The sequence below is a fragment of the Pseudonocardia ailaonensis genome, assembly GCF_039531635.1.
Classification (GTDB): domain Bacteria; phylum Actinomycetota; class Actinomycetes; order Mycobacteriales; family Pseudonocardiaceae; genus Pseudonocardia; species Pseudonocardia ailaonensis.
This window is the reverse complement of the sequence record NZ_BAAAQK010000022.1, coordinates 112,555-204,643: the sequence shown is the minus strand read 5'-3', so window position 1 is coordinate 204,643 and position 92,089 is coordinate 112,555. Positions and strand designations below refer to the sequence as shown.

Here is a 92,089-nt window from a genome sequence, read left to right as displayed (position 1 = left end):
GTGTGACCCTGAGCACACGACTGCTGTCCCTGGTTGGGGATGTGTGGTTGGTGTTCGACCCCCGATTTCCCCTTTTTTGTTGTGGGGGAAGGTTTGGGGGATAGGTGAATAGTGTTGTCGGTGGTTATGGCGGAGGGGGAACGCCCGGTCCCATCCCGAACCCGGAAGCTAAGCCCTCCAGCGCCGATGGTACTGCACTCGCCAGGGTGTGGGAGAGTAGGTCGCCGCCGACATCAAACATCGAAGGGCGTCCCCACCGGGTGGTGGGGACGCCCTTTTTTGTGTTCTCCGAGGCTGGAATCGCGGTTGGTGACACAGAACGCGATCACGGCTGCGACGCGACGAGAATCGGAATTCAAGAGTGACTGATCGGGATGACAAGAAGAAGGGCGCCGGCGACCGCCGTGAGCGCCCGCGCAGCACTGAGCGCCGCGACGACCGCCGGCAGAGCGGCGGCCGCGTCGGGAGCGGCTGGGGCGACCGGCCGGATCGCGGCCGGGACGACCGCCGCTCCACCGACCGCGGGCGGGACGACCGCAGCCGCGACGACCGGGGCCGCGACGACCGGGCCCGTGACGATCGGGGCCGGGGCGACCGCCCACAGGGTGGGCGCAGCCTGCCCAGTGGGAAGGTCCAGGTCGACCGGTGGGGCCAGGACGACCGCCGGCGTGGCGGTGCTCCAGGCGGCGGGCAGCAGGGTGGCCGCGGCCGCGACGACCGCTCGGGCGGGTATCGGCGCGACGACCGCGACGACCGCCGGGGCGGCTACCGCGGTGGTTCGAGCAGCTCCGACCGGGGCGATCGTGGCCCGGGTGGCAGGACCTTCGGTGATCGCACCGGTGGCGACCGGGGTGGACGCTCCGGTGGCTACGGCGACCGTTCGCGGGGCTCCTTCCGCGACACCGAACGCGGGACCGGCGACGATCGGCGGCCCCGTTCGGACCGCGACGGCGGCGAGCGCAGCTTCCGGGACCGGGACGACCGTGGTCCGCGCCGCGACGACCGCCCCTCCGGCAACCGGGGTGGGTACCGCGGCGACGACCGTGGCGGGCGCGGCGACGACCGCGGGGCTCGCAGCTTCGGCGGCGGGGACTCGCGCGGCGGATACCGTGGCGACCGCGACTCCCGTGGTGACCGCGATTCCCGTGGGGGACAGGGCTTCCGCAGCGGGGACCGGGACTCGCGCGGTGGCTACCGAGGTGGCTCCGATCGTGACTCGCGCGGCGGCTCCGGGGACTCCCGTGGGGGCTACCGCGGCGACCGGGACTCGCGCGGCAGCGACAGCGACCGTCGCGACTACCGGGGCGGCTTCCGCGGTGGGGACGACCGACGCGGCGGTTCCCGGGGCGACTCCGGGACCTTCCGGGGCAGCCGGGACTCCGGCGGCTTCCGTGACCGCGAGTCGCGTGGCGGCCAGGACAGTCGTGGCGGGTTCCGCGGCGACCGGGGAGCCGGCGCCTCCCGGGACGACCGCGACTCGCGGGGCAGCTACCGCGGCGACCGCGACTCCCGGGGCAGCGGTCGTGACGGCGGCGGTCGTGACGGCGGCTCCCGTGGTGGCGACTCTCGGGGTGGGTATGGCGACCGGGGCAGGTCGAGCACCGGCTACCGCGGCGACCGGGACTCCCGCGGCCAGTCCGGCGGCTACCGCGCCGGTGCCGACTCGCGGGGCGGGTTCGGCAGCGACCGGGATTCGCGTGGCGACCGCGAGAGCCGTGGCGACCGCGACTCCCGTGGAAGCGGATTCCGGAGCGACCGCGACTCGCGCGGCGACCGGGGCGGTTCCGGCAGCTACCGCGGCGACCGTGAGACGCGGGCCGACCGTGACTCCCGCAGCGACCGGGACGCCCGCACCGACCGTGGCTCCCGTGACGACCGTGGCTCCCGTGACGACCGCGAGAGCCGCGGCGGCTACGGCGGCCGGGACAAGAGTGGATCCGCCGACCGTTCCTCCGGGAGCGCGGCGCGCGACGACCGCGGGAGCGCTGGATTCCGTTCCCGTGAGGACGAGGACCTCGGCCGCGATGACAGCGCGGCCCGCGCTGACGACCGGACGTCCGACGCGCAGTCCGACGGCATCCAGGCCGGGCACGGCGAGGCCGGGGACAGCGAGGCCCGGGACAGCCGCGTGGGCGACACCGAGCGAAGCGGTACCCGGACGAGCGCCGCGCAGGCCGGCGACGACCTCCCGCAGGGTGACCGTGTCGGCGGTGCTCCGGATGCCCTTCCCGCCTTCCGCGAAGCCGGTGCACCGGCGCCCGAGGCGCAGAGCCCGGCCGACGACCGCTCGCCCGCTCGTGAGGACGACCGCCGCACGGCCGTCGGCACCGAGGACGACGGAGCGGTCCCTGCCGGCCGCGCGGTGGCTGACGCATCCGCGCAGGGCGACGGGGTCGACGGAGGTTCCACGACGAACGGTGCGGCCCGGGACGGCGAGTCCGACAACGACCCGATCCGGTCGACCGCCGGCCAGGGTGAGCGGTCTCCGGCGGCGACCTCCGGGTCGCCCGATGCGGGCGCCGAGGCGGAGCGGTCCGTTCGGCCGGCCTCGGACCGAGCGTCCCGGGGAACGCACGACGACACCCGTCCGGTGAACGACGGGCCGCGGTGGGAGCGCTCCGGGGACCGGCCACGCCGCGACTCGGACCGGCCGCGCCGCGACGACCAGCGATCCGGCCGGGACGACCGGTTCCGCCGGGACGACCGCCCGCGCCGCGACGACCGCGCCCGGGGTGGGGACCGCGGACGTCGTGACGTCGACCGCGGTCCGGCCCGTGAGGAGCGGCCCCGTCGTTCGGCGGGCACGGCCGAAGGGGTGCACACCACCTTCATGGCCGAGCCCGAGCTGCCCGAGGGCGTGCGGGTGTCGGCTCTCGACGGCGACGTGCGCCGTGACCTGCGCGGGCTCCAGAAGGAGACCGCGGAGATCGTCGCGTTGCACCTCGTGGCGGCCGGTCTGCTCGTCGACGAGGACCCCGAGCAGGCCCTCGAGCACGCCCGGTACGCCCGCAAGCGCGCCTCGCGCATCTCCGTCGTCCGGGAGGCCGCGGGGATCGCGGCCTACCACGCGGGGGAGTGGAACGAGGCCCTCGGCGAGCTGCGTGCGGCGCGCCGGATGGGCGGCGGACCCGGGCACATCGCGGTGATGGCGGACATCGAGCGGGCCCTCGGTCGGCCGGAGCGCGCTCTCGAGCTCGCCCGCGGCCCGGAGGCGAAGGTGCTGGACCACGCCGCGCGCGTGGAGCTGGCGATCGTCGCCGCCGGGGCGCGCCGCGACCTCGGTGAGGTCGACGCCGCCGTCGTCGGGCTGCAGGGTGCCGACCTGGACCCGGCGAAGCGCGACCCGTGGAGTGCCCGCCTGTTCTACGCCTACGCGGACAATCTCCTGGCCGCCGGCCGGGAGTCCGACGCGGTGCAGTGGTTCGTCCACGCCTCCGACGCGGACACCGACGGCGAGACGGACGCCCACCGCCGGGTCGCGATCCTGACCGGCGAGGACGTCGACGACCTCGACGACGGCTTCGAGATCGGCGACGTGGTCGAGGAGGAGATGCTCCCCGCCCGGTCCCAGGACCGGCGGCCCGACCGCGACGAGGACCGCGAGCAGGTCGCCCCCCGCCGCTCCGAGCCGGCCCCGATCGCGGAGACCACCGACGCCGCGGTCGCCGACGCTGACGACGAGGCCGAGGACGACGCCGAGGACGACCGGCCCGAGATCGCCGACACGACCGGCATCGACACAGCTGAGCGTGACGCGGCGAAGGGCAGCGCTGCCGAGACCGACGCTGCCGATGCGGCGGCCGAGGTCGAGGGGGCGCTCGCCGCGGAGTCTGCCGACGGCTCGGGCTCGACCGGCTCCACGAAGGCAGCCGGCTCCACGAAGGCAGCCGGCTCCACGAAGGCAGCCGGCACTGCGGCAGCCGGCACTGCGGCGGGTGGCACTGACGCGGGTGGCACTGCGGCGGCTGGCACTGACGCGGGCGAGCCTGCCCCGTCGGACGCGTCTCCCACCGAGGCCGAGACGGCTGAGGCCGAGACGGCTGAGGCCCCGAAGGCCGCGAAAGCGTCGACGGCGGCGACGGGGACGTCCGCGCCCCTCGGAGCCTCGACGGCGCCCGCACCCGCCGAGGACCCCGCCGAGGTGGACGAGGACGGGGACCCCCTCCCCGCCGTCGACACCTGGCCTGCGGAGCCCGGCACCGGGACGGAAGACTCCTCCGGGTGACCGACGATCTCCTCTCCCGTTTCGACGTCCTCCTGGTCGACCTCGACGGCACCCTCTACGCCGGCCCCGCGGCCGTGCCGGGGGCGGTCGAGGCGATCCGGGGGGCGGCGGGGCGGGGCGTCCGCATCTCCTACGTCACCAACAACGCCTCGCGGCGGCCGGCCGAGGTGGCCGAGCACCTCGCGGGTCTCGGTTTCCCCGCGACGACGGACGACGTCCGGACCAGCTCCCAGGCCGGTGCGGCGATGCTCGCCGCCCAGCTGCCCGCGGGCTCGTCCGTGCTGGTCGTGGGCACGGACGCGCTGGCCGAGGAGATCACCGCCCGCGGCCTCGTGGCGGTGCGGAGCGCGGAGGGCGCGGCCGGCGTCGTGCAGGGCCACTCCCCGGACACCGGCTGGCGCCAGCTCGCGGAGGCCACCCTCGCGATCCGCGCGGGGGCCGTCTGGGTCGCCACGAACGTCGACCCGACGCTGCCGACCGACCGCGGGCCGATGCCCGGCAACGGCTCGATGGTCGGGGTCGTGCGCATCGCCAGCGGGGTCGAGCCGCAGGTCGCGGGCAAGCCCGCGCCCACGCTGATCCGGGAGGCGCTCGCGGCGTCCGGGGCCGAGCGCGGCATCGTGATCGGCGACCGGCTCGACACCGACATCGAGGGCGGCAACGCCGCCGGGCTGCCGACGCTGATGGTCCTCACCGGCGTCTCGACGGCCCGGGAGGTCCTGGAGGCGACCGAGGAGCTGCGGCCGACGTACATCGCCGCGGACCTCGGCTGCCTGACGGCCCCGGCGGACGAGCTCGAGCCCGGCAGCCGGGGCGGGTGGCAGGTCGGCGACCGGCTGACCCTGTCCGGCGGGGGAGACGATCCGGTCGGCGCCCTGCGCGCGCTCTGCGCCGTCCATTGGGCGGCCGGGGGCGGCCCGGCGACCGTCACGGCGGAGGGTGCCGCGGCCGAGGCCGCGCTCATCCACCTCGGCCTCGCCTGAACCGCATCATGGAGCCACAATGCACGGCTGTGCCCCTCAGAAAGTGCATTGTGGCTCCGTAATGCCCGTTTGACGGTCGGGCGCGCCCCTCGGCTACCGTGGGCGATCACGTACCCGACCCGGAGAGCGACCCGATGACCGTGCCCGTCCCCGGCGATCCCCGCCCCGCCGCCGCGCGCCCGCTGGCCGCGGTGCGCGCCGACGTCGAGGCGGCGCTCGCGGCGCTGGACGAGGTATCCGGCCGCCCCGCCGCCGAGCACGTGGCCGCGTTCGAGCGGGTGCACGCCGCGCTCGGGGCGGCGCTGACCGCCGGCTCGACCAGCTACTGACGTGCCCACCCGCTCCCGGTTGGACGCCGAGCTCGTCCGCCGCAAGCTCGCCCGCTCGCGTCAGCACGCGGCGGAGCTGATCACCGCCGGCCGGGTCACGGTCAACGGGATGCCCGCGCAGAAGCCCGCGACCGTCGTCGACCGGGCCACGCCCGTCCTGGTCGAGGAGCGTCCGGACGAGCCGGAGTGGGCCTCCCGCGGCGCCCACAAGCTGGTCGGCGCGCTCGACGCCTTCGCCGAGCCCGTCGAGGGCCGCCGCTGCCTCGACGCCGGCGCCTCCACCGGCGGCTTCACGGACGTGCTGCTCACCCGGGGTGCCCGTGAGGTCGTGGCGGTCGACGTCGGGTACGGGCAGCTGATCTGGCGCCTGCAGTCCGACGAGCGGGTGCGCGTCCACGACCGCACCAACGTCCGCGCGCTCACGGCGGAGGACATCGGCGGCGAGGTCGACCTGACCGTCGCCGATCTGTCGTTCATCTCACTCCGAACCGTCCTGCCCGCACTTGTCGCCTGCACCGCCGCGGGTGGCACCCTGGTGCCGATGGTGAAGCCGCAGTTCGAGGTGGGGAAGCAGCGGCTCGGGTCGGGCGGTGTCGTCCGCGATCCCGAGCTGCGGCTGGCCGCGCTCACCGAGGTCGCCGGGGCCGCCCGCGGGCTCGGGCTGGCGGTGCGGGGCGCGGTGGCGAGCCCGCTGCCCGGCCCCTCCGGGAACGTCGAGTACTTCCTGCGGCTCACCCGCGGCGGGGACGACCTGGGGGACGACGTGCTCGCGACCGCTGTGGAGGAAGGCCCCCGATGAGGGAGTTCCTGGTCGTCCTGCACGCGGGACGGGAGACGAACCGGCGGGTGGCCGCCGCCGTCGCCACCCGGCTGGCCCGCGACGGCATCCGGCTGCGCGTGCTCGCCGAGGAGTGGGCCGAGGTGCCCGACGGTGCGGACCTGCCCGCCGAGCTGCGTCCCCGGATCGTCGACGGCACCCCCGCCTGCGCGGCGGAGACCGAGGCCGTGCTGGTCCTGGGCGGTGACGGGACCCTGCTCCGCGCCGCGGATCTCGCGCGCCCGGCCGGGGTGCCGCTGCTCGGCGTCAACCTGGGGCGCGTCGGGTTCCTGGCCGAGGCCGAGCAGGAGTCCCTGGGCGAGGCGCTCGACGCGATGGTCGCCGGTACCTACAAGGTCGAGGAGCGGATGACGGTCGACGCCGTCGTCCGCCATCGCGGCGTGGTGCTCGACCGCACCTGGGCCCTCAACGAGGCCGTGGTGGAGAAGAGCACCCACGAGCGGATCCTCGAGATCGTGCTGGAGATCGACCGCCGGCCGGTCTCGGCGTTCGGCTGCGACGGCCTCATCTGCTCGACGCCGACGGGGTCGACCGCGTACGCGTTCTCGGCAGGCGGCCCGCTGATCTGGCCCCAGGTCGAGGCGATGCTGGTGGTGCCGAGCAACGCGCACGCCCTGTTCGCGCGGCCGATGGTGGTGTCGCCGGAGAGCGAGGTCGCCGTCGAGATCGACCTGGAGGGCCCGCCCGCGGTGCTGGACTGCGACGGTCGCCGGGTCGTCCCGGTGCCGCCGGGGGCCCGGGTGGAGCTCAGCCGCGGTTCCGAGCCGGTCCGGATGGTGCGCCTCGACGGGCAGCCGTTCGCCGACCGGCTGGTGCGCAAGTTCGACCTGCCGGTCCGCGGCTGGCGGGGCCGGGCGGGGCACCCGCCCGATCCGGGCCTCGAACACTAGTTCGACGCCGTGTCGGGGTGTCTGCCCGTCACTGTCGGTGCCGGGCCGTATCGTTCGCCCCATGCTGGCCGAGATGCGGATCCAGGGCCTCGGCGTGATCGAGGACGCCACGCTGGAGCTCGACCCTGGCCTCACCGTGCTCACCGGGGAGACCGGGGCGGGCAAGACCATGGTCGTCACCGGGTTGTCGCTGCTCGGGGGCGGTCGGGCGGAGGCGTCGCGGGTCGCCGAGGGGGCCTCGCGGGCGGTCGTCGAGGGCCGTTTCGAGCGGTCCGGCCCGGCCGCGCTCGAGCTCGCCGAGGAGGTCGGGGCGGAGCCGGACGAGGACGGCACGCTGATCGCCGTGCGCAGCGTCTCGGCCGACGGGCGCTCGCGCGCGCACCTCGGCGGGCGGTCCGTGCCGGTCGGCGTCCTGGGCCGGCTCGCGGAGGCCTCGCTCGCCGTCCACGGCCAGAACGACCAGCTCCGGCTGCTCCGTCCGGCCGATCAGCGGGCGCTGCTCGACCGGTACGCGGGCGACGCCGTCGGCAAGCCGCTCGCGGCGTACCGGGAGACCAGGGCCGAGTGGCAGACGGTGTGCGCGGAGCTCGCCGAGCGGCGGGACAACGCGCGCCGGCTCGCCCAGGAGGCGGACATGCTCCGCCTCGGCCTCACCGAGATCGAGGCGGTCGCGCCGGCGCCGGGGGAGGACCGCGGGCTCGTCGAGGAGGCCAAGCGGCTCGCCGCGGCGGACGATCTGCGCGAGGCCGCCGGCCTGGCCCACGGCCTGCTCGGGGGTTCGGACGACGGGGAGAGCCCCGGCGCGGTCGGCCTCGCCGGCGAGGCGCGCAACCGGCTGCAGTCCGCGGGCGATCCGGAGCTGGCCGCGCTGGACCCGCGCCTGCAGGAGGCGCTCGCGGTGCTGGCGGACGTCGCGGGCGAGCTCACCGGCTACCTCGACCGGCTCGACGCCGATCCCGAGCGGCTCGCCCACGTGCTGTCTCGGCAGGCCGAGCTCAAGGCCCTGACCCGCAAGTACGCGGCGGACATCGACGGCGTGCTCGAGTGGGCGGGGCGCGCGCAGGAGCGGCTGGCCGGCCTCGACACCTCGGACGAGGCGCTCGCCGCGCTCACGGCCCGGCGGGACGCGCTGGCCACGGACCTCGCCGGGCACGCGTCGGCACTCACCGCGGCCCGCACCGAGGCCGCCGCCCGGCTGGCGAAGGACACCACGGCGGAGCTGGGCGGCCTCGCGATGAAGGATGCCGAGCTGCACGTCTCGATCGCCCCGCGTACCGCGAGCGGGCCGGACGCGGCGGAGGCGCTGCGCGTCGGCACGGTGCTGCTGGTCGCGGGATCCGACGGGGTCGACGAGGTGGAGCTGCGGCTCGTCCCGCACCCCGGCTCGGCCCCGCAGCCCCTGCACAAGGGCGCGTCCGGCGGTGAGCTGTCCCGGGTGATGCTGGCGCTCGAGGTCGCGCTCGCCGGCACCGATCCCGTCCCGACCATGGTGTTCGACGAGGTCGACGCCGGGGTGGGCGGCCGGGCGGCGGTCGAGATCGGACGGCGGCTGGCCCGGCTGGCGCTGCGCCACCAGGTCATCGTGGTGACCCATCTGCCGCAGGTCGCGGCCTACGCGGACCGGCACCTCGTCGTGCAGAAGAAGCGGGGGGAGGGGATCACCCGCAGCAGCGTGCGCTCCCTGCCGGACGGCGAGCGGATCGTCGAGCTGGCCCGGATGCTCGCGGGCCTCGACGACACGGACACCGGCCGGGCCCATGCCGAGGAGCTGCTCGGCGCGGCCCGCAAGCACCGCGAGGAGGACCGCAAGCCCCCGAGGAAGCGCAGGTCATGACCCGTGAGTGGCAATAGCTGCCAGGGCGACCATTGCCACTCACAGGGTCGTGGTCCAGGCCGTGATCGCGTCGAGGACGGTCGGGTCGATCGTGGTGGGGATCGTGCCGTACTCCGACGGCGCCCCCGTGGATGCGGGCTGCATGAGGTGGTTGAGGCCCGGGAAGGTCCGGACCGTGGCCTTCGGGTCCCCGGCCAGGAGCTCCGTCATCGGGCCCTCGTTCTGCGCCGCCGGCACCTGCAGGTCCTTGCCCCCGAAGAAGGCGAACACCGGGATCGTCAGCGAGCGCAGCGCGGGCGCCGGATCGTAGGTCAGGAAGTACTGCAGGCCCGCGATCTGTGCCCCGGCCGCCTTCGCCTGGTCGGCGGTCGCGCCGGCCTCGGTGGCCTGGTCGGTCGCGAGCTGCGAGGCGCCCGCGAGGTCCCCGGCCCGGACCCGGGCGATGATCGCGTCCAGGTCGGCGATCTTGCCGTCGATCTGTGGCGGGGTGGCGCCGGCCTGGCCGAGGATCAGCCTGTTCTGCTCGATCAGCACGTCCGGCCCGGGCACGCTCGGGCCGGCCATCAGCACCGCGAACGCGACCTCCGCGGGGGACTTCTGCGCGGCCAGCGGCGCGATGTACCCGCCCTCGCTGTGCCCGAACAGCCCGACCTCGTTCTTGTCGACGTCCGGGCGGGACTTCAGGAACGCGATTTCCGCGAGGGCGTCGCCCGCGAGCGCGTCGTAGGACGCGCTGGTCAGGTCGCCGCCGGACCCGCCGACGCCCCGGTCGTCCGTGCGCAGGACGGCGAACCCGGCCCTGGTGAGGGTGTCGGCGAGCAGCAGGAACGGCTTGTGCCCGGCGAGCGTCTCGTCCCGGTCCTGCGCGCCGCTGCCGGTGATCATGACGACGCCGGGGAACGGGCCGGGCCCGTTCGGCGCCGTGACCGTCCCGGCCAGCGTGACGCCCGCCCCGGGGAAGGTGACGTCCTCGCTCCGGTACGGGTACGGGGGCTTCGGCTCCTGGGGGCGCGCCGCGGCGGGCAACGCCCCGCGGGTCAGCTCCAGCGGCAGCGAGGCGCCGCTCTGGGTGAAGGTCCCGCTGATCGTGTCCCCGGCGAGGGTGCCCTGGTAGGCGGGATTGCCCGGCACGTCCTTCAGGGCGAACGCCACCGTGTCGCCGTCGTGGGTGACGGATGCGAGCGGCGCACCGCTCACGCCCTGCGAGGGGATGTCGACCGTCCCGGCCGTCCCCGTGAAGTGCAGGCCGAGGTCGATCGATCCGGAGGGCGCCTTCAGCGTCCCGTGCCAGTCCCCGTCGAGCCCGCCGCCGGCCGAACCGGCGCCGGAGCCCCCGGACGAACAGCCCGCGAGCAGGACGAACAGGAACAGGACCGCCCCCCAGCGCCGCATGTCCGGCAGCCTCCCACCGTCGGTGGAACGGCGCCGACCGAGCCGGTGACGGAGTGGTCACGCCCGGCGTGCCTGCGTGGATCCGGCGCCGACCGGTGTCACAGTGCCGGGCATGAAGCTCACCGGCCTGCTGAACCGCTCGCGACCCGAGCTGCCGGGGCTCGCCGGGACCGCGCGCGTCGACAAGCGCACGGATGCCCTGCTCAAGCGGCTCAAGCCCGGCGACGTCGTGGTCCTCGACCAGATCGACATGGACCGCGCGACCGCGGATGCGCTGGTCGCGGCCGAGGTCGGGGCCGTGGTGAACGCCGCGCCGTCGATCTCCGGGCGCTTCCCGAACCTCGGGCCCGACGCGTTGATGACGGCCGGGATCCCGCTGGTCGACGACTGCGGTCCCGAGGTGATGCACGCCGTGCGGGACGGCGCACGGATCCGGGTGCACGAGGGCGTGGTCTACGCCGGGGACGTCGAGCTGGCCCGCGGGACCGAGCAGACGAGCGAGACGGTCGCGGATGCGCTGGTCGAGGCCAAGGCCGGGCTCACCCACCAGGTCGAGGCGTTCGCCGCGAACACCACCGAGTTCATGCGCCAGGAGCGCTCGCTGCTGCTCGACGGCTACGGCGTCCCCGAGGTCGACGTCGCGCTCGAGGGCCGGCAGGTGCTCGTCGTCGCCGCCGGCTTCGACCACGCGAAGGAGCTCAGGAAGCTCGCCGACTTCATCCGCGAGTACCAGCCGGTGCTGATCGGCGTGGGTGCCGGGGCGGACGCCCTGCGCGCCGCCGGGCACCGCCCGCACCTGATCGTCGGGGACCCGGCCGACGTGTCCGACGCGGCCCTGACCTGCGGCGCGGACGTCGTCGTCCCGGCCTTCGCGGACGGTCACGCGCCCGGCCTGCACAAGGTCCAGGACCTCGGCGCCAGCGCCGTGACCTTCCCGTCGAGCGCGAACCCCGAGGACCTGGCGCTGCTGCTCGCGCACCACCACGGCGCCTCCATGATCGTCACCGTCGGTCTCTCGGCCACCATGGTCGAGTTCCTGGACCGCGGGCGGTCCGGTTCCAACGCGTCGACGTTCCTGACCCGGCTGCAGGTCGGCGGCACCCTGGTCGACAGCACGGTGATCACGCAGCTCTACCGCAGCCGGATCTCCACGGGCGCGGTGCTGCTGCTCCTCGCCGCCGCGGTGATCGCGATCGTCGCCGCGCTGCTCGTCTCGCACGCCGGCGACGCCGTCCTGACCTGGATCGGCAGCCTCGCGACCACGGTCGTCGCCACCGTCAAGGGGTGGTTCGCCCGGTGATCTCGCTCCGCTACCACGCCGTGTCCATCGCGGCGGTCTTCCTGGCGCTCGCCGTGGGCGTCGTGCTCGGCGCGAGCGGGCTGTCGGACCGGCTCCTCTCGGCCGTCTCGGCGGACCGGGACACGCTGTCCACGCAGGTCGCGCAGCTCGGCGCCCAGCGCGACTCCCTGCTGGACCAGCAGGCCGCGGCGGACCAGTTCGCCGCCCGGATCGGCCCCGCCGCGGTGCGCGGCACGCTGACCGGCAGGAGCGTCGCGATCGTGCAGGCCGGCGGCGACGACGCGGACGCCGAGTCCGTGATCCGCCTGGTCGGGCAGGCCGGCGGCACCGTCACCGGCACGATCACCCTCACGAACGCGGTCGGCGACCCGGCCCGCTCGGACCAGCTCAACGACCTCGCCGCCCGGCTGCTCCCCGCGGGGGCGCAGCTCCCGGCCGCGTCGGACACCGGCAGCCTCGCGGGTGGGCTGCTGGGCAGCGTGATGACGACGAAGCGCGGCACCCCGACGCCGCAGCAGGCCTCGGGCGTGTGGACGGGCCTCACGGATGCCGGCTTCCTCAAGCCCGGCACCGCCCCCGGCCCCGCCGACCTCATCGTCGTGCTGACCGGCGGGGCGCTGCAGGGCGTCGACGCGGGCGACTCCGCCGCGATCACCGCCCGGCTTGCCGCCCAGCTCGACCGGATGGGTTCCGGGGCGGTGCTCGCGGGCCGGGACGGGTCCGCGGGCGCCACGGGCCCGATCGGCGTCGCCCGCGCGTCCGGTGGCTCCACCGCCGGGCTCTCCACGGTCGACGACGTGCAGACCGGCTCCGGCCGCGTCGCCACGGTCCTCGCGCTCTCCGAGCAGCTCAACGGCAAGGCGGGCAGCTACGGCTCCGACCGCAGCGCCTCCAACGGCGCGGCCCCGGCGTAGGCCCGGCGCAGAACCGGGCCCGACGCGCCGGACGGAGGGGTGTACCCGTCCGGGTACGGGCTCCCGGGTAGGCTGAGACTCCGTGCAGACACGCGCGACCCGTCACCTGTTCGTCACCGGCGGGGTCGCATCCTCGCTGGGCAAGGGCCTCACCGCCTCGTCGCTGGGGCAGCTCCTCACCTCGCGTGGGTTGCGGGTAACCATGCAGAAGCTGGATCCGTACCTCAACGTCGATCCCGGCACGATGAACCCCTTCCAGCACGGCGAGGTCTTCGTCACCGAGGACGGCGCCGAGACCGACCTGGACATCGGCCACTACGAGCGGTTCCTGGACCGCAACCTGCACGGCCGGGCCAACGTCACCACCGGCCAGGTGTACTCCGAGGTGATCGCCAAGGAGCGCCGCGGCGAGTACCTGGGCGACACCGTGCAGGTCATCCCGCACATCACGAACGAGATCAAGGACCGCATCCTCGCGATGGCGGAGCCGGACGCGGACGGCATCGTCCCGGACGTCGTCATCACCGAGGTGGGCGGCACCATCGGCGACATCGAGTCGCTGCCGTTCGTCGAGGCCGCCCGCCAGGTGCGCCACGAGGTCGGCCGGGACAACTGCTTCTTCCTGCACGTCTCGCTCGTGCCGTACCTGGCGCCGAGCGGTGAGCTGAAGACCAAGCCCACGCAGCACTCCGTCGCCGCGCTGCGCAACATCGGCATCCAGCCGGACGCGCTGGTCCTGCGCGCGGACCGGGAGATCCCGGAGGCCATGAAGCGCAAGATCTCCCTGATGTGCGACGTCGAGCTCGACGGCGTCGCCGCCGCCCCGGACGCGCCGTCGATCTACGACATCCCCCGCGTGCTGCACCGCGAGGGTCTCGACGCCTACGTGGTGCGCCGCCTGGGCCTGCCGTTCCGGGACGTCGACTGGACGGTGTGGGGCGACCTGCTCGACCGCGTGCACCACCCGGACGAGAAGGTGACCGTCGCGCTCGTCGGCAAGTACGTCGACCTGCCGGACGCCTACCTGTCCGTCACCGAGGCCCTGCGCGCGGGCGGGTTCGCCCACCGGGCCAAGGTCGAGATCCGCTGGGTCCCCTCCGACGAGTGCGAGACGCCGGCGGGCGCGGCCACCGCGCTGGCGGGTGTCGACGGCGTGCTGGTCCCGGGCGGGTTCGGCATCCGCGGCATCGAGGGCAAGCTCGGCGCGATCACCCACGCGCGGACCCGTGGCATCCCCACGCTGGGGCTGTGCCTGGGCCTGCAGTGCATGGTGATCGAGGCCGCGCGGAACCTGGCGGGCCTCACGGACGCCAGCTCGTCGGAGTTCGACCCGCGCACCCCGCACCCGGTGATCTCGACGATGGCCGAGCAGGTCGACGTCGTCGCCGGCGAGCGGGACATGGGCGGCACCATGCGGCTCGGCGCGTACCCGGCCGCCCTCGGCGAGGGGACGGTCGTGGCCGCGGCCTACGGGGCCCGCGAGGTCTCCGAGCGGCACCGGCACCGCTACGAGGTCAACAACACTTACCGGCCGCGGCTCGCCGAGGCGGGCCTGGTGTTCGGCGGCACCTCCCCGGACGGGCAGCTCGTCGAGTTCGTGGAGCTGCCGGCGGAGGTGCACCCGTTCTTCGTGGGCACCCAGGCGCACCCGGAGCTGAAGAGCCGCCCGACCCGGCCGCACCCGCTGTTCGCGGCGTTCGTGAAGGCGTCGCTGCGCTACAACGCCGAGGACCGGCTGCCGGTGGAGCTTCCGGTGCGGAAGAAGGCGGGGAGCAACGGCACGGTCTCGGCCGCCGAGAACGGGTCGGCGCCCGCAGCGGACAAGGCGGCGACGAACCCGGTGCCCGACAAGGCGGGCGAGCCCGTCGAGACCCCGGCCGAGGCCCGCTCGTGACCCGGACCCGCCCAGGGGAACACTCCTTCCCCGTCGCGTCGTCGAGGGACATCTACGAGGGCCGGGTCATGGCGCTGCGGGCCGACTCGGTGGTCATGCCGGGTGGTCGCGAGGCCATCCGGGAGATCGTCGAGCACCCCGGCGCCGTCGCGGTCGCCGCGGTCGACGCCGACGACCGGCTCATGATGATCCTGCAGTACCGCCACGCCGTGCGCCGCCGGCTGTGGGAGATGCCCGCCGGCCTGCTCGACCACGCCGGCGAGGACCCGGCCCTCGCGGCCGCCCGCGAGCTGGAGGAGGAGGCCGGGCTGGTCGCCGCCGAGTGGTCGGTCCTGGTCGACACGGTCTCCTCGCCGGGCTTCAGCGAGGAGGCGGTCCGCGTCTTCCTGGCGAGCGGCCTCACCGAGGTCGACCGCCCCGACCTGGGCGACGACGAGGAGTCCGAGCTCGAGACCCGCTGGATCCCCCTCGCGGAGGCGGTGGCGATGGTGCTGCGCGGCGAGATCGTCAACGCCATCACCATCGCCGGGATCCTCGCGTTGCAGGTGGTCCGGGACGGCCACGGCGAGACCCGCCCCACGGACGCGGAGTGGCCCGACCGCCCCACCAACTTCGCCGCCCGCAAGACCCCGTGAGTGGCGATAGTCGCCAGAGCGACTATCGCCACTCACGAGTCAGACGGTGAATCCTTCGAGCGCCGCGATCCGGCCCAGGACGTCCAGGCGGTTGGCGGGCTCCCGGTCCGGGTCGCGGTGGTCGTAGACGTTCACGACGTTCTGGGCGATCCGGCTGCTCTCGTTCAGCCCGCTCCACTCCCCGAGGTCGATCGACGCGATGGCGGCGTCGACGTCGAGGCCGTCCTCGAAGCGCTTCCCCGCCTCCTGCTGCACGAACACCAGGTACTCCCGCATCCGCGCCACGTCCGGCTTGGCGCCGACGGGCCCGTGACCGGGCACGATCCGGTCGACGGGCAGCTCCAGCATCAGGTCGCAGGCGGCGATCCAGCGCTCCACCGGCCCCGCCCAGACGATCGGCGTGCCCCCGATGAACAGGACGTCCCCGGCGTAGAGCAGCCGCGCGTCCGGCACCTGGACGATCGCGTCGCCGGGCGTGTGGGCCGGCCCGACCTGGATCAGCCGCACCTCCCGCCCGCCGACGTCGAGGCTCGTCTCGCCGCTGAACGTGCGGGTCGGCGGGGTGGCCGTGATCCCCTCGAACTCGAAGGGCCCGAACACCTTCCGCACGAAGTCGCCGCGCGGCCCGGGCAGCTTCTTGAGCGCGGCGAGGCCCTCGACCTCCTCCTGCGTCATCAGGGCGGCGGCCGCCTCGGTGGCGACGATCTCGGCGTCGCGCACCAGCTCGTTGCCGAAGACGTGATCGCCGTCCGAGTGCGTGTTGACCAGCGTGCGGACGGGGCTGGTGTCCGTCACCGGGCGGATGCCCTCGAGCATCGCGCGGGTCAGGGCGAGGTCGAACAGCGTGTCGACCATGAGGCTCTCGCCGCCGCCGGTGATGAGCCCCGAGTTGCTCCAGCCCCAGCCGCCGTCGGGCTGCAGCCAGGCGTGGCAGCCGTCGCCGAGATCGTGCAAACCCTTGTCGTACATGGGTCTCCCTTCAGAATCCGGAGCGGAGCGGGACGAGCGGGGCACCGGCGACCACGGTCTGCCGGGTCTCCCCGCCGAACCCGCGCAGGGACACCACGTCGCCCGGCCGCAGCCACCGCGCCTCGGCGACGACCGGGGTGTCGACGTGTTCGAGCAGGCACCCGCCCGGCACCGTGCCGGAGCAGACAACGTCGCCCGGCACGAGATCGCAGCCACGCGAGGCGTAGGCGACCATCTCGCCGAAGCTCCAGTCCAGCTGGGAGAGGGTGCCGCTCGCCAGCACCTCCCCGTTGAGCGACGCCGAGAGCTCGGTCCCGAGGTCGGGATCGGTGTCCAGTGCCGGGCCCAGGGTGGACGCGCCGTCCTTGCTCTTGCCCATCCCGATGCCCTGCGCCATGTCGCGCATCTGGATGTCCCGGGCCGACCAGTCGTTGAACATCGTGTAGCCCGCGATGTGCTCGGCGGCGGTGTCCGGGTGCAGGTCCCGGCCGCCGCGGCCGATCACGGCGGCCACCTCGAGCTCGAAGTCGAACAGCGCGCAGCCCGGCGGCACCGGGACGTCGTCGTAGGGGCCGACGATCGAGCCGACGTTGGCGAAGTAGTACGCCGGGGTCTGGTACCAGGCCTCGTGCAGGTCACCGGGCCGGCCTAGCGCCTTGTAGCAGCCGCGGAGGTGGTCGAGGAAGCCCAGCGAGTCCCGCACCGACGGCGGGCGGGGGAGGGGCGACAGGAGCCGGACGTCGGCGAGCGCGCGGACCTCCGCCGGATCGCGACGGGCGGCGTCCCCGGCCTCGTCGAGCTCCCCGCGGGTCAACAGGTCCAGCAGCGTGGTGCCCGCCGCCAGCCCGTGCACCCGGTCGTCGAGCAGGATCCCGGTCCGCGGCCCGTCCGCGCCGGAGTACGTCACCCATCTCATGACGCGAACCTCACCGGGATCTCCTCCCATCCTCGGGCGACCTTGTTGGCGACCCGGCGCACCGGGGTCCCTGCGGGCGCGATGCCCGGGAAACGCTCCAGCAGCCGGGTGAAGATGATCTCGCCCTCCAGCCGGGCCAGCGGCGCGCCGATGCAGTGGTGGTGCCCCGGCAGGAAGGTGAGATGACGGTTGGGGGAGCGGCCGGGATCGAACGTCCCGGCCGCGTCGAACGCCCGGGGGTCCCGGTTCGCGGCCCCGATGACCAGCCAGACGATCGCGCCCGCCGGGATGTCCACGCCGCCGAGTGTGACCTCGCGGGTCGTCTTGCGCAGGTCCAGGTGCAGGGGCGGGTCGAAGCGCAGCATTTCCTCGACCAGCGCCGGGACGTTCTCCGGAAAGGCCGCCCGGGCCCGTGGCTCGGTGAACAGGTGCTGCAGACCGTTGCCCAGCAGGTTGACCGTGGTGTCGTTGCCCGCGGTGAGCAGCAGGGCGAGCGAGCCGAGCAGCTCGTCGTCGGGCAGGTCGGCGGCGGCGAGGACCGAGGTGAGGTCGTCGCGCGGCTCGGCCCGGCGCCGCGCCAGGATCACCCGCAGGTACTCGACCATCTCGTTCGCCGCGTGGATGGCCGTGGTCCGCGCCTCACCCTGGATGCCGGGATCGAAGGTCGCCGCGAGGGCCTGCGACCAGCGGCGGAACTCCGACTGCTCCTCCTCGGGCACGCCCAGGACGTCCGCGATGATCGCCACCGGCACGGCCCCGGCGAACTCCGCCATGAACCCGGCCTCCTGGCCGGGCTCGAACCGGTCGAGCAGCGCGCCCACCCGGGCCTCGACGATCGGGCGCCAGCGCCGCGTGGCGAATCCGGTGAACGCGGGCATCATCGCCTGCCGCATCCGGGTGTGCGAGGGCGGATCGTGGAACATGAACTGCTGCGCGCTGACGGCCATGAACGCCGCCTGCACGGGATCCGCCGGATCGTGGATGCCGGCGGGGGAGTCGTGGAAGTGGTCGGAGCTGAACAGGGCGTTGTCCCGGCCCATCCGCGCCACGTCGTCGTAGCGGAACGCGAAGTACCCGAGCGGTGGGAAGGCGTGGACGCCGCCGCCGGTCTCGCGCAGCTCGTCGTACAGCGGGAAGGGATCGGGATCGTCCCCCATCAGGCGGCCCATCAGGCTGCCCACGTGCGTCTCCATCGACGTCATGCCGCGACGGTAGGAGCCCGGCCCGCCCCGGCGCTCGGACCTGCGCGCACGTCTTCCGGACGGACACGCACGGCGGGTACGGTCCGCCGCACCACCACACGGCAGGGACGCCATGTACCAGGTCGAGACCGTCACCACGCGGCACGCGCCGGCCGCCGCCCGGGCGGAGCTGTGGAGCGCGACGGTGACGGCCTTCCAGGGCGAGCACCGCTTCGCCTACCCGGTCCCGGAGCGCTTCGACGCCACCGCCACCCGCCAGCGCTCCGACCGGTACCAGCTGGTCACGTGGCACATCGAGCAGGAACAGACGATCAGCCGCACCCGCGGCGGCGACGACCTCCACCGGCTGCTCTTCCCGCTCTCCGGCACCGCGGACCTGCGCCTCGGCGGCGAGGACCACCGCCTCACCCCGGCCGACGCCGTCCTGCTCGGCCCCGACGGCGGGTTCACGCTGCGCATGCCGCCGGGCAGCCGCGGCCTGGTCGCGACGCTCTCCCGCACCGAGCTGCCCGCCGGGCACCGCCTGCTGGACCTGGCCCGCGCGCCCGGCCGGGTGCTCGCACTCATGCTCACCACCCTGGTCGACGACCGCGCGGCCCTCGACCGCCGCGGGTTCGACGCGGTGTGCGGGCAGGCCGCCGAGCTCGCCCGCCTCGTCGTCGACGACCGCGACGCCGTCCCGGAGCAGGACCTCGCCGCGCAGATCCGGCTCGTCGTGCGCCGGCACGCCGCCGATCCGGACCTGACCGGCGCCGCCGTCGCGAGGCGCGTCGGGTGGTCGTTGCGGCAGGTCCAGGCGGTGCTGCACCGCGAGGGCACCAGCCCGAGCGCCCTGATCCGCGAGGCCCGCCTCGACCTGGCCCGGGACCTCCTCGCCCACCCCGGCACGATCACCGCGATCGCCCGCGCCAGCGGCTTCCACTCCATCGACGCCTTCGAGAAGGCCTTCCGCCGCGCCACGGGAGCCACGCCGACCGAGTACCGGCACCACCCGACCCCGTGAGTGGCGATAGTCGCTATGGCGACGATCGCCACTCACGAGGACTCTCAGCCGGCGGCGCGTTTGCGCGGGTCGTCGGGGAAGGTCCCCGCCTCGATGCAGGTGGCGGACCAGGCGTCCAGAGACCCGATCACCGACCCGACGTCCGGGAGCGCGGCGAGCAGGTCCTCCTGCGACCGGTCCGTGGCCGCCTCGATCTCATCGCGCAGCGTCCGGCCGGCCGAGGTCAGCGCGCCGGCCGCGACCAGGCCGTCCGACTCCAGCCGGGCCAGTGCCGCGTCCGCCCGCTCCGAGGGCCAGCCCCGCGTCGCGCTGTACTCGCCCACGGGGTAGCCCACCCACAGCTCGGCGAGGATCCCCGCCCGCACCGGGTCGAGCCCGGCGGCGACCACCGCGCCGAGGTGCGCGTCGCCGCGGTGCTCCCGCACCAGGTCCGCGGCCCGCCAGAGCCGGCCGAAGGGATCGGCGAGCGGCGGCTGCGCGCGCAGGGCGGCGAACAGGGGCCGGGCCGTGACGTCGACCACAGCGCAGGCCTCCTCGAGCGCCGCGGCGACCTCCGCCACCCGCGGTGCCGAGGCCTCCCCGAGCGTCGCGCGCAGGCTCGCGGCCGTGGCCCGGTCCCGCACCGCGATCAGGTCCGGGAGCGGGAGCAGGCCGCGCCCCGCCGTCCACAGGCGACGAGCCCGGGCTCGAACACCCCGAACACGGCCGTGACCAGCGCGGACGGGACCTCGCCGAGCGGCGCCGCCCGGCCCGTCAGGTAGCCGGTGAGGAAGTCGTGGCCGTGCGGCTCCAGCGCGGCGTGCACCGCGGGGGACCAGACGGCGTGCATCGCGACCGGCTCGAGCGCGTCGCGGAGCAGGCGAGCGTGGTGGGTCATCGCGCAATAGTCTCGGGCTCATGCGCTTCGGACTCTTCGTCCCCCAGGGATGGCGGCACGACCTCGTCGGCATCGACCCCGCCGAGCACTGGAACGTGATGAAGGGGCTGGCGGCCCACGCCGACGCCGGCCCCTGGGAATCAATCTGGGTCTACGACCACTTCCACACCGTGCCCCGCCCCACCGACCAGGCCACCCACGAGGCCTGGTCGCTGATGGCGGCCTACGCCGCCTCCACCAGCAGCGTCCGGCTGGGCCAGATGTGCACCTGCATGGCGTACCGCAACCCGGCCTACCTGGCGAAGGTCGCCGCGACGATCGACGTCATCTCCGGCGGCCGGGTCGAGATGGGCATCGGCGCCGGCTGGTACGAGCACGAGTGGCGCGCCTACGGCTACGGCTTCCCGCGCGCGGGGGAGCGGCTCGGCATGCTCGACGAGGGCGTGCAGATCTTCAAGCAGGCCTGGGAGCAGGGCAGGTCCACCCTGGACGGCAAGTACTACCAGGTCGAGGGCGCGATCTGCGAGCCCCGCCCGCTGCAGCCCGGCGGTATCCCCCTGTGGATCGCGGGCGGCGGCGAGAAGGTGACGCTGCGGATCGCGGCGAAGTACGCGGACTACACCAACTTCGACGGCAGCCCCGAGGGCTTCACCCACAAGTCCGAGCTGCTCGCCGAGCACTGCACGGACCTCGGCCGGGACTTCGAGGCCATCGTGCGCTCCGCGAACTACAACGTCGCGATCGCGCCCACCGAGGCCGAGGTCGAGGACCGGCTGCAGCAGCTCGTCGACCGCCTGCGGCCCCACGTCGGGGACAAGCGTGCCGAGAGCCAGCTGGCCGGCTTCCGCGGGCTGCCGGGCGTCGGGACGCCGGAGCAGGTCGTCGAGAACCTGCGCGCGATGGCGGCCCGCGGCATGACCTACGGGATCTTCAACTTCCCCGAGGCCGCCTACGACCGCTCCGGCATCGAGCTCTTCGAGCGCGAGGTCATCCCGAACCTCCCCTGACGCGTTATGGATCCATAACGCGTTTCGTGACGGCCCGTGGGTGCGTTGTGGATCCATACTGCGAGGCATGGGTGCGGGGGTCGGGGCTACCGTGGACGCCTTTCTGGCGCATCTCGCGGTGGAGCGGGGGAGCTCGCCCAACACCCTGCGCTCGTACGGCACCGACCTGGACCGCTACGTCGCCCACCTGCAGGACCGGGGGATCGACGACCTCGGGGCCGTCCGGGAGTCCGACGTCGGGGACTTCGTGGTCGCCCTGCGCAGCGGGGAGGCGCCGCTCGCCGCCTCCTCCGCCGCGCGGGCCCTGGCGGCCGTCCGCGGCCTGCACCGGTTCGCGACGCGGGACGGGTTGGTCCCCGTGGACGTCGCCAGGTCCGTCGCCCCGCCGGCCCTGCCGAAACGGCTGCCGAAGTCGCTCTCGGTCGACGACGTCGAGCAGCTCCTCGCGGGCTGCGTGGGCGACGGTCCGACCGCCCTGCGCGACCGGGCGCTGCTCGAGCTCCTCTACTCGACGGGCGCGCGGATCTCCGAGGCGATCGGGCTCGACCTCGACGACCTCGACCCCGGGTCGCGCACGGTCCTGCTGCGCGGCAAGGGCGGCAAGCAGCGGATCGTGCCGGTCGGGCGCCCCGCGCTGGCCGCCGTCGACGCCTATCTCGTCCGGGCCCGCCCCGGCTTCGCCACCAAAGGCCGCGGCACGCCCGCGCTGCTGCTCAACGCCCGCGGCGCCCGGCTGTCCCGGCAGAGCGCCTGGCACGTCCTGCGCGCGGCGGCGGATGCCGCGGGCCTGGACCCGAGCGTGGTGTCCCCGCACACCCTGCGGCACTGCTTCGCGACCCATCTGCTGGCCGGCGGTGCGGACGTCCGCGTGGTGCAGGAGCTGCTGGGCCACGCATCGGTCACCACCACGCAGATCTACACGCACGTCACCGTCGACGCCCTGCGCGAGGTCTACGCGACCGCCCATCCCCGCGCCCGAGGGTGACCGCTACGGTGCCGAGCGTGATCTGCCGGGGAGTCGTCGCCGCCGTCCTGCTGCTCGCCCTCGCGGGGTGCGGCACCGCGGCGCTGCAGACCGCGGGCGGCTCCACCACGGCCACGAGCAGCGCGAGCTCCGCCGGCTCCGACACCGGCAGCGACTCCGGCAGCGACTCCGGCACCGACACCCACACCGGCCCCGTCACCGCCGTGGTCGTCGACTCCGACGCCGGGGACGTCGCGCTGCGCCCCGGTCCGGACGGCTCGGCCACCGTCGCGCACGAGTTCCGCTACACCGGCGAGAAGCCCCGGCTCACGCAGTCCCTCGACGGCGGCACCCTGCGGATCACCGCGCGGTGCCCGCAGACGCAGGACCGCTGCTCGGTGACCCTGACGGTCACGGTGCCGGCCGCCGCGGCGTCGACCGTCGACCTCGGCGCCGGCGGGATCACCGTGGGAGCGCTGAAGGGCGACCAGACGCTCACGACCGCGGCCGGCGGCGTCACGGGCGACGGGCTGGTGGCCGCGAAGGTCACCGCGAAGACCAGCGCCGGGAGCGTGACGCTCCGCTTCGCCGCCGCACCCACCGCCGTCGAGGCCCGGTCGAGCGCGGGGAGCGTCGAGGTCCTCGTGCCGACGGGGCGGTACCGGGTCGACGCCTCGACGACCGTCGGGAAGACCCGGATCGACGTCCCGGACAGCCCCGGGGCGAGCGCGACGATCACCGCCCGCAGCACCACCGGCAGCGTCACGGTCGCCCCGAGCTGACCCCCTGACGGCGGGACTGTCCTCCGGATGGTCTAACGTCGGGCCACTTCGACCGGAAGTTCGAGTCGCCCGGGCGTGGCGCGTTGCCGTGGTGGGTGAGGGCTTCCTACGCTGCGGCCGACACCAGAGGAGACCGGAGCCCGCATGGACACAGCACCGGCAGGGGACGGTCCGGGCGCAGAACCGACAACGGACCCCGACTTCGACCCCACGCTCCCGGAGGAGCCGGTCGTGGTCGGCTCGGTCGGTGGGACCCACCGGGTCGGCGCCCCGGTACCGCCGCCGCTGACCGAGCACGGTCCGGCGCGGGTGATCGCGGTGGCGAACCAGAAGGGCGGGGTCGGCAAGACGACGTCGACCATCAACCTGGGCGCCGCGCTGGCCGAGTACGGCCGCAAGGTCCTGCTGGTGGACTTCGACCCGCAGGGCGCGCTGTCCGTCGGGCTCGGCGTGCAGCCCCACCAGCTCGAGTCCACGATCTACAACCTGCTGATGGAGCGCGGCGTCGAGGCGGAGGACGTGATCCTCGAGACCTCCGTCGAGGGCATGGACCTGCTGCCCAGCAACATCGACCTGAGCGCCGCCGAGGTCCAGCTCGTCACCGAGGTCGGCCGCGAGCAGGCCCTGGGCCGCGCGCTCAAGCGGGTCCTCGGCAACTACGACGTCGTGCTCATCGACTGCCAGCCCTCGCTGGGCCTGCTCACGATCAACGCCCTGGCCTGCGCCGATCACGTGCTCATCCCGTTGGCCTGCGAGTTCTTCTCGCTCCGCGGCGTGGCCCTGCTGATGGACACCATCGACAAGGTCAAGGACCGGCTCAACCCGGACCTGCAGCTGATCGGGATCCTCGCCACGATGTTCGACTCCCGCACGCTGCACACCCGTGAGGTGCACCAGCGCGTGGTCGAGGCGTTCGGCGACCTGGTCTTCGACGCCGTGATCAACCGCACCATCCGCTTCCCGGAGACGACCGTGGCCGGCGAGCCGATCACCACCTGGGCGCCCACGTCGAGCGGTGCGGAGGCGTACCGGATGCTGGCGCGCGAGGTCATCGCGCGGTGATCGGACAGTGACCCTGGCCGACGACAGGACCCCCGAGGTCAGGCCGCGCTTCACCGTCCGGCTGAAGAACTTCGAGGGCCCCTTCGACCTGCTGCTGCAGCTGATCGGCAAGCACGAGCTCGACGTCACCGAGATGGCGTTGCACAAGGTCACGGACGACTTCATCGCCCACCTCACGGCGCTGGGCGACGACATGGACCTCGACGAGACCACCGAGTTCCTGGTCGTCGCGGCCACCTTGCTCGACCTCAAGGCCGCGCGGCTGCTGCCCAACGCCGAGGTGGAGGACGAGGACGATCTCGCCCTCCTCGAGGCGCGGGACCTGCTGTTCGCCCGGCTCCTGCAGTATAAGGCGTACAAGCAGGTGGCGGGCCTGTTCAAGGAGCTCGAGGCCACCGCGCTGCGCCGGTTCCCGCGGTCGGTCGCGCTCGAGCCGCAGTTCGAGGGGCTGCTGCCCGAGGTGCTGCTCGGGATGGACGCCGCGTCCTTCGCCCAGCTCGCCGCGACCGTCTTCCGGCCGAAGCCGCCGCCCGTCGTCGGGATCGACCACGTGCACCAGCACGACGTGTCGGTGCCCGCGCACATGCAGATCCTGCGCGAGCGGCTCGCGGAGCTGGGGCAGGCCACCTTCGCGGAGCTGACGGCGGACTGCGTGGCCCCGATCGAGGTCATCGCCCGGTTCATGGCGGTCCTGGAGCTGTTCCGCGAGGCGGCCATCGAGGTGGACCAGCCCGAGGCGTTCGGGGAGCTGACCGTACGCTGGACGCCCCTGCAGGGCCCCCCGACCGCGAGTGAGACGTCCGATGAGCAGCCCGGAGCCTGACGAGACGCCCGATCTCGACGCGCTCGAGGCCGCCTTCGCGGAGACGGAGCCTGCGGAGTCGACCATCGGCAGCCCGGAGCCCGCGGAGCCGACCATCGGCAGCCCGGAGTCCCCGGAGCCGACCATCGGCAGCCCGGAGTCCCCGGAGTCGGTGGTCGACGAACCGGAGCTCGCGGAGTCGCCCGTCGGCTCGGATCTCGACGAACCGGGCCTGCCGACCCTCGCGCGCGACGACGAGCTCACGGCCGCCCTGGAGGCGTTGCTGCTGGTGGTGGACTCCCCGGTGGACGAGGCGTCCCTCGCCTCCGCGCTCGACCAGCCCGTCTCCCGGGTCGAGCGGGCGGTGCGCCGGCTGGCCGAGTCCTACCGCGAGCGCGGCAGCGGTGTCGACCTGCGCCGGGTGGGTGCGGGCTGGCGGTTCTACACCCGCGACCTCTACGCGCCCTACGTCGAGCGTTTCCTGCTCGACGGCCAGCGCGCCACCCTCACCCGGGCCGCGCTGGAGACCCTCGCCGTCGTCGCGTACCGGCAGCCGGTGACCCGCGCGCGGGTCTCGGCGGTACGCGGTGTGAACTGCGACGGCGTCCTGCGTACCCTTCTGACGCGCGGTCTCGTGGAGGAGGCCGGTGTGGACGGGCCCACCCAGGGCACGTTGTTCCGCACCACCGAGCTCTTCCTGGAGCGGCTGGGGCTGTCCTCGCTGGAGGATCTGCCCCCGCTGGCGCCGCTGCTGCCGGACATCGATGCAATCGACGAGCTGTAGGACTGAACATGAGTGACTCCGCACCCGAGGGTGTGCGGCTCCAGAAGGTGCTGGCGCAGGCGGGTATCGCCTCGCGCCGAGCGGCCGAGGAGCTGATCGCCGCCGGGCGCGTCTCGGTGGACGGCAAGATCGTCCGCGAGATGGGGCGCCGGGTCGACCCGGAGCGGGCCGTCGTGCACGTCGACGGCTCCCGCATCCAGCTCCGGGACGACCAGGTCTACCTGGCCCTGAACAAGCCCGTCGGCATGCTCTCCACGATGTCGGACGACCAGGGCCGGCTCTGCGTCGGCGACCTGATCATGCATCGCACGGAGCTGCTGAACCAGGCGGGCCGGCTGTTCCACGTCGGGCGGCTGGACCAGGACACCGAGGGCCTGCTGCTGCTGACGAACGACGGCGAGCTCGGCCACCGGCTGATGCACCCCTCCTACGAGGTCGAGAAGACGTACGTGGCGGAGGTGCAGGGGCAGATCGGCCGCGACGTCGGGAAGCGGCTCCGTGAGGGCGTCGAGCTGGAGGACGGCCCCGTGAAGGTGCACTCGTTCCGGCTGGTGGACTCGCTGCCCGGGCGGTCGATGGTCGAGGTCGTGATCCACGAGGGCCGCAAGCACGTCGTCCGCCGCCTGCTCGACGAGGTCGGCCACCCCGTGGAGCGCCTGGTGCGCACCGCGGTCGGGGACGTGCGGCTCGGCGACCAGCGGCCCGGCAAGCTCCGGCCGCTGAACCAGAGCGAGATCGGCTCGCTGTACAAGGCGGTGGGGTTGTAGTGGCGGTGCGTGCGGTGCGGGGCGCCATCCAGATCGACGGCGACTCCCGGGACGACATCCTCGAGGGCACGGCGGAGCTGGTCACCGCCGTGCTGAAGCGCAACGAGCTGACCAGCGACGACATCATCTCGATCCTGTTCACGGCCACGCCGGACCTGACCGCGGAGTTCCCCGCGTACGCCGCGCGGCTGCTCGGGCTCACGGACGTGCCGCTGATGTGCGCGGTCGAGATCGCCGTCCCGGGTGCGATGCCCCGGGTCCTGCGCCTGCTCGCCCACGTCGAGACGGACCTGCCCCGCGCCGACGTGCACCACGTCTACCTGCGCGGCGCCGCGGCCCTGCGCCGCGACCTCCCCAACTGACCCGTGAGTGGCAATGGTCGTGATAGCGACCATCGCCACTCACGAGGGCGGTCGGGGCGGCCCGGACCCCGGCGGGCAGAATGGGAGGGCTCGCGCGGGTGTGCGGGATTCTGCGTGAGGGGTGGGTCATGGCCGGGGTGCTGCACGGGGTCGTCGCGATGGACGGTCCGTCCGGCACCGGCAAGTCCACCGTGTCCCGGCGGCTGGCCCGCGAGCTCGGGGCCGCCTACCTGGACACCGGCGCGATGTACCGCGCCGTCACCCTCGCCTGCCTGCGCGCGGGGCTGACCGCCGAGAGCCCCGCCGCCGAGATCTCCCGCGCGGCGCTCGCGGCCGAGCTGCACTCCGTCACCGACCCCTCGGCGCCGAAGATCCTGCTGGCCGGCGAGGACGTCGAGGCGGAGATCCGCGGCGAGGCCGTGACCAGGGCCGTCTCGGCGGTGTCGGCGGTGCCCGAGGTTCGCGACGCGCTCGTGGCGCGCCAGCGCGCGTACATCGACCAGGCCCGGGCCGGGATCGTCGTCGAGGGGCGGGACATCGGCAGCGTCGTCGCGCCGGACGCCAAGCTGAAGGTGTACCTCACGGCGTCGGAGGAGGTCCGGGCCGCGCGGCGCAACCGGCAGGACGCGAAGGCCGGCCGGTCCGCGGACGCCGCGGCCACCCTCGCGGACGTGCAGCGCCGGGACCGGTTGGACTCCACCCGCAAGACCTCGCCGCTGCACGCCGCGGCGGACGCCCTGGTCCTGGACACCGACGAGATGTCCGTCGACGCCGTGCACACGGAGCTGCTGCGCCTGGTCGCCGATCGCGGGATGGTGTCGTGACGACCCCACTCCCCGAGGGTGCGAGCGCGCGCCTGCACGACGTCGCGCGCTGGATCGGCACCTGGTGCTTCGTGCCGTTCCTGCGGGTCCGGGTGCACCATCGCGAGCGGATCCCGGTCACCGGGCCGGTCGTGCTGGTGGCCAACCACAGCTCGCTCGTCGACGGCCCGTTGATCTTCGGGCTGGTCCGGCGGCGCGCCGTGTTCTGGGTCAAGCAGGAGATGTTCGCCGGGCCGCTGGGCCCGGCGCTGCGCGCCATCGGGCAGATCCCGGTGCGGCGCGGCGAACCCGACCGTGCCCCGCTGACGGCGGCGCTGGCCGTCCTGCGGGGCGGCGGGCTGATCGGCGTGTTCCCGGAGGGCACCCGCGGGAGCGGGGACGTCGAGGCGGCCCAGCAGGGTGCGGCCTGGCTGGCCCGGTCGTCGGGGGCGCAGATCCTGCCGGTGGTGTGCCGTGGCACCCGCCGGCCGCGGGGGAGCGGACGCAGGTTCCGCCCCCGCGTGGACGTGCTGGTGGGAGAGCCGTTGCCGGCCCCCACCGGGAAGGGCCGCGCCGAGCTGGCGGCGGCCACCGAGACCGTGCGAGGCGCGCTCGCCGCGCTGGTCGCGGATCTGGACGAGGTACGGAGCAACGCGTGAGTGAGATCAGCGGGTCCGATCGGGCCGCCATGGCGGACCTGGGTCTGGACCCCGAGGAGTTCGTGGGGGACGAGTTCGCCGAGCTCGGATCCGAGGAGGAGGCGCCGGGGCCCACCCCGGTCCTGGCCGTCGTCGGCCGGCCCAACGTCGGCAAGTCGACCCTGGTCAACCGGTTCCTGGGACGCCGCGAGGCCGTCGTGCAGGACATCCCGGGGGTCACCCGGGACCGGGTGTCCTACGACGCGCTGTGGAACGGCCGCCGGTTCAGCGTCGTCGACACCGGCGGCTGGGAACCGGACGCGACCGGCCTGCAGAAGGAGGTCGCCGCCCAGGCCGAGATGGCCATGCGCACGGCGGACGCGATCCTGCTGGTCGTCGACTCGCGGGTCGGGGTGACCGCCGTCGAGGAGGCCGCCGCCCGCGTGCTGCGCCGCTCGGACCGGCCCGTCCTGGTCGCCGCCACCAAGGTGGACGACGAGCGGATGGTCGCCGAGGTCGCGGCCCTGTGGCGCCTCGGGCTCGGCGAGCCGTACCCGGTGTCCGGCCTGCACGGCCGCGGCTCCGGCGACCTGCTCGACGCGATCCTCGAGGCACTGCCGGAGACCCCGCGCGAGACGTTCGAGGCCACCCGCGGCGGCCCGCGCCGGGTCGCGCTGGTGGGCCGCCCGAACGTCGGAAAGTCCTCCCTGCTCAACCGCGTGTCCGGCGAGGTCCGGTCCGTGGTGCACGAGGTGGCCGGCACCACGGTCGACCCCGTCGACTCCCTCGTGGAGCTCGACGGCGAGATCTTCCGCTTCGTCGACACCGCCGGCCTGCGCAAGCGGGTCAAGATGGCCTCGGGCATGGAGTACTACGCCTCGCTGCGCACCCAGGCCGCCATCGAGGCCGCCGAGGTCGCGCTCGTGCTGCTCGACGCGAGCGAGCCGATCTCCGAGCAGGACCAGCGCGTGCTCACCATGGTCGAGGAGGCCGGGCGGGCGCTGGTGATCGTCTTCAACAAGTGGGACCTGGTCGACGAGGACCGCCGGCTCGCGATGAAGCGCGAGCTGGAACGGGACCTCGTCCGGGTCCGCTGGGCGGAGCGGATCAACATCTCCGCGCTCACCGGCCGCGCCACCTCGCGGATCGCGCCGGCGATGCGCACCGCGCTCGGATCCTGGGACCAGCGGATCCCCACCGGCCGGCTCAACAGCTGGCTCACCGACATCATCGCGGCCACCCCGCCGCCGGTCCGCGGCGGCAAGCAGCCCAAGGTCCTGTTCGCGACCCAGGCCGGCATCCGCCCGCCCACGTTCGTGCTGTTCACCAGCGGTTTCCTGGAGGCGGGCTACCGCCGGTTCCTGGAGCGGCGGCTGCGCGAGGAGTTCGGGTTCGAGGGCTCCCCGATCCGGCTCTCGGTGCGAGTGCGGGAGAAGCGGGTTCGCGGCAAGGGCGGGCGGCGCTAAGGTCGCCGCGATGGCGGCGGACGGAGCGGACACCGGGCGTGGTGCGTCCGGCCCTGTCCGTGCCGCCGGGAGGGCTCCCGGGAGGGCCCCCGAGAGAGCCGCAGCGAGTGCGGTCGAGAAGGCCGTCGTGCGTGTGGTCCTGGCGGACGACGAGCCGCTGCTCCGGGCGGGCCTGCGCACCGTGCTGGAGGCGCGCGGCACCGTCGTCGTGGTGGGGGAGGCCTCGGACGGCGACGGGCTGATCGCCGCCGTCGACGAGCACCGGCCGGACGTCGTCCTCGCGGACGTGCAGATGCCCGGCCGGGGCGGGCTGGACGCGCTGCGGGTGCTCTGCGCACGGCCGGACGCCGTGCCCGCCGCCGTCCTCACCACGTTCGACCTGGACGACTACGTCGCCGAGGCGCTGCGCATCGGCGTCCAGGGCTTCCTGCTCAAGGACGCCGAGCCCGACGCGCTGATCCGCGCCGTCCTCGACCTCGCCGCCGGCGGTGCGGTGCTCGATCCGCGCATCACGGCCCGGCTGCTCCCGCGCCTGGTCAGCGAGCCGGTGGTCGCCCCGCCGCGGCCACCGGACCTCACCCTGCGCGAGCGGCAGGTGCTGCGGCTGCTGGCCGCGGGGGAGCCCAACGCCGCCATCGGGTGCGAGCTGGGGCTGGCCGAGGCGACGGTGAAGAAGTACGTGTCCGCCCTGCTGGTGAAGCTCGGGGCGCAGAACCGGGTGCAGGCGGCGCTGCTGGCGCAGGGCTGGGAGGCGTGATGAACCAGTGGGTCCGCAGGGCGGGGCTCGAGATCCTGAGCGTCGCGGTGCCGGCGGGGCTGGTGATGCTCGCCGCGCCCGGCCCGTTCGCCTGGTCGGTCGCCGCCGGCCTGCTGGGCTGCGCGCTGCTGCCCCTGCGGCACCTGTGGCCGCCGCTGGCGGTGATCGGGGCGCTGCCGGCGATCGCCGGCGGGCTCGGCTGGCCCTCGTCGACCGTCGCGCTGTTCGCCCTCGGGCGGCGGTGGGGACGCCTGGAGCGCACCCTGCTCTGGTTCGTGTCCGTCGTGGTAGCGGCCGTGGTGCCGGTGCTGGTGACCCAGGACCTCGGCTGGCGCTCGATCGTCCTCACGGTGCTGTTCGCCGCGCTGTCGGCGGGCAGCCCGCTCGGCGTCGGCCTGCTCACCGCCACCCGCGAACGCCTGACCACGAGCCTGCGCGAGCTGGAGGACGCCCGCGAGGCCACCGTCGCCGCCCGCGAGAGCGCTGCCCGCGCCGAGGAACGCGCCCGGATCGGCCGCGAGGTGCACGACGCCGTCGGCCACCACGCCACCCTCATCGCCGTCGGAGCCGCCGCGCTCGCCGCGTCCACACAGGAGGAGCCGACCCGCGAGGCCGCCGAACGCCTGCGCGCCCAGGCCAAGGAGGCACTGGGGGAGATGCGCAGCGCGCTCGGCCTGGTCCCGACCCAGGACCGCCCGGGCTCGCTGCGGCAGCTGGTCGACCGGGCCCGCGCCACCGGCCTCGACGTCCTGTACGAGACGCGCGGGGACGCCGTCCCGCTCTCGGCCGCCGCCGACCGGGCCCTCTACCGGGTCGTGCAGGAGGCGTTGACCAACGCCGCCCGCCACGCTCCCGGCTCCACGGTCCGCGTCTTCGTCGACCGCCGCCCGGCGTCCGAGGTGCGGGTGGAGGTCTGCAACGGCCCCGGCCGCCCCGTCCCCGGCGCCTTCGGTGTGGGCGGCGCCGGCCTCGCAGGCCTCGCGGAACGGGTCCGCAGCGCGGGCGGGACCCTGACGAGCGGGGTGGTCGAGAACGGCGGGGGATGGCGGGTCGCCGCGACCCTCCACCACCCGGAACCGGCCCCCGGCCCGCCGCGCGTGGGCGTCTGATCCCCACGAGCAGACGATCACGGAGCCGACGACCGGCCCCGGCCGGTCACGCGGCCGAGCCGAGGAGCACGTGGTCCCGGATGATGTCTCCCACGAGCCGCGGGTGCTCCATCTGGACCCAGTGGCCGGACTGTTCGACACGGTGGAACTCGAGGTCGGGCCGGCTGGCGAGGAGCCTGGTCGGGTCGATCGGCCGGAAGGCGCTGACGTAGCAGAGGCGTGCCGGGCTCCGGCGGATCTCGGCCACGGCGTCGACCGTGAGGATGTCCCGCATGAGGGCCGCGCCGGCCGCCGGGTCGGTCGCGCGGATCCCCACCTCCACCTCCTCGGCCAGCGCGGCCCCCGCCCACTCGCCCAGGCTGGCGCGGTGCAGGGCCTGCGCGGTGTCCGTCCAGCCGTCCCGCGCCAGGTCCGCGGCCAGGCCGGCCGCCCAGTCCACCATGGACTCGCCGTCGAAGATCGCGGTGTCCAGCATGGTGACGCTGTCGATCCCGGGCACGGAGGTGGAGAGCCGCAGGCAGACGGCGCCTCCTGCGCTGTGGCCGACCACCGCGAGCCGCGGGCCCGCCAGCTCGGCGACCACCTCGGCCAGGGCCTCGACCTGGGCCCTCAGGGTCCCGCCGGCCGGCCCGACCGGCGAGGTTCCGTGCCCCAGGAGGTCGACGGTGACGACGGACGCGTCCCGGCTCAGCTCCTCGGCGAGGGCCTCGACCTGGGCCCGGCGGCCGCCGAGACCGTGGACGAGGAGCACCGTCCAGTCGCCCCCGGCACCTCGGCGGTCGAACTCCAGCGCCGTCATCGAGCGGTGTCCTCCTTCGTGAGGACGCTGTCGGCCGCCGGGCCCTCGTCGTTGATGGACTCGAGGCCGGCGCCGGTCACCCGGGGACCCAGCGCCCGCACCACGACGGCCAGCACGCAGGCGGTGGCGGCGATCGCGGTGAACATGAGGGTGGCGCCCCCGCTGTAGAGGAGGGGAAGCAGCGCGAACGGCATGAACGCGGTGGTGAGCCTGCTCAGCGAGTAGGCCGAGCCCGCGCCGGTCGCCCGGAGCCGGGTCGGGTAGATCTCGGCCTGGTAGATGTGGAAGAAGTTCGAGAAACCGTTGCTGACCGCCGTATAGACGAACCCGAAGGCGATGATCGCGGGCGCGGACGTCGAGGTCCCGAACAGATATCCCACGACCGCCAGCACGAGCAGGGAACCGAAGAGCAGCGTGCGGCGTTCGACGCGGTCGACGATGAACACCGTGAGAGAGGAGCCGATCGGGTAACCCACGAAGATCAGGGTGGTGAACACGGCCGACTGGACGACGTCGAATCCTTTCGCGGCCAGCGCGAGAGGAGCGAGCGTGCCGAATCCGTAGTACACGACGGTGCTCAGCGTGTGGAAGATCCACATCATGGTCGTCCGCTTCCGCAGCGGACGGGAGAACAGTTCCACGAAACGGCTCGGCCGCTCGTCGACGACGACCGAGGTGTCGACCTCGGCGAGGGTCTTGCCCTCCGCCACCGCACTCGCCTCGAACTCCGAGACGATCCGGTCCGCCTCCTCGCGCCTGCCGACCGACTCGAGCCAGCGCGGGGACTCCGGCAGCCGGGTCCGCAGCACCCAGCAGACGAGCGCGCCCAGGCCGCCGAGCAGGAACATGATGCGCCAGCCGTCGATGCCGAAGAGGGTGCCGCCACCGAGGTGGATGGCCAGCAGGCCGGTGAGCGGGATCGCGCAGAACGCGAACGTGTACGCCCAGGCGGTGAGCCTGCCCCGCTTCGCGGCGGGCACCATGTCGGAGAGATAGGAGTCGCACAGCGGCGGCTCGGCGCCGATGCCGATGCCGGCGATGAACCGGCAGATGATCAGCATCTCCACGTTGACGCTGAACGCGGCGACGATGGAGAAGACCGAGTAGATGGCGAGGGTGAGGAAGAACGCGCGGCGCCGCCCGATTCGGTCGGCCACCCGGGACAACGAGAGCGCGCCGAAGAATGCGCCTATCCACACCGAGGCCAGCACCAGTGCGACCTGGCTGCCGTCGAGCGCGAAATCGCGTTTCAGGGCATTGGCGAGCGTTCCGGTGAGGAATACCTCGTACAGGTCGAAGAACAGACCCACGCCGACGACCGCGACCAGGATCCTGGTCTTTCGGGTGACGGGTAAACGGTCGAGTCTCGGCCCGACCGCGACGACATTGTCCATGTCGGGAATGCTAGGTCGGCCCTGTGACAAAGGGCATACGCAGAACGTCGGTCAGTCGGCGGCCACCCCGACACACTGTCGGGTCAGGCCGGGTGCGAGGCCAGCACGGACTCGCCGAGCTGCGACAGCCGCAGCGCCGCGAGCACGCCGAGGCCCCGCCACCCCTCGTGCCAGCCGGGGCCCAGCAGGTCGTTGATCCGCTCGAGCCGCTGGTAGAGCGTCGCGCGATGGATGTGCAGCTCGCGTGCGGCCACCGCCATCCGGCCGCCGTGCTCGGCGATGACGCGCGCGGTGTCGACGAGAGCCGGGTCCGCGTGCCGCAGCAGCGTGGTCACCCCCGGGCTGAGGGTGTCCATCGCGTCGGCGGTCCTCGGCACGGCGGCGAGCAGGAGCCAGGTGCCGAGGTCCTCCCAGCGCAGGGCGGCGTCCCGGCGCTCGAGGACGGCCACCTCGTGGGCGTAGCGCGCCTGGGCTAGCCGTCGGGGCAGCTCGTCGGGCTGGTGGCCGACCTCGCTGAGGCCGGTGCCGGATCCCTCGCACCACAGCGGCGCACCCTCGGGCGTGACCGTGACGACGGCGTCGGACAACAACACGACGGCCGTGCCCTGCGGGGGGTGCTCGAACGGCCCGTCGGTGCCGTGGGTGAAGGCGACGCGCCAGGGTCCGCGCGGCACCCCGCCGGTCGACCTGAGCGCGCTCCATGCCTGCGACCGCGCGTACCGGTCGTCGCCGAACAGCGCCTGGTGACGGCTCGCCAGCACCTCCGGGTTCGCCAGCCAGAACGCGTGCACGGCCGAGCCCATGCGCGCGACGGCCCGCCGGACCACGGCCAGGTCCGCGTCGGACATCGGCGGGCGGTCGATGATCCACATGAACCCGACGGGGCCCTGCGGGGTCCTGATCATGACCCCGACCCGGTCGAGGGGGATGTCGTGGGCGGCGGACGCCGGTATCCGGACCGGCTCCTCGCCGATGTCGAACTGGGCCACGTACCGGCGGGCGGGCGCGCTGGCGCGGCGGTTCAGGATCGCCGCGCTGCGCCCCGCGTCGAGCTCGGGCTCCTGGGTGCTGAAGCTGAGCAGCCAGATGCCGGTATCGGTGACGGCGAGGGAACGACGGATGTCCTCGTGGAGGTCGTCGACGAACGGTTGCAGCAACGAGCCCAGTCGGGCCCGGTGTTCTTCGCCGGGCATGTCGTCGGCTCCCTTCCCGCGGGTCACAGTGTGCACGCGCGCGGGTCCGGGAGCCAGGAGGCACCGGAGGGGCCGGCCGCGGGGCGCGTCAGGCCTCCCGGGCGGACCGGCGCGCGCATGACGGGGGTAGCGCCGATGCGGTGTAGGACGTGGCCGACGGACATTCATCCGGGACCCCCTGATCGAAGTCACTCGATAGTGGTACATACTCGGCGGTCGATCACAGAATCGGTAGCGTCCGTGCCAAGAGAGCCACCGACCGGCCTGGGGGGTGTCCGTCCTGGGGTTTCTCGACAAATTCCGACTGGATGCTCCCGTGCGTCCCTCGCCACGACCTTCCGGGCCGATGTTCGTGTGGATTCCGCCCGACCGGGCCGTTGATGTCGTCGGGTTTCGGCTGTTCGGTGGAATGGTGTACCTCGGTGAGCAGCTGCAGACCCAGAGCGGGATCACCGAGCCCGCGCTGATCGACCCGACGCTCGACATCGACCGTCGAAGCCCGGACTGGGACGGCGATGACCTCTTCTACTGGCCCAGCTACGAGTCGATCACGCCTGCCTCCCGAGCGGCCTATCTGACCTGGCTCGCCGACGGACGACGCCATCCCGGTATCCCGCTCGGTTACGTCTTCCTGTTCTTCTACGGCCTCGAACGCCGAGTACTCGTCGATGCCATGGGAGGCGATGCCGCCGCCCGAGCAGAACTTCCCGCGATCGATGCCGAGGTGCGCCGACTCGCGGCTCTGTATGGAACCGAGAACGCGTTCGGGCGATACTGCCAGCGATTCCTGGACGTCCTCGTCCTCCTGCAGAACGGCCCGACAGCACGTCCTCCCGAATACGGGGTCGGCGACCAATGGGAGGTTCCGCACGCACTGCGCCTCGGCCTCGCCCGATTCGCAGCCGAGCGCCAACCCGTGCCCGCGGACTGGGCCTTGTCGTGGAGCTGGTTGCACCCGAGCATCTATGCGCGCACACCGCAGACCCGGTGCCCCGGGGAATTCACGCAGCTCTTCCGGATCCGCTACCGGGAGCGCCATGGCGCGGGGCTGATGGCGACTTCGGACCGCCCATCGCTGCGGCTGCGGTACTCACCGGCCAGCGCGGGCCTCCTGGGGGCCGACGTGGACCTGCACGGTGTGCCTGATGTCCTCGAGGATCCAATGGCGACCCGCGCTCTGAAGTCGCTGGTCGACGACGTGACGCAGGAACTCGAGGCGTACAGCCGCTTCATCGGGCGCAACCCGGATCAGGTGGGCAGCCTCGCCGCGGCGGCGCTGCTGCCTGTCGAACTGGCGACGTCGGGTCCCGCCGAGACGTTCCTGTCCTGGGCTCGCTCGGCTCTGGGCAACGATGCCAGCGTGGTCGTCGACGGGGACGAACTGATCGGCTTCTGGCCTACGGCGCAGGACGCGAAGATGTCCAAGAAGGAGGTCGTGGCCTGCGCGCAGTTGCTGGAGCGGCACGGCATCGGCGTCGAACCCGACGTCCGGCTCGGCGGCGCCGCGATCTCCGCAGGCCCCGTCGTGCTGTTCGACGCGAGCTACGACCCGCCGCGCAGCGCCGGAACCGAGTACGTCGCTGCGACGACCCTGCTGCAACTGGCCGTCGCGGTCAGCGCCTCCGACGGCGACGTGGACTCCTCCGAGCAGCAGGTGCTGCTCGACCATCTGAGCAGCGCGCTCGCCCTCACCCCGGGCGAGGTCGAGCGGCTCATCGCTCACCTGCACTGGCTCACCGCGACGGGGAGCAAGCTGACCGGGCTCACCAGACGGCTGCGAGAGACGCCTGAGGACCGACGCCGGTCCATGGCGGACGTGCTCGTGGCCGTCGCCGCGGCGGACGGTGTGATCTCCGCCGACGAGGTCAAGACCCTCGGCAAGATCTACAAGCTCCTCGGGCTCGACCCCGACGACGTCTACTCCCGGCTCCACTCCCAGACCACCATGTCCGCTCCTGCCGAACGGACCGGCCGTCGACACTCCCGAGCAGGTGTCACCGTCACCGAGACCGTCGAACCTGCCGCACCCGGAACCGTCGACCTCGATCCCGCACTGCTGGCCGCTTCGGCTGCGGGAACCGCCGCCGTCTCGTCACTGCTCGCCGAAGTCTTCGCGGACACCGACGCGCCCGCGCCGACCATGGAGGTCCTGCCCCCACCCCCGGAGGAGACCGGCCAGGTCCCAGGTCTCGACGCGGCTCATGGACGGCTCTACCTCGCCGTGCTGGAACGCTCGACGTGGGGCCGCGCCGAGTTCGCCGAGCTTGCCGAAGGCCACGGGCTGCTCCCGGACGGGGCACTCGACGTCGTCAACGACCACGCCGTCGACACCTGCGGCGAACCGCTACTCGAGGACGAGGGCGACCTCGTACTCAACGACTATGCAGTTCAGGAGATCCCGCGATGACCGACGCGCCCACCGCGACCCGCATCCGGCCGAAGGACCGCGACGCGATCCTCCAGTCCCTGCGGGCCGGCGTCGTTCCGCGCACCGGTCTGCAGCACATCGCCGTGGGCAGACCGGACGAGATCAGCTCCCTCATCACCGACATCGCCCGTATCGCCGACGGTGGTTCCGGGTGCCGCTTCGTCATTGGCGACTACGGGTCGGGCAAGACCTTCTTCCTCCAGCTGGTCCGGTCCATCGCCCTGCAGCGCAACCTGCTGACCGTGCACGCCGACCTCGCCCCCGACCGCAGACTCCAGGCGACCGGCGGCCAGGCCCGCAGCCTCTTCGCCGAGCTCATGCGGAACATCGCCACCCGCGGCCAGCAGGACGGCGGCGCGATGACCAACGTCGTGGAGAAGTTCGTCGGCACCGCCATGACCGAGGCCCGCCGCGACGGCAGCGACCCCGAGACCGTCATCCGCGCGAAGCTGAGCAAGCTGAGTGAACTCGTCGGCGGCTACGACTTCGCCGACGTGATCGCCGCCTACTGGCGCGGACACGAGTCCGGCAACGAGCAGCTCCGGGCGGACGCCGTCCGTTGGCTACGCGGTGAGTTCTCGACTCGTACGGACGCTCGCACGGCCCTCGGCGTCCGCACGATCGTCGACGACTCCCAGGTCTACGACCAGCTCAAACTCATGGCGCGCTTCGCGCAGCTCGCCGGGTTCAACGGGCTGCTGGTCTGCCTCGACGAGATGGTCAACCTCTACAAGCTGGCGAACTCCCAGGCCCGCAACTCCAACTACGAACAGATTCTGCGCATCGTCAACGACAGCATGCAGGGCAGCGCCGAGCACCTCGGCTTCCTCTTCGGCGGAACCCCGGACTTCCTCCTCGACCCCCGCCGCGGTCTCTACTCCTACCAGGCCCTGCAGAGCCGCCTCGCCGAGAACACCTTCGCCGTCGACGGGCTCAAGGACTTCTCCGGTCCGGTGCTGCGCCTCGGCAGCCTCGCCCAGGAGGACTTCTTCCAGCTGCTCAAGAATCTGCGACACGTCCAGGCCGGCGGTGATCCCACCAGGTACCTGATCCCTGACGACGCGCTGGTGGCGTTCATGCGGCACTGCTCGGAGCGCATCGGCGAGGCCTACTTCCGCACCCCGCGGACCACCATCCGCTCCTTCCTCGACCTCCTCGCCGTGCTGGAACAGAACCCCGGCACCGCGTGGACCCAGCTCGTCGACGCCGTCGTCGTCGAGAAGGACGTCGATCCCGCCCTGGCCACGCCCGACACGGACGACGATGAGCTCGCCGACTTCAGCCTCTGACCGCCTCCATCGCGGGGTACAGCGCTGGTTGCACGCTCAGGGCTGGCCCTCGCTTCGTCCGGCCCAGGCAGCCGCAGTCGAACCGGTCATGTCCGAACGCATCGATGTCATCATCTCCGCGCCCACAGCGGGTGGGAAGACCGAGGCGGCGTTCCTGCCCATCTGTTCCCGTCTCGCGGAAGCCCGTGACGGCGGCCCGCCCGCAGCGGGCATCGAGGTGCTCTACGTCAGCCCGCTCAAAGCGCTGATCAACGACCAGTACGACCGCCTCGGCCTTCTCTGCCACGACCTCGACATCCCCGTCCACCGCTGGCACGGAGACGTGCCGGCGTCGGCGAAGACCACGATCCGCCGTTCGCCGGCGGGCATCGTCGTCATCACACCCGAGTCACTCGAAGCCCTGTTCGTCACCGGTGGGCATGACGTGGCCCGGCTACTCGGCGGACTGCGTTTCGTGGTCGTCGACGAGATGCACGCCTTCCTCGGGACCGAACGCGGCAGGCAGCTCCAATCACTGATGCACCGCGCCGAGGAGACGCTCGGCAGGCGAGTCCCGCGCATCGCGCTGTCGGCCACGCTTGCCGACCCGACCGCCGCACGGGACTTCCTCCGTCCTGGGGAGGGGGAGCGGGTCGAGTACATCAACCCGCCCCAGCCGAGCAACATGCGACTGCGCGTGTTCGGCCATCAGCGACGCAATCCCTCCACCACCGACTCCGACACGGAGCCGTCCGACCTCGTCGCGATCAGCGAGCGACTCTTCAACGGCATGCGCGGCAATGATCACCTCGTGTTCGCGAACAGCCGGAGGAACGTCGAGACCTACACCGACCGCCTCTCGCGCCTCGCCGCCGAACGCCGTGTTCCGAACGAGTTCTTCGCCCATCACGGGAACCTCGCGAAGCAGGACCGGGAGTTCGTGGAGCAACGTCTGAAGGGCGGCGAGCCGACCACAGCGGTGTGCACCTCGACCCTGGAGATGGGAGTCGACATCGGCTCGGTCGAGGCGGTCGCCCAGATCGGGCCCCCGCCGGGCGTGGCGAGCCTGCGCCAGCGGATGGGCCGCTCCGGCCGGCGCAACGGCGTCCCCAAGCTCATGGTCCACATCACCGAAGACGAGATGTCGGACCAGATCAGCACGCTCGACGAGCTACGACCACGACTCGTCCAGACCGTCGCGATGATCCAGCTCATGGGGGAGCGGTACCTGGAGAAGCCCGACCCCCGCCACCCCCATCTGTCGACACTCGTCCAGCAGGTGCTATCGGTGATCGCGCAGCGCGGCGGCGCCTCGGCGGGCTCGCTCTACGCCGCCCTGTGCAAACGGGGCCCGTTCCGCGAGGTCGACGAGTCGATGTTCGTCGAGCTCCTCCGCGCGATGGGATCCGCGGCACTGCTCCAGCAGGGCTCGGACGGCCTGCTCCTCGCCGGTGAAGTCGGCGACCGCATGGTCAACCACTACAGCTTCTACACCGCGTTCCACACCGCCGAGGAGCTCCGGGTACTCCACGGCCCACGCACACTCGGGACCATCGCCCCCGGCCCGGGCCTGCACATCGACGGCCTCCTGCTACTGGGCGGGCGCCGCTGGCGGATCGTCGCACTCGAGCTCGGCGCGAAGATCGTCATGGTCGAGCCGTCGTCGGGCGCGCGTCCACCGACCTTCGACGCCAACGGTGGAGTCCTCGTCGCCGACCCGGTGCGCCGGCGGATGCGCCGCCTCTACACCACCGACGAGGTACCCCCGTGGTTGGACGACGAGGCCGCACAGTTGCTCACGCAGGGAAGGGCGGCGTTCGCACGCCTCGGGCTCGCACACAGCGGCTTCCTCGAGCGCGGCGGCGAGACGCTCGTCTTCCCGTGGCGCGGTGACAAGATCATGAACACCCTCACCGCCGTCCTGAACTCGCACGGCGCCGACGTGGCCGATGACCGCATCGCGCTCACCGTCAAAGGGATGCAGGCCGAGCCGCTGCGAGACCTCCTACGCAGCCTGTCCGAGTTGCCCGCAGCCGATCCGCTGGAGCTGGCGGGGGAGTGCCCGAGCCTCGAACTCGACAAGCACGACGGCTACCTCACCCCGGAGCTGCTCGTCCATTCCTACGCCGCGCGGTTCCTCGACGTACCGAGCGCGTGGCAGACCCTGCGCGACCTCGGCCAGGGCACTGCGGTGGCGACCGGGATCGCCACCCCCATCAGTCACGGTCCCACCGGACAGGTAGAGCTCGGCAAGACGCCGTTCGCCGTCATCGACGTGGAGACGACCGGGTTCGACGCGAACGGCAGGGACCGGATCGTCGAGATCGCCATAGTCCGCCTCGCCCCAGACGGCTCGCTGCTCGACTCCTGGTCGACGCTCATCGACCCTCAACGGACCCCCGGCCCTACTCGCGTCCACGGTCTCACCGCCGAGAACCTCGTCAACGCCCCGACCTTCGGTGCCGTCGCAGACGAGGTACTCGCCCGCCTGAGCGGAGCGATCGTCGTCGCCCACAACGCGGCTTTCGACCACCGCTTCCTGCGCGCCGAAGTCGGGCGAGCAGGGCGGGCCGTCCCGGACTGGCCGCTCCTGTGCACTCGCCGGCTCGCCTATCAACTCGCCAGCGCAACCAGCCGCCGACTCACCGACCTGTGCCGCGCAGAGGGGCTGCGCCACGAGGGAGCCCACTCCGCCCTCGCCGACGCCGACGCCACCGCACGACTCCTCACGGTCTACCTCAAACGCGCCGACGCGGGCGGGACGAGAACAGCCGGCGAACTGGGCGTGAGCCCCACGACCCTGCCCCCGTCCGTCGACCCGCCCACGACCAGACCGAACCTGCACCTGCGGACGGCTCCCGCGCCCGACCGCCAGGCCCTCACCGGCGAGGCGAGCGGAGACCCGCGCCTCGACGAGTACCTCGATCTCCTCGACATCGTCCTCGCCGACCACGTGATCACCCAGGAGGAGCAACAACAGCTGGATGCTCACGCCGCAGCGTCCGGCCTCGCCCCTGGCCTGCTCGCCCGGTATCGACACAGGTACCTCGCAGGCTGCACTCCACCGACACTGCGAGGAGACACGAAATGACTGTCGGTCTGTTCGGCGACGACTCAGGACGTGACCGCTCCCGATACCTGCTGGACGGGCGACGAGTGGTGCTCAAAGATCTCATCGAGAGCAGTTTGCTGGCGCCCGGAGACCGCCTGACGTTTTCGCGGCCGAACCTCGGGGAGAAGTACCACGCGGGTGTCCTGCCGAGCGGGCGAATCGAGCTCGACGACGGACAAGCGTTCGCGACGCCATCGAAGGCGGCGGCCGCGGCTGCAGGTGTCAGGGCGATGGACGGCTGGCACGCGTGGACGGTCGACGGCACCAACCGCACGCTCGCCTCGCTCCGAACCGACCTGCTCGCCAAGGTCGTGGGCGACAGGGGTACGGACGAGCCGGACCCGACTTCGACACGCTACGAGATCCTCCGCAGTGCACGAGAGCAAGCCGACCGTGGCAACCCGGCGGAGATGACCGTGCGCGAGTTGCTCCGGTGGTGGGATGCATCGGAGCGGGGCTATGACATCGACGAGCGCATTGTGGCGGACCTGGAGAACCACGGTCTCGCCACTTCACCCGACTTCCGACGCGTGAACCTCGACTCGCAGGTGACTCTCCGTCCAGGTTCACAGCCCGTCGACAGCCCTCGCGAGACAGGCGTGGGCGAGCCGACGACCGCAGACCAGGTGAGCGGGCCGCTCACGGGATCGCTCGAGCAGGTCGACATCGGGCTCACCCTCGGCAATCTTCCCTCGGCCATGGGCGAGCTCGTCTCCATCACGCCGCAAGCGACCTTTGAGGAAGCCATCACCAGGATGGCGCTCGACGACTACTCGCAACTCCCGGTGATGGTCAAAGGCCGGAACCTCCGTGGCGCCGTCACGTGGCAGTCGATCGCGCAGACCCGCCTCGCCAAGGCAGAAGCGACCCTCGGTGACGCCATCGTCCCGACCCTGCCCGAACGCTATGACCGTCCCCTCGTCGAGGTCCTGCCACGGCTCGTCGAGGAGGGATTCGTCTTCGTCGAGGACGACCAGCGCCTCGTCTCCGGGATTGTCACCACCGCCGACGTCGTCAACCTCTACGGAGAGCTGGCCCTTCCGTTCCTTCTCGTCGGAGAACTCGATCGGAGACTACGGCGGATCGTCTCGAAACTGCCGTTCCAGCAGGTCTGCTCTGTCTGCGACCCCGCTGGTAGTCGGCTGAGGACGCCGGACGACCTCACGATGGGCGACTATGAACGGACTCTGGAGAGCAAGGAGATCTGGGACACGCTCGAGTGGCCACTGGACCGAGTCGTCCTGATTCAGCGGCTCGGGAGACTCCGGAGGATCCGCAACGACATCACTCACTTCAACCCTGACATGCGTCAGAGCAACGTCGTGGCGGACCTCCGCAACTTCCTCAACCTCCTTCGGAGACATGACGACTGACTGACCGACTGAGATGCATCCCTGCCGTTGCTCCACAGTTCCGGCACGTCAGAGGGCAGGGTGGTTCGTTCACGGCCCTGGCGGCGGATAGCTACCCCGTGGGGGTGAGCGCAGTCGCGGCGAGACCGGCCACGGAGTCCGGCGCACTCGGCCCGTCCTCAACCACGGTCGCGGCGTCAAGAGCCAAGGAGTCAGCGGGCACACCCCCGAGAGGTCGCCCATGAATCGTGTAAGCCGTGTCTTCCCAAGTAAACGATGAAGGCCGGTGGCTCCGTCGAGATGCCACCGGCCTCCGTCGACCGTCGGGACGACAGGATTTGAACCTGCGACCCCTTGACCCCCAGTCAAGTGCGCTACCAAGCTGCGCCACGTCCCGGCCGCCCCCGTGAGGGCTCGATCAGCCTACCGCACCACTGATCGCGTCCCGCACCGACCCGGATGTCGCTCCCCCCAGCTCGTCCGCGAACCTGCCTGACCGTGGATCACGATGGGGCACCACCGTGACGGTCGAGCGCCAGTCTCGTCCTCCGGGGCGGGGCGGGACCACCTCCGTCGGTCGCCTCGTGGGGGCGACTTTGGTGGGTACCGGCCGGTAACCGTTCAGAGCGAGGGCATGCCGAGATGGGCGGTCCGGCTGGTCGTCGCCGTGGGCTCGACCAGGTGGCGCATCCGGGTGCGGCGTTCGTCCGTGCTGATCAGGGGGCACGAGGTGCAGTAGCGGGGGCTGCCGTCGGCCGCGGTGCGGCCGGGGATCCGGTAGTGCAGGCAGCAGGTGCCGCGGACCTGGCCGAGGCTGCGGCGGGCGGGCCCGGCGACGGGGAACGGCACCGGCCGGTCGACGGGGATGCCGGTCCGCGCCGTCACCAGGTCCCAGACGTCCTGGACCGTGTCGAAGACGGCGTGCAGCGCCGGCGGGTCGTCGCCGCGGTGGCGGGCGGCCCAGAGCGAGTGCGAGGACAGCACGTCGCCGAGACCGCCCCAGAGGTTGCGCAGCCCGTAGCGGGTCGCGCGGTGGATCTCGTCGAGGAGCGGGGCGGCGAGGGCGGTGAGGCGGGACGCGAGCTCGCCGCGGAGGTCCTCGACGACGACGGTGCCCGGCCGGCCGGCGGCGGGATCGTCGGGGAGCAGGGCCAGGGCGCCGGTGAGCGCGGCCCGGTCCGTGACGCGGCCGCGGCGGCGGACGGCGACGGTGGGGGTGGTGACGACCGGGATCCGGGCCAGGAGCACGAACCCGACGGCGAGGGGGCGCACGACGGGTCCGGTGAGGCCGCTCGCCAGCGACGCGCCGACCTCGGCGGGCGCCCGGCCCTCGGCGGTCATCTCGGCGGCCCAGCGGGCGACGCGGCCGTCCGTCAGCTCCGCGAAGGGGTGCCAGCCGGTCCCGGTCTGCGGGGCGGTCTCGAAGCCGAAGCGGGTGTGCACGGCCTGGAGGGCGGCGGCGGTCTCCTCGCGGGGGCCGGTGGTGGTGGCGTCGTCGGGCATCGGGGACAGCGTGGCACGACGGTGCGCGGGACGACCTGCCGATGTGGTCAGGTCGATGGATCCTCGCGTGTCCCTGCCGTGGGGGCCGCCGTGACGCCGCACTATGCCGGCCGCCACCTACGCAGTAGTATCTCGACGTGCTCAATGAGGCGTTCCGCCCGGCCGTCGTGACCACGACGACGGACGGGTTCGGCGTGCGGGTGATCACCTTCGACGCCGCGTGGCGGCGGAACACCTGGGGGCCGGATCTCGAGGACGCCTACTTCGACGCCCTCGACGATGCCGGCCGGGATCCCGACGTGAAGGCGATCGTGGTGACCGGAGCCGGTCGGACCTTCTGTCCCGGAATGGATCCCGATGTGATGGGGCGAGCGGCGGCGGGGGGTGCCTACCACGTCCACCGCAGGCCGCAGACCTGGGCGACCCGGATCCAGAAGCCGGTGATCGCGGCGGTGAACGGGGCGTGCGCCGGCGTCGGGCTGGTGCAGGCGCTGTTCTGCGACTACCGCTTCACCCACGCCGGCGCCAGGTTCAGCACCGCGTTCGCGAAGCGCGGGCTGCCGGCGGAGGACGGCGTGGGCTGGGTCCTGGGGCGCCTCGTCGGGATCTCGACGGCGTTCGACCTGCTCGCCACCGGACGGGTGCTGCCGGGGGACGAGGCGGTCGGGATCGGCCTCGCCGACCGGCTGAGCGAACCCGGCGAGGTGGTCGCCGATGCGGTGGAGTACGCCCGCGGCCTGGCCGCGTCCGTCTCCCCGGTGGCGCTCGCGATGGTCAAGGCGCAGGTGTGGGCGGACCTGGGCGGCGGGCTCGAGGACGCGCGGCTGCGAGCGCGGCACCTCCTCGCCGTCGCGAAGCTGCAGGACGACTACGCGGAGGGGGTCACGGCCTTCCGGGAGGGACGCCGACCCGCCTTCGCGCCGTTCCACGGGCTGTATCTCTGACGATCGGAGGAACACCATGAGCCACGAGACCGCGATCGTCGGTGTGGGTGCGACGGAGTTCCACCGCCGCGGCGGCGCGGCGCCCCGGACCGCCCTGGAGCTGGCCGCCGAGGCCGTGCGCGCCGCACTCGAGGACGCCGGACTGGCCGTGTCGGACCTGGACGGGTTCGCGGGCTACGCGGGAGGCATGGACATCGCGCTCCTCGCCCACCTGCTCGGGGTCCCGGAGGTGCGCTTCACCGCGGCCCTCGGTGGCGGGGGCGGCGGATCGGCGGGGTCGGTCGGACTGGCGTCCGCCGCGGTCGTCTCCGGACAGGCCGAGGTCGTCGTCAGTGTGATGGCGCTGCAGCAGTCCGCCTACCGGCTCGGGCAGGCGAACTCGGCCACCACCGGCCCCTACGCGCGCAAGGGCGACGCGGCGACCGACTTCACCGCGCCCTACCGGATGGTGGGCCCGGGGCAGAAGTTCGCGATGGTGGCGCGCCGGCACATGCACCTCTACGGCACGGACCGCGAGCACTTCGCCGAGGTCGCGATGTCCACGCGCGCCAACGCGCTGGACCGGCCGACCGCACTGATGCGCAAGCCGATGACGATCGACGACTACTTCGGGGCCCGCATGATCTCGGATCCCCTGTGTCTCTACGACTTCTGCCTGGAGTCGGACGGCGCCGTCGCGGTGGTGACCACGAGCCTGGACCGGGCGCGGGACCTCCGGTGGCCGCCGGTGCGCATCGTCGCCTCGGCGAGCGGCGGGGCCGGCCGCTACGGGCACTCGGTCGCGTGGATGAACGCGCCGGACGACTACTTCGCCTCGTCGTTCCACCGCACCGTCGCCGATCGGCTGTGGTCGCGGGCGGGCCTCGGTCCGGCGGACGTCGACGTCGCCCTGCTCTACGACCACTTCTCCCCGCTGGTGCTGATGCAGCTCGAGGACTACGGGTTCTGCCCGGTGGGGGAGTCCGGTCCGTTCGTCGCGGCGGGCCACATCCGGCGGGACGGCTCGATCCCGGTCAACACGCACGGCGGCAACCTGTCGGAGGCCTACGTCATGGGCATGACCCACATCGCGGAGGCGGTCGCCCAGCTGCGCGGCACCGCGGTCCACCAGGTGGACGGCGCGCAGGTCGCCCTGGTCACCGGTGGTCCGGCGGCGATCCCGGTGAGCGGGCTGGTGCTGGCGCGATGAGCGGCGCGATCCCGGCACTGCACCCCGATCGCTGGACCGCGCCGTTCTGGGAGGCGGCGCGGCGCCACGAGCTCGTGATCGCCCGCTGCACCCGGTGCGACACCCCGCGCCCGATGCCGCCCGGCCCGTACTGCTGGGCGTGCGACGCCGGCGAGGTGACCTGGGAGCGGCAGCCGGGCACCGGCGAGGTCTTCACCTACACCGTGGTCCGCCAGGCCGATCCGGCCTACGTCGTGGCGGTGGTGGCCCTGGACGGGATCGACGGCGTCCGGCTGCAGTCCGACCTGGTCGGGGTGGGTCCCGACGAGGTGCGGATCGGCCTGCCCGTCGAGGTCGTCTGGGACGACCGCGACGACGGGACCACGGTCCCCCGGTTCGCCGCGAGAACGACCTGACCTCGACGAAAGGCGCGAGATGGAGAACGTCGAACTGGCCGACCTGGACGGCGAGGTGCGGCTGTTCCTGACCGCCGGCGCCCCGGGCCGGTCCGGGCTGGCCCGCGATCCCTATCCCTTCCTGGAGGCCCTGCGGACCCGGGGGCCCGTGCACCGCGTGTCGGCGGACACCTGGCTGGCCACCGGCCACGACGCCGCCGACGAGCTGTTGCGCGGCACCGGCTGGCTGCGCGAGACCCCCGGCGCGGACACGTTCACCCTGGCGGAGCGGGTGTTCCGCCGGTCGATCCCGTTCCGCGACCCGCCCGACCACACCCGGCTGCGCAAGGCGGTCGCCCCGATGTTCGGGGCCCGGGCGATGGCCCGGCTCGAGCAGCAGGTGGTCCTGCGCGTCGAGGAGCTCTTCGCCGAGGCCCGCGAGCGGGAGGTGTTCGACTTCCGCGACCTCGCCTACCGGCTGCCGGTGCTGGTCATCGGTGACGTCCTCGGGCTCCCGCCCGACGACGTCACCCGCTTCGACACCTGGGCCGAGACCCTGCTGCACCTCGGCGACGTGCAGGTGGGCGGGGCCTCGGCGGAGCTGCTGGCGACGGCCGACGAGGCGGCCCGCAGCGCGATGTCCTACTTCGACGAGGTCATCGCCGAGCGCCGCCGCGCTCCGGGCGACGACGTCGTCTCGTACCTGGTGCGGCCGGAGTCCGGGCTGACGCCCGAGGAGGTCGTCGGCAGCTGCGTCATCCTGCACATCGGCGGCCACGCGACGACGACGGACGCGCTGACCAACGGGATGTTCCGGCTGCTCGAGCACCCCGAGCAGTACGCGGCGCTGCGGGCGGACCCCGGGCTCGCGACGAGCGCGGCCGAGGAGTTCCTGCGCTACGACCCGCCGGTGTTCGTCTCGCTGCCGCGCTTCGCCGAGCGCCCGCGGACGCTCGCCGGGCACCGGATCGAGGAGGGCGAGCGCGTCCACGTGGTCTTCGGCGCGGTCAACCGGGACCCGGCCCGCTTCGCCGATCCGGCGCGCTTCGACCTGCGCAGGCCGGTGGGGCACATGGCGTTCGCGGCCGGGATCCACTTCTGCGTCGGTGCCGCGCTGGCCCGGCTGGAGATGCGGATCGCGCTCGACGCGCTGGCTCGGCTGCCCGAGCTGGCGCCGGCCGGGTCGCTGCACGACGTGGTCTGGGCGGACTCGTTCCTGCACCGGGGGACCACCGCCCTCCCGGTCCGCTGGGCCTGACCGGGCCGGGCTCCGGCCCGCTCTTGACACTACATACTACTTCGTAGGTTAATTCACCTCGACCGGGGAACGCCGTCGAGGCGTAGGTCGGGGGACTGGACGAACTCGGCTACGGCCCGACGGTGTGTCACCGGCGGGTCACTGAATTCCTCACTGCTGCGGAAGGACGTACCGGAATGCGTGCGCGAACGAGTTGGGTACGCGCCCTCGTGGCGCTGGCGGTGGGTGCGCTCGCGCTCACCGCCTGTGGATCATCGGCCTCGTCGGGGTCGCCGGCGGGGCCGGCGGGCATCCCGATCAAGATCGGGATGGCGGTGCCGCTGACCGGCGACACCGCGGACACCGCGAAGGCACAGGTGGCGGTCGCCAAGGCCTGGCAGGACTCGGTCAACGCGGGCGGCGGCATCGGCGGGCATCCCGTCCAGATCCTCAGCGAGGACTCCAAGGCCAGCGGGCCGGTGATGCTCGGCCTGATGAAGAAGTTCGTCGAGGACGAGAAGGTGTCCGCCGTCGTCATCGCGGACACCACCGCCGAGGGCGCGGTCGGTGACTACCTCTCCCAGCAGAACGTGCCGGTGATCGGCTCGTCCGGCTTCGACACCAAGCTGTGGAGCAAGCTGCCGAACTTCTACAGCATCGGCACGACCGTGCCGTCCACGCTGGCCGGCCAGGTCACCGTGGCCAAGGCGCTGGGCGCCAAGAAGTTCGGCGTGATCGTGTGCGCCGAGGTGCCCGCGTGCAAGGAGGCCGAGAAGGTCTTCCAGCCGCTGGCCGCGGCGCAGGGCATCGGCTACACGGGCCTGGCCACCGTCGCGTCGGCCGATGCGAACTACACCGCCGCGTGCCTGAGCCAGATCCAGCAGGGCGCGGACTTCATCTCGATCAACGTCAAGCCGGCGGTCGCGGTGCGGGTCATGTCCGACTGCCGCCAGCAGGGCTACACCGGGTACTTCGGCCGCAACTCGACCGGGTTCTCGCAGGCGTCGGACGAGCAGGTGCCGGACACCAAGTCGGGCCTGAACCTCAACGCCTTCCCGTGGTGGGCGAACGCAGCCCCGGTGCAGAACTTCCGCGACGTGATGAAGAAGTACGCCGCCGGCACCGACTACCGCGACTCCGGGTCCACCTCGACCTGGACCTCGCTGGAGCTGTTCCGCAAGGCGCTGGGCTCGCCCACCGGCGACGTGACCCGCCAGACCGTCACGGACGCCTACAGCAAGGTCAAGAACGAGACCCTCGACGGCCTGCTGCCGATGCCGGTGACCTTCACCGCGGGACAGCCCGCGCCGAAGGTGCCCTGTTTCTGGCTGGCCACCTACACCGCCGGGGCGGACCACCCGACCTCGCTGGCGTCGGCGTCGCCCGGCAACGGGGTGACCGGTGACCTGGCCTCCGCCTGCGTGAACCCGGCCTGATCCCAGCAAGCGGTCCCGACCCGGGTCCGGCGAGGAGCGTGACGTCGCAGTGAACAGCCTCCTACCGTTCGTCGTGAGCGGGGTGACCGTCGGCGTGGTGTACGGCCTCGCCGGGGTCGGCCTGGTCCTGACCTACCAGACCTCGGGGATCTTCAACTTCGCCCACGGGGCCGTGGCGGCCGCCGCCGCGTACGTCTTCTACTACCTGCACGTCGAGCTCGGCCTGCACTGGGCGGCGGCGTTCGTGGTGGCGGTCGGGGTGGTCGGGCCGGTGCTGGGGATCGGGCTCGAACAGGTCGCCCGGCGGCTCGCCGGGCGACCGACCGGCCTCAAGATCGTCGCGACGATCGGGCTGATCCTGCTGGTCCAGGGCCTCGCCACGGCCCTGTTCGGGCACAACACGCTGCGGGTCAAGCAGTTCGTCCCGGGCGGGAACACGGTGGTGGCCCTCGGTGGGGTCAACGTGACCGTGTACCAGCTCATCGTGGTCGCGGTCGGTCTGGTGGGCGTCGCCGCGCTCACCTGGCTGCTGCGCCGCACCCGCACCGGCGTGGCGATGCGGGCGGTGGTCGACGACGCCGATCTCGTCCGGCTGCACGGCACGAGCCCGGTCCGGGTGCGGCGCACGGCCTGGATCCTCGGGGCGACGCTCGCGGCCTTCTCCGGCGTGGTCGTCGCCCCGCTGACCGGCGTCGAGGCCGTCGCGATGACCTTCCTGGTCGTCCAGGCGTTCGCGGCGGCGGCGTTCGGGGCGTTCTCCAACGCGGCCCTGACCTTCGGTGGCGGCGTGGTCGTCGGGATCCTCAGCAACCTGGCCACGAACTGGGTGGTGACGACCCCGGCGCTGTCCGGGCTGCCCAACGCCCTGCCGTTCGTGATCCTGCTGGTGGTCCTGCTCGTGTTGCCCAGACGGAAGCTGGCGCCACCGGCGGCGCCGGTCCCCGCCACACCCCGGACGTGGACCGCGCCCGCGCGGGTCCGGATCGGGTCGGGGATCGTGGTCGTCGGGGTGCTGGCGCTGCTGCCGTTGTTCGTCGGGACGGCGCTGGGCAGCTTCACCGTCGGCCTGACCCAGGCGATCGTGCTGCTCTCGCTGGGCCTGCTCGTGCGCACGGCCAACATGGTCTCGCTCTGCCACGCCGCGTTCGGGGCGATCGGGGCGGTCGCGTTCTCCCAGTTCGCCACCGAGCTCGGCCTGCCGTGGCTCGTCGCGGTCCTGCTCGGCGGGCTGGTCGTGGTGCCGATCGCGGCGCTGCTCGCGCTGCCCGCCATCCGGCTCTCCGGGGTCTTCCTGGCGTTGGCCACCTTCGGCTTCGGGCTGGCGCTGGAGCGGCTGTTCTACTCGTCGGACCTCATGTTCACCGCGCAGGGCACCGGGCGGGTCATGCCCCGCCCGGCCTTCGCGACGTCGGACGAGTCCTTCTACTACGTCGTCCTGGCCTTCCTCGTGGTGGTCGCGCTGGTGATGGTGGCGCTGCACCGGGCCCGGCTCGGGCGGCTGCTGCGGGGCCTCGCCGAGGCCCCCACCGCGGTGTCCACCCTGGGCCTGAACACCACCGTCACCCGGGTGATCGTGTTCTGCCTGTCGGGCTTCCTGGCCGGCATCGGCGGTGTGCTCTACGGCGCGACGGTGAGCGTCGCGGTCGGCAGCGACCCCAACTACCAGGCGTTCTCGTCGCTGGTGCTGGTCGCGGTGCTCGCCCTGGCCCCCGGCCGGGAGCCCTGGTACGCGCTGGTGGCGATCCCGGCCGCGGTGATCCCCTTCTACTGGACGGACAGCGCGGCGAGCGCGTGGCTGAACGTGGCGTTCGGCCTGTTCGCGCTGGACACCGCGCTGCGGGGCGGGACGCCGGAGCTGTCCGCGCGGATCCGCGCGGCCCTCGACCGGCTCGGGCGCAGGCCCGTTCCGCCGGGCGAGACCCCGCAGCCGCCGGTGTCGGAGCGGCCGGTGCCCGTCGCCGGGACGCGGGTCCCGCAGACCAGGGTCCCGGAGGTCAGGGTCCCGGAGGTCAGGGGCCTGGAGGTCGACGGCCTGGTGGTGCGCTTCGGCGGCCACGTGGCCGTCGACGGCGCCGCCGTGACCGCCCCGCCCGGGCGGATCACCGGGCTCATCGGGCCCAACGGCGCCGGCAAGACCACCACGTTCAACGCGTGCAGCGGCCTGCTGCGGCCGAGCTCCGGCCGGATCGTGCTGCACGGCGAGGACATCAGCGGCGCCTCCCCGAACCGGCGGGGGCGCAAGGGCCTGGGCCGGACCTTCCAGACCGTGCAGCTCTGCGACGCGCTGACCGTGCGGGAGAACGTCGCGCTCGGCCGGGAGGTGACCCAGGCCGGTGCCCGCGCCTGGGGTCAGGTGCTCGCGACCCCGCTCGAGCGCCGCACGGCGGAGGAGAGTGCGGCGGAGGCGTTGCGGCTCTGCGGGATCGAGCATCTCGCCGACCGGCACGCCGGCGCGCTGTCCATCGGTCAGCGCCGCCTCGTCGAGCTGGCCCGCTGCCTCGCCGGGCCCTTCGACGTGCTGCTGCTCGACGAGCCGTCGTCCGGCCTGGACGTCGCCGAGACCGAGCGGTTCGCCCGGACGCTGACCGAGGTCGTCGAGACCCGACAGCTGGCCGTGCTGCTCGTGGAGCACGACATGTCGCTGGTGATGTCGGTGTGCGAGCACGTCTACGTCCTGGACTTCGGGGTGCCGCTGTTCGACGGCGGCCCGGCCGAGGTGCGGGCCGATCCCGGGGTCCGCGCGGCGTACCTGGGCTCGGAGGCCCCCACGACCCGCGAACCGGAGGTGATCCGATGAGCAGCGCCACCGTGACGACGGCGCCGGCGGTACGGCTGGAGTCCGTGCACGCCGGCTACGGCACGACGCCCGTGCTGCGCGACGTCGACCTGACCGTGCCCGCGGGCGGGGTGACCGCCCTCGTCGGCCCGAACGGGGCCGGCAAGTCCACCCTGCTCAAGGTCGTCGCCGGGCTGCTGCCCGTCACCGCGGGCAGCGTCGCGCTCGACGGCGAGGTGGTCGACGGGCTCCCGGCCGAGCAGCGGGTCGCGCGCGGGGTGTGCCTGGTCCCGGAGGGCCGCGGGGTCTACCGCGGGCTCACCGTGCGCGAGAACCTCGTGATGCAGGCCCGTAAGGGCGGCGAGGCGGCGGCGATCGCCCGCGCCGTGGAGATGTTCCCGGTGCTCGGGCAGCGCCTGGGCCAGCAGGCGGGCACCATGAGCGGCGGCGAGCAGCAGATGCTCGCGCTGTCCTCGGCGGTCGCGCGGGACGCCCGGCTGATCATGGTCGACGAGCCGTCGCTGGGGCTCGCGCCGGTGGTGGTCGACGTGGTGTTCGAGTTCCTGGAGAAGGTGCGGCGCCCGGACGGCCCCGATGTCGCGCTGCTCGTGGTGGACCAGTTCGTGCACCGGGTGCTCGCCCTGGCCACCGAGGCGCACGTGCTGCGCCGTGGGCGGATCGTCCATTCCGGACCCGCCGCCGAGCTGGCGGCGGGCGACGCGTTCGAGAAGTACCTCGGCGGAGAGGAGACGGCATGAGGGTCGCGGTGGTCGGGGCGGGCGCGGGGGGCGTCTGCGCGGCGAAGTACATGATCGGGGCGGGATTCGACGTCACCGTCTTCGAGGCGGGCTCGCACATCGGCGGGCTCTGGGTCTACGACAACGACAACGGGCGCCCGCAGGCCTACCGCAACCTCAGCATCATCTCCTCGCGCCGGTTCACCCGCTTCGCCGACTTCGACTTCGACGACCGCACCCCGCGCTTCCCGACCCACCGGGACATGGCCCGCTACCTCGACTCCTACGCCGCGCACTTCGGGGTCAAGGAGCGGATCCGCTTCCGGACCCGGGTGGCGCAGGTCAAGCCGGCCTTCGACCCGGCGACCGAGGCCCCGCGCTGGCTGCTCACCACCGAGGCGGGGGAGCAGGAGGAGTTCGACGCCGTGCTGGTGGCGACCGGGCACCTCAACGAGCCCAACCACGTCGCCGCGCTGCGGGAGTTCGGCGGCGACTACCGGCACTCCTCGACCTACCGCTACGCCGACGACCTGGTGGGCAAGCGGATCTGCGTGGTCGGCGTGGGCAACTCCGGTGTGGACATCGCCAGCGACGTCTGCTCGGTCGCGGCCCGCACCGTGCTGGTGGCGCGCTCCGGGGTGGTGATCCAGCCCAAGGTGCTCTTCGGCGTCGCCTTCTCCGACATCGCGATCTCGTTGCGCCGCAGGTGGATCCCGGCGCGGCTGCGCAACCGGCTGATCAAGGCGGTGGTCTACACCGCGCACGGCGACCTGACCCGGCTGGGCATCCGCGCGCCGAAGGGCCGCACGCACCCCACGCTGAGCGAGTCCATCGTCGCCGACATCGAGTACAACCGCGTGGCGGTCAGGCCGGGCATCACCGCGATCGACGGCAGGCGGGTCACCTTCGCCGACGGCTCCAGCGAGGAGTTCGACGTGCTGTTCGGCGCCACCGGCTACGTCGTGTCGCTGCCCTTCGTGCCCGACGACGTCGTGCCGGTGCGGGGCAACCACGTCGACCTCTACAAGCGGATCTTCTCCCCGGACTGGCCCGGCCTGTGCTTCGTCGGGATGCTCAACCCGCTCTCCACGCTCAACCGCATCTTCGAGGAGCAGAGCCGGCTTATCGCCCTGCACCTCGCGGGCCGGGCCGCGCTGCCGAGCTCCGCGGTGATGCGCGCGGACATCGCCGGCAAGAACCGGCGGAGCGCGCAGATCTACACCGACTCGCCGCGCCACGAGATGGAGGAGCCGGACTTCGGCTACGTCGAGGAGCTGCAGGCGCTCGCCGGGGGCCGGTTCACCGGCAACCGCCCGCCACGCGGGACGCCGACCCTGCAGGAGGCGTACGCGGGGCTCGCACGGTGACGGGCCCGCTGGCCGGGCTGCGGGTCGTCGCGGTCACCGGGCTCGCCGGGCTGCACTGCGCGCAGGCCCTGGCGGACTTCGGCGCGCAGGTCGCGCTCGTCGAACCCCCGGGCGGGCACCCGATGCGGGCATCGGCGGCCTTCCCGTTCCTGGCCCGCGGGATGCGCAGCATCGTCCTGGAACCGGGCGACACGGCGGGGCTGCGCCGGCTCGTCGCCGCCGCGGACGTCCTCGTGGAGTCGTGGACGCCCGCGCAGGCCGAGGAGCGGGGTCTGACGCCCGAGCGGACCACCGTGGACCATCCGCGGCTGGTGCACGCCTCGATCACCGGGTTCGGGCGGACCGGGCCGTACGCGCACCTCCCGGCGGACGACGCGCTGGTCATGGCGGTGATCGGCGGGAGCCACACGCTCTCGCCGATGGCCCCGCGCGAGGGCCCGGCCTTCGCCGCGGTGCCGTTCGCCTCGTACAGCGCGGGACAGACCGCGCTGCAGGGGGTGCTCGCGGCCCTGCTGGAGCGCGAGCGCAGCGGGCACGGGCAGCACGTGGGCACGAGCCTGGTCCAGGGGCTGGCCGGCCACGACATCTGGAACTGGTTCCTGACCCTCCTCACCACCCGCTACGCGGGCGCGTTCACCCCGGCACCGCACGTGCAGGACGGAGTCCCGAACAGCGCCCTGATCTACCGGCTGCTCGTCGCCCTGTCCGCCGACGGCCGCTGGCTGCAGTTCTCGCAGACCTCCCGGCACCTCTACGTCGCGCTGATGAACGCGCTGGGCATGGGCTGGATGTTCGACGACCCGGAGTGGGGCGAGGAGCTGCCGCTGGTGCCCGACCCGGCGAAGCGGGTGGAGCTGTGGGACCGGATGCTCACCGAGGTCCGGGCCCGCACCGCGGCGGAGTGGGCCGCGGTGTTCGACGCCCAGCCCGACGTCTGGGCCGAGCCGTTCCGGACCGGGCAGGAGCTGCTCGACCATCCGCAGCTGCGACACGACGGCAACGTGGTGCGCGTCGAGGATCCCGAACGCGGGCCCGTCGAGCAGCCGGGGCCGCTGGTCCGCATGGCGGCGACCCCGGCCGACCCGACCCGGCCCGCACCGCGGCCGGACGCGGACGCGGCGGAGCTGCGCGGCTGGGAACCCGTCGACGCCCCCGCGGCCACCGCCGCCGGACCGTCGCTGCCGCTGGCCGGCGTGACCGTGCTCGAGCTCGGCATGTACTACGCCGCGCCGTACGGCGGGAGCCTGCTCGCCGACCTGGGCGCCCGGGTGGTCAAGGTCGAGCCGCCGGGCGGCGAGCCGATGCGGTCGCTCGCAAGCTTCCCCGAGATCGGCGCGATCAAGGTGACGCAGGGCAAGGAGTGCATCGCCCTCGACGCCCGCTCGCCCGAAGGGCGGCAGATCGTGCACGACCTCGCCCGCGAGGCGGACGTGGTGATCCAGTCCTTCCGGGCCGGCGTGGCCGAGCGGCTCGGCGTGGACGGGCCGTCGCTGCTCGCCGTGAACCCGGACCTGGTGTACCTCAACGCGCCCGGCTACGGCGTCGACGGGCCGTGCGGGCACCGGCCCGCCTACGCACCGACCATCGCCGCCGCGTCCGGCATCGCCTGGCGGATGGCCGGCGCGACCCTGCCCGAGCGGACCGACCTGACGGTCGAGGAGACCAAGGGCGCGGCGGTCCGGCTGGTGGCGGCCACCAACGCGTCGTTCGCGCAGTGCGACGGGCTGTCCGCGCTCTCGGTGGCCAGCTCGGCGCTCCTCGGCCTGCTCGCGCGGGCCCGGGGCGCGGGCGGACAGCAGCTCTACACGAGCATGCTGGCCTTCGCCGCGCACCTGAACTGCGAGGACGTGGTGCGGTACGCGGACCGGCCGGCCACCCCGGCCGTCGATCCGGAGCTGTTCGGACTGTCGGCCCGCTACCGGCTCTACCCCACGGCCGCGGGCTGGGTGTTCCTCTCCGCTGCACGCCCGGAGCAGCGGTCGGCGCTGCGCGCCCATCCCGCGTTCGCCGCGGAGGAGGACATCGGCGCGGTCCTCGCGGCGAAGCCGGCGGCGCAGTGGGAGGCGGAGTTCGCGGACTCGGAGGTCGACTGCGTGGCCGTCACCGAGGCCACCGTGGAGGCCACCCTGATGAGCGAGGAGTTCGGCCGCACCGCGGGCCTGCTCGCGGACGTCGAGCACCCGATGCTCGGCGAGCACCCCCGGCTCGCCCCGCTCGTCACCCTGTCCCGGTCGGCCGTCGTGCCCGGGCCGGGATCGCTCGTGGGTCAGCACACCGAGCAGGTGCTGCAGCGGCTGGGCTACCCGGCCGAGCACCTCGCGGACCTGCGCGCCCGCGGCATCGTCGTCACCGGATAGAAGGAGCATCATGACCACCCCGTCCCTGATCTGGGCGAACTCCGGCGACTCGCACGTGCTGGAACCACAGGACCTCTTCTTCGAGCGCATGCCGCGGGCGCTGGCCGAGCGGATGCCGCGCAGCGTCAAGGACCCCGACGGGCGGTGGGAGACCCTGCACATCGACGGCAACTCGTGGCGGCGCCGGCTGCCCACCCGCCCGCTGACCGACGAGACGGGGCTGAGCCAGCAGGACAAGGCGCCCGGCGCCTGGGATCCCGAGCTGCGCCTGAAGGACCTCGACGGCGAGGGCATCTGGGCCGAGCTGATCTTCCCGTCGATCAGCATGTGGACCTCGTCGCTCACCGATCCGGAGCTGCTGCGCACCGGCGTGTCGGTGATCAACGACTGGGCGCTGGAGTTCCAGCAGCGCTCCCCGCGGTTCGTCTGCACCGCGCACCTGCCGCTGCTGTCCGTCGAGGACACGGTGGCCGAGATCCGCCGGACGCACGAGATGGGCTTCAGGGCCGCCTTCTTCCCGGTCGAGCCGCCGCCGTCGCTGCCCAAGTTCAACCACGACGTGTGGGAGCCCGTCTGGGACGTGCTGGAGGAGACCGGCATGGTCATGGCCGTCCACATCGGCACCGAGGCGCACGACGCCGGTGTGATCAACGGCCAGTACCACCGGGGTCCCGGTGGCGCCGTCCTGAACTACTTCGAGACGAGCTTCGGCGGGCAGCGGATCACCGCCCAGATGATCACCTCGGGGGCGCTGGAGCGGCATCCCGGGCTGCGCGTGATGGTCTCCGAGGGCGGTGCGACCTGGGGCCCGTTCCTCGCCGACCGGATGGACGAGGGCTACCGCCAGCACTGGTCCGCCGTGCGGCCCAAGCTCGCCAAGCTGCCCAGCGAGTACCTGTTCACCCAGGTCTACGCGTCGTTCCAGCACGACGGCAGCGCGGTGGCGGCGATGAGCGCGATGGGCTGGCGCAACGTCTGCTGGGGCAGCGACTACCCGCACATCGAGGGCACCTTCGGGCACACCCAGTCCACCCTGCGCGGGCTGTTCGCGAACGCGGACCCCGCGGTGCGCGAGCGGATCACGGTCGGTGCGTTCGCGGAGCTGTTCCCGCACGTCCCGCCGGTCCCGGTGGCCTGAGGTGGACGACGACGACAGCTCGCTGCACGAGACCCCGGCGGAGTTCATGAACGCCGTCGCCACGCTCACCGGGCGCTGCGACGGCCAGTCCGTGATCCGGGGCGCGCAGGGCTATGCGGTCGGCTGCAGCTGCGGTTGGCGGGCCACCGCGGCGACCGGCGTCGAGGGCCTGCGCGCCGCGGTCGCCCACACCGGCGACGAGGCCTGAGGCACGGTCGCCGACACCTGCTTCCGCCTGACTCCCGGGGCCCGGGCACCACCCCCCGCCCGGGCCCCGGGTCCCGGCTACGCGTCCGCGGTCGCCGCCTCCAGGTACCGCGCGAACTTCTCCCGGGCGTCGGCGGCCCGGGTGGGCACGTGCTCGGTCGGCACCTCGCGTGCGGTGTAGCCCCTGAGGATCCGCCGGGCGACGGTGGCCTTGTGGACCTCGTCGGGGCCGTCGAGCATCCGGGCGCCGCGGGCCGCGCGGTACATGTGCTCGAGGGGCAGGTCGGCGGAGAACCCGAGCGAGCCGTGCACCTGGATCGCCCGGTCGATCACGTCGTGCAGCACGCGGGCTCCCCAGTACTTGACCATGCCGATCTCCAGCCGGGCGTTCGAGGTGCCCACCCGGTCGATGGTCCAGGCGGCGTGCAGGGTCATGAGCCGGGCCGCCTGCATCTCGGCGGCGGACTGTGCGACCCAGTCCTGGACCATCTGCTTGTCGGCCAGGGCGGAGCCGTGGGTGTGCCGGCTGACCGCGCGTTCGCACAGCATGTCGAAGGCCCGCCGCGACTGGCCCAGCCAGCGCATCGCGTGGTGGATGCGGCCCGGGCCGAGCCGCTTCTGGGCCAGCCGGAACCCGTCGCCCGGTTCACCGATCAGATGGTCGGCGGGCACCCGGACCTCCCGGTAGACGATCTCGGCGTGCCCGTTCTCGAGGTCGTCGCCCAGCCAGGCGCGGTCCATCGCGGGGATGTCGCGGACGACGTCGACACCCGGGGTCCCGACCGGCACCACGAACATCGACGCCCGCCGCGCCGGCGGGGCCTCGGGATCGGTGACGGCCATGACGATGAGGATGTCCGCGTGGGATCCGTTGGTGGAGAACCACTTGTGCCCGGTGATCACCCAGTCGTCGCCGTCGCGGACCGCGCGGGTGGTGAGCAGCGTCGGGTCCGCCCCCGCACCCGGCTCGGTCATCGAGAAGCAGGAGCGGAGCTCGCCGCGCAGCAGCGGGTGCATCCAGCGGTCCTGCTGCTCCGGCGTGCCGCCGACGGCCAGCAGCTCGGCGTTGCCCGAGTCCGGGGCCTGGTTGCCGAAGACGGCGGGCGCGTACCGGCACTCACCGAGGATCTCGTGCATCAGCGCCAGCCGGACCTGCCCGAACCCGCCACCACCGAGCTCCGGGGGCAGGTGCGCCGCCCACAGCCCCCGTTCCCGCACCTGCTCCTTGAGCGGGTCGGTGATCCGCGCGAACGTCGGACGGTCGAGGTCGAGGGTCTCCAGTGGCACGATCTCCTCGCGGACGAACTCCCGCATCCACTCGAGCGTGGTCACGAACTCGGGTTCGGTGGAGAAGTCCCAGCTCACAATGAGGGCCTTTCGTCGTCGACGGGTTGTCCGGTGACCAACATACCCAGTAGTTTGTCCAGGGAACACCTCACGGAGGAGGCAGGCGCATGGGCGGGTTCGAGGGTCGGGTCGCGATGGTCACGGGCGGCGCGAACGGGATGGGCCGGGCCTGTGCTCGCCGCCTCGCCGCGGAGGGCGCCGCGGTGGTCGTCGTCGACGTGGTGGAGTCCGCGGGCAAGGAGCTCCTCGGTGAGATCGCGGAGGCCGGTGGCCGGGCCGAGCTGGTGATCGGCGACGTGGGGGATCCCGCGGTGATCGAGCAGGCCGTGGGGCTCGCCGAGTCGGTCCTCGGCGGGCTCGACGTGGTCGTGGCCGCGGCCGGCATCCCGGTCCCGGGCTACCGCAGCGGCTCCCCGCGGGCGCAGGCGCCCGCTGGGCTCGAGGGATTCGTGGAGATGTCCCTGGCGGACTGGGACGAGGTGCTCGGTGTCAACCTGCGCGGAGCGCTGCTCGCCGTGCAGAAGGGGGTCGCCAGCATGGTCGCCCGCGGGGTGCCCGGATCGGTCGTGGTGATCACCTCCGTGGCCGCGGCGAACCCCACCTCGTCGGGGCACGTCGCGTACACCGCGTCGAAGGCCGGGGCGCAGGCGATGGTCAAGCACGTGTCGAGGCTGGTGGCGGACAAGGGGATCCGCGTCAACGCCGTCGGGCCCGGGCTCATCGACACCAACATGTCCCGCACCTATCTGGCCAGCGCCGCCAACCAGGCCGTGTTCGCCCACATCCCGGCCGGGCATGCCGGCACTCCGGACGACATCGCGGACGCCGTTCTGTTCCTGGCGGGCGAGGGCTCCCGTTTCGTCGCCGGTGAGGTTCTCTACGTCGACGGCGGGCAGTTCACCGGGTGAGCACTCCCGAATCTCTCGTTCGGACGAGTAGTATGTCCCTATGAAGCAGGGATTCGGCAACGGCCGCGTTCGGGTGCTCGACGAGAAGCAGCGGGCCAGTGCCGGGGAGATCCTCGACGCCGCGGCCAAGGCGTTCTCCCAGAGGGGTTATGCCGCCACCTCCATCGACGACGTGGCCGACGTTCTCGGATGCACCAAAGGTCGTATCTACCACTATTTCCGCACCAAGGGCGACCTGTTCATCGGCATTCACCAGCAGTCCCTCGAGTGGGCGCTCGCCGCGGTCGGTCCCGTGGCCGAGCAGGCGGATCTGCCGGCTCCCGAGAAACTGCGGGAAATGGTGCGGCGACACGCCATGCACCTGATGGAGCACGCGGACTACATGGGCCCGGCCCAGCACCACGCCGAGATGAACCTCGCGAGCGAGGGGCGGGACAAGGGCGACGCGGTCCGGGGCATCTTCGAGATGCGGCGCCGGTTCGAGAGCTTCTTCACCGACGTCGTGGAGGCCGGGATCGCCGACGGGTCCTTCCGGGACGCGGACCCGAACCTGATGGCCAAGGCCGCGCTGGGCATCTCGAACTGGATGAGCGTGTGGTTCCGGCCCGGGAGCCAGGGCGACACCAAGGCCGAGCGGGAGCACATGGCCGAGGAGCTGGCGGAGTTCGCCGTGCGCGGGATGCTGGTCTGATCCCGCGCACGGCCCGGCTCACTCCCGGAGGGCGGCCAGCGCCGCCTCCGACTGCGCCCGCACCGAGCGGAGCCGCGCGGCCATGATCGTCGCGGCCTCGTCCCTGTCGGCCCCCATGTGCCCGGAGGCGTAGCGCGTGTAGACGCCTGCGCCGATGCACGCGGCGCGCCACAGGGCGAATGCGCGGAAGTAGCCCAGGTGGGCGATCCGGTCGCCGATGCCGGCCCGGTCGGCGTAGCGGGCCACCAGCTCGTCCACCTCGGGCCAGCCGTCGAGCGCGGTCGGGCCCGAGGTGATGGTCACCCGGTCGCTGCCCGGCCGCTCCCACGAGGCGACGAGCCAGCCGAGGTCGGCGAGCGGGTCGCCGAGGGTCGCGAGCTCCCAGTCGAACACCGCCCCGATCGCCCCGGTGGCGCCGAACGCGAGATTCCCCGGGCGGAAGTCCCCGTGCACGATCGCGGCGGGCGGGTCCGGGGGCCGCTGCGCGACGAGCCGGGCGTGCACCGCGTCGACCAGGCTCAGGTCGGGGATCGCGCAGGCGTGCACCTGACGGTGCCACCGCCGGAGCTGGCGGTCGAGGAACCCGCCCGGGCGGCGGAGGTCACCCAGGCCGACGGCGTCGGGATCGACGGAGTGCAGGGCGGCGAGGACGTCCGCGCAGGCCAGGCCGGCGGCGTGCCGGCTGCCGGCGGCCATCGCGCGCCCGGCCTCCCGGTCCCCGGGCACCACACCCTCGACGAACCCCATGACGTAGAACGGTGCCCCGATGACCTCCGGATCGGCGCAGAACGCGACGGGCCGCGGCACTGGGACGGGGGTGGGATCGAGCGCCTCCACGAAGCGCCACTCCCGGCTCATGTCGTGCGCGGTCGCCAGCACACCACCGAGCGGCGGCCGGCGCAGGGCCCAGGTCGTGCCCGCCCCGTCGACGATCCGGAACGTGAGGTTGGAGCGCCCGCCGGACAGCGGGTGCACCTCCAGCGGGCCGTCGCCCACCTGGACCGCGGGAGCGTGCCGGGCCAGCCAGGCACTCACCGGCACCGCGGGGCAGGCGGCCTCGAGGGTGTCGCCGCGCGTCATCAGCGGTACCGCTGCAGGCCCTGGTCGCGGGCCGCGCCGACCCAGATCTCGTCGCCGACGGCGAGCGCGGTCGTCGCGACGCCGAGAGCGGGGTCCGCCTGCTCCGCCACGGTCTCGACGGCCAGCGTGTCCGGATCGATCCGCAGCACCCGGGAGGGGAACGCGACCCGCGGCACCGGACCGAAGTAGGCGGCGGCGAAGTCCTCCATCGTCGCGTCCGTCGCCCCGGCCGCGAGCAGCGCACCGTCGGGGGTCCAGGTGAGGTTGTCGACCATGACGTCGACGTCGAGCGTCTCGACGACGGGATCACCGGCCCCCCGGGTGATCTTCCGGATGCACCGCGACCGCCATCCGGCGAGGAAGACCGTGCCGCCGTCCGGGCTGACCGCGACGCCGTTCGCGCTGTTGATCGCGCTGCCGGGCAGGACCCGGCACCCCGCACCCGGCGTCCACTCGACCGCGCACCCGGTCTCCTCGCCGGCGCCCATCCGGGCCATGCCCTTCTCGAGCCCGTCCGAGATGTCGGTCGTGCTGCTCAGCACGAAGCCGCCGCCGGGGAGGGCCGCGACGTCGTTGCCCCAGACGCCGGCGGGCATCGGCACGGTCTCGAGATGGGTGAGGACGGGGCGGTCGCCGCCGAGGTCGATCGCGAACCTCGCCACCGACTCGCCGCCCCCGTGGTCGACGACCAGGAGCTCCGGCGTGCCGTCGGCCGCGACGGCGACGTCGATCCCGTGCGGCTCGAACACGGCCGGGTCCAGGGACCCGGTGTCCGCGGTGTACGGGTAGATCTCGGTGCACGACAGGTCCCGGCGGTCCACGGCGTAGAGCCGCCCGAGGGGGGCCGTGGGGCCCTGCATCCCGCTCGTCAGGACCCAGTCCGTCCCGGGGATCCCCACGAGGTCCTCGGCGTTCACCGGACCCCAGATCCGGCCTGCGAAGCGCTTCATGGCGATGTCTCCTTCTCGTCGAGGACCTGGGCCAGCTCGTGCAGCAGATCCGTGTGGCCGCCGTCGCGCAGCCCGTTGCCCCGGGTGTCGACGGTGAGGTGGGTGGCTCCGGCGGCGGTCCAGGCGCCGATGCGGTCGCGCGCCTCGCCGGCGCGTCCGGGAGCCAGCCGGACCCGGCCCTCCAGCCCGATCCGCGCCGGATCGCGGCCCGCCGCCGCGGCGGCGGTGGCCACCTGCGCCGTCGCCCGGTCCAGCTCAGGGCCGGGCCGCAGCCCGACCGGCAGCCACCCGTCGCCGAGCCGGCCGATCCGCTCCAGCGGACGACGGGCCCGGCCGTAGGTGCCGAACCACAGCGGGACGGGGACGGCCGGGCGCGGCGCGATCCCCGCCCCGTCGACGACGTGGTGGTCGCCGGTGTCGGTGATCGAGCGCTCCGCCCAGAGCCTGCGCATCATCGCGACCTGCTCGTCCATCCGGTCGCCGCGGTCCGCGAACGGCATGCCCAGGGCGGCGTACTCGACCTCGTTCCAGCCCGTGCCGACCCCCAGCCGAACCCGGCCCTCGGCGAGCAGGCTCAGCGTGGCCGCCTGTTTCGCGACGAGCGCGGCCTGCCGCTGGGGCAGGACCAGCACCCCGGTGACCAGCTCCAGCTCGCACACCGCGGCGAGATGGGCGAACAGCACGAGGGGCTCGTGGAACTCGGTGTCCACGTCGTAGGGCCCCGACCAGCCCGGATGGGCCGCCGGGTCCGCCCCCAGCACATGGTCGTAGGCCAGCACGTGGGCGAACCCGAGCTCCTCGACCTCGCGGGCGAAGCGGCGGGCGGCCGCTCCGCTCGCGGTGATCTCGTTCTGCGGGAACACGACTCCGATCCGCACGGACGCCTACCGCAGCAACCGGCCGAGGTCGATCGGCAGCGTGGTGCCGGTGAGGTACCGGCCGGACTCCGCGGCCAGGTAGACCATCGCCTCGGAGACGTCCGAGGGATCCACCCACGCCTCGTCCAGCACGTTGATCGACCGGGCCCGCGACTCGTAGTCCGCCCGGGTGGGCTGCTCGACGTCGGGGCAGGTCCGTCTCCAGAGCTGCTCGTTCTGGATCATCGGGGTGTCCACGTTGGTCGGAGCGACCGCGTTGACCCGGATCCGGTGCGGCGCGAGCTCCAGCGCGAGCGCCTTCATGAGCCCGGTGGCCCCGTGCTTGGCGGCGACGTAGTGCCCGATCCCCGCGTAGGCCCGGCTGCCGGCCACCGACGTGGTGATCACCAGCGCCCCGCCGCGACCGGCGGCGACCATGTGGGGGACGGCCACCTTCGCGGTGTGCCACACCCCGGTCAGGTTGACGTCGATCATGTCGGCCCACTGGGCCGGCGTCATCTCGAGGGTGCTGTCGCCCGTACCCGCGATCCCGGCGTTCGCGACGACGACGTCGAGGCGGCCGCCGAGCTCGGCCACGGCCTTGCCGACGAAGGTCTCCAGCCCGGCCAGGTCCCGCACGTCGACCTCCCCGGCGATCATCCGCCGGTCGAGCCGCTCCACCTCGCGAACGGTCTCGGCCAGGTCCTCCGGTGTCGCCAGGGGGTAGGCGATGGACTCCACCTGGGCGCAGAGGTCGAGGCCGATGACGTCCGCACCCTCGGCCGCGAGGTGCACCGCGTGCGAGCGGCCCTGTCCCCGGGCCGCGCCGGTCACCAGGGCGACCGTGCCCTCCAGCCGGCCGCTCACACGCCCGCCCCGAGGTCGCTGCGCTCGGCGCGGTCCCGGCGCAGCCGGGTGGCGAGTGACCCGGGAGCCGACCTGCTGCCGCGTTTCACCAGATCCCGCAGCTCCTCGACGTAGCCGGTGTCCGGCTCCTCCAGCTCGTGCCGGGGCGAGTCGGTGAAGATCGCGGCGGAGAGCGCCTTCTTCCGCGCGATGTCCGCCCGCATGGCGCCCTCGTCCGGCAGGGTCACCTCGCCGGCGACGCAGCGCGCCACCAGGTGCGCCTGCCGTTCGAAGATCGCGTTCAGCGAGGTCAGCGGGTTGAGCATGCCGATGAAGTAGAGCCCGGGCCGGCCCGGGACGAAGATCCGCTTGTAGAGGTCGACGTGGTTGCCCTCCACCGGCAGCACCTCGGGGGAGAGGAACGGCAGGTGGACGCGGTAACCGGTGGCGCCGACCAGGACGTCGAAGTCCTCCTGGCTCCCGTCGGCGAAGGTGAGGGTCTTGCCGTCCACCGCCGTGATGCCCGGCTTCACCGCCACCCGGTTGAACTCGATGTGCGCCACGATCGCCTCGGACGACGTCGGGTGGGTGCGGGCGGTGGGCGGCAGGAAGCCCAGCCGCCGCTGGTTCCCGTGCGCGAGCGAGACCAGCGTCCTCAGGATGCGGTTGCGGATCCAGGCCGGGATCCAGGGCCGGGCCCGCAGGCCGATGGCGATGTCCGGGAACGGCACCCCGAAGACCACCTTGGGCTGGATCACCACCCCCGAGCGGGCGACCAGCACGGTCCGCTCGGCGACCGAGCAGACGTCGCTCGCGACGTCGACACCGCTGTTGCCGGTGCCGACGACCGCCACCCGCCTGCCCACGAACGGGTCCGCCACCCGGTAGGCGCTGCTGTGCAGGTACTCCCCGCCGAACTCCGCGAGCTCGGGAGCGTGCCGCGGCTCGTTGAGGTGTCCGGTGGCGACGAGCACCGCGTCGAACACCTCCTCGCCGCCCTCGGTGCGCACGGTCCACCGGCCGTCGCCCGCGGGCTCGACGGCGGCGACCGGGGAGCGGAACCGCACGTGCGGCGTGACGCCGAAGTGGTCGGCGTAGCGCTGCAGGTAGCGGTGCATGTCCCAGTGCGTGGGGAAGCGCGGTGTCGACGCGTCGAAGTCGAAGTCGCTGAAGTGCGTGTGCTTGCGGGTCGAGATGATGCAGAGGTGTCGGTAGGCCTGGGCCCGGCCGTTGTCGTTCTCGTAGACCCAGAGGCCGCCGACGTTCGACCCGGCCTCGTACACGACGACCTCGAACCCGGCGGCGAGCATGTACTTGGCGGAGCTGACGCCGGCGAAGCCCGCTCCGATGACGGCGACGCGCATGTCGATCTCCTTCGGTGTCAGACGTCCGGCTCGAACAGGGGGAGCCAGACGTCGTCGAGCGGCTCGAACCGGACCCGCACGGCCATTCCGATGTGGACGTCGCCGGGGCGGCACCCGACGACGTTGGTGATCAGCCGCAGGGCGGCCTGCTCGGGGAGCTCCACCATCGCGATCACGTACGGCTCGACCGTCCCGGCCGGGTTCCACTGCTGGTGGTTGACCGTGAACGCGGCGACCGTGCCCCGCCCGGAGGCCGGCTCCGGCCCGACCGCACGCGACAGGCACACCCGGCACACCTCGGGCGCGGGGTGCAGCCAGGTCCCGCAGTCGCGGCACCGGTGGACCAGCAGCCTGCCCTCCGCCCCGCCCGTCCAGAAGCTCCGGTTCAGCGGGGTCAGTGCCGGGGGGACCCGGAGGGGTCCGGCTGCTGCCACGGTGCCGATCATGCCCGCGGACCGCGGGGGAGGGCCAGCACGCGCTGGGCCAGGATGTTGCGCTGGATCTGGGCCGAGCCGCCGTAGATGCTGCCCGCGCGACCGTAGAGGTAGCGGTCGAACCACTCGCTGCGGTCCGGTGTGGTCACGTCGTCGAGCAGCTCGAGTCCGGCGGACATCAGAGTCTGCTCCACCCGCGTCATCAGCAGCTTGTCGATCGAGCTCTCGGCACCGGGGCTGCCGCCCTCGACCCGCTCGCTCAGGCTCCGGAGGCAGTGCATCCGCAGCACCTCGAGCCCCGCCGCGGCCTCGCCGAGGGTCTGGAGGGTGGACCGGTCGGGCTCGCGCCCCGAGGCGCGGACCAGGCCTGCCAGCTCGGTGAGGTAGCGGTCGAACTTCGCCAGGTAGCCGACGTCCACGGCACCCCGCTCGTAGCTGACGACGTCCATGGCGATCCGCCAGCCGTCGGTCGGCTTCCCGAGCAGGTTCTCCGCGGGGATCCGGACGTCGTCGAGATGGATCTCGGCGAACTCCTCGTCACCGTTCGCGAGGACGATCGGCCGGACCGTGATCCCCGCCGTCCGCAGCGGCACGACGAAGGCGGAGATCCCGCGGTGCCGGACCGCCTTCGGGTCGGTCCGGGCCAGCAGCAGGCAGTAGTCCGCGAACGCCCCGTAGCTGGTCCAGACCTTCTGACCGGACAGCACCCACTCGTCGCCGTCGAGGACGGCACGGGTGCGCAGGGCCGCCAGGTCGGAGCCCGCCTGCGGCTCGGAGAAGCCCTGGCACCAGATCTCCTCGGAGGCGAGCAGCGGCGGGAGGTAGCGCCGGCGTTGCTCGGCCGTGCCGTGGCTGAGCAGCGGGCGGCCGAGGTGGCCCAGCGGGATCATGGTCGGGGCGTTGGCGCGCCCGAGCTCCTCGCCGAGGATCGCCTCCTCCATCAGCCCGAGGCCCTGGCCACCGACCTCCTCGGGGTAGGACAGGGCGATCCAGCCGCCCCGGTACATCTTCCGCTGGAAGGCCAGCATGTAGGGCCAGCGCTCGCTCAGGGTCGCCGGCTCGGGCTCGGACGGGAGGTTGTCGGCAAGCCACGATCGCAGCCGACCGCGGAATCGGGCCTCGTCGGGGGAGTCGCGCAGGTCCATGGCTCAGCCGTTCTCGATGGCCCGCCGCGCCAACAGGGCGAGCGGGGCGTCCGTGCCGCCGAAGGCGGAGTCGTGCAGGTGGGCGCTGCGCAGCCGCAGGTGTGCCTCGTGCTCCTGGGTGACACCGATGCCGCCGAGGACCTGGATGCCGGTCTCGCACACCCGCAGCGACGCCGGGCCGGCGTAGGCCTTGGCCGAGGCGGCCAGGCGCTCGGCCTCGTCGATCGGCGCGTGCTCCACGGCCCAGGAGGCGCCGTAGGTGACCGACCGGGCCGTCTCGACGTCGACCAGCATGTCCGAGCAGAGGTGCTGCACGGCCTGGAACGAGCCGATCGGCTGCCCGTACTGCTCCCGCTGGCCCGCGTAGTCGACCGCCTGGCGGAGGGCGCCGTCCGCGAGGCCGGTGAGGAACGCCGCCGTCCCGGTCCAGGCGATCGCCCGGCAGCGGCGGGCGGCCTCGGAGTCCGGGGCCCCGGTGGGCACCGGGCGGACCCGGCGCAGCGGGTGCAGGGGATCGATGTCGTCGACGACCGCGTCCTCCGCGAGCGCGTGCACGGCGGCGCGCCCGTCGGCGCCCAGGGCGACGCCCCACGCCCCGCGCGTCCAGTCGAACGCGATGGTCGCCTCGGCGACCGGGATATCCAGACGCGCGTCGAGCAGCGGCGCGTACGCGGTGCCGCCGGCGAGATCGGCGAGCGACTCGGCCGGACCCCCGGCCAGCCGCAGGAGCGAGGCCGTGGCGATCGCGGTGGCGACGTACGGAACCGGGGCGATGAACCGGCCGAGCACCTCGGCGACGACGCAGGCGTCGGTGACGGAGCCGCCCGCGCCCCCCTGGTCCTCCGGCACCAGCATCCCGACCAGGTCCAGCTCGGTCAGCTTCTTCCACGCGTCCGCCCGCAGCGCGCCGCCGTCCGAGGCGGCCGAGCGGACGGCCGAGTCGGCGAACAGATGGGCGGCGACCTCCGCCGTGGTCTGCTGGAGGAACACTTGGTCCTCGGATAGGGCGAAGCGCACCGGGCCTCCTCGGTTCTGTCCCGCGAAGCATACGACTCAGTAGGTGGCTGAACAACGTCGTCACGTCCCGGGTGGGCTCTCGCACGGTAACCAGGGCGACGAGCAGGGTCAACCTACGCAGTAGAATGTTGTGCGCGGCGGCCGCCGTCTCTACCGTGCGGTCGGTGGTCGACCCTTGTCCGGGCCCGGGTCGGGTGTGCATACTACTTGGTAGGTTGACTCTCGAGTCGAAGGCGATGGGATGACGACACCTTGGGGCCCGTCGTGGGCCGGCCCGGTCCTGTGAACGCGCAGCGCACCGCGGACCTCCGGTTCGGCTCACAGCCGGCGATGGCCCTCGCGTCGGCCGAGCGCTTCTCCGACGCCCCCGCGGTCATCGACGGCGGGATCGAGCTGTCCTTCCGGGACGTCGCGCGGGACCTCCGGCGGGTGGCCGCCGGCCTGGTCCGCAGGGGTGTGCGGCCCGGTGACCGGGTGGCGCTGTGGGCGCCGAACTCGGCATCCTGGATCGTGGCGGCGCTGGGGGTCCAGGCGGCCGGGGCCTGGCTCGTGCCGCTCAACACCCGCTTCCGCGGGAGCGAGGCGGCGTACGTCGTCGAGCGGGCGGACGCCCGCGTGCTGCTGGTCGTCGACGACTTCATGGGCACCGACCACGTCGGGCTGCTGCGCGAGGCCGCGCCCGACCTGGCGGCCCGCACCCCGGTCGTCCGGATACCCGGGCCGGGGCGCGACGACTGGTCGGGTTTCCTCGACGAGGGATCCGCCGAGGACCGGGCCGAGGTCGGCCGCCGGATCGCCGCCCTGGGTCCGGACGACGTCAGCGATGTCATCTTCACCTCCGGCACCACCGGTGCGCCGAAGGGCGTGCTGCTGCGCCACGGTGCCAGCCTGCGCGCCTACGAGGCCTACAACTCCGGGTTCGGGCTGGCCGAGGGGGACCGGCACCTCGTCGCGACCCCGTTCTTCCACTGCTTCGGCTACAAGGCCGGCTGGATGCTCAGCCTCCTGGTCGGGGCGGCGACGGTGCCGGTGGCCGTGTTCGACGCGGGCCGCGCGCTGGCCGACGTCGAGCGGCTGCGGGTCACGCACGTGCCGGGCTCGCCCGCGATCTTCACCGGGATGCTGGACCACCCGGAGCGGCCCGGGCGCGACCTCTCGTCGCTGCGGGTGGCGATCGTCGCCGCGGCGTCCTTCCCGGACCGGCTGGTGTCCCGCATGCGTGGGGAGCTCGGCCTCGACACGGTGATGACCGGGTACGGGCTCACCGAGAACCACGCGATCGGCACGTTCACGCTGCCCACGGACCCGGACGAGATCGTCGACGCGACGGTCGGCCGGCCCGCCGACGGCGTCACCGTGCGGATCGTCGCCCCGGACGGCTCGGAGGTGGCCGCCGGCACGGAGGGTGAGCTGCTCCTCGGCGGATACGCCCACATGACCGGGTACCTCGACGACCCGGAGGCCACGGCCGAGACCCTCGTCGACGGCTGGCTGCGCACCGGTGACCTCGCCGTGCAGGACGAGAACGGCTACGTCCGGATCACCGACCGGCTCAAGGACCTCTACATCATGGGCGGGTTCAACGTGGCCCCCGCCGAGGTGGAGCGCAGCCTGTCGGCCATGCCGGCGATCGCGCGCGTCGCCGTCGTCGGCATGCCGGACCCGCACTTCGGTGAGGTCGGAGCGGCGTTCGTCGTCCCCCGGCCGGGGGCGGTGGTGACTCCGGAGGAGGTGGTCGCCTACGCCCGCGCGGCGATGGCCAACTACAAGGTCCCGCGGCTCGTGACGATCGTCGACGAGCTGCCGGTCAACGCCAGTGGCAAGGTCCTCAAGCAGCGGCTGCGCGAGCGGCTGCCCGTCCACCACTGAGCACTCGGACTGCAGGACGACGGCCGACCCACCGGGCGGCCCGACGACAGGTGAAGGACGGACAGTGACGGAACAGCAGGGGTCCTCCGCGGCGGCGATGTTCGAGGGCGTCAAGGTCCTCGAGGTGGCGGAGTGGACGCTCGTGCCGGCCGCGGCCGCGGTGCTCGCCGAGTTCGGGGCGGACGTGATCAAGGTCGAGCGGCCCCGGGGCGGTGACATGCAGCGCGGCCTCTCGGTCGCCGGCGTCAATCCCGTGATCGACGGGGTGGCGCTGCAGATGGAGCAGACGAACTTCGGCGGCAAGCGCAGCATCGGGATCGACGTGCGCAGCGAGGAGGGCCGCGCGCTGATCCTGCGGCTCGCCGCGCAGGCGGACGTGTTCCTCACGAGCCTGCTGCCCAAGACGCGGGACAAGGTCGGGCTGGACTACGAGTCGGTGAAGGCGGCCAACCCGCGGATCGTCTACGCGAGCGGGATGGGCTACGGCTCCGAGGGCGCGGACGCGGACCAGGGCGGCTACGACATGACCGCCTACTGGTGCCGCAGCGGCATCGGGTACGCCCTGACCGCGGCGGACGCGCCGACCACGGCGAAGATGCGCCCGGCCATGGGGGACAAGCTCGGCTCGATGAACCTGGTGGCGGGCATCGCCTCCGCCCTGTTCCGCCGGGAGCGCACCGGCGAGGGCGCGAACGTCGAGGTCTCGCTGATGGGCACGGCCATGTGGCAGATCTCGAGCGACATCGTCTACTCGAAGGCGCTGGATCGCGAGAACAGCCGCGAGGCCCGCGGGCGCAACCCCCTCGTCGACTACTACGAGACGGCGGACCATCGCTGGATCGTGATCGCGCTCCTCGAGTCCGACCGCTGGTGGCCGGCGTTCGCGGAGCTGGCCGGGCTCACCGAGCTGCTCGACGATCCGCGGTTCGTGGACCACCACGCGCGCACCGAGCACCACGAGGAGTGCCGGGAGATCGTCGCGGCGACCGTCCGCGGCCGTCCCTATGCGGAGTGGGTGGAGCGGTTCACCGGGTTCGGTGGGCCCTGGGCCCCGCTGCAGTCGCCGCGCGAGGTGGCCGACGACCCGCAGGCCCTCGCGAACGGCTACATGAGCGACCTGACGGCGGCCAACGGCACCACGATCCGGATGGTGCCGGCGCCGATCACGATCGACGGCAGCCACGGCCGGCTGGACCCCTGCCCCGAGGCCGGCGCGAACACCGAGGAGATCCTGCTCGAGTTCGGCGCGGACTGGGAGGAGATCATCCGGCTCAAGGACGCCGGCGTGATCACCTGAGCGCGCAGGGCGGTCCCGCCGGCCCCGGCGGGACCGCGCCGGTCAGACGTACTTCGCGGCCATCTCGTTGCAGATCCCGGCGAGCTCCTCGGGGCGGCTGAACATGGCGAGGTGCCCGGCGTCGAGGTCGACGATCTCGTCGACGCCCGCCCGGGCGGCCATCTCGGTCTGCAGGTCCGGCGGGAAGACGGTGTCGCGCGCCAGCCGGACCCAGGTCTTCGGCACGTCGACCTCCCAGCCCTCGAGCGTGGCCGGGGTCCGCAGGATCCGCCCCGGCTCGGGAACGCTCAGGGCGATCGCGTGCTCCAGCTGCTCCGCCGTCATCTCGCCCGCCATGTGGGCGACGAGTTCGGGCGTCTGGACCACCGGCTCCCCGGCGTCCCCGCCCACCACCTCCGGGCGGCCCGTCGTACCGAGGACCGTCCCGCCCTGCGGCGGGACGGCGCAGGAGAGCAGGACCACGTGCCGGACCCGCTCGGGTGCCGCCAGGATCCCCGCGGTGACGCTCAGCCCGGCCAGCGAGTGCGCGACCAGGATCAGCTCGCCCGGCGTGCGGGCGACGGTGTCCGCGACGGTCGCCCGGTAGTCCGGCAGGCCCACCGTGCGGATCTCGTCCGGACGGTTGTCGCCGCGCCCCGGCTGCACCACCGCGACCGCGGGCAGCGTGAGGTGGGGACGCATCCGGTCCCAGCAGCGGTCGTCGAACGTGCCGCCGTGGATCAGCAGGAACTGCATCGTCGCACTCCGTCCAGTTCTCTCGGGGGTCAGTCGGGGGTCGCGCCGAGCAGGAGGGCGCCGCCGCCCGACTGCTGGCCGATCGAGACCAGGGCCAGCTCGGCCCCGGGCACCTGGCGGGGGCCGGAGCGGCCGGTGACCTGCAGGACCGCGTCCATCAGGTGCGGCACCCCGTGCATCCGGCCGGCGCCCAGGTTCCCGCCGGAGGTGTTGAGCGGCACCGGATCCGCGGCGAGGTAGCCGAACGCCTCGCCGGGTCCGCAGAAACCGAACGCCTCCAGCCACACCACCGCGATGATGCCGAACCCGTCGTAGAGGTTCGCGAGGTCCACGTCCGCGGGGCCGAAGCCGGAGCGCCGCCACAGCGTCCGGGCCACCGCCCGGCCCGCCTCCTGCTCCTGCTCCAGCGGCCAGGGGCGCAGTGTGTTGCCCTCGGCGTGCACGGCCGGGGCGAGCCCCCGGACGTACGCGGGCGGGTGCGGCAGGTCGTGGTGACCGGTCCCGCTCACCACGAAGGCGGCGGCGCCGTGCACGGGGATGTCGCAGTCGTGCACGCACAGGGGCGTGCTGATCATGCGCGCGCCCAGGTACTCCTCGACGGTCAGCGGCGCGGCGCCGCGGGCCGTCCAGTACCCGTGTTCCCAGAGCAGCCCGTTCGCCCGGGCCCGGACGACGAGGGCGGCCATCTCCTCCCGGCTGCCGGTGCCGTAGAGGTGCTGGTAGCGCTGCCACTGCTGGGCCCAGACCCCGGGCACGAAGATCCCGTACGGGGCGTCGAACTGGGCGGGTCCGGGGGCCCCGGCGTCGGCGCGCACCCCGTAGCGGGCGCGCGGGCCGTGCAGCGACCGGCAGACGAGGACGTGGTCGCAGAGCCCCGACCCGACGGCCGATACCGCTGCGACCAGCGAGTTCATCAGGAAGCCGCCGACGTTCTCCCGCCAGGTCGTGGCCAGGCCCAGGTGCCCGGCGACGAAGTCCGCGGTGACGTGGTCGACGCCGTCGTAGGTCACGTCGCGGCCCGGTACCGGCTGGCGGGGCGCGCAGGCCACGCCGTCGATCCGGTCCGCGGTCAGCCCGGCGTCCGCGACGGCCGTCCGGCAGGCGTCGAGGGTGAGCGGGCCCAGCGGCACCTCCGGGCGGCGGTACACCGGGGAGTGCCCGACGCCGGTGATCGCCACGGCCCTCACGGGACGGGCCGGAACCGGGGGAGGGCGAACCCGTGCCGTCCCTCGAAACCGACCTCCAGCTCGGTCCCGGCGGGCACCGGATCCTGCAGGTTCGTGTACAGGAACAACCCCTCCTGCTCGACGAGCTCGACGAGCGCCACCAGGTACGGCGTGCGCTCGTCGAAGGCCGGATGCCGGGTCCCGGCGCAGGTCCGCGTCCAGCTGTGCAGCCGCGCCCGGCCGGTGACCGGCTCGAACCGCAGGTCGGCCCCCGCGCAGTGGGTGCACAGCGGCGCCGGCGGCTGCTGGAAGCGGCGGCACCCCAGGCAGCGCTGGATGTGCAGCTCGCCCCGGGCGGTCGCGGCCCAGAACGGTGCCGTGACATCGTCCGGCACCGGGACGGGGGGTGCGACCTTCTCCACGGGCAACATACTAAGTAGTATCTCGGCGCGGCGGTACCGGTCGGCTCGACGAGGAGGCAGCACGTGCAGGAGGTCTTCGGCGGGGTCCGGGTCGTCGAGCTCGCCGAGTGGGCGATGGTCCCGTCGGCCGCCGCCGTCCTGGCCGACTTCGGCGCCGATGTGGTGAAGGTGGAGCCGGTGGCCCGCGGGGACAGCATGCGCGGGCTCGCCCAGGGTGGCGGCTCGCCCACCGTCGACGGGGTCGCCCTGCTGGTCGAGCAGGCCAACCGGGGCAAGCGGAGCATCGGGATCGACCTGCGCACCGAGCGCGGCCGGCAGGTGCTGCGGGAGCTGGTCGCCGGGGCCGACGTGGTGATGACCAGCTACCTGCGGGACACCCAGGAAGCCCTCGGTGTCACACCGGAGGAGCTGCGCGCGCTCAACCCGGCCCTGGTGTACGTGCGTGCGACGGCGGCCGGGCCCCGCGGCGACGCCACCCGCCGCGGCTACGACTCCACCGTGTACTGGGCACGTGGCGGCATCGGTTTCTGCCTCACCCCGCCCGGTGCCGCGGACATCCCCCGCTCGCGGCCGGGCTTCGGCGACCGGGCGGCGGCGATGAACCTCGCGTTCGGGGTGGCGGGTGCGTTGTACCGGCGGGCGATGACGGGTCGGGGCGGCCTCGTGGACGTCTCCCTGCTCGGGACGGCGGTGTGGCAGCTGGCCAACGACATCAGCTACACGCGGGGCACGGGCGTGGAGAACAGCCGCCGCGCCGCGGTGCCCAACCCGCTGTCGTACTGCTACACCACCGCCGACGACCGCGGCATCGCCCTGGGCATGCTGCAGAGCGACCGCTTCTGGCCCGAGCTCTGCCGCGCGCTGGACCGGCCGGAGCTGCTCGCCGATCCCCGTTTCGTGGACGCCGCGGCGCGCACTGTCCACAGTGCTGAGTGCGTCGCCGCGCTGGCGGAGGCCTTCCGGGCCCGCCCGCTCGCACAGTGGCGGGAGCGGCTCGCCGCGTGCAGCGGACCGTGGGAGGTCGTGCAGAGCGTGCACGAGGTCCTCGTGGACGAGCAGGTGGTGGCGAACCGCTACGTGCGGGGCGTCGTGGGCCGGGCGGAGGCCGTGCTGGTCGCGAGTGCCCCGGTGGAGTTCGACGAGGACGTCGACTACGAGCTGCGCGCCGCGCCCGAGCACGGGGCGGACACCGAGGCGGTCCTGCTCGAGCTGGGCTACGACTGGGAGGCGATCCTCGCGCTGAAGGACGCCGGGGCCGTCCTGTGAGGTCCGGTCTCGCGAGCGAGTACCGGCGGTGCGGGGACCTGACGCTGCACACGCTGACCGGCCCGGGCGCCGGGACGCCGGCCGTCCTCGTCCACAGCCCGACCTCGCACGCCCACTCGTGGCTCCCGGTCGCGAGCCGGATGTCGAGCCGGGTGCTGTGCCCCGATATGCGCGGACACGGCTTCTCCGGCTGGACACGGGCGGGCTACCGGCTGCGGGACTACGCCGCGGACCTCGAACGGTTCTGTGCGGGCCGGCGGCGGGTCGATCTCGTCGCGCCCTCGCTGGGCGGGCGGGTCGCCGTGCTGGCGGCGGCCGCGCTCGGGGACCGGGTCCGCCGGCTCGTCCTGCTCGACTCGGCGCCCTCGCTGCCCGCGTCGGCGCTCGCCCGCATCGGGGCGACCCGGTCCGCGACGGGCCGTCGCACGGGCTTCCGGTCGACGGCGGAGGTCGAGGAGTTCTGGGCCGCGGCGCACCCGACCTGGACGGCCGAGGCCGTCGCCGTCCGCGCCCGGCACCTCTACCGCCGCAACTGGGCCGGGATCTGGGTGTCGCGCAACGACCCGGAGATCGGCCACCTCTTCGGCCCCGTGGGGGCCGCGGAGGAACCCGCGGTCTGGGCCGCGCTCGCCGCCGTGACCGCGCGAACCGTGGTGGTCCGCGCCCGTGACAGCCTCCTGCTCGACGACGCCACCGCCCGCCGGGTCGCCGACGCCCTGCCCGCGGGCGAGCTGCGGGAGGTCCCCGGCGGCCACTACCTGCCCCACGAGCAGCCGGCGGCGGTCGCCACCCTGCTCGACGAGCTGCTGACCGCCAGCACCTGAGGAGCCGCAGATGCACCCGTCGGAGATGGTCCTGTTCAGCGCGGCGGACCTCCTGGTCGAACCCGCCACGGTCTTCGCCGACCATCTGCCCGCCGGCCTGGCCGGCCGCGGGCCGCGGCTCGCGCCGCGTCCGGACGGCACGGTCGTCTGGACCCTCGGGGGCGTCGATCTCGGCGCCCCGGGTGCCGGGCTGCGGTTCGCCGGACCCGCCCCCGAGACCGAGGGCCCGCCGGGGTACGCGGGCCTGGCCGCGGCGCTCCACGACCCGGTCGCGCGGCTGCGCGCGATGGACGCCGGCGGTGTCCACGCCGCGGTGTCCTTCCCGACCTCGCGGGCCTTCACCGCGTCGTTGCTGCGCCGGGTCCCGGACCGGGCGCTGTCGGCCGCGGTGGTCTCGGCCTACAACGACTGGCAGGTCGACGGCTGGGGCGCCGCCGCCCCCGGCCGGCTGGTCCCGCTCGCGCTCCTGCCCGCCTGGGACGTGGAGGCGGCCGTCGCGGAGGTGGTCAGGGTCGCCGCGCGGGGGGTGACCGCCGTGGCCTTCCCCGAGCTCCCGCACGTCGCGGACCTGCCCGGCTTCGCCACGGACCACTGGGACCGCCTGCTGCGCGCGGTGTGTGACCACGATCTCGTGCTCTGCCTGCAGCCGGCCCCGCCCGCCGAGGAGCCCGTCGCCGGCGCACCGTTCAACCCGTTCGCCTCGCAGAGCGATCTGGTGACCCCCCAGCTGGCCGCGGCGGCGTGTACGGACCTGATCGTCAGCGGCGTCTTCAGCCGTTTCCCCGGGCTGCGGGTCGCCATGTCCCAGGGCGGGATCGGCTGGATCCCGTTCCTGCTCGACCGCATCGACCTGCACCAGCGCAACCAGGTGTGGTCCGGGCTGGACCTGGGTGGGCGCACCGGCACCGAGGTCTTCCAGCAGCATTTCCTGAGCTCGTTCGTCACCGATCCGTCGAGCCTGTACCTGCGCGAGCGGATCGGGCCGGACGTGATCGCGTGGCAGGCGGCCTTCCCGGCGCCGGAGGGCACCTGGCCGCGGTCGGCCGAGCTGGTGCACGGCGAGCTGCTCGCCGCCGGCGCGACGGACCCCGAGATCGACGCGATCACGGGGGGCAACGCGGCCCGCTTCTTCCGGGTCGGGCCACCGGCGGACCGGGCGGCGGCGACCGTCGGAGCGCTGCGGTCCGGCGGATGACGGCCGAGATCAGCACGGATCCCGAGGCCGCCGCGGTCGTGGCCTTCGCCGCGGACATGCGCCGGGCGCTGGACGCGATCGCGTGGTCCCGCCCGCCCGTGCAGGTCTGGCAGCAGGCCGCGGCACTCGCCCGCGACCTCGCCCGGCTCGCGGAGGCGTATCCGATCGCCGACCCGGCGGACCGGGTCGTGGGTCGCGTCGGAGGGGTCCCCGGGCGTGGTCAGAACCTCGTGCCCCCGATGCGCCGCCTGCACGTGTCCGCGACCGAGGTGGAGGCGGAGGTGGTGCTCGACCGCACGCACCTCGGCAACGGCGGCGCCCATGGCGGCGTCGCCCCGCTGATGTTCGACGAGCTGCTGGGCAACCTGGCCAACCTCGGCGCGGCACGGCTCGCCAGGACGGCGTACCTGCACGTCGACTACCGTGCGGTGATGCCGATCGGCGTCCCGGTACGGCTCAGCGGCCGGGTGGCCCGGGTGAGCGGGCGCAAGCGCTTCCTCGTGGGCGCCGCGTCGCTGGGGGAGCAGGTGTTCGTCGAGGTCGAGGGACTGTTCGTGGAGCTGCGGCCGGGCGCGGAACCGGACCTCCACCTGCCGGTTGACTCCTCCGCGGGCAAAACAACATACTGAGGAGGATGTCGTCATCGAAGGAGCTGCAGGGCATGGACATGAACGACCTGATCCTGGTGAGCGTCGACGACCACGCCGTCGAGCCCGCGGACATGTTCGAGACGCACTTCCCCGCGCACCTGCGGGACCGGGCCCCGAAGATCGGGCTCACCGCGGACGGTCGTGAGCGCTGGACCTTCCAGGGGATGGAGCTGGGCGCGGCCGGTCTCAACGCCGTCGCCTCCTGGCCGAAGCAGGAGTGGAGCAACGATCCCGTCGGCTTCGCCGAGATGCGCCCCGGCTGCTACGACATCCACTCCCGCATCCGCGACATGGACGCGAACGGCCAGATCGCGGGGATGACCTTCCCGACGTGGGTCGGCTTCGCCGGCTCGCACCTGCTCGCCGCGCCGGACCGGGCACTGTCCACGATGGTCGTCTCCGCCTACAACGACTGGCACCTCGACGAGTGGGCCGGTGCGTACCCCGGCCGCATCCTCGCCCTGCCGATCCTCCCGATGTGGGACGTGGCCGCCTCGGTGGCCGAGATCGAACGGGTGGCGGCCAAGGGCGCCAAGGGGATCACGTTCCCGGAGACGCCGTACGCGGTCGACCTGCCCAGCTTCTCCACGGACCACTGGGACCCGGTCCTCAAGGCCCTGGTGGACCACGACATGGTCCTGTGCCTGCACATCGGGGGCGCCTTCAAGCTGCTGCAGCGGCCGAAGGAGTACTCCATCGACCAGCACATCATCATGTCGCCCCAGCTGTCCGCGGTGGCGGCCACGGACCTGATGGTCGGCGGCGTCTTCACCCGGTTCCCCACCCTCAAGGTGGCGATGTCCGAGGGCGGCATCGGCTGGATCCCGTTCCTGCTCGACCGCATCGACCTGCACATGCGCAACCAGACGTGGGCGGGGCTCGACCTGGGCGGGCTCAACGGCACGGACCTGTTCCGGCGCAACTTCCTGGGCTGCTTCATCACCAACCCGTCCTCGCTGCAGCTGCGGCACCGGATCGGCATCGAGTCGATCGCGTGGGAGTGCGACTACCCGCACTCGGACTCCACCTGGCCGCGCTCGCCCGAGATCCTGCACGCCGAGCTCGAGGCCGCCGGTGTCTCCGACGAGGAGCGGCACCTGATCGGCTGGCGGAACGCCTGCCGCTTCTTCGACTTCGATCCCTTCGTCGCGATCCCGCAGGAGAAGGCGACGGTCGGGGCGCTGCGTGCGCAGGCCGCGGACGTCGACGTCAGCGAGACCTCGCGGGCGGAGTACCGCCGCCGCTACGAGGCCGCGGCGGTCTGATCCCGGACGTCCCACGGCCCCGGTACCCGAGCGGGTACCGGGGCCGTGATCGTCACGGGCTCCGGGTCAGCGGCCGAAGGCCTTGTTGAACTCGGCGGTGATCCGGGCGACGTCGTCCTTGCCCAGCTCGCCGCGGTAGAGCGTGAGGCTGCCGATCTTCGCCACGCCGCCGTCGACGTCCTTGGGGCTGGCGACGTCGCCGTTCCCGACGATCGCCTTCTGCCCGTCGGTCGACTGCAGCCAGTCGAAGAAGACCTGCGCCGCATTGGGATGCGGGGCGTTGTCCAGGATCGCGCCGTACGTCGTGGTGCTGAACGCCGGCTCGGGGAGCCGGAGCTCGATCGGCGCGCCCTGCGCGACGAGCGCCTTCGAGGCCGGCAGCGAGCCGTAGCCCGAGGCCTTCGTCTCCGCCGACGCGACGGCCTGCGCGGACTCCGACGGCTGGATGTAGAACTTGGGCTTCTGCGCGGCCAGCCGGGTCAGGAAGTCCGGCCCCTGGGTCCGCTGCAGCCAGTCGTAGAACCCGGCCAGCGAGGCGCCGCCGGTGATGTCGGCGAGCCCGAGGCTGCCCGCGAACTCCGGCCGGAGCAGGTCCTGGTACCCGGTCAGCGGCGTCGTCACCGCGTTCTTGTTCCACTGCAACGGGATCGGCAGGGCATAGAGCAGCCGGCTGGAGTCCGTGAGCTTGAGGGCCGGGGGGTTGTCGGCGGCCGCGGGGCCCCGCGGGTCGGCGAGGTGCCCGGCCTGCTGCTCCTGGGTGAACCAGTTGTACTGGGCGTTCCAGGCGATGTCGGCCTGGGCGAGGCCCGCGTCGCGTTCCTGCTGCAGCCGGGTGACCTGCTCGGACGAGGTGAGCGTGGCGATCTCCACGGCGATGTCCGGGTGGGCCCGGCCGAAGGCCTGGGTGATCCGCTGGATCTGCGCCGGCGTCGCCGAGCTGTACACCAGCAGCGAGCCCTCCGTACCGGCGGCGTCGACGATCGCCTCCCATCCGCCGGAGGCGAGCGTGCCGGCCGGCGCGGCGCCGCCGCCCCCGCAGGCCGCCAGCGTCGCCGTGAGCAGCGCGGCGGCCAGCAGGCCGAACCTCTGTCGTCGTTTCACCGATCGTTCCACCTTCCACCTCGTCGTGGTCGATTTCGGGAGGTCACCGGACGAGGCGGTGGTCCCGGTCGTACAGCAGGAGGCCGTCGGCGGGGACGACGACGGTCACCCGGTCGCCTTCGCCGGGAAGGTCCGCGGAGGTGCGCAGCCGGGCGTGCAGCCTGCGGTCGCCGACGGCCACCACCACGTCGACGTCCGTGCCGCCGTACATCACCTCGGTGACCCGTCCGCCGGTGACCACCGCGCCGGTGGCGGGTCGCGCGGGTTCGTCGCGGTGCAGCGCGACGGACTCGGGCCGGAAGAACAGCGTGTACTCGCCGGCGTCGACCGGAGCCCCCAGGCGGGCGTGCACGCCGTCGCCGGTGAGCTCCGCGGTGCGCCCGGTCGCGCGGACGTGCACCGTGTTGCGGACGCCGAGGAAGTCCGCCACGTACTCGCTCGCCGGTCGTTCGAACAGCTCGCGCGGGGTCGCGATCTGGGCGATCCGGCCCGCCTCCATGACCGCGATCCGATCGCCGAGCCCGAGGGCCTCGACCTGGTCGTGGGTCACGTAGACCCCGGTGTAGCCGACCCGCCGGTGCACCTCGCGGAGCTGCGCGCGCAGGCTCGTCCGCAGCAGTGCGTCCAGGTTGCTGAGCGGTTCGTCGAGCAGGAGCAGCGCCGGATCCGCCACCAGCGCCCGGGCCAGCGCGATCCGCTGCTGCTGGCCGCCGCTGAGCTGGCCCGGATAGCGGTCCGCGAGATGCGTGCAGTCCACGAGGTCGAGCACCCGGTCGACGGCACCGTCGCGCAGCAGGTCGGTCCGCCGGCGGGCCCGCAGCGGGTACTCGACGTTCTGTCGCACCGTCATGTGGGGCCACAGCACGTAGGTCTGGAAGACCAGGCCGATGTCCCGTGCGTCCGGGCCCAGATGAAGGCCCGTCGCCGCGTCCCACACCGGGGTCCCGGCGAGCTCGATCCGGCCGCCGGAGGGGTGCTCGAGCCCGGCGAGGCAGCGGAGCATGGTGCTCTTGCCGCACCCGCTGGGGCCGAGCAGCACGAGCAGCTCGCCCCGGCGGATCTCGAGGTCGATGCCGTGCAGCGCGGTGACCTGCCTGCGCCGCCGCCCGTAGGTCTTGCCGAGTCCCTCGATCCGCACCGCCGTGGTGGCCGCGGTCTCCCGGATGGCTGTGTCGGTCATCGCCGGATGCTCTCCTTCCCGCCCAGCGCGAGGGCGATCAGCACGCCTGCCATCGTCACCACGACCATCACCAGGGCGACGACCGCGACCTTGGGGTAGAGCCCGAACTCGTAGGCCTCGGCCAGGGCGGTGCCGAGGACCCTCGTCCGGACCGACCTGACCATCAGGGTGGCGCTGAACTCGTGGGTCATCAGCACGAAGACCAGCGCGGTCGTGGCGGCGATGGGCCCCCGCAGCTGCGGGACGAGCACCCGGGCGACGGTGCGCACCATGCCGGCGCCGCACGCCCGCGACGCCTCGTAGGAGCTCCGGCCGATGGCGAGCAACGGGGCGAGCTGCATCCGGGTCGCGTGCGGGACCATCAGCGTGACGTAGACGACGACGAGGATCGTGGACGACCCGTAGAGGACCACCGGTGGGCCGGCGTAGGCGAACAGGAACCCGAAGCCCAGCAGGGCCGCCGGCACCGCGACCGGGGCCATCGACAGGACGTCGACGGCGCCGCGCAGCCGGGGGCCGATCCGGCCGAACCCGCTCAGTGCCCACGCCGCGGTGAGCCCGACCGGAACCGCGACGACCGCGGCGATCGCGGCCGTCCGCACACTGAGCCCGATCGAGTTCACGACCAGGCGGTCGCCGAGCGTGTCCCGCCACGCCCCGGTCGTCAGCGCGGCGAGGTCGATCGATCCGCTCCAGTACGGCGAGAGCGACATGTACACCAGCGCGGCCATCGGCAGGACCACCACGACGACGGTGTAGACCGCGACCACCACGGCGGCCCACGGGCTGGTCCGCGCGGATCCCCGTTCGGCGCGTCCACGTGCGACCACGAACCGGGCGCTGTCGCCCACCACGATCCTCTGCAGGACCACCACGAGGACCCCCGCGAGGATCAGCGGGGTGCCGAGGCCGGCGCCGAGGCCGAAGTCGACGGGCGCGTCCCGGGTCACCTTGTACATCTCCGTCGTCAGGACGTCGACGCCCTGGGCGCGGCCGAGCAGCAGCGGAGCGTTGAACTGGCCGAGGGCCAGCAGGACCACGATGCCGGCGGAGTAGGTGATCGACGGGCGCAGCAGTGGGACCGTGACCGTGCGCAGCGTCCGCAGGCGGCCGGCGCCGCAGGTCGCGGCGGCGTCGGCGTACTCGCCGCCCATGTCGCGCAGGCTGCTGTGGACGAACAGGAACACGAAGGGGCTCAACGTGACCCCCGTGATCACGATGATCCAGGTGGGGGAGTAGATGTCCAGTGGCCCCGTGGTGAGGCCGCCGAGGCCAGGCAGGCTCCGCAGCGCCGTGTTCAGGTAGCCCACGTTCGGCGCGAGCAGGAAGAGCCAGCCGATGATCGCGGCCACCGGCGGCACGACGAGCGGCACGATCGGCAGCGCCGCCATCCACCGGGCGCCGCGGGGGAGCATCGTGGCGCTCACGGCCAGTACCACCCCGAGCAGGACGGCCACCGCGGTGGCGCCGATGCCCAGGGCCGCGGTGGTCGCGAGGACCCGTCCGATCGTCGGGAGCGAGAAGGCCTCCCTCAGCCCCCGGGCGCCGTCGGCGAGAGCACGCTCCTGCAGCTGCACCAGGGGGCGCAGCACCAGCAGGGCGAGGACGATCACGAAGAAGGCCCACCACAGCGTCGAGCGGGACACGACCGCTCGGCGCGACCGGCGGCGCACGACGTCCGGTGCCGGACCGGACGGCGCCGTGGGCGGCGACAGCAAGGACATCGGGCAGATCCCCCACACCGTTGATCGGGGACACGGTCGACACAACATACGACCGAGTAGGTTAGGTGGCAAGGGCGCCCGGCGGAGTCCTTGACGAGTCCAGCAGGTCGCCACATACTCAGTAGTATGTTCGCGCCGGATGGCGGGACGGCGACGAGAGGACGGGCATGGGCGCGCTGGAGCCGGCGGGTGCGGCATCCGGGTCGACGGACCGGGACGAGATGCTGAGCGCGCTCTACGCCGACATCAGCGCCGGCCTGGACGGGCTGGCCCGGCAGGTCGACCTCCGCTTCCGCGAGCGGTGGGAGGGCCGGCCGGTGCTCGAGGTGCGGGACCCGGCCGAGGCCGCCTTCGCCGACATCGGGATGCACCTGTCGGACGAGCAGCTCGACGCCTACGCCGAGGCCGTCGCCGAGGGGCGACCGTTCTCGTTCGTCCTGCACCGGGGCTGAGCCCCCGCCGGCTGCGACCTCGCGACGAAGGGAGACTGACGGGATGGCACGGGCGGCGATCACCGGGACGGGACGTTCGGCCGTGGGCAGGAGGCTGGACCGCGAGCCGCTGAGCCTCGCGGTCGACGGCTGCCTGGCCGCGATCGCCGACGCCGGCCTGACCCGGGACGACATCGACGGCGTGGCCGCCTTCGTCCCGGACGAGGGCAGCGTCGGCGTGCACGAGCTCCAGGAGGCGCTGGGCCTGGGACTGGACTGGTACGTCGGCACCATCGGCGGCCCGTCCCAGCTCTCCCCGGTGTGGGAGGCCTGCATGGCCGTGGCCACCGGGGCGGCCACTCACGTCGTGGCCTTCCACGCCTCCTGCGAGGGAACGGTCCGCGCCGCGCGAGGCCGCGGCGGCTCGCTGCCCGGTACCGCGCGCGGGATGCCGAGCCGCGCGGCCGGGGCCCAGTCCTGGTGGCTGCCCTTCGGCGCCCCCTCCGCGGCCAACATCATCTCGATGTACGCCCAGCGGCACTTCCACGAGTTCGGGACGACCCGCGAGCAGCTCGGTCAGATCGCCCTGGTGGCGCGGGAGAACGCGCAGCGAAACCCGCTCGCGATCTACCGGGACCCGCTCACGCTCGACGATTACCTCGGCGCCCGGATGATCAGCGAGCCCCTCTGCCTGTTCGACTGCGACGTGCCCACGGACTTCTGCAGCGCGGTGGTCGTGTCGCGCGCGGACTCGGTGTCCGGCCTGCGTCGGCGCCCGATCCACGTCGCGGCGACGAGCACGTCGCGCCGCCATCCGCCCACCTGGGAGCAGGCGCCGGACCTGACCACGATGCGTGCCCTGCACGACGCGGGCTCGCAGCTGTGGGCCCGGACGGACCTGCGCCCCGCGGACGTGGACGTCGCCGGGATCTACGACGGGTTCAGCTTCATCACGCTGGCGTGGCTGGAGGCGCTCGGGTTCTGCGGCCGGGGCGAGGGCGGTGCCTTCGTCGAGGGCGGCGACCGCATCAGGCCGACCGGTGAGCTGCCGATCAACACCGAGGGCGGGCAGCTGTCGGCGGGCCGGATGCACGGTTGGGGCTACCTCCCCGAGGTGTGCACCCAGCTGTGGGGCGGGGCGGGGGAGCGGCAGGTCGCCGGGGGTCCGGAGGTCGGGTTGGTGGCGGCCGGCGGCGGCATCATCGGGGCCGCCGCCCTGCTGACCCTGGGATGACGCCGTCGGCCGCGGGCTCCGGGGTCGAAGGTCTGTACGACATACTACTGCGTAGGTTACGGTGGTGATCGGAGGTGACGTCGATGGTGACAGCAGTGATCGTGGACGCGGTGCGCACGCCGGTGGCGAGGGGCAAGGACGGAGGCGCACTGTCGGGAGTGCATCCGATCGAGTTGCTGGCCCAGACCTTCCAGGGCCTGCTGGGGCGCCACGACCTGGACCCGGCGCTGGTCGACGACGTGCTGATCGGCTGCGTCAACCAGGTGTCCGAGCAGGCGGGCTGCCTCGCGCGCTTCGCGTGGCTGGGAGCCGGGCTGCCGGAGACGGTGCCCGCCGCGACCGTCGACCGGCGGTGCGGGTCGAGCCAGCAGGCCGCCCATTTCGCCGCCCAGGGCGTGATCGCCGGGGCGTACGACATCGTCGTGGCCGGTGGCGTCGAGTCGATGAGCAGGGTGCCGCTGGGATCCGCGAGCCTGGGCCGCGACATCCAGGGCCCGTCGGTCCGGGAGCGCTACGAGCCGGGGCTGATCCCGCAGGGCATCTCCGCGGAGCTGATCGCCGCGCGCTGGGGCCTCGAGCGGGACGAGCTCGACGAGTTCTCGGCCCGCTCGCACGAGCGTGCGGCGGCCGCCGCGGCGCGTGGGGCCTTCGCCGCGGAGACGGTGCCCGTCCGCACCCCGGACGGGATCGTGGACCGGGACGAGACGATCCGGCCCGGGACGACGGCCGCGAAGCTGGGTGGCCTGCGCCCGTCGTTCCGGGCGGACGAGTGGACCGACCGCTACCCGGAGATCGGCTGGCGCATCACGGCGGGCAACTCCTCGCAGCTCTCCGACGGCGCGAGCGCCGCGTTGATCATGAGCGAGCAGAAGGCGGCCGAGCTGGGCCTGGAACCGCTCGCCCGTTTCCACTCGTTCGCCGTCGTCGGCGACGACCCGATCCTGATGCTGACCGGTCCGATCCCGGCGACCCGGCGGATCGTCGAGCGCAGCGGCGTCCCGCTCGACGAGATCGCCCACTTCGAGGTCAACGAGGCCTTCGCGCCGATCCCGCTGGCCTGGCAGCGCGAGACCAAGGTGGACGACGCGCGGCTGAACCCGCTGGGCGGCGCGATCGCCCTGGGCCACCCGCTGGGGGCCACCGGCACCCGGCTCCTGACGACCATGGTCCACGCACTGGCCGCCTCGGGGGAGCGCTACGGCCTGCAGGTGATGTGCGAGGGCGGCGGGATGGCCAACGCCACGATCGTCGAGAACCTGCGGCGCTGACCGGAACCGGAGAACGTGACATGGACCCTTCGCACTACTCGCACCTCGCCCCCACCCTGCTCGTCGAGTTCGACGGGCCGGTCCGGATCATCATCATGAACCGGCCGGACGACCTGAACTCCTTCGACGACGCCCTGCACACGGGCATGCGCCGGATCTGGGACCTGCTCATCGACGACACCGAGGCGCGGGCCGTCGTCCTGACCGGGGCCGGTCGTGCGTTCAGCGCCGGCGGCTACCTGCCCAACTTCATCCGCAACCACTCGGACCCGGTCGCCCGGCGCGCGGACATCCGGGAGGCGGAGCGCCTCGCCCGCGCCATGATCTCCTGCGAGCTGCCCGTCGTGGCCGCGATCAACGGACCTGCCGTCGGACTGGGCTGCAGCCTCGCCGTGATGACGGACTTCGTCGTGATGGCCGAGGACACCTTCATCAGCGACCCGCACGTGAGCATCGGGCTGGTGGCGGGCGACGGCGGCGCCGTGACCTGGCCCTCGATGATGAGCCTGCTCAAGGCCAAGGAGTACATCCTGCTGGGCGACCGCATCCCGGCCGCGGAGGCGGAGCGGCTGGGGCTGTGCAACCGGGTCGTCCCCCGCGCGGACGTGCTGGCGGAGGCCACGTCGATCGCGCACCGGTTCGCGGCGCTTCCGGTACAGGCGTTGCGCGACACGAAGCGCGCGCTCAACATGCACCTGCTCGACGCCGCCAACTCGGTGCTCAGCTTCGCCCTGGCGGCCGAGTACGAGTCGTTCGGCACCGACGACATCAAGGCCCAGGTGGAGGCGTTCCTCGCCAAGGCTGAGCAGAAGGCCAAGGCGGAGAAGAAGGACGCGTCGTGAAGCCCACCGTCACTCCCGGACACCGGAGCGAACCATGATCCTCAAGCCAGGCGGACGCTATCGCAGCCAGGTCGACCCCACGGAGGTCGTCGTCGTGCGGCCGGCGAAGGACGACGTCGACCTGACGTGCGGGGGAGTGCCCATGGTCGGGATGGCCGAGCCGGTCACCGACGGGCCGGCCCTCCTGCCCGAGCACGCCGAGGCGACCACGATGGGCAAGAGGTACACCGACGGGCAGGTCGAGCTGCTGGTCACCAAGGCGGGCGCGGGCGCGCTCGCGGTCGACGGGAGCCGGCTCGTGGTGAAGGACGCGCAGCCGCTGCCGTCGAGCGACTGAGGAGCACCATGCCGATCTCCCTGATCACCGACATGGCCGCCGAGACCCTCGGCGACCGCGTTGCCCTGGGCCGCTCGCGGGACGGGCTGACCCACACCGCGTTGCGCCGGGCGGCGCTCGGGGGTGCCGGGCTCGTCGCCGCGTCCGGGCACCGGTCGGTCGCCTTCGTCGGGGTCAACGGCCCGGTCGTCGCGGCCCTGCTGTTCGCCTCGGCCTACGCCGGGGTGCCGTTCACCCCGCTCAACTACCGCCTCTCGGCGGAGGCGCTGCGGGTCCAGCTCGACCGGCTCGACGATCCGCTGGTCGTCACGGACGCCGCCTTCCGCGGCGTCGTCGGCGACCGGCGCGCGCGGCCGTCGGAGGACTGGATCGCCGACGCGCTGGCCGCCCCGGAGCACGAGCCGACCGCGTGGGACGACGACGCCACCGCGGTCGTCCTGTTCACCAGCGGCACCACCTCGGAGCCCAAGCGGGTCCTGCTCCGCCACGCGAACCTGCTCAGCTACGTGCTGCAGACCGTGGAGTTCGCCTCGGCGGACCCGCAGGACGCGATCCTGGTCAGCGTGCCGCCCTACCACATCGCCGGCATGGGGACGATCCTGTCCAACGTGTACTCGGGCAGGCGGATGGTGCACCTGCCGGCCTTCGCGCCCGGCGCCTGGCTCGACCTGGTGCGCGCCGAACGGATCACCAACGCCATGCTCGTGCCGACCATGCTCTCCCGGCTGGTCGACGAGCTCGGCGGCGCCGAGGCCGGCACCTCCAGCCTGCGCCAGCTCGCCTACGGCGGCGCCCGGATGCCGCGACCCGTGCTGGAGGGTGCGTTGCGGGCGTTCCCCGGGGTCGGGTTCACCAACGCCTACGGGCTGACCGAGACGAGCTCGACGATCGCCGTCCTCGGCCCGGACGACCACCGCGAGGCGCTCGCGGCCACCGATCCGGCCGCCGCCGCCCGGTTGGCGTCGGTCGGCCGCCCGGTACCGGGGGTGGAGATCGAGGTCCGGGGGGACGGGGGCCGGGTGCTGCCCGCCGGCGAGGTCGGCGAGGTCTGGGTGCGGGGGCCCCAGGTGTCCGGGGAGTACGTCGGGCTGGGCTCGGTGCTCGACGAGCAGGGCTGGTTCCCGACCCGGGACCAGGGGCATCTCGACGCCGAGGGGTTCCTCTTCGTCGGCGGGCGTTCGGACGACACGATCATCCGCGGGGGCGAGAACATCGCCCCGGCCGAGATCGAGGACCAGCTCGTGCTGCACGCGTCCGTCAAGGACGTGGCGGTCGTCGGCCTGCCGGACGACGAGTGGGGCGAGCGGCTCGTCGCCGTGGTCGTCCCGGCCGCCCCGATCGAGGACGTCGACGAGCTCACCCGGTGGGTCAAGGCCCGGGTGCGTGGCTCGCGGACGCCGGACGAGATCCGGTTCGCCGACGAGCTGCCCTACAACCCGACGGGCAAGCTGCTGCGCCGCGAGCTCCGGGCCCGGCTGATCGCCGCGGGAGGGGAGTCGTGAGCTGGGCGCTCGAGGAACGTCGGGTGCGGGTCGGGCGGCTCGGGCTGAACGTGCTCGACGCCCGTCGCGAGGGCACCGACGGCGGTCGCACGCTGCTGATGCTGCACGGCATGGGCGCCCACGGCGACGCCTGGCGGCCCGTGCTCCGCGACCTGCAGGGCGTCGACCGCGTCCTGTGCCCGGACCACCGCGGGCACGGCCGCAGCGACTGGAGCCGGGACGGCTACTGGCTGCGGGACTACGCAGCGGACGCGCGCGGGCTCCTCGACGAGCTCGGGATCGGCGAGGTCGGCGTCGTCGGCCACTCGCTGGGTGCGCGGGTCGCCATGGTGCTCGCGCCGCAGCTCGACGGCCGCCTGACCAGCCTGGCGTTGCTGGACACCGGCCCCGAGGTCAGCAGGGCCGCGGCGCAGCAGGCGCTGGCGCAGGGCACCGCCAAGCAGACCACCCCGGGCTACGGCTCGGAGGAGAAGCTGACGGCGGCGCTGCGCGCGGAGCATCCGGACTTCGCCGACGAGCAGATCGACATCCGGGCCCGGCTGCTCTACCGGCTCAACTGGGCGGACAAGCTCGTCCTGCGCGGCGATCCGGAGGTGTACTGGCTGCTCGGCCGGGCCGGGCTGGCCGAGGTCGACGACATGTGGGCCGGCCTGCGGGCGACGAAGGCCCCGGCACTGGTGCTGCGGGCCACGAAGAGCTTCTTGCTCGACGCGGAGCTCGGCGGCCGGATGGTCGAGGCACTGCCGCAGGGCCGCTACACCGAGCTGGAGCTGGGCCACTTCATGCACTACGAGGACCCGGCGCTGATCGCCCGCACGCTGAACGCCTTCCGTGCCGACCTCGGGTGAGCCGGGCGCCCGCGGGCGCGAGGGCGCCGTCCCCGCCGGTGGCCGGCCGTCGTGACCGAGCAGGGCGTCGCGGACGTGCGCGGCCGGGTCGGCCGGTCGGCCCTGCGCGAGCTCCGGGACGGATGCGTCCACGATGGAGAGGACACGGGTGAGTGAGTCGAGGGTGACCCTGCCGGAGCTGGTCCCGCCGCCGGTGGAGCTGCCGGCCGGCACGGACGGGCTGCGTGCGGAGGTGCGGGAGTTCCTGGCCGAGGCGTCGTTCACGCCGCGCGTGGACAGCTGGCTGTCGGGCTGGGACGAGAAGTTCTCCCGTGAGCTCGGCCGCCGCGGCTGGCTGGGCATGACCGTCCCGCAGGAGTACGGCGGGCACGGCCGCAGGGCCCTGGAGCGCTACGTCGTGACCGAGGAGCTGCTCGCCGCGGGCGCCCCCGTGGCCGCGCACTGGATCGCCGACCGCCAGATCGCCCCGTCGCTGCTGCGGTTCGGCACCGAGGAACAGCGCGCCCGGTTCCTGCCGGGGATCGCGGCCGGCGAGATCTACTTCGGGATCGGGATGTCGGAGCCGGACTCCGGTTCGGACCTGGCGTCCGTGCGGTCGCGCGCGGTCAGGGTCGCCGGCGGCTGGGAGCTGTCGGGCTCGAAGGTCTGGACGTCCGGCGCGCACCACGCGCACGCGTTCTTCGCCCTGGTCCGGACCTCGCCGGCCGAGGAGGGGACCCGGCACTCGGGCCTGTCGCAGCTGATCGTGGAGCTGGACTCGCCGGGGGTCACGATCCGCCCGATCCCGCTCCTGACCGGCGCGCACCACTTCAACGAGGTGGTGTTCGACGAGGTGTTCGTGCCGGACACGAGGGTGCTGGGCGAGGTCGGTCGGGGATGGCAGCAGGTGACCTCGGAACTGGCGTTCGAACGGTCCGGCCCCGAGCGCTACCTGTCGACGTTCCCGCTGCTCGTCGCGCTGCTGCGGGAGGCCGTGCAGGTGGACCCGGAACGGCTGGGCGGCATGGTCGGCCGCTACCGGACGCTGCGCGCCATGTCCCTGGCGATCGCGGGGGCCCTCGACGCGGGAAGGGCACCGGAGCTGGCCGCGGCGGTGGTGAAGGACCTGGGGACCCGGTTCGAGAACGAGGTGATCGACGTGTGCCGCACGCTCCTGGGGGTGCCCCCGGATCCCGGAGGCACCGGCTATCCGAAGCTGCTCGCCGACGCGGTGCGGCACGCGCCCGGCTTCACGCTGCGCGGCGGGACGAACGAGATCCTGCGCGGGATCGTGGCGCGGGGGCTGGGGCTGCGATGAGCGCCGGGGCCGTCGCGGACACCACCGCGCTGCACGAGCTGGCGACCTCGGTCTTCGGCGACGCCTGGAGCCCCGATCCGGGCCTCGACGCCGCGTTGTGGGCCACGGCGGACGAGACCGGCCTCGCCCGGTTGACGCTGCCGGAGGCGGAGGGCGGCTCGGGGGCGTCGTTCGCGGAGGCGGCGGTGGTGCTGTCGGCGGTCGGTCGCTTCGCCGCCCGGGTGCCGCTGGTCGAGACGGACTGGCTGGCGGGGCCGCTGCTGGCCGCGGCAGGGCTGGAGATGCCCGACGGCCCGCTGTCCGCGGGGCGCGTCGGCGGCGGGACGCACCTCGACGTGCGGGACGGGCTCGCCACCGGAACGCTGCGCCGGATCCCCCACGGGCGCTCGGTGGCCGCGGTCGCCGTGCTGGACGGCCGACGCGTCGTGCTGGTCCGGCCCACCCGGGCGCGCATCGTCGAGGGAACCAACGTGGCCGAGGAACCTCGCGACGACGTGGTGCTCGACGGCACCCCCGTCACGGTCGGCACGGTGTCGGACGAGGTCGCGGCCGAGTACCCGCTGCGGGCGGCGCTCGGGCGGGCCCTGCTGATCGCGGGGGCCGCGCACGGGGCGCTGGCGATGGCGGTGCGCTACGCCGGCGAGCGGGTGCAGTTCGGCCGCTCGATCGGTCGCCTGCAGGC

At 73.3% G+C, this 92,089-nt stretch carries 79 protein-coding genes, 1 tRNA gene, 1 rRNA gene and 2 pseudogenes; 58 read left to right on the top strand and 25 right to left on the bottom strand.

The window, feature by feature from the left end:
* Positions 1-116 precede the first annotated feature (116 nt).
* The 7 genes from rrf (at position 117) to recN (ending at position 9,099) form a co-directional block, all read left to right on the top strand.
* Positions 117-233, top strand: a 5S ribosomal RNA gene (rrf, locus tag ABD324_RS27370).
* 128 nt (positions 234-361) lie between these two features.
* Complete coding sequence (locus tag ABD324_RS27365) at positions 362-4,225, top strand: hypothetical protein (protein ID WP_344423208.1); 3,864 nt, start codon at positions 362-364, stop codon at positions 4,223-4,225.
* Positions 4,222-5,208, top strand: coding sequence for an HAD hydrolase-like protein (locus ABD324_RS27360; protein ID WP_344423206.1), 987 nt, complete (start codon positions 4,222-4,224; stop codon positions 5,206-5,208). Before ABD324_RS27365 ends, ABD324_RS27360 begins: the two co-directional genes overlap by 4 nt.
* A gap of 134 nt (positions 5,209-5,342) precedes the next feature.
* Positions 5,343-5,537 (top strand): hypothetical protein, encoded by a 195-nt coding sequence (locus ABD324_RS27355; RefSeq protein ID WP_344423203.1) that lies wholly within the window; start codon positions 5,343-5,345, stop codon positions 5,535-5,537.
* 1 nt (position 5,538) lies between these two features.
* Entirely contained in the window at positions 5,539-6,336 is a 798-nt protein-coding gene (locus tag ABD324_RS27350) for a TlyA family RNA methyltransferase (protein ID WP_344423200.1), read from the top strand.
* Positions 6,333-7,265: an NAD kinase gene (locus tag ABD324_RS27345; RefSeq protein WP_344423197.1), complete on the top strand. Its 933-nt coding sequence runs from the start codon at positions 6,333-6,335 to the stop codon at positions 7,263-7,265. The genes ABD324_RS27350 and ABD324_RS27345 overlap by 4 nt, the downstream gene beginning before the upstream one ends.
* Before the next feature lie 61 nt (positions 7,266-7,326).
* Positions 7,327-9,099, top strand: coding sequence for a DNA repair protein RecN (gene recN / locus ABD324_RS27340; protein ID WP_344423194.1), 1,773 nt, complete (start codon positions 7,327-7,329; stop codon positions 9,097-9,099).
* Positions 9,100-9,138: 39 nt separating this feature from the next.
* Here recN and ABD324_RS27335 read toward each other — a convergent pair whose 3' ends face one another.
* Positions 9,139-10,491: an alpha/beta hydrolase family protein gene (locus ABD324_RS27335; RefSeq protein WP_344423191.1), complete on the bottom strand. Its 1,353-nt coding sequence runs from the start codon at positions 10,489-10,491 to the stop codon at positions 9,139-9,141.
* A 112-nt stretch (positions 10,492-10,603) separates the two neighbouring features.
* Here ABD324_RS27335 and steA point away from each other — a divergent pair, with 112 nt between their 5' ends.
* From steA to ABD324_RS27315, 4 genes and pseudogenes are all read left to right on the top strand, one after another.
* Positions 10,604-11,791, top strand: a complete 1,188-nt coding sequence (gene steA, locus ABD324_RS27330) for a putative cytokinetic ring protein SteA (protein WP_344423188.1) — start codon at positions 10,604-10,606, stop codon at positions 11,789-11,791.
* On the top strand, positions 11,776-12,705 hold the full coding sequence (locus ABD324_RS27325) for a copper transporter (RefSeq protein WP_425565908.1): 930 nt from the start codon (positions 11,776-11,778) through the stop codon (positions 12,703-12,705). The genes steA and ABD324_RS27325 overlap by 16 nt, the downstream gene beginning before the upstream one ends.
* Before the next feature lie 82 nt (positions 12,706-12,787).
* Positions 12,788-14,458, top strand: a pseudogene (pyrG, locus tag ABD324_RS27320) (CTP synthase); the annotation flags it as partial.
* 137 nt (positions 14,459-14,595) lie between these two features.
* Entirely contained in the window at positions 14,596-15,234 is a 639-nt protein-coding gene (locus ABD324_RS27315) for an NUDIX domain-containing protein (RefSeq protein ID WP_344423182.1), read from the top strand.
* A 39-nt stretch (positions 15,235-15,273) separates the two neighbouring features.
* Here the strand turns inward: ABD324_RS27315 and ABD324_RS27310 are convergent, their stop codons facing one another.
* From ABD324_RS27310 to ABD324_RS27300, 3 genes are read right to left on the bottom strand one after another with little or no spacing between them, the layout of a single operon-like run.
* The gene (locus ABD324_RS27310; protein WP_344423180.1) at positions 15,274-16,203 is read right to left on the bottom strand and encodes an MBL fold metallo-hydrolase; all 930 of its coding nucleotides are present in this window, start codon (positions 16,201-16,203) and stop codon (positions 15,274-15,276) included.
* Between the two features lie 10 nt (positions 16,204-16,213).
* Positions 16,214-17,119, bottom strand: a complete 906-nt coding sequence (locus tag ABD324_RS27305; protein WP_344423176.1) for a fumarylacetoacetate hydrolase family protein — start codon at positions 17,117-17,119, stop codon at positions 16,214-16,216.
* Positions 17,116-18,321 carry a cytochrome P450 gene (locus tag ABD324_RS27300; protein WP_344423173.1) on the bottom strand — a complete coding sequence of 402 codons (1,206 nt, stop codon included), beginning with the start codon at positions 18,319-18,321 and terminating at the stop codon, positions 17,116-17,118. The genes ABD324_RS27305 and ABD324_RS27300 overlap by 4 nt, the downstream gene beginning before the upstream one ends.
* A gap of 112 nt (positions 18,322-18,433) precedes the next feature.
* Between ABD324_RS27300 and ABD324_RS27295 the strand changes: the two genes are divergently transcribed.
* Complete coding sequence (locus tag ABD324_RS27295) at positions 18,434-19,324, top strand: helix-turn-helix transcriptional regulator (RefSeq protein WP_344423170.1); 891 nt, start codon at positions 18,434-18,436, stop codon at positions 19,322-19,324.
* 44 nt (positions 19,325-19,368) lie between these two features.
* Here the strand turns inward: ABD324_RS27295 and ABD324_RS27290 are convergent.
* A pseudogene (locus ABD324_RS27290) lies at positions 19,369-20,153 on the bottom strand (SCO6745 family protein).
* 68 nt (positions 20,154-20,221) lie between these two features.
* Here ABD324_RS27290 and ABD324_RS27280 point away from each other — a divergent pair.
* From ABD324_RS27280 to ABD324_RS27220, 13 genes are all read left to right on the top strand, one after another.
* On the top strand, positions 20,222-21,208 hold the full coding sequence (locus ABD324_RS27280) for an LLM class F420-dependent oxidoreductase (protein ID WP_344423162.1): 987 nt from the start codon (positions 20,222-20,224) through the stop codon (positions 21,206-21,208).
* A gap of 67 nt (positions 21,209-21,275) precedes the next feature.
* A complete protein-coding gene (locus tag ABD324_RS27275) occupies positions 21,276-22,193 on the top strand; it encodes a site-specific tyrosine recombinase XerD (RefSeq protein ID WP_344423160.1) in 918 nt (305 codons plus the stop codon).
* Between the two features lie 17 nt (positions 22,194-22,210).
* Positions 22,211-22,954, top strand: a complete 744-nt coding sequence (locus ABD324_RS27270) for a DUF4097 family beta strand repeat-containing protein (RefSeq protein WP_344423157.1) — start codon at positions 22,211-22,213, stop codon at positions 22,952-22,954.
* Between the two features lie 144 nt (positions 22,955-23,098).
* Complete coding sequence (locus tag ABD324_RS27265) at positions 23,099-24,016, top strand: ParA family protein (RefSeq protein ID WP_344423154.1); 918 nt, start codon at positions 23,099-23,101, stop codon at positions 24,014-24,016.
* Between the two features lie 7 nt (positions 24,017-24,023).
* Positions 24,024-24,839, top strand: coding sequence for a segregation and condensation protein A (locus ABD324_RS27260; protein ID WP_344423150.1), 816 nt, complete (start codon positions 24,024-24,026; stop codon positions 24,837-24,839).
* Positions 24,820-25,602 (top strand): SMC-Scp complex subunit ScpB, encoded by a 783-nt coding sequence (gene scpB, locus ABD324_RS27255; protein WP_344423147.1) that lies wholly within the window; start codon positions 24,820-24,822, stop codon positions 25,600-25,602. Before ABD324_RS27260 ends, scpB begins: the two co-directional genes overlap by 20 nt.
* A gap of 8 nt (positions 25,603-25,610) precedes the next feature.
* Positions 25,611-26,369 carry a pseudouridine synthase gene (locus ABD324_RS27250; RefSeq protein WP_344423144.1) on the top strand — a complete coding sequence of 253 codons (759 nt, stop codon included), beginning with the start codon at positions 25,611-25,613 and terminating at the stop codon, positions 26,367-26,369.
* Positions 26,369-26,731, top strand: coding sequence for a chorismate mutase (gene aroH / locus ABD324_RS27245; RefSeq protein WP_344423141.1), 363 nt, complete (start codon positions 26,369-26,371; stop codon positions 26,729-26,731). Before ABD324_RS27250 ends, aroH begins: the two co-directional genes overlap by 1 nt.
* A gap of 128 nt (positions 26,732-26,859) precedes the next feature.
* Complete coding sequence (gene cmk / locus ABD324_RS27240; RefSeq protein WP_344423138.1) at positions 26,860-27,555, top strand: (d)CMP kinase; 696 nt, start codon at positions 26,860-26,862, stop codon at positions 27,553-27,555.
* Positions 27,552-28,193, top strand: coding sequence for a lysophospholipid acyltransferase family protein (locus ABD324_RS27235; RefSeq protein WP_344423135.1), 642 nt, complete (start codon positions 27,552-27,554; stop codon positions 28,191-28,193). The genes cmk and ABD324_RS27235 overlap by 4 nt, the downstream gene beginning before the upstream one ends.
* Positions 28,194-28,222: 29 nt before the next feature.
* On the top strand, positions 28,223-29,638 hold the full coding sequence (gene der / locus ABD324_RS27230; protein WP_344423214.1) for a ribosome biogenesis GTPase Der: 1,416 nt from the start codon (positions 28,223-28,225) through the stop codon (positions 29,636-29,638).
* Between the two features lie 127 nt (positions 29,639-29,765).
* Positions 29,766-30,395: a response regulator gene (locus ABD324_RS27225; RefSeq protein ID WP_344423132.1), complete on the top strand. Its 630-nt coding sequence runs from the start codon at positions 29,766-29,768 to the stop codon at positions 30,393-30,395.
* Positions 30,395-31,504 (top strand): sensor histidine kinase, encoded by a 1,110-nt coding sequence (locus ABD324_RS27220; RefSeq protein WP_344423129.1) that lies wholly within the window; start codon positions 30,395-30,397, stop codon positions 31,502-31,504. Before ABD324_RS27225 ends, ABD324_RS27220 begins: the two co-directional genes overlap by 1 nt.
* Positions 31,505-31,550: 46 nt before the next feature.
* Here ABD324_RS27220 and ABD324_RS27215 read toward each other — a convergent pair whose 3' ends face one another.
* From ABD324_RS27215 to ABD324_RS27205, 3 genes are all read right to left on the bottom strand, one after another.
* A complete protein-coding gene (locus tag ABD324_RS27215; protein WP_344423126.1) occupies positions 31,551-32,303 on the bottom strand; it encodes an alpha/beta fold hydrolase in 753 nt (250 codons plus the stop codon).
* Positions 32,300-33,697, bottom strand: a complete 1,398-nt coding sequence (locus tag ABD324_RS27210; RefSeq protein ID WP_344423123.1) for an MFS transporter — start codon at positions 33,695-33,697, stop codon at positions 32,300-32,302. Before ABD324_RS27210 ends, ABD324_RS27215 begins: the two co-directional genes overlap by 4 nt.
* Before the next feature lie 83 nt (positions 33,698-33,780).
* The gene (locus tag ABD324_RS27205; RefSeq protein WP_344423120.1) at positions 33,781-34,890 is read right to left on the bottom strand and encodes a PucR family transcriptional regulator; all 1,110 of its coding nucleotides are present in this window, start codon (positions 34,888-34,890) and stop codon (positions 33,781-33,783) included.
* A 346-nt stretch (positions 34,891-35,236) separates the two neighbouring features.
* On the opposite strand from ABD324_RS27205, the gene ABD324_RS27200 reads away from it, so the two are divergent.
* The 4 genes from ABD324_RS27200 to ABD324_RS27185 are packed head-to-tail and all read left to right on the top strand — an operon-like array spanning position 35,237 to position 43,071.
* Positions 35,237-37,297 carry a tellurite resistance TerB family protein gene (locus ABD324_RS27200; RefSeq protein WP_344423117.1) on the top strand — a complete coding sequence of 687 codons (2,061 nt, stop codon included), beginning with the start codon at positions 35,237-35,239 and terminating at the stop codon, positions 37,295-37,297.
* On the top strand, positions 37,294-38,607 hold the full coding sequence (locus ABD324_RS27195) for an ATP-binding protein (protein WP_344423115.1): 1,314 nt from the start codon (positions 37,294-37,296) through the stop codon (positions 38,605-38,607). The genes ABD324_RS27200 and ABD324_RS27195 overlap by 4 nt, the downstream gene beginning before the upstream one ends.
* On the top strand, positions 38,582-41,677 hold the full coding sequence (locus ABD324_RS27190) for a DEAD/DEAH box helicase (protein ID WP_344423113.1): 3,096 nt from the start codon (positions 38,582-38,584) through the stop codon (positions 41,675-41,677). The genes ABD324_RS27195 and ABD324_RS27190 overlap by 26 nt, the downstream gene beginning before the upstream one ends.
* Positions 41,674-43,071 carry a restriction system modified-DNA reader domain-containing protein gene (locus tag ABD324_RS27185; protein ID WP_344423109.1) on the top strand — a complete coding sequence of 466 codons (1,398 nt, stop codon included), beginning with the start codon at positions 41,674-41,676 and terminating at the stop codon, positions 43,069-43,071. Before ABD324_RS27190 ends, ABD324_RS27185 begins: the two co-directional genes overlap by 4 nt.
* A 302-nt stretch (positions 43,072-43,373) precedes the next feature.
* Here the strand turns inward: ABD324_RS27185 and ABD324_RS27180 are convergent.
* A tRNA-Pro gene (locus tag ABD324_RS27180) sits at positions 43,374-43,447 on the bottom strand.
* Between the two features lie 224 nt (positions 43,448-43,671).
* The gene (locus ABD324_RS27175; RefSeq protein ID WP_344423107.1) at positions 43,672-44,553 is read right to left on the bottom strand and encodes a (2Fe-2S)-binding protein; all 882 of its coding nucleotides are present in this window, start codon (positions 44,551-44,553) and stop codon (positions 43,672-43,674) included.
* 137 nt (positions 44,554-44,690) lie between these two features.
* Between ABD324_RS27175 and ABD324_RS27170 the strand changes: the two genes are divergently transcribed.
* From ABD324_RS27170 to ABD324_RS27120, 11 genes are all read left to right on the top strand, one after another.
* Positions 44,691-45,497, top strand: a complete 807-nt coding sequence (locus ABD324_RS27170) for an enoyl-CoA hydratase-related protein (RefSeq protein ID WP_344423105.1) — start codon at positions 44,691-44,693, stop codon at positions 45,495-45,497.
* 16 nt (positions 45,498-45,513) lie between these two features.
* Positions 45,514-46,686, top strand: coding sequence for a thiolase C-terminal domain-containing protein (locus ABD324_RS27165; RefSeq protein ID WP_344423103.1), 1,173 nt, complete (start codon positions 45,514-45,516; stop codon positions 46,684-46,686).
* Complete coding sequence (locus tag ABD324_RS27160) at positions 46,683-47,081, top strand: Zn-ribbon domain-containing OB-fold protein (RefSeq protein ID WP_344423100.1); 399 nt, start codon at positions 46,683-46,685, stop codon at positions 47,079-47,081. The genes ABD324_RS27165 and ABD324_RS27160 overlap by 4 nt, the downstream gene beginning before the upstream one ends.
* Positions 47,082-47,100: 19 nt before the next feature.
* Complete coding sequence (locus ABD324_RS27155) at positions 47,101-48,318, top strand: cytochrome P450 (RefSeq protein ID WP_344423097.1); 1,218 nt, start codon at positions 47,101-47,103, stop codon at positions 48,316-48,318.
* A 176-nt stretch (positions 48,319-48,494) separates the two neighbouring features.
* Positions 48,495-49,733 carry an ABC transporter substrate-binding protein gene (locus ABD324_RS27150; RefSeq protein WP_344423094.1) on the top strand — a complete coding sequence of 413 codons (1,239 nt, stop codon included), beginning with the start codon at positions 48,495-48,497 and terminating at the stop codon, positions 49,731-49,733.
* 73 nt (positions 49,734-49,806) lie between these two features.
* Entirely contained in the window at positions 49,807-52,530 is a 2,724-nt protein-coding gene (locus ABD324_RS27145; RefSeq protein ID WP_344423092.1) for an ABC transporter permease subunit, read from the top strand.
* Positions 52,527-53,267: an ABC transporter ATP-binding protein gene (locus tag ABD324_RS27140; RefSeq protein WP_344423090.1), complete on the top strand. Its 741-nt coding sequence runs from the start codon at positions 52,527-52,529 to the stop codon at positions 53,265-53,267. Before ABD324_RS27145 ends, ABD324_RS27140 begins: the two co-directional genes overlap by 4 nt.
* Complete coding sequence (locus ABD324_RS27135) at positions 53,264-54,613, top strand: flavin-containing monooxygenase (protein WP_344423088.1); 1,350 nt, start codon at positions 53,264-53,266, stop codon at positions 54,611-54,613. Before ABD324_RS27140 ends, ABD324_RS27135 begins: the two co-directional genes overlap by 4 nt.
* Complete coding sequence (locus ABD324_RS27130) at positions 54,610-56,970, top strand: CaiB/BaiF CoA transferase family protein (RefSeq protein WP_344423085.1); 2,361 nt, start codon at positions 54,610-54,612, stop codon at positions 56,968-56,970. The genes ABD324_RS27135 and ABD324_RS27130 overlap by 4 nt, the downstream gene beginning before the upstream one ends.
* Before the next feature lie 10 nt (positions 56,971-56,980).
* The gene (locus tag ABD324_RS27125) at positions 56,981-58,108 is read left to right on the top strand and encodes an amidohydrolase family protein (RefSeq protein WP_344423083.1); all 1,128 of its coding nucleotides are present in this window, start codon (positions 56,981-56,983) and stop codon (positions 58,106-58,108) included.
* Position 58,109: 1 nt separating this feature from the next.
* Positions 58,110-58,316 (top strand): hypothetical protein, encoded by a 207-nt coding sequence (locus ABD324_RS27120; RefSeq protein ID WP_344423081.1) that lies wholly within the window; start codon positions 58,110-58,112, stop codon positions 58,314-58,316.
* 77 nt (positions 58,317-58,393) lie between these two features.
* Here ABD324_RS27120 and ABD324_RS27115 read toward each other — a convergent pair whose 3' ends face one another.
* Positions 58,394-59,680 carry an acyl-CoA dehydrogenase family protein gene (locus tag ABD324_RS27115; protein WP_344423078.1) on the bottom strand — a complete coding sequence of 429 codons (1,287 nt, stop codon included), beginning with the start codon at positions 59,678-59,680 and terminating at the stop codon, positions 58,394-58,396.
* A gap of 89 nt (positions 59,681-59,769) precedes the next feature.
* On the opposite strand from ABD324_RS27115, the gene ABD324_RS27110 reads away from it, so the two are divergent.
* Together ABD324_RS27110 and ABD324_RS27105 are read left to right on the top strand one after the other, a co-directional pair.
* Positions 59,770-60,570 (top strand): SDR family NAD(P)-dependent oxidoreductase, encoded by an 801-nt coding sequence (locus ABD324_RS27110; RefSeq protein WP_344423075.1) that lies wholly within the window; start codon positions 59,770-59,772, stop codon positions 60,568-60,570.
* Between the two features lie 40 nt (positions 60,571-60,610).
* Positions 60,611-61,261 (top strand): TetR/AcrR family transcriptional regulator, encoded by a 651-nt coding sequence (locus ABD324_RS27105; protein WP_344423072.1) that lies wholly within the window; start codon positions 60,611-60,613, stop codon positions 61,259-61,261.
* An 18-nt stretch (positions 61,262-61,279) separates the two neighbouring features.
* Here the strand turns inward: ABD324_RS27105 and ABD324_RS27100 are convergent, their stop codons facing one another.
* Genes ABD324_RS27100 through ABD324_RS27065 form a run of 8 tightly spaced genes read right to left on the bottom strand, consistent with a single transcriptional unit; the run spans position 61,280 to position 68,954 of the window.
* Positions 61,280-62,341, bottom strand: coding sequence for a phosphotransferase family protein (locus tag ABD324_RS27100; RefSeq protein ID WP_344423070.1), 1,062 nt, complete (start codon positions 62,339-62,341; stop codon positions 61,280-61,282).
* The gene (locus ABD324_RS27095; protein ID WP_344423067.1) at positions 62,341-63,291 is read right to left on the bottom strand and encodes an SMP-30/gluconolactonase/LRE family protein; all 951 of its coding nucleotides are present in this window, start codon (positions 63,289-63,291) and stop codon (positions 62,341-62,343) included. The genes ABD324_RS27100 and ABD324_RS27095 overlap by 1 nt, the downstream gene beginning before the upstream one ends.
* Positions 63,288-64,169, bottom strand: coding sequence for an LLM class F420-dependent oxidoreductase (locus ABD324_RS27090; protein WP_344423064.1), 882 nt, complete (start codon positions 64,167-64,169; stop codon positions 63,288-63,290). The genes ABD324_RS27095 and ABD324_RS27090 overlap by 4 nt, the downstream gene beginning before the upstream one ends.
* A gap of 6 nt (positions 64,170-64,175) precedes the next feature.
* Positions 64,176-65,015 (bottom strand): mycofactocin-coupled SDR family oxidoreductase, encoded by an 840-nt coding sequence (locus tag ABD324_RS27085; RefSeq protein WP_344423062.1) that lies wholly within the window; start codon positions 65,013-65,015, stop codon positions 64,176-64,178.
* A complete protein-coding gene (locus ABD324_RS27080; protein ID WP_344423059.1) occupies positions 65,012-66,358 on the bottom strand; it encodes a flavin-containing monooxygenase in 1,347 nt (448 codons plus the stop codon). The genes ABD324_RS27085 and ABD324_RS27080 overlap by 4 nt, the downstream gene beginning before the upstream one ends.
* A 17-nt stretch (positions 66,359-66,375) precedes the next feature.
* A complete protein-coding gene (locus tag ABD324_RS27075; RefSeq protein WP_344423055.1) occupies positions 66,376-66,792 on the bottom strand; it encodes a Zn-ribbon domain-containing OB-fold protein in 417 nt (138 codons plus the stop codon).
* A gap of 8 nt (positions 66,793-66,800) precedes the next feature.
* A complete protein-coding gene (locus ABD324_RS27070; RefSeq protein ID WP_344423052.1) occupies positions 66,801-67,937 on the bottom strand; it encodes an acyl-CoA dehydrogenase family protein in 1,137 nt (378 codons plus the stop codon).
* Positions 67,938-67,940: 3 nt separating this feature from the next.
* Entirely contained in the window at positions 67,941-68,954 is a 1,014-nt protein-coding gene (locus ABD324_RS27065; RefSeq protein WP_344423049.1) for an acyl-CoA dehydrogenase family protein, read from the bottom strand.
* Positions 68,955-69,206: 252 nt separating this feature from the next.
* On the opposite strand from ABD324_RS27065, the gene ABD324_RS27060 reads away from it, so the two are divergent.
* Both ABD324_RS27060 and ABD324_RS27055 read left to right on the top strand, forming a co-directional pair.
* The gene (locus ABD324_RS27060) at positions 69,207-70,823 is read left to right on the top strand and encodes an AMP-binding protein (RefSeq protein WP_344423046.1); all 1,617 of its coding nucleotides are present in this window, start codon (positions 69,207-69,209) and stop codon (positions 70,821-70,823) included.
* A gap of 64 nt (positions 70,824-70,887) precedes the next feature.
* Positions 70,888-72,120, top strand: coding sequence for a CaiB/BaiF CoA transferase family protein (locus tag ABD324_RS27055; protein ID WP_344423043.1), 1,233 nt, complete (start codon positions 70,888-70,890; stop codon positions 72,118-72,120).
* 42 nt (positions 72,121-72,162) lie between these two features.
* Here ABD324_RS27055 and ABD324_RS27050 read toward each other — a convergent pair whose 3' ends face one another.
* The 3 genes from ABD324_RS27050 to ABD324_RS27040 are packed head-to-tail and all read right to left on the bottom strand — an operon-like array spanning position 72,163 to position 74,443.
* On the bottom strand, positions 72,163-72,855 hold the full coding sequence (locus ABD324_RS27050) for an alpha/beta hydrolase (protein ID WP_344423040.1): 693 nt from the start codon (positions 72,853-72,855) through the stop codon (positions 72,163-72,165).
* A gap of 29 nt (positions 72,856-72,884) precedes the next feature.
* On the bottom strand, positions 72,885-74,033 hold the full coding sequence (locus ABD324_RS27045; protein ID WP_344423037.1) for a thiolase family protein: 1,149 nt from the start codon (positions 74,031-74,033) through the stop codon (positions 72,885-72,887).
* Positions 74,034-74,038: 5 nt separating this feature from the next.
* On the bottom strand, positions 74,039-74,443 hold the full coding sequence (locus ABD324_RS27040; protein WP_344423034.1) for a Zn-ribbon domain-containing OB-fold protein: 405 nt from the start codon (positions 74,441-74,443) through the stop codon (positions 74,039-74,041).
* Between the two features lie 63 nt (positions 74,444-74,506).
* Between ABD324_RS27040 and ABD324_RS27035 the strand changes: the two genes are divergently transcribed.
* Genes ABD324_RS27035 through ABD324_RS27015 form a run of 5 tightly spaced genes read left to right on the top strand, consistent with a single transcriptional unit; the run spans position 74,507 to position 79,643 of the window.
* Positions 74,507-75,709, top strand: a complete 1,203-nt coding sequence (locus tag ABD324_RS27035; protein WP_344423031.1) for a CaiB/BaiF CoA transferase family protein — start codon at positions 74,507-74,509, stop codon at positions 75,707-75,709.
* Entirely contained in the window at positions 75,706-76,533 is an 828-nt protein-coding gene (locus tag ABD324_RS27030; protein ID WP_344423028.1) for an alpha/beta fold hydrolase, read from the top strand. The genes ABD324_RS27035 and ABD324_RS27030 overlap by 4 nt, the downstream gene beginning before the upstream one ends.
* Positions 76,534-76,543: 10 nt before the next feature.
* Positions 76,544-77,728, top strand: a complete 1,185-nt coding sequence (locus tag ABD324_RS27025; RefSeq protein ID WP_344423026.1) for an amidohydrolase family protein — start codon at positions 76,544-76,546, stop codon at positions 77,726-77,728.
* Positions 77,725-78,357 (top strand): PaaI family thioesterase, encoded by a 633-nt coding sequence (locus ABD324_RS27020; RefSeq protein WP_344423024.1) that lies wholly within the window; start codon positions 77,725-77,727, stop codon positions 78,355-78,357. The genes ABD324_RS27025 and ABD324_RS27020 overlap by 4 nt, the downstream gene beginning before the upstream one ends.
* Positions 78,358-78,362: 5 nt before the next feature.
* Positions 78,363-79,643 carry an amidohydrolase family protein gene (locus ABD324_RS27015; RefSeq protein ID WP_344423021.1) on the top strand — a complete coding sequence of 427 codons (1,281 nt, stop codon included), beginning with the start codon at positions 78,363-78,365 and terminating at the stop codon, positions 79,641-79,643.
* Positions 79,644-79,709: 66 nt separating this feature from the next.
* Here ABD324_RS27015 and ABD324_RS27010 read toward each other — a convergent pair whose 3' ends face one another.
* Genes ABD324_RS27010 through ABD324_RS27000 form a run of 3 tightly spaced genes read right to left on the bottom strand, consistent with a single transcriptional unit; the run spans position 79,710 to position 83,648 of the window.
* Positions 79,710-80,744: an ABC transporter substrate-binding protein gene (locus tag ABD324_RS27010; protein ID WP_344423018.1), complete on the bottom strand. Its 1,035-nt coding sequence runs from the start codon at positions 80,742-80,744 to the stop codon at positions 79,710-79,712.
* Positions 80,745-80,787: 43 nt separating this feature from the next.
* Positions 80,788-81,924 (bottom strand): ABC transporter ATP-binding protein, encoded by a 1,137-nt coding sequence (locus ABD324_RS27005; protein WP_344423015.1) that lies wholly within the window; start codon positions 81,922-81,924, stop codon positions 80,788-80,790.
* Entirely contained in the window at positions 81,921-83,648 is a 1,728-nt protein-coding gene (locus tag ABD324_RS27000) for an ABC transporter permease (RefSeq protein WP_344423013.1), read from the bottom strand. The genes ABD324_RS27005 and ABD324_RS27000 overlap by 4 nt, the downstream gene beginning before the upstream one ends.
* Before the next feature lie 167 nt (positions 83,649-83,815).
* Between ABD324_RS27000 and ABD324_RS26995 the strand changes: the two genes are divergently transcribed.
* The 9 genes from ABD324_RS26995 to ABD324_RS26955 all read left to right on the top strand — a co-directional run.
* Positions 83,816-84,100 carry a hypothetical protein gene (locus ABD324_RS26995; RefSeq protein WP_344423009.1) on the top strand — a complete coding sequence of 95 codons (285 nt, stop codon included), beginning with the start codon at positions 83,816-83,818 and terminating at the stop codon, positions 84,098-84,100.
* A 43-nt stretch (positions 84,101-84,143) separates the two neighbouring features.
* Entirely contained in the window at positions 84,144-85,313 is a 1,170-nt protein-coding gene (locus tag ABD324_RS26990) for a thiolase family protein (protein ID WP_344423006.1), read from the top strand.
* Between the two features lie 83 nt (positions 85,314-85,396).
* Positions 85,397-86,581 (top strand): thiolase family protein, encoded by a 1,185-nt coding sequence (locus tag ABD324_RS26985; protein WP_344423003.1) that lies wholly within the window; start codon positions 85,397-85,399, stop codon positions 86,579-86,581.
* A 20-nt stretch (positions 86,582-86,601) separates the two neighbouring features.
* On the top strand, positions 86,602-87,423 hold the full coding sequence (locus tag ABD324_RS26980) for an enoyl-CoA hydratase/isomerase family protein (protein WP_344422999.1): 822 nt from the start codon (positions 86,602-86,604) through the stop codon (positions 87,421-87,423).
* 34 nt (positions 87,424-87,457) lie between these two features.
* Positions 87,458-87,760, top strand: coding sequence for a hypothetical protein (locus ABD324_RS26975; protein ID WP_344422996.1), 303 nt, complete (start codon positions 87,458-87,460; stop codon positions 87,758-87,760).
* Between the two features lie 8 nt (positions 87,761-87,768).
* Positions 87,769-89,262: a class I adenylate-forming enzyme family protein gene (locus ABD324_RS26970; RefSeq protein ID WP_344422993.1), complete on the top strand. Its 1,494-nt coding sequence runs from the start codon at positions 87,769-87,771 to the stop codon at positions 89,260-89,262.
* Positions 89,259-90,110, top strand: coding sequence for an alpha/beta fold hydrolase (locus tag ABD324_RS26965; RefSeq protein ID WP_344422990.1), 852 nt, complete (start codon positions 89,259-89,261; stop codon positions 90,108-90,110). Before ABD324_RS26970 ends, ABD324_RS26965 begins: the two co-directional genes overlap by 4 nt.
* A gap of 148 nt (positions 90,111-90,258) precedes the next feature.
* Positions 90,259-91,407, top strand: a complete 1,149-nt coding sequence (locus ABD324_RS26960) for an acyl-CoA dehydrogenase family protein (protein WP_344422987.1) — start codon at positions 90,259-90,261, stop codon at positions 91,405-91,407.
* The coding region (locus tag ABD324_RS26955) for an acyl-CoA dehydrogenase family protein (protein ID WP_344422984.1) at positions 91,404-92,089 on the top strand (686 nt) is incomplete at its 3' end. The genes ABD324_RS26960 and ABD324_RS26955, both read left to right, overlap by 4 nt.

What these genes read in the sequence shown, in the direction of transcription:
- ABD324_RS27160 (WP_344423100.1), top strand. Translation starts at nt 46,683, where the DNA reads ATGAGCGGCGCGATCCCGGCACTGCACCCCGATCGCTGGACCGCGCCG.
- ABD324_RS27070 (WP_344423052.1), bottom strand. Translation starts at nt 67,937, where the DNA reads ATGGACCTGCGCGACTCCCCCGACGAGGCCCGATTCCGCGGTCGGCTG.
- ABD324_RS27185 (WP_344423109.1), top strand. Translation starts at nt 41,674, where the DNA reads ATGACTGTCGGTCTGTTCGGCGACGACTCAGGACGTGACCGCTCCCGA.
- ABD324_RS27335 (WP_344423191.1), bottom strand. Translation starts at nt 10,491, where the DNA reads ATGCGGCGCTGGGGGGCGGTCCTGTTCCTGTTCGTCCTGCTCGCGGGC.
- ABD324_RS27305 (WP_344423176.1), bottom strand. Translation starts at nt 17,119, where the DNA reads ATGAGATGGGTGACGTACTCCGGCGCGGACGGGCCGCGGACCGGGATC.
- ABD324_RS27215 (WP_344423126.1), bottom strand. Translation starts at nt 32,303, where the DNA reads ATGACGGCGCTGGAGTTCGACCGCCGAGGTGCCGGGGGCGACTGGACG.
- ABD324_RS26970 (WP_344422993.1), top strand. Translation starts at nt 87,769, where the DNA reads ATGCCGATCTCCCTGATCACCGACATGGCCGCCGAGACCCTCGGCGAC.
- ABD324_RS27205 (WP_344423120.1), bottom strand. Translation starts at nt 34,890, where the DNA reads ATGCCCGGCGAAGAACACCGGGCCCGACTGGGCTCGTTGCTGCAACCG.
- ABD324_RS27150 (WP_344423094.1), top strand. Translation starts at nt 48,495, where the DNA reads ATGCGTGCGCGAACGAGTTGGGTACGCGCCCTCGTGGCGCTGGCGGTG.
- ABD324_RS27310 (WP_344423180.1), bottom strand. Translation starts at nt 16,203, where the DNA reads ATGTACGACAAGGGTTTGCACGATCTCGGCGACGGCTGCCACGCCTGG.
- ABD324_RS26980 (WP_344422999.1), top strand. Translation starts at nt 86,602, where the DNA reads ATGGACCCTTCGCACTACTCGCACCTCGCCCCCACCCTGCTCGTCGAG.
- ABD324_RS27210 (WP_344423123.1), bottom strand. Translation starts at nt 33,697, where the DNA reads ATGGACAATGTCGTCGCGGTCGGGCCGAGACTCGACCGTTTACCCGTC.
- ABD324_RS27200 (WP_344423117.1), top strand. Translation starts at nt 35,237, where the DNA reads ATGTTCGTGTGGATTCCGCCCGACCGGGCCGTTGATGTCGTCGGGTTT.
- cmk (WP_344423138.1), top strand. Translation starts at nt 26,860, where the DNA reads ATGGCCGGGGTGCTGCACGGGGTCGTCGCGATGGACGGTCCGTCCGGC.
- ABD324_RS27000 (WP_344423013.1), bottom strand. Translation starts at nt 83,648, where the DNA reads ATGTCCTTGCTGTCGCCGCCCACGGCGCCGTCCGGTCCGGCACCGGAC.
- ABD324_RS27025 (WP_344423026.1), top strand. Translation starts at nt 76,544, where the DNA reads ATGCACCCGTCGGAGATGGTCCTGTTCAGCGCGGCGGACCTCCTGGTC.
- ABD324_RS27080 (WP_344423059.1), bottom strand. Translation starts at nt 66,358, where the DNA reads ATGCGCGTCGCCGTCATCGGAGCGGGCTTCGCCGGCGTCAGCTCCGCC.
- ABD324_RS27020 (WP_344423024.1), top strand. Translation starts at nt 77,725, where the DNA reads ATGACGGCCGAGATCAGCACGGATCCCGAGGCCGCCGCGGTCGTGGCC.
- ABD324_RS27220 (WP_344423129.1), top strand. Translation starts at nt 30,395, where the DNA reads ATGAACCAGTGGGTCCGCAGGGCGGGGCTCGAGATCCTGAGCGTCGCG.
- ABD324_RS27280 (WP_344423162.1), top strand. Translation starts at nt 20,222, where the DNA reads ATGCGCTTCGGACTCTTCGTCCCCCAGGGATGGCGGCACGACCTCGTC.
- ABD324_RS27140 (WP_344423090.1), top strand. Translation starts at nt 52,527, where the DNA reads ATGAGCAGCGCCACCGTGACGACGGCGCCGGCGGTACGGCTGGAGTCC.
- ABD324_RS27175 (WP_344423107.1), bottom strand. Translation starts at nt 44,553, where the DNA reads ATGCCCGACGACGCCACCACCACCGGCCCCCGCGAGGAGACCGCCGCC.
- ABD324_RS27135 (WP_344423088.1), top strand. Translation starts at nt 53,264, where the DNA reads ATGAGGGTCGCGGTGGTCGGGGCGGGCGCGGGGGGCGTCTGCGCGGCG.
- ABD324_RS26985 (WP_344423003.1), top strand. Translation starts at nt 85,397, where the DNA reads ATGGTGACAGCAGTGATCGTGGACGCGGTGCGCACGCCGGTGGCGAGG.
- ABD324_RS27355 (WP_344423203.1), top strand. Translation starts at nt 5,343, where the DNA reads ATGACCGTGCCCGTCCCCGGCGATCCCCGCCCCGCCGCCGCGCGCCCG.
- ABD324_RS27295 (WP_344423170.1), top strand. Translation starts at nt 18,434, where the DNA reads ATGTACCAGGTCGAGACCGTCACCACGCGGCACGCGCCGGCCGCCGCC.
- ABD324_RS27165 (WP_344423103.1), top strand. Translation starts at nt 45,514, where the DNA reads ATGAGCCACGAGACCGCGATCGTCGGTGTGGGTGCGACGGAGTTCCAC.
- ABD324_RS27345 (WP_344423197.1), top strand. Translation starts at nt 6,333, where the DNA reads ATGAGGGAGTTCCTGGTCGTCCTGCACGCGGGACGGGAGACGAACCGG.
- steA (WP_344423188.1), top strand. Translation starts at nt 10,604, where the DNA reads ATGAAGCTCACCGGCCTGCTGAACCGCTCGCGACCCGAGCTGCCGGGG.
- ABD324_RS26995 (WP_344423009.1), top strand. Translation starts at nt 83,816, where the DNA reads ATGGGCGCGCTGGAGCCGGCGGGTGCGGCATCCGGGTCGACGGACCGG.
- ABD324_RS27105 (WP_344423072.1), top strand. Translation starts at nt 60,611, where the DNA reads ATGAAGCAGGGATTCGGCAACGGCCGCGTTCGGGTGCTCGACGAGAAG.
- der (WP_344423214.1), top strand. Translation starts at nt 28,223, where the DNA reads ATGGCGGACCTGGGTCTGGACCCCGAGGAGTTCGTGGGGGACGAGTTC.
- recN (WP_344423194.1), top strand. Translation starts at nt 7,327, where the DNA reads ATGCTGGCCGAGATGCGGATCCAGGGCCTCGGCGTGATCGAGGACGCC.
- ABD324_RS27300 (WP_344423173.1), bottom strand. Translation starts at nt 18,321, where the DNA reads ATGACGTCGATGGAGACGCACGTGGGCAGCCTGATGGGCCGCCTGATG.
- ABD324_RS27015 (WP_344423021.1), top strand. Translation starts at nt 78,363, where the DNA reads ATGTCGTCATCGAAGGAGCTGCAGGGCATGGACATGAACGACCTGATC.
- ABD324_RS27275 (WP_344423160.1), top strand. Translation starts at nt 21,276, where the DNA reads ATGGGTGCGGGGGTCGGGGCTACCGTGGACGCCTTTCTGGCGCATCTC.
- ABD324_RS27110 (WP_344423075.1), top strand. Translation starts at nt 59,770, where the DNA reads ATGGGCGGGTTCGAGGGTCGGGTCGCGATGGTCACGGGCGGCGCGAAC.
- ABD324_RS27095 (WP_344423067.1), bottom strand. Translation starts at nt 63,291, where the DNA reads ATGAAGCGCTTCGCAGGCCGGATCTGGGGTCCGGTGAACGCCGAGGAC.
- scpB (WP_344423147.1), top strand. Translation starts at nt 24,820, where the DNA reads ATGAGCAGCCCGGAGCCTGACGAGACGCCCGATCTCGACGCGCTCGAG.
- ABD324_RS27265 (WP_344423154.1), top strand. Translation starts at nt 23,099, where the DNA reads ATGGACACAGCACCGGCAGGGGACGGTCCGGGCGCAGAACCGACAACG.
- ABD324_RS27195 (WP_344423115.1), top strand. Translation starts at nt 37,294, where the DNA reads ATGACCGACGCGCCCACCGCGACCCGCATCCGGCCGAAGGACCGCGAC.
- ABD324_RS27050 (WP_344423040.1), bottom strand. Translation starts at nt 72,855, where the DNA reads ATGCAGTTCCTGCTGATCCACGGCGGCACGTTCGACGACCGCTGCTGG.
- ABD324_RS27250 (WP_344423144.1), top strand. Translation starts at nt 25,611, where the DNA reads ATGAGTGACTCCGCACCCGAGGGTGTGCGGCTCCAGAAGGTGCTGGCG.
- ABD324_RS27125 (WP_344423083.1), top strand. Translation starts at nt 56,981, where the DNA reads ATGACCACCCCGTCCCTGATCTGGGCGAACTCCGGCGACTCGCACGTG.
- ABD324_RS27005 (WP_344423015.1), bottom strand. Translation starts at nt 81,924, where the DNA reads ATGACCGACACAGCCATCCGGGAGACCGCGGCCACCACGGCGGTGCGG.
- ABD324_RS27155 (WP_344423097.1), top strand. Translation starts at nt 47,101, where the DNA reads ATGGAGAACGTCGAACTGGCCGACCTGGACGGCGAGGTGCGGCTGTTC.
- ABD324_RS26975 (WP_344422996.1), top strand. Translation starts at nt 87,458, where the DNA reads ATGATCCTCAAGCCAGGCGGACGCTATCGCAGCCAGGTCGACCCCACG.
- ABD324_RS27100 (WP_344423070.1), bottom strand. Translation starts at nt 62,341, where the DNA reads ATGACGCGCGGCGACACCCTCGAGGCCGCCTGCCCCGCGGTGCCGGTG.
- ABD324_RS27190 (WP_344423113.1), top strand. Translation starts at nt 38,582, where the DNA reads ATGAGCTCGCCGACTTCAGCCTCTGACCGCCTCCATCGCGGGGTACAG.
- ABD324_RS26990 (WP_344423006.1), top strand. Translation starts at nt 84,144, where the DNA reads ATGGCACGGGCGGCGATCACCGGGACGGGACGTTCGGCCGTGGGCAGG.